This window comes from Duganella sp. 3397 (assembly GCF_031456625.1).
GTDB lineage: Bacteria > Pseudomonadota > Gammaproteobacteria > Burkholderiales > Burkholderiaceae_D > Rugamonas > Rugamonas phyllosphaerae.
Window position 1 is genome coordinate 1 of sequence record NZ_JAVDVB010000001.1, and the last position, 115,343, is coordinate 115,343.

The 115,343-nt window shown below is 63.0% G+C and carries 92 protein-coding genes, 2 tRNA genes and 1 pseudogene (1 of these 95 running past the window's edge); 43 read left to right on the plus strand and 52 right to left on the minus strand.

The window, feature by feature from the left end; all coding sequences use genetic code 11:
* Positions 1-142: 142 nt before the first annotated feature.
* Complete coding sequence (locus tag J2X54_RS00005) at positions 143-397, minus strand: hypothetical protein (RefSeq protein ID WP_310176345.1); 255 nt, start codon at positions 395-397, stop codon at positions 143-145.
* Here J2X54_RS00005 and J2X54_RS00010 point away from each other — a divergent pair.
* From J2X54_RS00010 to J2X54_RS00055, 10 genes are all read left to right on the plus strand, one after another.
* Positions 396-1,868: a DUF4080 domain-containing protein gene (locus tag J2X54_RS00010; protein ID WP_310176347.1), complete on the plus strand. Its 1,473-nt coding sequence runs from the start codon at positions 396-398 to the stop codon at positions 1,866-1,868. The two genes, J2X54_RS00005 and J2X54_RS00010, sit on opposite strands and share 2 nt — an antisense overlap.
* 90 nt (positions 1,869-1,958) lie before the next feature.
* Positions 1,959-3,086: an ABC transporter permease gene (locus J2X54_RS00015; RefSeq protein WP_070251612.1), complete on the plus strand. Its 1,128-nt coding sequence runs from the start codon at positions 1,959-1,961 to the stop codon at positions 3,084-3,086.
* Positions 3,086-3,940: an ABC transporter ATP-binding protein gene (locus J2X54_RS00020; RefSeq protein ID WP_070251613.1), complete on the plus strand. Its 855-nt coding sequence runs from the start codon at positions 3,086-3,088 to the stop codon at positions 3,938-3,940. Before J2X54_RS00015 ends, J2X54_RS00020 begins: the two co-directional genes overlap by 1 nt.
* Positions 3,940-4,887, plus strand: a complete 948-nt coding sequence (locus J2X54_RS00025) for an MlaD family protein (protein ID WP_310176353.1) — start codon at positions 3,940-3,942, stop codon at positions 4,885-4,887. The genes J2X54_RS00020 and J2X54_RS00025 overlap by 1 nt, the downstream gene beginning before the upstream one ends.
* Before the next feature lie 12 nt (positions 4,888-4,899).
* Positions 4,900-5,502 (plus strand): ABC-type transport auxiliary lipoprotein family protein, encoded by a 603-nt coding sequence (locus J2X54_RS00030; RefSeq protein WP_310176354.1) that lies wholly within the window; start codon positions 4,900-4,902, stop codon positions 5,500-5,502.
* Entirely contained in the window at positions 5,502-6,815 is a 1,314-nt protein-coding gene (locus tag J2X54_RS00035) for a VanZ family protein (protein WP_310176355.1), read from the plus strand. Before J2X54_RS00030 ends, J2X54_RS00035 begins: the two co-directional genes overlap by 1 nt.
* A gap of 28 nt (positions 6,816-6,843) precedes the next feature.
* The gene (locus J2X54_RS00040) at positions 6,844-7,161 is read left to right on the plus strand and encodes a ferredoxin (protein ID WP_070251616.1); all 318 of its coding nucleotides are present in this window, start codon (positions 6,844-6,846) and stop codon (positions 7,159-7,161) included.
* 14 nt (positions 7,162-7,175) lie between these two features.
* Positions 7,176-7,838, plus strand: coding sequence for a CocE/NonD family hydrolase (locus J2X54_RS00045; RefSeq protein WP_310176356.1), 663 nt, complete (start codon positions 7,176-7,178; stop codon positions 7,836-7,838).
* 51 nt (positions 7,839-7,889) lie between these two features.
* Complete coding sequence (locus tag J2X54_RS00050; RefSeq protein ID WP_070251618.1) at positions 7,890-9,035, plus strand: D-alanyl-D-alanine carboxypeptidase family protein; 1,146 nt, start codon at positions 7,890-7,892, stop codon at positions 9,033-9,035.
* Positions 9,036-9,204: 169 nt separating this feature from the next.
* Positions 9,205-10,113, plus strand: a complete 909-nt coding sequence (locus J2X54_RS00055; RefSeq protein WP_310176359.1) for an aldo/keto reductase — start codon at positions 9,205-9,207, stop codon at positions 10,111-10,113.
* A 59-nt stretch (positions 10,114-10,172) separates the two neighbouring features.
* Here the strand turns inward: J2X54_RS00055 and pssA are convergent, their stop codons facing one another.
* Positions 10,173-10,940, minus strand: coding sequence for a CDP-diacylglycerol--serine O-phosphatidyltransferase (gene pssA, locus J2X54_RS00060; protein WP_070251631.1), 768 nt, complete (start codon positions 10,938-10,940; stop codon positions 10,173-10,175).
* 210 nt (positions 10,941-11,150) lie between these two features.
* Here pssA and J2X54_RS00065 point away from each other — a divergent pair, with 210 nt between their 5' ends.
* Both J2X54_RS00065 and J2X54_RS00070 read left to right on the plus strand, forming a co-directional pair.
* Positions 11,151-12,164, plus strand: coding sequence for a CAP domain-containing protein (locus tag J2X54_RS00065; protein WP_310176361.1), 1,014 nt, complete (start codon positions 11,151-11,153; stop codon positions 12,162-12,164).
* A 1-nt stretch (position 12,165) separates the two neighbouring features.
* The gene (locus J2X54_RS00070; protein WP_310176363.1) at positions 12,166-12,861 is read left to right on the plus strand and encodes an Hpt domain-containing protein; all 696 of its coding nucleotides are present in this window, start codon (positions 12,166-12,168) and stop codon (positions 12,859-12,861) included.
* Here J2X54_RS00070 and J2X54_RS00075 read toward each other — a convergent pair.
* Entirely contained in the window at positions 12,851-13,075 is a 225-nt protein-coding gene (locus J2X54_RS00075) for a hypothetical protein (RefSeq protein WP_310176365.1), read from the minus strand. The genes J2X54_RS00070 and J2X54_RS00075 overlap by 11 nt on opposite strands.
* Positions 13,076-13,327: 252 nt before the next feature.
* Between J2X54_RS00075 and J2X54_RS00080 the strand changes: the two genes are divergently transcribed.
* The gene (locus J2X54_RS00080) at positions 13,328-14,266 is read left to right on the plus strand and encodes an SMP-30/gluconolactonase/LRE family protein (protein WP_310176368.1); all 939 of its coding nucleotides are present in this window, start codon (positions 13,328-13,330) and stop codon (positions 14,264-14,266) included.
* A 2-nt stretch (positions 14,267-14,268) separates the two neighbouring features.
* Here the strand turns inward: J2X54_RS00080 and mnmE are convergent, their stop codons facing one another.
* The 5 genes from mnmE to rpmH form a co-directional block, all read right to left on the minus strand.
* Positions 14,269-15,648 (minus strand): tRNA uridine-5-carboxymethylaminomethyl(34) synthesis GTPase MnmE, encoded by a 1,380-nt coding sequence (gene mnmE / locus J2X54_RS00085; protein WP_310176370.1) that lies wholly within the window; start codon positions 15,646-15,648, stop codon positions 14,269-14,271.
* A 63-nt stretch (positions 15,649-15,711) separates the two neighbouring features.
* A complete protein-coding gene (gene yidC / locus J2X54_RS00090; protein WP_310176372.1) occupies positions 15,712-17,475 on the minus strand; it encodes a membrane protein insertase YidC in 1,764 nt (587 codons plus the stop codon).
* Positions 17,476-17,485: 10 nt separating this feature from the next.
* Positions 17,486-17,749 carry a membrane protein insertion efficiency factor YidD gene (gene yidD, locus J2X54_RS00095; protein ID WP_310176375.1) on the minus strand — a complete coding sequence of 88 codons (264 nt, stop codon included), beginning with the start codon at positions 17,747-17,749 and terminating at the stop codon, positions 17,486-17,488.
* A 6-nt stretch (positions 17,750-17,755) separates the two neighbouring features.
* Positions 17,756-18,184, minus strand: a complete 429-nt coding sequence (gene rnpA, locus J2X54_RS00100) for a ribonuclease P protein component (RefSeq protein WP_310178367.1) — start codon at positions 18,182-18,184, stop codon at positions 17,756-17,758.
* Between the two features lie 36 nt (positions 18,185-18,220).
* Positions 18,221-18,355, minus strand: a complete 135-nt coding sequence (gene rpmH, locus J2X54_RS00105; RefSeq protein ID WP_040378179.1) for a 50S ribosomal protein L34 — start codon at positions 18,353-18,355, stop codon at positions 18,221-18,223.
* Between the two features lie 460 nt (positions 18,356-18,815).
* On the opposite strand from rpmH, the gene dnaA reads away from it, so the two are divergent.
* From dnaA to J2X54_RS00125, 4 genes are all read left to right on the plus strand, one after another.
* Entirely contained in the window at positions 18,816-20,240 is a 1,425-nt protein-coding gene (dnaA, locus tag J2X54_RS00110; RefSeq protein WP_070251627.1) for a chromosomal replication initiator protein DnaA, read from the plus strand.
* A 172-nt stretch (positions 20,241-20,412) separates the two neighbouring features.
* Positions 20,413-21,519, plus strand: coding sequence for a DNA polymerase III subunit beta (dnaN, locus tag J2X54_RS00115; protein WP_026637774.1), 1,107 nt, complete (start codon positions 20,413-20,415; stop codon positions 21,517-21,519).
* Positions 21,520-21,660: 141 nt separating this feature from the next.
* Positions 21,661-24,165, plus strand: coding sequence for a DNA topoisomerase (ATP-hydrolyzing) subunit B (gyrB, locus tag J2X54_RS00120; RefSeq protein ID WP_070251628.1), 2,505 nt, complete (start codon positions 21,661-21,663; stop codon positions 24,163-24,165).
* Positions 24,166-24,340: 175 nt separating this feature from the next.
* Positions 24,341-25,246, plus strand: a complete 906-nt coding sequence (locus J2X54_RS00125; RefSeq protein ID WP_310176425.1) for an HNH endonuclease — start codon at positions 24,341-24,343, stop codon at positions 25,244-25,246.
* A gap of 71 nt (positions 25,247-25,317) precedes the next feature.
* Here the strand turns inward: J2X54_RS00125 and J2X54_RS00130 are convergent, their stop codons facing one another.
* The 9 genes from J2X54_RS00130 to J2X54_RS00170 form a co-directional block, all read right to left on the minus strand.
* On the minus strand, positions 25,318-25,584 hold the full coding sequence (locus tag J2X54_RS00130; protein ID WP_310176427.1) for a PAAR domain-containing protein: 267 nt from the start codon (positions 25,582-25,584) through the stop codon (positions 25,318-25,320).
* A 49-nt stretch (positions 25,585-25,633) separates the two neighbouring features.
* A complete protein-coding gene (locus tag J2X54_RS00135; protein WP_310176429.1) occupies positions 25,634-26,272 on the minus strand; it encodes a T6SS immunity protein Tli4 family protein in 639 nt (212 codons plus the stop codon).
* Positions 26,273-26,280: 8 nt separating this feature from the next.
* Entirely contained in the window at positions 26,281-26,610 is a 330-nt protein-coding gene (locus tag J2X54_RS00140; RefSeq protein ID WP_310176431.1) for a hypothetical protein, read from the minus strand.
* A gap of 94 nt (positions 26,611-26,704) precedes the next feature.
* On the minus strand, positions 26,705-28,399 hold the full coding sequence (locus tag J2X54_RS00145) for a hypothetical protein (protein WP_310176434.1): 1,695 nt from the start codon (positions 28,397-28,399) through the stop codon (positions 26,705-26,707).
* 8 nt (positions 28,400-28,407) lie between these two features.
* Entirely contained in the window at positions 28,408-31,179 is a 2,772-nt protein-coding gene (locus tag J2X54_RS00150; RefSeq protein WP_310176436.1) for a type VI secretion system Vgr family protein, read from the minus strand.
* Between the two features lie 9 nt (positions 31,180-31,188).
* Entirely contained in the window at positions 31,189-32,157 is a 969-nt protein-coding gene (gene tssG, locus J2X54_RS00155) for a type VI secretion system baseplate subunit TssG (protein WP_310176438.1), read from the minus strand.
* A complete protein-coding gene (gene tssF / locus J2X54_RS00160; RefSeq protein ID WP_310176441.1) occupies positions 32,121-33,953 on the minus strand; it encodes a type VI secretion system baseplate subunit TssF in 1,833 nt (610 codons plus the stop codon). Before tssF ends, tssG begins: the two co-directional genes overlap by 37 nt.
* A 162-nt stretch (positions 33,954-34,115) precedes the next feature.
* The gene (locus J2X54_RS00165; protein WP_070248405.1) at positions 34,116-35,036 is read right to left on the minus strand and encodes a hypothetical protein; all 921 of its coding nucleotides are present in this window, start codon (positions 35,034-35,036) and stop codon (positions 34,116-34,118) included.
* A 158-nt stretch (positions 35,037-35,194) separates the two neighbouring features.
* The gene (locus J2X54_RS00170; protein WP_310176445.1) at positions 35,195-35,755 is read right to left on the minus strand and encodes a type 1 glutamine amidotransferase domain-containing protein; all 561 of its coding nucleotides are present in this window, start codon (positions 35,753-35,755) and stop codon (positions 35,195-35,197) included.
* 309 nt (positions 35,756-36,064) lie between these two features.
* On the opposite strand from J2X54_RS00170, the gene J2X54_RS00175 reads away from it, so the two are divergent.
* Positions 36,065-36,679, plus strand: a complete 615-nt coding sequence (locus J2X54_RS00175; protein ID WP_310176447.1) for an OmpW family outer membrane protein — start codon at positions 36,065-36,067, stop codon at positions 36,677-36,679.
* 72 nt (positions 36,680-36,751) lie between these two features.
* Positions 36,752-37,216 (plus strand): hypothetical protein, encoded by a 465-nt coding sequence (locus tag J2X54_RS00180; RefSeq protein ID WP_310176449.1) that lies wholly within the window; start codon positions 36,752-36,754, stop codon positions 37,214-37,216.
* Between the two features lie 158 nt (positions 37,217-37,374).
* Here J2X54_RS00180 and J2X54_RS00185 read toward each other — a convergent pair.
* Positions 37,375-38,494, minus strand: a pseudogene (locus tag J2X54_RS00185) (methyl-accepting chemotaxis protein); the annotation flags it as partial.
* Positions 38,495-38,588: 94 nt separating this feature from the next.
* Here J2X54_RS00185 and J2X54_RS00190 point away from each other — a divergent pair.
* Complete coding sequence (locus J2X54_RS00190; RefSeq protein ID WP_070248395.1) at positions 38,589-40,229, plus strand: M20/M25/M40 family metallo-hydrolase; 1,641 nt, start codon at positions 38,589-38,591, stop codon at positions 40,227-40,229.
* Here J2X54_RS00190 and J2X54_RS00195 read toward each other — a convergent pair.
* A complete protein-coding gene (locus J2X54_RS00195) occupies positions 40,219-40,512 on the minus strand; it encodes a GIY-YIG nuclease family protein (RefSeq protein ID WP_310176455.1) in 294 nt (97 codons plus the stop codon). The two genes, J2X54_RS00190 and J2X54_RS00195, sit on opposite strands and share 11 nt — an antisense overlap.
* 133 nt (positions 40,513-40,645) lie before the next feature.
* Positions 40,646-41,467 (minus strand): NAD(+) diphosphatase, encoded by an 822-nt coding sequence (gene nudC, locus J2X54_RS00200; protein WP_310176457.1) that lies wholly within the window; start codon positions 41,465-41,467, stop codon positions 40,646-40,648.
* Between the two features lie 184 nt (positions 41,468-41,651).
* On the opposite strand from nudC, the gene J2X54_RS00205 reads away from it, so the two are divergent.
* From J2X54_RS00205 to J2X54_RS00225, 5 genes are all read left to right on the plus strand, one after another.
* Positions 41,652-44,882 carry a methyltransferase gene (locus J2X54_RS00205; protein WP_310176461.1) on the plus strand — a complete coding sequence of 1,077 codons (3,231 nt, stop codon included), beginning with the start codon at positions 41,652-41,654 and terminating at the stop codon, positions 44,880-44,882.
* Positions 44,883-45,039: 157 nt separating this feature from the next.
* The gene (locus tag J2X54_RS00210; RefSeq protein WP_310176463.1) at positions 45,040-45,921 is read left to right on the plus strand and encodes a glycosyltransferase; all 882 of its coding nucleotides are present in this window, start codon (positions 45,040-45,042) and stop codon (positions 45,919-45,921) included.
* Positions 45,922-45,943: 22 nt separating this feature from the next.
* Positions 45,944-46,363, plus strand: a complete 420-nt coding sequence (locus tag J2X54_RS00215; protein WP_310176465.1) for an FdtA/QdtA family cupin domain-containing protein — start codon at positions 45,944-45,946, stop codon at positions 46,361-46,363.
* Positions 46,364-46,376: 13 nt separating this feature from the next.
* Entirely contained in the window at positions 46,377-47,498 is a 1,122-nt protein-coding gene (locus J2X54_RS00220) for a DegT/DnrJ/EryC1/StrS family aminotransferase (RefSeq protein ID WP_310176466.1), read from the plus strand.
* On the plus strand, positions 47,495-48,058 hold the full coding sequence (locus J2X54_RS00225) for a GNAT family N-acetyltransferase (protein WP_310176468.1): 564 nt from the start codon (positions 47,495-47,497) through the stop codon (positions 48,056-48,058). The genes J2X54_RS00220 and J2X54_RS00225 overlap by 4 nt, the downstream gene beginning before the upstream one ends.
* Before the next feature lie 58 nt (positions 48,059-48,116).
* Here J2X54_RS00225 and J2X54_RS00230 read toward each other — a convergent pair whose 3' ends face one another.
* The 8 genes from J2X54_RS00230 to czcI form a co-directional block, all read right to left on the minus strand.
* Positions 48,117-49,472, minus strand: coding sequence for an HlyD family type I secretion periplasmic adaptor subunit (locus J2X54_RS00230; protein ID WP_310176470.1), 1,356 nt, complete (start codon positions 49,470-49,472; stop codon positions 48,117-48,119).
* Positions 49,445-51,595, minus strand: coding sequence for a peptidase domain-containing ABC transporter (locus J2X54_RS00235; RefSeq protein ID WP_070246092.1), 2,151 nt, complete (start codon positions 51,593-51,595; stop codon positions 49,445-49,447). Before J2X54_RS00235 ends, J2X54_RS00230 begins: the two co-directional genes overlap by 28 nt.
* A 209-nt stretch (positions 51,596-51,804) precedes the next feature.
* A complete protein-coding gene (locus J2X54_RS00240; RefSeq protein ID WP_310176473.1) occupies positions 51,805-58,836 on the minus strand; it encodes a heme utilization protein in 7,032 nt (2,343 codons plus the stop codon).
* A 730-nt stretch (positions 58,837-59,566) separates the two neighbouring features.
* Positions 59,567-59,977, minus strand: coding sequence for a hypothetical protein (locus J2X54_RS00245; RefSeq protein ID WP_310176475.1), 411 nt, complete (start codon positions 59,975-59,977; stop codon positions 59,567-59,569).
* 69 nt (positions 59,978-60,046) lie between these two features.
* A complete protein-coding gene (locus J2X54_RS00250) occupies positions 60,047-63,172 on the minus strand; it encodes a CusA/CzcA family heavy metal efflux RND transporter (RefSeq protein ID WP_310176477.1) in 3,126 nt (1,041 codons plus the stop codon).
* Positions 63,173-63,187: 15 nt separating this feature from the next.
* Positions 63,188-64,453 (minus strand): efflux RND transporter periplasmic adaptor subunit, encoded by a 1,266-nt coding sequence (locus J2X54_RS00255; RefSeq protein ID WP_310176479.1) that lies wholly within the window; start codon positions 64,451-64,453, stop codon positions 63,188-63,190.
* Positions 64,450-65,673 (minus strand): TolC family protein, encoded by a 1,224-nt coding sequence (locus J2X54_RS00260; RefSeq protein ID WP_310176481.1) that lies wholly within the window; start codon positions 65,671-65,673, stop codon positions 64,450-64,452. Before J2X54_RS00260 ends, J2X54_RS00255 begins: the two co-directional genes overlap by 4 nt.
* A 48-nt stretch (positions 65,674-65,721) precedes the next feature.
* Complete coding sequence (gene czcI / locus J2X54_RS00265) at positions 65,722-66,117, minus strand: cation efflux protein, CzcI family (RefSeq protein WP_310176483.1); 396 nt, start codon at positions 66,115-66,117, stop codon at positions 65,722-65,724.
* Positions 66,118-66,236: 119 nt separating this feature from the next.
* Between czcI and J2X54_RS00270 the strand changes: the two genes are divergently transcribed.
* The 3 genes from J2X54_RS00270 to J2X54_RS00280 all read left to right on the plus strand — a co-directional run bounded on the left by J2X54_RS00270 (position 66,237) and on the right by J2X54_RS00280 (position 69,992).
* A complete protein-coding gene (locus J2X54_RS00270) occupies positions 66,237-68,177 on the plus strand; it encodes a phosphatase PAP2 family protein (RefSeq protein WP_310176485.1) in 1,941 nt (646 codons plus the stop codon).
* 71 nt (positions 68,178-68,248) lie between these two features.
* A complete protein-coding gene (locus J2X54_RS00275) occupies positions 68,249-68,809 on the plus strand; it encodes a hypothetical protein (protein ID WP_310176487.1) in 561 nt (186 codons plus the stop codon).
* Positions 68,810-68,987: 178 nt separating this feature from the next.
* Complete coding sequence (locus J2X54_RS00280) at positions 68,988-69,992, plus strand: lipid A deacylase LpxR family protein (protein ID WP_310176491.1); 1,005 nt, start codon at positions 68,988-68,990, stop codon at positions 69,990-69,992.
* Between the two features lie 66 nt (positions 69,993-70,058).
* Here J2X54_RS00280 and J2X54_RS00285 read toward each other — a convergent pair whose 3' ends face one another.
* Entirely contained in the window at positions 70,059-70,571 is a 513-nt protein-coding gene (locus J2X54_RS00285; RefSeq protein WP_070251906.1) for a hypothetical protein, read from the minus strand.
* Between the two features lie 119 nt (positions 70,572-70,690).
* Positions 70,691-71,590: a LysR family transcriptional regulator gene (locus J2X54_RS00290; RefSeq protein ID WP_310176501.1), complete on the minus strand. Its 900-nt coding sequence runs from the start codon at positions 71,588-71,590 to the stop codon at positions 70,691-70,693.
* Positions 71,591-71,682: 92 nt separating this feature from the next.
* Here J2X54_RS00290 and J2X54_RS00295 point away from each other — a divergent pair, with 92 nt between their 5' ends.
* Positions 71,683-71,916 (plus strand): DUF2798 domain-containing protein, encoded by a 234-nt coding sequence (locus J2X54_RS00295; protein WP_070251904.1) that lies wholly within the window; start codon positions 71,683-71,685, stop codon positions 71,914-71,916.
* A 9-nt stretch (positions 71,917-71,925) separates the two neighbouring features.
* Here the strand turns inward: J2X54_RS00295 and J2X54_RS00300 are convergent, their stop codons facing one another.
* Positions 71,926-73,383 carry an alginate export family protein gene (locus J2X54_RS00300; protein ID WP_310176504.1) on the minus strand — a complete coding sequence of 486 codons (1,458 nt, stop codon included), beginning with the start codon at positions 73,381-73,383 and terminating at the stop codon, positions 71,926-71,928.
* 7 nt (positions 73,384-73,390) lie between these two features.
* Complete coding sequence (locus J2X54_RS00305) at positions 73,391-74,287, minus strand: glyoxalase (protein WP_310176506.1); 897 nt, start codon at positions 74,285-74,287, stop codon at positions 73,391-73,393.
* Between the two features lie 192 nt (positions 74,288-74,479).
* On the opposite strand from J2X54_RS00305, the gene J2X54_RS00310 reads away from it, so the two are divergent.
* The 4 genes from J2X54_RS00310 to J2X54_RS00325 are packed head-to-tail and all read left to right on the plus strand — an operon-like array spanning position 74,480 to position 78,056.
* Entirely contained in the window at positions 74,480-74,869 is a 390-nt protein-coding gene (locus J2X54_RS00310) for an AraC family ligand binding domain-containing protein (RefSeq protein WP_310176508.1), read from the plus strand.
* A gap of 11 nt (positions 74,870-74,880) precedes the next feature.
* Positions 74,881-76,392 (plus strand): malate dehydrogenase (quinone), encoded by a 1,512-nt coding sequence (mqo, locus tag J2X54_RS00315; RefSeq protein ID WP_310176510.1) that lies wholly within the window; start codon positions 74,881-74,883, stop codon positions 76,390-76,392.
* Positions 76,393-76,418: 26 nt separating this feature from the next.
* Positions 76,419-77,873: a class II fumarate hydratase gene (fumC, locus tag J2X54_RS00320; protein WP_310176512.1), complete on the plus strand. Its 1,455-nt coding sequence runs from the start codon at positions 76,419-76,421 to the stop codon at positions 77,871-77,873.
* Between the two features lie 15 nt (positions 77,874-77,888).
* Positions 77,889-78,056: a hypothetical protein gene (locus J2X54_RS00325; RefSeq protein ID WP_310176514.1), complete on the plus strand. Its 168-nt coding sequence runs from the start codon at positions 77,889-77,891 to the stop codon at positions 78,054-78,056.
* Between the two features lie 194 nt (positions 78,057-78,250).
* Here the strand turns inward: J2X54_RS00325 and ssb are convergent, their stop codons facing one another.
* Positions 78,251-78,808: a single-stranded DNA-binding protein gene (gene ssb, locus J2X54_RS00330; RefSeq protein ID WP_310176516.1), complete on the minus strand. Its 558-nt coding sequence runs from the start codon at positions 78,806-78,808 to the stop codon at positions 78,251-78,253.
* A 277-nt stretch (positions 78,809-79,085) separates the two neighbouring features.
* Between ssb and uvrA the strand changes: the two genes are divergently transcribed.
* On the plus strand, positions 79,086-81,932 hold the full coding sequence (gene uvrA, locus J2X54_RS00335; protein ID WP_070251896.1) for an excinuclease ABC subunit UvrA: 2,847 nt from the start codon (positions 79,086-79,088) through the stop codon (positions 81,930-81,932).
* 73 nt (positions 81,933-82,005) lie between these two features.
* On the opposite strand, the gene J2X54_RS00340 is transcribed toward uvrA, so the two are convergent.
* Both J2X54_RS00340 and J2X54_RS00345 read right to left on the minus strand, forming a co-directional pair.
* On the minus strand, positions 82,006-82,623 hold the full coding sequence (locus J2X54_RS00340; RefSeq protein WP_310176520.1) for an HAD hydrolase-like protein: 618 nt from the start codon (positions 82,621-82,623) through the stop codon (positions 82,006-82,008).
* Positions 82,624-82,738: 115 nt separating this feature from the next.
* The gene (locus J2X54_RS00345) at positions 82,739-84,604 is read right to left on the minus strand and encodes a phosphoenolpyruvate carboxykinase (GTP) (protein ID WP_310176522.1); all 1,866 of its coding nucleotides are present in this window, start codon (positions 84,602-84,604) and stop codon (positions 82,739-82,741) included.
* A 314-nt stretch (positions 84,605-84,918) separates the two neighbouring features.
* Here J2X54_RS00345 and J2X54_RS00350 point away from each other — a divergent pair, with 314 nt between their 5' ends.
* Positions 84,919-85,932: a D-2-hydroxyacid dehydrogenase family protein gene (locus tag J2X54_RS00350; RefSeq protein ID WP_310176524.1), complete on the plus strand. Its 1,014-nt coding sequence runs from the start codon at positions 84,919-84,921 to the stop codon at positions 85,930-85,932.
* A gap of 60 nt (positions 85,933-85,992) precedes the next feature.
* Here the strand turns inward: J2X54_RS00350 and J2X54_RS00355 are convergent, their stop codons facing one another.
* Positions 85,993-86,751, minus strand: a complete 759-nt coding sequence (locus J2X54_RS00355; RefSeq protein ID WP_070251892.1) for an L-asparaginase — start codon at positions 86,749-86,751, stop codon at positions 85,993-85,995.
* Positions 86,752-86,911: 160 nt separating this feature from the next.
* Here J2X54_RS00355 and J2X54_RS00360 point away from each other — a divergent pair, with 160 nt between their 5' ends.
* Positions 86,912-87,397, plus strand: coding sequence for an asparaginase domain-containing protein (locus tag J2X54_RS00360; RefSeq protein WP_310176526.1), 486 nt, complete (start codon positions 86,912-86,914; stop codon positions 87,395-87,397).
* A 131-nt stretch (positions 87,398-87,528) separates the two neighbouring features.
* Here J2X54_RS00360 and J2X54_RS00365 read toward each other — a convergent pair whose 3' ends face one another.
* From J2X54_RS00365 to J2X54_RS00375, 3 genes are all read right to left on the minus strand, one after another.
* Entirely contained in the window at positions 87,529-88,425 is an 897-nt protein-coding gene (locus J2X54_RS00365; RefSeq protein ID WP_019924555.1) for a recombination-associated protein RdgC, read from the minus strand.
* 86 nt (positions 88,426-88,511) lie between these two features.
* Positions 88,512-89,660, minus strand: a complete 1,149-nt coding sequence (dinB, locus tag J2X54_RS00370; RefSeq protein ID WP_310176530.1) for a DNA polymerase IV — start codon at positions 89,658-89,660, stop codon at positions 88,512-88,514.
* Positions 89,661-89,721: 61 nt separating this feature from the next.
* The gene (locus tag J2X54_RS00375) at positions 89,722-90,987 is read right to left on the minus strand and encodes an MFS transporter (protein ID WP_310176532.1); all 1,266 of its coding nucleotides are present in this window, start codon (positions 90,985-90,987) and stop codon (positions 89,722-89,724) included.
* A 154-nt stretch (positions 90,988-91,141) separates the two neighbouring features.
* Between J2X54_RS00375 and J2X54_RS00380 the strand changes: the two genes are divergently transcribed.
* The 4 genes from J2X54_RS00380 (at position 91,142) to J2X54_RS00395 (ending at position 93,121) form a co-directional block, all read left to right on the plus strand.
* Positions 91,142-91,217 (plus strand) — tRNA-Val (locus J2X54_RS00380).
* Positions 91,218-91,234: 17 nt separating this feature from the next.
* A tRNA-Asp gene (locus J2X54_RS00385) sits at positions 91,235-91,311 on the plus strand.
* Positions 91,312-91,394: 83 nt separating this feature from the next.
* Positions 91,395-92,513: a hypothetical protein gene (locus J2X54_RS00390; RefSeq protein ID WP_310176534.1), complete on the plus strand. Its 1,119-nt coding sequence runs from the start codon at positions 91,395-91,397 to the stop codon at positions 92,511-92,513.
* Positions 92,504-93,121: an ATP-binding cassette domain-containing protein gene (locus J2X54_RS00395; protein ID WP_310176536.1), complete on the plus strand. Its 618-nt coding sequence runs from the start codon at positions 92,504-92,506 to the stop codon at positions 93,119-93,121. The genes J2X54_RS00390 and J2X54_RS00395 overlap by 10 nt, the downstream gene beginning before the upstream one ends.
* 11 nt (positions 93,122-93,132) lie before the next feature.
* Here J2X54_RS00395 and J2X54_RS00400 read toward each other — a convergent pair whose 3' ends face one another.
* Both J2X54_RS00400 and J2X54_RS00405 read right to left on the minus strand, forming a co-directional pair.
* Positions 93,133-94,440, minus strand: a complete 1,308-nt coding sequence (locus tag J2X54_RS00400) for an aminotransferase class V-fold PLP-dependent enzyme (protein ID WP_310176538.1) — start codon at positions 94,438-94,440, stop codon at positions 93,133-93,135.
* Entirely contained in the window at positions 94,440-96,845 is a 2,406-nt protein-coding gene (locus J2X54_RS00405; RefSeq protein WP_310176540.1) for a TonB-dependent receptor, read from the minus strand. Before J2X54_RS00405 ends, J2X54_RS00400 begins: the two co-directional genes overlap by 1 nt.
* Positions 96,846-97,038: 193 nt before the next feature.
* Between J2X54_RS00405 and J2X54_RS00410 the strand changes: the two genes are divergently transcribed.
* Both J2X54_RS00410 and J2X54_RS00415 read left to right on the plus strand, forming a co-directional pair.
* A complete protein-coding gene (locus J2X54_RS00410; RefSeq protein ID WP_070249810.1) occupies positions 97,039-97,518 on the plus strand; it encodes a cyclic nucleotide-binding domain-containing protein in 480 nt (159 codons plus the stop codon).
* Complete coding sequence (locus J2X54_RS00415; protein WP_310176543.1) at positions 97,515-98,642, plus strand: AI-2E family transporter; 1,128 nt, start codon at positions 97,515-97,517, stop codon at positions 98,640-98,642. The genes J2X54_RS00410 and J2X54_RS00415 overlap by 4 nt, the downstream gene beginning before the upstream one ends.
* Before the next feature lie 3 nt (positions 98,643-98,645).
* Here J2X54_RS00415 and J2X54_RS00420 read toward each other — a convergent pair whose 3' ends face one another.
* On the minus strand, positions 98,646-99,575 hold the full coding sequence (locus J2X54_RS00420) for an AraC family transcriptional regulator (protein WP_310176545.1): 930 nt from the start codon (positions 99,573-99,575) through the stop codon (positions 98,646-98,648).
* Between the two features lie 68 nt (positions 99,576-99,643).
* Between J2X54_RS00420 and J2X54_RS00425 the strand changes: the two genes are divergently transcribed.
* A complete protein-coding gene (locus J2X54_RS00425) occupies positions 99,644-101,089 on the plus strand; it encodes a cytochrome P450 (RefSeq protein WP_310176548.1) in 1,446 nt (481 codons plus the stop codon).
* Positions 101,090-101,141: 52 nt separating this feature from the next.
* Here J2X54_RS00425 and J2X54_RS00430 read toward each other — a convergent pair whose 3' ends face one another.
* The 10 genes from J2X54_RS00430 to J2X54_RS00475 form a co-directional block, all read right to left on the minus strand.
* Positions 101,142-102,197, minus strand: coding sequence for a YhcG family protein (locus J2X54_RS00430; RefSeq protein ID WP_229255420.1), 1,056 nt, complete (start codon positions 102,195-102,197; stop codon positions 101,142-101,144).
* 136 nt (positions 102,198-102,333) lie between these two features.
* Positions 102,334-103,929 (minus strand): alkyl hydroperoxide reductase subunit F, encoded by a 1,596-nt coding sequence (gene ahpF, locus J2X54_RS00435; protein WP_310176549.1) that lies wholly within the window; start codon positions 103,927-103,929, stop codon positions 102,334-102,336.
* A 110-nt stretch (positions 103,930-104,039) separates the two neighbouring features.
* Positions 104,040-104,603 (minus strand): alkyl hydroperoxide reductase subunit C, encoded by a 564-nt coding sequence (ahpC, locus tag J2X54_RS00440; RefSeq protein ID WP_070249815.1) that lies wholly within the window; start codon positions 104,601-104,603, stop codon positions 104,040-104,042.
* Between the two features lie 100 nt (positions 104,604-104,703).
* Positions 104,704-107,478: an EAL domain-containing protein gene (locus J2X54_RS00445; protein WP_310176552.1), complete on the minus strand. Its 2,775-nt coding sequence runs from the start codon at positions 107,476-107,478 to the stop codon at positions 104,704-104,706.
* Positions 107,479-107,502: 24 nt separating this feature from the next.
* Entirely contained in the window at positions 107,503-108,999 is a 1,497-nt protein-coding gene (locus tag J2X54_RS00450) for a hypothetical protein (RefSeq protein WP_310176554.1), read from the minus strand.
* Positions 109,000-109,167: 168 nt separating this feature from the next.
* Positions 109,168-111,543: a YgiQ family radical SAM protein gene (locus tag J2X54_RS00455; RefSeq protein ID WP_310176556.1), complete on the minus strand. Its 2,376-nt coding sequence runs from the start codon at positions 111,541-111,543 to the stop codon at positions 109,168-109,170.
* A gap of 188 nt (positions 111,544-111,731) precedes the next feature.
* Positions 111,732-112,076: a DUF4404 family protein gene (locus tag J2X54_RS00460; protein ID WP_310176558.1), complete on the minus strand. Its 345-nt coding sequence runs from the start codon at positions 112,074-112,076 to the stop codon at positions 111,732-111,734.
* A 17-nt stretch (positions 112,077-112,093) separates the two neighbouring features.
* Positions 112,094-112,303, minus strand: coding sequence for a VF530 family DNA-binding protein (locus J2X54_RS00465; RefSeq protein ID WP_070249820.1), 210 nt, complete (start codon positions 112,301-112,303; stop codon positions 112,094-112,096).
* Between the two features lie 77 nt (positions 112,304-112,380).
* The gene (locus tag J2X54_RS00470; protein ID WP_310176561.1) at positions 112,381-114,528 is read right to left on the minus strand and encodes a M3 family metallopeptidase; all 2,148 of its coding nucleotides are present in this window, start codon (positions 114,526-114,528) and stop codon (positions 112,381-112,383) included.
* 97 nt (positions 114,529-114,625) lie between these two features.
* Positions 114,626-115,343: the 3' portion of a M3 family metallopeptidase gene (locus J2X54_RS00475; protein WP_310176563.1), read on the minus strand. 1,418 nt of this gene lie beyond the right edge of the window; 718 of the gene's 2,136 nt are visible here — the last part of the coding sequence; its start codon lies off the right edge, out of view; the stop codon is at positions 114,626-114,628.

Here is a 115,343-nt window from a genome sequence, read left to right on the forward strand (position 1 = left end):
GACGGGTCGCTCACTCAAAATACTGACAGGCCACTATTTTCATAGCGCCTATTTCATTACTTCTTGTGAACATTTGATATTTTAAGTATCACAGCGACTAGCGCTGTGTGCACTTTCATCAAACGTCCACACTTATCGACTGTTAATTTTTAAAGAACTTTGTTTGGTACTGCGTTTCGCTGCGATCGTTTTGTCTGCCGCGAAGAAGAAAGAGTATGAAGCGTTTAGCTTGTTTCGTCAACCTTCTTTTTCTTACTTTTCTTACCTTCGCTTCACTCTGCAACAGCTTGAAAAGCGTGCATTGTTCTGCGAGGGGGCGAATGATAGCAAAGGCCACTGGGGCTGACAAGGGCTGGCGAGGGTAAAATAACGGTTTATTCGATTTCCCTGCGCTCATGTCCATCCTGCTCACCACCCTCAACGCCCGCTACACCCACGCCTCGCTGGGTTTGCGCTACCTGTTAGCGAATATGGGCGAGCTGCAGGAGCAGACGCGCTTGCAGGAATTCGTCATCGGCGCCAAGACCACCGAGATCGTCGAACGTATCCTGGCGTATTCTCCGACAATCGTCGGCTTCGGCATCTATATATGGAATGTCGAGGAAAGCACCAAGGTCATCGCCATGCTCAAGCGCGTGGCGCCGCACGTGGTGGTGGTGCTCGGCGGCCCGGAGGTATCGTACGAATCGAACGAGCAGGAGATCGTCAAGATTTCCGACTACCTGATCACCGGCTGGGGCGACGTCACCTTCCCCAAGCTGTGCGGCGAGATTCTCAACGGCCCCAAGCCCCTGATGAAAACCCACGCGGGCGTGCAGCCGCCGATGGCCGAGATCAAGCTGCCCTACTCCTTGTATACAGACGACGACATCAAGAACCGCACCTTGTATGTCGAGGCGTCGCGCGGCTGCCCGTTCAAGTGCGAGTTTTGCCTGTCGGCGCTGGACAAGACGGCCTGGCCGTTCGCGCTCGACGCGTTCCTGGCCGAGATGGAGTCGCTCCATGCGCGCGGCGCCCGGCTGTTCAAGTTCGTCGACCGCACCTTCAACCTGAACATCAAGACCAGCCTGAAGATCATGCAGTTCTTCCTCGATAAGCTCGAGGCCAACCCCGACGACCCGGTGTATGCCCACTTCGAGCTGGTGCCCGACCACCTGCCCGACGCCCTCAAGGATGGCATCAGCAAGTTCCCGCACGGCGCGCTGCAGTTCGAGATCGGCATCCAGAGCTTCAATCCGGCGGTGCAGACGCTGGTGAGCCGCAAGCAGGACAACCAGAAGGCGGCCGACAACATCCGCTGGTTGACGGAGCAATCGCACGCCCACATGCACGTGGACCTGATCGCCGGCCTGCCCGGCGAGACAGTCGAGAGCTTTGCCGAAGGCTTTAACAAGCTGTGGGCGCTCAATCCGCACGAGATCCAGTTCGGCATCCTCAAGCGCCTGCGCGGCACACCGATCATCCGCCACACCCAGGAATACGGCTTGGTGTTCGACCCGTATGCGCCGTACACCATCCTGGCCAACCGCGATATCGACTTCGCCACCATGCAGCGGCTGGTGCGATTTGCCCGCTACTGGGACCTGGTGGCCAACTCGGGCCGCTTTACCCATACCCTGCCGGTGCTGCTGGGCGACGCGGCGTTCGAGCACTTCATGGCCTTTTCCGACTGGCTGTACGCCAATACCGACGCCACGCACCGGATTGCGCTCGAGCGGCTGGTGACGATGGTGGGCAAATACCTGCAGGTACGCGGCATGGACAAGCTCGAGGCCGAAGCGCTGCTGGCCAGCGATTACTCCGGTCCCAAGGCCAAGGTCGTGGAGACGCCAGCGCCCAAGCGCCAGGCGCGCCGGCTGGCGGCATAGTTCGCGCTGGTCTTTTGAGGGGTATGGCCAGCGCCCTTCAACGACGAACACAAGTGGCGGCGCAGACGAAAGTCCCTTAAACTGGCGGATATGCCTACTGCCCAAGAGCCTACCCTCACCCTCACCCCTGGCGCCGCCAACGGTCCGTCCATCGCGGCGGGCGGCACCTGGCAAGTCCACGCACTGGCACAGGGCAAGGCCATGGCCACCATCACCGGCATGCTCAAGTCGATCAAGGCCGATCAGCTGCGCTGGGACCTGAGCGCCATCGACAGCATGGACCACATCGGCGCCCAACTGCTCTGGAACGCCTGGGGCAAGGCCCGTCCCGCCAACTTGCACCTGGCGCCCGGCCAGGAAGAATTTTTCAACCGCCTCGAAGCCACCGGCAAGATCGAACTGCCCAACACCCGCCAGCACCGCCTGACGCTGGTGATGAAACTCGGCTTTGCGGTGATGCTGTTCTTCGAGCACATGACGGCGTTCATACGCCTGATCGGCCAGTTGACGCTCGATATCGGGCGCTTCATCCGGGCGCCGCAGCGCGGACCGTGGAAGGAGATCTCGGCCAATATCTTCCATGCCGGCTTCCAGGCGCTGGGCATCACGGCGCTGGTGGGTTTTTTGATCGGCGTGGTGTTCTCGTTTCTGTCGGCGCAGCAGCTGCGTAACTTCGGCGGCGACGTTTTCCTGGTCAACCTGCTGGGCATGAGCATCATCCGCGAACTGGGGCCCTTGCTGGCGGCGATCCTGGTCGCCGGCCGCTCCGGCTCCTCGATCACCGCCCAGCTGGGCGTGATGCGCGTCACCGAGGAACTCGACGCCATGCTGGTGATGGGCATCTCGCACGGCTTCCGCCTGATCATGCCCAAGGTGCTGGCGCTCGCGATTGCCATGCCGCTGCTGGTGATCTGGACCGACGCGGTGGCGCTGATCGGCGGCATGATCTCGGCCAAGGTGGAGCTGAACCTGTCGCCCCAGTACTTCCTGCTGAAACTGCCGGAGGCGGTCCCGCTGGCCAACTACATGATCGGCATCGGCAAGGGCGTGGTGTTCGGCGTGCTGATCGCGCTGGTGTCGTGCCACTTCGGCCTGCGCATCAAGCCGAATACCGAGAGCCTGGGGCGCGGCACCACCACCTCGGTGGTCACCGCGATCACGGCCGTGATCCTGGCCGACGCCGTGTTTGCGATTGTCTTCTCGGGCGTGGGGTTCTGATGGCTGATCAAGTGAACGACCAGGATAATAGCTGCGGCCCAGGCACAGGCGAACTGACCCTGGACGGCAGCGTACCGATCGTCGACATCAACGGCCTGTGGACCAAGTATGGCCGCACCGTGGTGCACCAGGACCTCAACCTCGAGATCGAACAGGGCGAGATCATGTCCATCGTCGGCGGCTCGGGCACCGGCAAGACCACCTTGCTGCGCCAGATGCTGGGGCTGGAGCGTCCCGCGCGCGGGTGCGTGAAGGTTTTCGGCGAAGATATCAGCGAAATCAACGCCGAGCAGTTGCAGCAGTTGCGCAACCACTGGGGCATGTTGTTCCAGCAAGGTGCGCTGTATTCGGCGCTGACGGTGTTCGAGAACATCGCCCAGCCGATGCGCGAACTGAAGGTGCTGCCCGAAGACCTGGTGCGCGACGCCGTGCTGCTGAAGATGAACATGGTGGGACTGGGACCGGAACAAGCGAACAAGATGCCATCCGACCTGTCGGGCGGCATGGTCAAGCGGGTGGCGCTGGCGCGGGCGCTGGCCCTGGAGCCGAAACTGCTGTTCCTCGACGAACCCACGGCCGGCCTCGACCCCGACCTGTCCGAAGCGTTCGTGGCGCTGATCAAGTCGCTGCACCGCGAGCTGGGACTGACGGTGGTGATGGTCACGCACGACCTGGACACGCTGTTCGCGCTGTCCACCCGCATCGCCGTACTGGCTGAAAAACACGTGATCGCCCTCGGGCCGCTGCAGGACCTGCTCAAGGTCGATCACCCCTTCATCAAGGAGTTCTTCCTTGGCGACCGCGGACGCCGCGCGCTGGAAGCACTCGATGAGAAGACCAACAAGGAAACCTGATGGAAAACCGATCGCATGCACTGACCACCGGCTTCTTTACGATCACATTGCTGATCGCGGCCATTTTGTTCGGCCTCTGGTTCAACCAGGACCGCGTGGAGCGCGTGCCCTACGTGATCGCCACGACCCAGTCGGTGCCGGGTCTGAACCCGCAGGCGCCGGTGCGCTATCGCGGCCTGGAAGTGGGTAAAGTGGGCAGCATCGCTTTCGATCCGCAAATGGCCGGGCAGATCCTGGTCACCCTCAATATCAATACCGACGCGCCGATCACCCGCACCACGTTTGCCACCCTGGGCTACCAGGGCGTGACCGGCATCGCCTTCATCTCGCTCGACGACGAAAAAACCGGCTCGCCGCTGCTGGCCACCAATACCGACCACCCGGCCCGCATTCCGCTGCGCCAGGGCTTCCTCGACCAGGTGGAAAAGCGCGGCCGCGAAATCCTCACCCAGACCGAAGAAGTCACACGTCGCCTGAACACCCTGCTCAGCCCCGAGAACCAGAAGATCATGCTGGCCGCCTTTGCCGACGTGAGCACCACCGCCAACAAGTATCGCGACCTGCCTGAAAAGCTCGAACCGACCATTGCCAAGCTGCCGGCGCTGGCCAACCATGCGCAAAGCACGCTCGACTCGTTCAATGCGCTGGCCACCGACCTCAATCGCCTGAGCAACAGCCTGCAGGCACCCGACGGCCCGATCCAGCGCGTGAGCGATTCGGTCGAGCGCATCACCACCTCGGTGGAATCGGTAGCGGGCGGCATCGAAATGGACACGCTGCCGCAGGTCAATTCGCTGTCGGACGACACCCGCGCCTCGATGCGCGCCGTACGCCGTACCATGAACAAGATTAACGATCGTCCGCAAAGCCTGATCTTCGGCGCGCCCGGCATTCCGCCCGGCCCTGGTGAAGAGGGCTTCGCTGCACCGATTGCACCGGCCAAATAAGGATCACCCGTCATGACCAACCTGCGCAACCGTTTTGCCATCGCCGCCCTGGCGGTCCTGCTGGGCGCGTGCGCCAGCAAGGGCCCTACCCAGGCCCACTTCGATTTCGGCCCGCTGCCGCAGCCGGCTGCTGTGACGGCCGCCAGCATCGCGCCCATCATCGTGGCCGACATGACCGGGCCGGCATCGCTCGACTCGGAGCGCATGCATTACCGCCTGCTGTACGCCGATGCGCGCCAACAGCGCCCGTACGCCTACAACCAGTGGACCGCCACCCCGCTGCAGCTGATGACCCAGCGCCTGAAGGCACGCATCGCCCAGGCTGGCGTAAAGGTGCTGTCCACCACCGATGCGGCAACTGGCGCCATGCTGCTGCGCACGGAGCTCGACGACTTCGCCCATAACTTCGAGAGCGCCACCGCCAGCGGCGGCACCATCACCTTGCGCGCCTCGGTGTTCTCGGCGCACAAGCTGGTGGACCAGAAGAGCTTTACCCGCAGCGTCCCAGCGCCCACGGCGGACGCCGCCGGCGGCGCGCGCGCACTGGCCGATGCCGCCGACGCGCTGTCGGGCGATGTGCTGACCTGGCTGGCAACCCTGCCGGCGCCGAAATAATGACGGAGCGACCGCCGGCGCCTGCGCCTGCGCCTGACGCAGCAACTGCGTCACCGGCAGCTGCCGCTGCAGCGACAGCCACCTCCATTGCGGATCCAGTCCTCGCTCCAACCGATGCCACTGCACCGATCATCAAACGTGGCCGACGCGGTCGCCGGGCCAAGCAGCCCAAGCCCCTCCCTACCCCAGCGAGCAAATCGTCGCCACTGGCCCGCGCCGCCTTCCTGGCCTACCTGCTGCTGATTATCTACGCCAGCTGGTTCCCGTTCTCTGGCTGGCAGAACCAGGGCCTGTCGCCGTGGATCTTCCTCGAAACCTACAGCATGCCGCGGTACTGGACCAAGTTCGACGCCATCACCAACGTCATCGGCTACATCCCGCTCGGCACCCTGCTGGTCTATGCGCTGTACCCGCACGTGCGCAAGTTTTTCGCGTTCCTGATCGGCGCCACGGCCGGGGTACTGGTGTCGGGCACGATGGAGGCGGTGCAGACGTTTTTGCCGTCGCGGGTGTCGTCCAACCTCGACTTCTGGACCAATTCCGCCGGCTGCACGGTGGGCGCGCTGATCGGCGTGCTGACCGTGCGCCGCCTGCTCGACCGCAGCCAGTTGCAGCGCCTGCGCCAGGCGTGGTTTGCGCCGCACGCCAGCCAGGGCCTGGTGCTGCTGGCGCTGTGGCCGCTGGCGCAGATCTATCCGCAAAACTTCCTGTTCGGCCTGGGCCAGATCCTGCCGATCCTGTCGGACTGGCTGTCGTGGGCGGCGGACGCCGAGATCGACCTGGCCAGCTATATCCGCCCGGACGTGGTGCTCACGGTGGAGCAGTACTGGCTGTCGGAGACCATCATCACCGCCTGCGGCATGGTGGGCGCGTCGTTGACGCTGCTGTGCCTGCTGCGCAAGCCGTCTCCTCGCGCGCTGCTGGTCTCGGCCATGATCGCCAGCGCCATCCTGGTCAAGGCGCTGGCCTCGGCGCTGCTGTTCGCGCCGGAAAATGCCTTCGTGTGGGTGACGCCCGGCGCCGAAGGCGGCTTTTTGATCGGCGCCATCATGCTGGCGGGCCTGGGCTTTGCCCCGCACGCGGCGCAGCGGCGCGTGGCGGTGATTACGCTGCTGCTGGCCCTGGTGATCATCAACACCACGCCCGCCAACCCGTACTTCGTGGCGACTTTGCAAACATGGGTGCAGGGCAAGTTCCTGAACTTCAACGGCGCGGCGCAATTCCTTGCCCTGCTGTGGCCGTTCTTTGCGATCTGGTTCCTGTGGCTGCCGTCCCATAAGCTCAACGCCGCCGGCCAAGGGCGGGTATCATAATGAATTACGCCCAACCCGAGATACAGCCATGAGCGACACGCCATATTTCAAGCACCACGTTTTTTTCTGCATGAACAAGCGCGATGACGGCCGCAACAGCTGCGGCGACCACGGCGCCGAGACTGCGCAAAAACACGCCAAAAAACGCTGCAAGGAGCTGGGCATCAACGGCCACGGCAAGGTGCGTATCAACCAGGCCGGCTGCCTGGACCGTTGCGAAGAAGGCCCGGTGCTGGTGGTCTATCCGGAAGGCACCTGGTACACCTACGTGGACAAGGAAGATATCGATGAAATCATCGATAGCCATATCGTCGGCGGCAAGGTCGTCGACCGTCTGAAAATCTGATTACTGTAACCACCATGACCGTAGAAAAATTCACCCTGGCCGGCGCCGCCGGCATCATCGAAGGCGTACTCGACCATCCTGAAGGCGCACCACGCGGCATCGCCCTGGTGGCCCACCCCCACCCGTTGTTCGGCGGCACCATGGACAACAAGGTGGCGGTCACGCTGATGCGCACCTTCGTCAAGCTCGGCTACGTGGTGGCGCGGATCAATTTCCGTGGCGTGGGCAAGTCCGAAGGCGTGCACGATCACGGCCAGGGCGAAACCGACGACATGGCCCAGGTACACGGCTGGATGGTGGAAAAGTTCCCGGGCCTGCCGGTGGCGCTGTCGGGCTTTTCGTTCGGCACCTATGTGCAGTCGCAGCTGGGCCAGCGTCTGCTTGCCGCCGGTACTCCGGCCGAGCGCCTGGTGCTGGTGGGCGCGGCCGCCAAAAAATGGCAAATGGCCGACATTCCGGCCGACACCATCCTGATCCACGGCGAGAACGACGATACGATCCCGCTGGTGGACGTGCTCGAATGGGTGCGTCCGCAAGATATACCGGTGCTGGTGATTCCCGGCGCCGACCACTTCTTCCACCGCAAGCTGCACCATATCAAGGGCTGGGTTACCCAGCTGTGGCGCCGCCCTGGCGATGTTGCCGACTTGGAAACGGACGGAACCCCGGCAGACTAAGCTTTTATAATGTCTGCTGCTTTTTTTTTAACTCTACACCGAACACCGCCCATGAAAAAATTTATCGCGGCACTGGCCACCAGTGTGCTGATGCTCTCCGCCGCTGTGGCTCAAACCCTGCCGCCACCGACCATTGCCGCCAAGTCGTGGCTGTTGCTGGACGCCACCAGCGGCCAGATCATCGCCTCGCAAGACCCCAACCTGCGTATCGAGCCTGCTTCGCTCACCAAGATCATGACCGCCTACGTGACGTTTGCCGCGCTGCGCGACAAGAAGATTACGCTGAACCAGATGGTCAACGTGTCCACCCGCGCCTGGAAGGTCGATTCGAGCAGCTCGAAGATGTTCATCGATCCGGCCACGCCGGTCAGCATCAGCGACCTGCTGCACGGTTTGATGATTCAGTCGGGTAACGATGCCGCCGTGGCGCTGGCCGAAGCGGTCGCCGGCGACGAGTCCGCTTTCGTGGTGATGATGAACAAGGAAGCCGAGCGCATGGGCCTCAAGTCCACCCGCTTTGCCAACCCGCACGGTCTGCCGAGCCCGGACAACTACTCCACCGCGCAAGACCTGTCGGTGCTGGCCAAGCGCGTGATCCTCGACTTCCCCGAGTTCTACAAGATCGACTCGGTCAAGAGCTTTACCTACAACAAGATCACCCAGCAGAACCGCAACCGCCTGCTGTGGCTCGATCCTACCGTGGACGGCATGAAGACCGGCCACACCGAAGCTGCCGGCTACTGCATGATCGCCTCGGCGCGCCGTCCGAACGGCACCGGCGAACGCCGCCTGATCACCGTGGTGCTGGGCACCAACTCCGATTCCACCCGTACCCAGGAGAGCCAGAAGCTGCTCAACTGGGGCTTCCAGAACTTCGACACGGTCAAGCTGTACTCGAAGGGCCAGGCAATTGCCACGCCAGAAATCTGGAAAGGCTCGAAGAACGAAGTCAAGATCGGCTTTACCAACGACGTGCTGGTCACGGTGCCGAAGGGCGTCGCTGCCAAGCTGAAACCTGTGCTCGAACGCAAGGACCCGCTGGTCGCACCGCTGGCGCAGAACAGCCGCGTCGGCTCGCTGAAGATGATGGTCGATGGCAAGCCACTGCTCGACTTGCCGGTCGTGGCGCTGGAGACCGTGGAAGAAGCCTCGATCTTCGGCCGCGCCTGGGATTCGATCCGTCTCTGGATGAAGTAATGTAGCACCGCTCTACCGTTCTATGGATCCCCGCGTGCGCGGGGATGACGGAGCAAAGGGCAGCGGGAACGCAAACTCTTACACTGCCCTGGAAGCCGTCATCCTCGCGCAAGCGGGGATCCATAGACACTCTGCAAACCTGACCGTATCCCGCCTCCAGAAAGCCGCCATGTCCCACACCTGCCCCGCCATCACCACCAGCTCCAACGGCCTGTCCCTGTCGCGCATCGTGGCCGGCATGTGGCGCATGAATGAATGGGGTATGTCGCCGCAGCAGCGACTGGCCCTGATCGAACAATGCCTGGAACTGGGCGTGACCAGCTTCGACCACGCCGACATCTACGGCGGCTACGCGGTGGAAGCCACCTTCGGCGAGGCGCTGGCCCTGAAACCGTCGCTGCGCCAACAGATGCAACTGGTGAGCAAGTGCGGCATCAAGCTGGTCAGCGCTGCGCGGCCGGAGCACACGATCCAGCACTACGACACCAGCGCCAGCCACATCATCGCCTCGGCCGAGCATTCGCTGCGCCAGCTGGGCACCGATTACCTCGACCTGCTGCTGATCCACCGTCCCGATCCGTTGATGAATTTCGACGAGATCGCCGGCGCCTTTGCGCGGCTGCGCCAGGATGGCAAGGTCAGGCACTTTGGTGTCTCCAATTTTTCGCGCCACCAGTTCGAATCACTGAATCGCCGCATCGCGCTGGCCACCAACCAGGTCGAGTTTTCGCCATTGTCGCTGGCGCCGATGTTCGACGACACCTTCGACGGCCTGCAAGACCTGGGCGTGGCGCCGATGATCTGGTCGCCGCTGGCCGGCGGACGCGTGTTCAGCAGCGACGAGCCGGCAGCCCTGCGCGTGCGCGCCAAGGTGGCGGCGGTGGCCGAGGCGTTGCAACAGCCGTTCAGCAGCGTGGTGTTCGCCTGGATCATGCAGCTGCCGTGCCGGCCGATCGGGCTGACCGGCTCGGGCCGTATCGAGGCGATTGCCGAGGCGGTACAGGCCACGCAGTTCAGCCTGTCGCGCACGCAGTGGTTCGAGATCCTGCGCGCCGCGCGCGGGCACGAAGTGGCTTAAGTCAGGACCTCGAGAACCGTAACGAGCGATAGCGGGCCGCGCAGTAGGTTATCGAGATCCTAGAGAATGTCTTCGTCTTTGTAGATGACCGGCGGGGCAATGCCGGTCCAGCCGGTGCGCCAGGCCAGGTTCAACGCCAGCGTGCCGACGATGTACACCAGGAAGAACAGCACGAAATAGGTGAACTGCAACCACACCAGCAGTCCCACGTTCACCAGCAGCACCGCTACCAGGCCCGCGCTCATTTTCTGCTTGGAGCTCGGGAAGCGCACGGTGGACACCATCAAGCTCCCGACCAGGAACAGCAGCGCCACGATCCCTGCCGCGTGCAGGATGGTGGTCGGCCGCTCGGGCCAGGCCACCACCACGGCCGCCACGCAGGCGGCGCCGGCGGTGATCGGCATGCCGACGAAGTAGCGCGGGTCGGTGCGGCCCACGCTGACATTGAAGCGCGCCAGCCGCAAGGCCCCGCACGCCACAAAGAAGAAGCTGGCGATGCCGCCGGCGCGCAATAACGTTTGCGAGTCCAGCCCCACGTGAACGAAACCGTAGCAATACAGCAGCAGTCCAGGGGCGCAGCCGAAGTTCATCACGTCGGCGATCGAATCGAGCTGCATGCCGAATTCGGACTGGGTATTGGTGGCGCGCGCCACGAAGCCGTCGAGCGCGTCGAACACGCCGGCCAGCACCAGCAGCACGGCGGCCAGGCGGTAATCGGCAGGATCGCCGACCATGGCGTTATCGACCGAAATGACGATGCTGCCGAAGCCGCAGGCGATCGACATCAGGGTCACCAGGCTGGGCAGGGCGAATTTGGCGCGGCGCATGCGCGCCTGGTTGGTAGGTTTCAACTGGTAATCCGAAAATGCCGGCAAGCGGCGGGTCAGGCGCAAGCTTACCATTGTCGATGTCGGGTGCGGCATCCGGCACGCTGCCGGGCACGCGCTTCAAGCGCAAATCGCGTGCTTTGCGTGGGAAATCTGGCATAGAATCAGCGGTGCAGGTCCGCATCGACGGGCCACTTCAGGAGTATTGTCATGCTGTCCATCCCGCGCCCGTCGCTGTCCCTGTCTTCGTCCTCCGCCCTGCTGGCGTCCGCCGTATTTGCCGCGCTACTGGCCGGTTGCGGTGGTGGCGGTGGTGGTAGCAACAGCGAGAGCAGCAGCCCCGGCACGGTTGCGACCAACCCGCAGGGGCAGACCGGCACACCCACCACACCGGTGCCGCCGCCTATCGCCCCTGCCCTCACCGGCAACACCGCTACCGACGGCTTCAACTGGTTCAACTACCGGCGCGGCATGATGGGACTGTCCGCACTCAGCCGCAACACCACCATCGATACGGCGGCATTGGGGCATTCGCAATATTTGCGGCTCAATAACACTGTATCGCACGACCAGCTGGCCGGCCGGCCCGGCTTTACCGGTTTGAAACTCACCGACCGCCTGGCTGCGGCCGGCTATACGTTGGGCGGTCGCTGGGCCGCCGGCGAAGTCATTTCGGCCGCAAGCAATACCTCGGGCCAATACCACGCTGACGAACTGATCGCGGCGATCTACCACCGCTTCGTGATTTTCGAGCCGGTGTTCAAGGAAGTCGGCACCGGCGCTGTGACCTCCAACGGCACCTACACTTATTTCACCGCCGACCTCACCGCCAACAACGGCCTGGGCGTGGGCCTGGGCGTGGGCAAGATCGCGGTCTACCCGGTGGCCGGCCAGACCGCCGTCCCCACCAATTTCTTCAGCAACCAGGAAGAACCCGATCCGGTCCCCAACCAGGATGAAGTCGGCTATCCGATCAGCGTGCATGCCGACAGTGGGCGTGCCGGCGGTGACCTGACCGTGCAAAGTTTCACCGTGGCCCCACGCGGCGGCGCAGCCCTCACCACGCGCCTGCTCAGCCGCGCCACCGATGCGTCCACCGGCGCCTCGGTCGCCGCCATCGTCCCGCTTACTGTTCTGCGCGGCAACACTACCTACGATGTCAGCTTCCGCGGTGCCGTGCACGGGGTGGCGGTGTCGCAGGACTGGTCTTTCACTACCCGCTGAGATGACAGCCGCCAACCCTGCCGTAGCCCCGGTACTGGAGGTCGAGACCGGCCTGCAGCAACTGATGGGCGACCACGACCTGTACCGCCAGATCCTGCGCCGGTTTCGCCAGCGCTACCAGGATAGCGCCGAGCAGGCCCGCACCGAGCTACTGGCCGGCGACATCGTCTCGGCCCAGCGCACCGTCCACACACTCAAGGGCGCGGCCGGCATGATCGGCGCGCAGCAGCTGTACCAACTGTCGATGGCGCTCGAACCGCTGTTCGCCGGCCCGCCCGCCCCTTGCATCGGCCCGCTGGCGCAGCTGGAACTGGCCGTGCGCGCGCTGATGGTGGCGATCGATGCGGAACTGGCTGACGCGCTCGTGGCGCCTGCTACGGCTGCTGCTGCGACTGCGACTGCGGCTGCTGCGACTGCGGCTGTTGCGCCTGCTGCGACCGCTGCTAAGGCTGCGATGACCGGCGCCACGGCGGCGGCCGGCCCCCCACCCGAAATAGGCCCGCTGGTCAAACACCTGGCGCGGCTGCTGGAGGAAGGCGACGGCGCCGCCATCGACGTGCTGGAGCAGTCGGCCAGCGTACTGGCGGCGGGACTGGGCGAGGAGGCATTTCAGGAAGTGACGGAAGCTGCGCACCAGTTCGATTTCGAAGCGGCGCTGGCGATACTGGGAATGGCGCAGGAAAAACTCAGCGCGTAAATTCCTTTTCTTCGTCGAAGGCGTCGGCGCACTCCTTGTCGCAGAAGCGGCGCACATTGTCGAGCGGCCGGTCGCAGTACCAGCAAGCTCCCTTCGGCGGCAGTGCCTGCCGCGTCCGCGCGGTCATGGCGGTTCCTGTTGCTGGCGCGGACGCGGTGGCAGTGGCGCTGGCACCCGCGCCGTCGTCCGGTACGCTATCTTGTGTCGGTTCCACGATCCCTCCCAGTCAGGCAGTGCTCAGGCTTGCAAGATTACTTTAGTGGAATATTTTCACCCATGACAATGCGCAAGGTGAGGTACATTCAGGCAGTATGCGACCGGTAAATCATAGCAGGATAGTTGCGGAGGTTATACAGGTTGCGATGGCAAAAACCGGCCGTCCAGGGTCCCTCATAGGGAAGAAATATTTTTTAATGAAAACGTTGGAAATGATAGTCGCCAACGTACGACAACAGGAACAATGCCCATGAAGTTACGCCACCTCTTCCTCAGCCTGGCCGCTGCACTCTCGACCTCTTACGCCATGGCCACGCCGGCCACTTGCCAAGGCAACGCGCCCGTCGGCGACCTGACCGCTACCCGTATTGCCGCCGCCAACGTCACCGGCGAAGGCCAAGGGCTGTACGAGGGACCGGTCTGGATAGGCGATGCGCTGTACTTCTCGCACTTCACGTTCGGCCCCGGCTTCCCGTCGCGCATCCTCAAGCTCGACGCCAGCGGCAGGGTCAGCACCGCGATTGCCGACAGCGGCAGCAACGGCCTGGCGGTCGATGCCAAGGGCGACATCGTGGCCGGCACCCACAAGTACAAGAGCGTCTCGCGCTTCACCCCGGGCGGCCAGCGCAGCGACGTCGCTGGCAAATACAACGGCCAGGTGTTCAACTCGCCCAACGACCTGGCCATCGCCGCCGATGGCACCATCTACTTCAGCGACCCCGACTTCCAGCGCGACGCCGCCCCCGGCGGCCAGGACAAGACCCGCGTCTATCGGGTGGCGCCCGATGGCGCGGTGACGGTGGTGGAAGACGGGCTGGTCAATCCGAATGGCGTCTCGCTGTCGCCTGCCGGCGATGTGCTGTACGTAAACGGCATGCAAGGCAAACAGGGCGTACTGCGCGCCTACCCCATCGTCAACGGCAAGCCGCAACAGGGACGCGACCTGGTCAAAGGACTGGGCGTCCCTGATGGCATGGCCGTGGACTGCCAGGGCAATCTCTACGTGACGGAACACACCGATCAACGCTTGCGCGTGTTCACCCCGGCCGGCAAGCAGATCGCCACCATCCACGTCGATGCGAACGTGACCAACGCGGCGTTCGGCGGTGCCGACGGCAAGACCTTGTACATCACCGGCGCGGGCGCGGTGTGGCAGTTGCGGATGGGAATTATCGGCGCGCCGTACTGATTTTACTTGCCGATACAGAACCGCCCAAAAATCACCCCAAGCAAATCATCGGACGAAAACTCGCCGGTGATGCTCGAGAGCTGCACCTGCGCCAGGCGCAGTTCTTCGGCGAACAAGTCAAGCGACTGGTCGTTCTGCGCCGCGTGCTCACCGGCACGGGCCAGGTGGGCGCCGGCGTTTTTCAACGCGATCAAGTGGCGTTCGCGCGCCAGGTACAGCGACTCTCCGGTCTGCTGCCAGCCGGCGATGCGCAGCAGTTCGGCGCGCAGCAAGTCGACCCCGGTTTTTTCGTTGGCCGACAAATACACGTGGGTGGCATCCGGCATCACGTCCGCGCTCGGCTTGTGGCCCGACAGATCGATCTTGTTCCAGATGCGCAGCACCGGCACGCCGTCCGGGAAGGCCGCGACGATGTCTTCGTCGGCGCGGGTGGGGCCGTGCGCGGCGTCCAATAAATGCAGGATCACGTCGGCCTTGCCCACCTCGCCCCAGGTGCGCTCGATGCCGATGCGCTCGACCACGTCCACCGCCTCGTCATCGTTGCGGATGCCGGCCGTGTCGATGATATTCAAAGGAATGCCTTCGATCTGGATGGTTTCTGTCACCTTGTCGCGCGTGGTGCCAGCGATCGGGGTGACGATGGCCACGTCGTTGCCGGCCAGCGCGTTGAGCAGCGAAGATTTACCGACGTTGGGCTGGCCCACCAGCACCACGTTCAACCCCTCGCGCAGCAGCGCGCCTTGCGCAGCCTGGCGGAACACGGTTTCCAGGGCGGTGACGATGCCGGCCAGCTGGCCGCGCGCATCCGACTTTTCCAGAAAATCGATTTCTTCTTCCGGGAAGTCCAGCGTGGCTTCCACCAGCATGCGCAAGTTGGTCACACCGCCGACCAGGTCATTGACGGTGCGCGAGAACGCACCCGACAGCGACTGCGACGCCGACTTGGCCGCCGCCTCGGTCGAGGCGTCGATCAGGTCGGCCACGGCCTCGGCCTGGGCCAGGTCGAGCTTGTCGTTGAGGTAGGCGCGGCGGGTGAATTCGCCCGGCTCGGCCAGGCGCAGTCCAAGGTCCGCGCCGGCTTCCAGCACGCGCGCCAGCAGCATCTGCAGCACGACCGGGCCGCCGTGGCCTTGCAGTTCCAGTACATCTTCCCCGGTATACGAATTCGGGCCACGGAACCAGATGGCGATGCCTTGGTCGATGATGGCGCCGTCAGCCTGCTTGAACGGGATGTAGGTGGCGTGGCGCGGCTGCAAGGTGGCAGCGCCGAACAGCGCGGCGATCAGCGGTTGCAGGTTCTTGCCGGAGGCGCGCACCACGCCGATGCCGCCGCGTCCGGGTGCGGTGGCGATGGCGGCGATGGGGGAAGAGTCGAGGTTCATGGTGTCAATTGTAGAGGATTGAAAAAAACCCGCGATCAACGCGGGTTTTTCAGGGGTCGGAACTTACGCCTTGGCGGGAACCGGCACCGAGTACTTCTTGGTGATCACCCACTGCTGGGCAATCGACAGCACGTTATTGACGACCCAGTACAGCACCAGGCCGGACGGGAAGACAAAGAACATCACCGAGAACACCAGCGGCATGAACAGCATGATCTTCGCTTGCATCGGATCGGCAGGCGCCGGGTTCAGCTTGGTGGTGATGAACATCGAAATCGCGTACAGCACCGGCAGGATGCCGAACGGGTCATGTTGCGACAGGTCGGTGATCCAGCCGATCCACGGCGCGCCGCGCACTTCCACGGCCGCTTGCAGCACGTAGTACAGCGAGATGAACACCGGCATCTGGATCAGGATCGGCAGGCAGCCGCCCAGCGGGTTGATCTTCTCGGTCTTGTACAGCTCCATGGTGGCCTGGTTCATCTTGGCCGGATCACCCTTGTAACGCTCGCGGATGGCCTGGATTTTCGGCGTCACCAGCTTGATCTTGGCCATGCTCTTGTAACCGGCTGCGGACAGCGGGAAGAACAGCAGCTTGATCAGGATGGTAAAGGCGATGATGGTCCAGCCCCAGTTGCCGAGCACGGCGTGGATGTGTTCCATGACCCAGAACATCGGCTTGGCGATGATGGCCAGCCAGCCGTAGTCCTTCACCAGCTCCAGGCCAGGCGTGACCGGCTCGAGCAGCTTGGAAATTTGCGGACCCGAGAACAGGCGCGCGTTATTGCTGATGGTGGCGCCCGGCGCCAGGGCACCGAGCGGCTGCTTGATGCCGATGCCGTACAGGTTGGTATCGATCTTCTCGGTGACGATTTCGTGCATCTGCTTGTCTTGCGGGATGAACGCCGAGACAAAGAAGTGCTGCGAAATGGCGATCCAGCCGTTGTCGGCGTGGGTCACGTGGTCCTGCACCATCGGCTTGCCGGTCTTCTGGGCTTCCTTGGCTTCTTTTTCCAGCGTGTCGAACTTCAGCTTCTCGTACTTGTTCTCGGCCGTGTACATGGTCGGGCCGGTGTAGCTGCTGCTGAAGAACGAATCGGTCGCCGGCTTGTTGCCGTCGTGGACCAAACGCATGTACAGGGTCGGATTGACAGGGGCGGTACCGGTGTTGGTGACGTCGTGTCGCACGTCAACGACGTAATCGCCGCGCTTGAAGGTAAAGGTCTTGGTCAGCTTGACGCCGCCCGATTCCGATTCCAGCACCAGTTGCACCTGGTTGGCGCCGTTGAGCATGCGTGCGCCAGGCTTGGCGATGAACGGGCTGGTGTGATTCGGCGCGCCAGGGGCGTTGATCAGGCCGGTCTGGCCCAGGTAAGTTTTGTTGGTGCTGGCGTCGATGTCGAACAGCACGACGTTCTTGCCGTTGTCACCAGGCTGGCACCATTTGAACCAGCCGAAGCAGCCGTTGAACCAGCCTGGATGGCTGTTTTCTTTGAAATTCAGCAGTTCCAGGCGACGAATGACGCCGCCCTGGGTGTCGATGTCGGCCCGGACCACGTCGGTGGTAACGGTGATGAGCTCGCTCTTGAACGGCGCAGCGGCGCCGTCGGCAGCAGCAGCTCCGGGCAAGGCGCCGGCAGTGGCGGTGGCATTGGCGGCAGCGGTGGCAGACTCGGATTTCTTGGCGTCGGCAACGGGCGCGGTCTTGGCCGGCGGTTGCGGTGCGAACATGGACGGATGGCCGGTCGACACCATCCAGTTGTTCCACAGAACGACCAGTGACACGGCGAAGACGATCCACAAAATGGTACGTTTATTGATATCCATTAGGTACTTATCAGGAGTGGTTGCAACCGCAAGCGGTCGATGAAGAAGATGTCGGGTCGGCCGGCGGCGGCACCGGATCGAAGCCACCCTCGTTCCAGGGGTGACAGCGGCACACACGTTTGGCAGCGAGCAGGCTGCCCTTGGCGGCGCCATGCAGCTGCAGCGCTTCCAACGCGTAATTCGAGCAACTCGGATAAAAGCGGCAACGCGGACCCAGCAGTGGACTGATGGTCAACTGGTAGGTGCGCAGCAGGAAGCGAAGCAGACGGGTCATGGTGGGCTAAGCTGGGGGCGGCGGCGCCGAAGGCAAGGCCGTTGGCCTGCCGATGCGTGCCTGCGCCGAGAACAGCCGCGTCAACTCAACGCGCAGTTCGGCCTTGAGCTTGGCCGTGGTGGCCGGCCCATCCTTGCTATTGACCGGACGCGACAGGCGCACCACGCAATCGATGGCGGGCAAACCGGTAGTACGGAACAGCTCGCGTGTGATGCGCTTGATGGTGTTGCGGGTAACGGCGCGCGGTGCAAAGCGCTTGGCCGCCACGACGCCCAGCCGCGCATGCGGCAGGTTGTTCGGACAGGTGTAGAGCACGAAGTGCGCGCTTTTTTGTGTAGGGCGCAAACGAAAAACGGATGAAAATTCATCCGTTTTAACGATACGCCGAACGCGCGCGAAGTCGTGTGAACCTTCGCCTGTCGAGCCGCTTGAAATACAGCTTTCCACGCGATCAGCTAACAAGCAGCTGGCTTATACAGCCAGACGCTTGCGGCCTTTGGCGCGACGCGCGTTCAGCACTTGGCGGCCGCCACGGGTAGCCATGCGTGCGCGGAAGCCGTGGGTGCGCTTACGGCGCACTACGGAAGGTTGGTAAGTACGTTTCATGTTGGTCTCGCTTAAAGCAGAAAAAAATGCAAAATCGGGTATGACAGCCCGTCAGTTTTTGGTGCCAATGACACTTCGCGCACCCATGCCAACGCTACGGCACAAGCTGGGTCCATCTCATCGCCCGCAATAATCCACGCTTACTCCATATTGACGTTCAAGTGAATAAACACGGAATACGGGCGGGGAACCCTGAATTATCAGCATTTCGGCCCTGCTTGTCAACAACTGACGGTGGACTTTGGCCGCGCCGGGCAGTCCGCAAACGCGAAAAAACGCGTCGCGCCTGTGGATAACTTGTGCGGACGAGAGTAGAATAGCGCGTTACGTGTGAAAAACTTCGAAGTTGCCCACACCTTTATCCGCAGAATACGCAGTAAGAAATCACCGTTGTTTTTGTCACGATGCTCTTACCTTACTGCACACACGCTGCATACAGTAAGAAACGACAGTCGATTTCATGGAAAATTTCTGGCAGACCTGCTCCGCCCAGCTAGAGCTGGAGCTGACGCCGCAACAATTCAGTGCCTGGATCAAGCCGCTTATCCCCATCGATTACGAGGCGGGAAAATTGCGCGTGGCCGCCCCCAACCGGTTCAAGCTCGACTGGGTGAAAACCCAGTTCGCCAGCCGCATCACCGCGCTTGCCTGCCAGTACTGGGAACAGCCGATCGAAGTGCAGTTCATGCTCGATCCACGCCTGTCCGCGCCAAAAAAAGCAGCGACCACGGTAGCGCCGGTGCCCGACCACAATGGCGGCGTGCCCACCAGCGGTTCGCGCATGGCCAACGCTTCGGCGTCGTCGCTGCACGACCCGGTGCCGTCGGTGCCGGAACTGCCGGCCAGCGCGCCGCCGCGTCGCGAGCAAAGCCGCATCAACACCGACCTCACCTTCGACAGTTTTGTCACCGGTAAGGCCAACCAGCTGGCGCGCGCAGCCGCGATCCAGGTGGCCAACAACCCGGGCGTGTCGTACAACCCGCTGTTCTTCTACGGCGGCGTGGGCCTCGGTAAAACCCACTTGATTCACGCCATCGGCAACCAGGTGATGGCCGACCAGCCCGGCGCGAAGATCCGCTACATCCACGCAGAACAGTATGTTCGCGACGTAGTGACCGCTTACCAACGCAAGGGTTTCGACGACTTCAAGCATTACTATCACTCGCTCGACATGCTGTTGATCGATGATATTCAATTCTTCGGCGGCAAAAGCCGCACGCAGGAAGAGTTCTTCTACGCGTTCGAAGCGCTGATCGCGGCCAAGAAGCAGATCATCATCACGTCCGACACGTACCCGAAAGAAATCACGGGCATGGACGACCGCCTAATTTCGCGTTTCGATTCCGGCCTGACGGTGGCGATCGAGCCGCCGGAGCTGGAAATGCGGGTAGCGATTCTGCTGAAAAAAGCCAAGCAGGAAGGCGTCACTTTTTCGGACGACGTGGCGTTTTTCGTCGCCAAGCACCTGCGCTCGAACGTGCGTGAGCTCGAAGGCGCGCTGCGCAAGATCCTGGCGTACTCGCGTTTCCACGGCAAGGACATCACCATCGACGTGGTGAAAGAAGCGCTGAAAGATTTGCTGTCGGTACAGAACCGGCAGATTTCGGTGGAAAACATCCAGAAAACCGTGGCCGACTTCTTCAACATCAAGGTCGCGGACATGTACTCCAAGCGCCGCCCGGCCAATATCGCCCGGCCACGCCAGATTGCCATGTACCTGGCCAAGGAACTGACGCAGAAAAGCTTGCCGGAAATTGGCGAACTGTTCGGCGGGCGCGACCACACCACCGTGCTGCACGCGGTGCGCAAGATCGCGCTGGACCGTACCAAGAACCCGGAATGCAACCACGAGCTGCACGTGCTGGAACAGACGCTGAAAGGCTAAAAATAGCCCGGAACAGCGAGGTCGGCCCCGGTACCGGGCCCGACCCCAGGCAAGGCGCAGTACGGGGTGGCTAGCGCAGCAAATTGGCATTATGATTCAGTCAATCGGCGCACTGCCAACCTTGTTAAAAAATTACATCTTTACAACTGAGCTTCACTACTGAGGACTATCTATGCAATTGGTCAAAACCACCCGAGACACGCTTCTCCGGCCACTGCAGATCGTGAGTGGTATTGTCGAGCGTCGGCACACTATGCCGATTCTGGCCAATATCCTCATCCGCAAAGACGGCGAGAACGTTTCCTTCCTGTCCACCGACACGGAAGTACAAATCACCACCAACGCCGCCATCGGTTCCGGCGCTGAAGTGGCCGGCACCACCGTGGCTGCGCGCAAGTTATTGGATATTTTGCGCGCCCTGCCCGAGTCCGGCGACGTCACGATGACCTTGCTGAACAAGCGCCTGACAGTACAGAGCGGCAAATCGCGCTTCGCCCTGCAGACCCTGGCTGCCGAAGAGTTCCCGACCGTGCAACAGGCCGAGACCTACAGCGCCAATGTGACCCTGCCGCAAAAAACCCTGAAACACCTGTTTAACATGGTGCACTTCTCGATGGCCCAGCAAGACATCCGTTACTACCTGAACGGCCTGCTGCTGGTCCTGGATGGCAATAACGTGATCGCGGTGGCCACCGACGGCCACCGCCTTGCCTTCTGCCAGGTCGCCACCGAGCAGACTTTTGCGCGCCAGGAAGTGATCATCCCGCGCAAGACCATCATCGAACTGCAGCGTCTGCTGGAAGAGAACGACGAAACCGTCCAGCTCGACATCGCCGGCAACCAGGTCAAGCTGACCTTTGCCGACATCGAGCTGATCTCCAAGCTGGTGGAAGGCAAGTTCCCCGACTACACGCGCGTGATCCCGAAGGGGTACACCAACGAATTCACGATCGGCCGCGATGAACTGCTGCGCTCGCTGCAGCGCGCGGCCATCATGACCAGCGATAAATTCAAGGGCGTGCGTTGCATCATCAGCCCGGGCGTGATGAAGATCAGCTCGACCAATGCCGACCAGGAAGAAGCAGTGGAAGAACTGGAAATCGACTACGGCGGCGACAGCGTCGACATCGGCTTCAACGTCACCTACCTGCTCGACGTTCTGAACAACCTCAAGTGCGACCAGATCAACGTCGCCCTGGGCGACTCGAACTCGTCGGCACTGATCTCGATCCCCGACAACACCGATTTCAAATACGTCGTCATGCCGATGCGGATTTAAGCCCGGTTAGCACCACAGCAGTAGCCCCGTCATTCCCGCGTAGGCGGGAATCCAATTGCACACCACCGCAGCCGGATTCCCGCCAAATCCCGAGAACGACATCGTAGCCCCCAGCAACACGTTACATAGAGAAAGCAGTCAATGTCCGCTATTCCAGAAGAGATTCCAGCACCAGTACCGGCCAAAGTTGAAGAATACGGCGCGTCGTCCATCCAGATCCTCGAAGGCCTGGAAGCGGTGCGCAAGCGCCCGGGCATGTACATCGGCGATACTTCGGACGGCACCGGCCTGCACCACCTGGTATTCGAAGTACTGGATAACTCGATCGACGAATCGCTGGCCGGCTACTGCACCGAGATCCACGTCACCATCCACTCGGACAATTCGATCTCGATCACCGACAACGGCCGTGGCGTACCGACCGGCCTGAAGATGGACGACAAGCACGATCCGAAACGTTCGGCAGCCGAAATCGTCATGACCGAACTGCACGCCGGCGGCAAGTTCGACCAGAACTCGTATAAAGTGTCTGGCGGCCTGCACGGTGTGGGTGTGTCGTGCGTGAATGCCCTGTCGAAAACCCTGAAACTGACCATCCGCCGCGACGGCAAAGTCCACTTCATGGAATTTGCCCGTGGCGTACCGGTGGACCGCGAACTGGAAATGCGCGACGGCGTGGCCGTCTCCCCGATCAAGGTCATCGGCGACACCGACAAGCGCGGGACCGACGTCCACTTCTGGGCCGACGAAACCATTTTCGGCAACGTGGAATTCCACTACGAAATCCTGGCCAAGCGTATCCGCGAACTGTCGTTCCTGAATAACGGCGTCAACATCCGCTTGAGCGACCAGCGCAACGGCAAGGAAGACATCTTCGCCTTCGAAGGCGGCACCCGTGGCTTCGTGGAATACATCAACAAGGCCAAGACCGTGCTGCACCCGACCGTGTTCCAGGCCACCGGCGAGCGCATGTCCGACCAGAACACCAATATCTCGGTGGACGTGTCGATGCAGTGGAACGATGCCTACAATGAGCAGGTGCTGTGCTTCACCAATAACATTCCGCAGCGCGACGGCGGCACCCACCTGACCGGCCTGCGCGCCGCGATGACCCGCGTCATCAACAAGTACATCGAAGAACACGAGTTCGCCAAAAAGGCGAAAGTGGAAATCTCGGGCGACGACATGCGCGAAGGCCTGACCTGCGTGCTGTCGGTCAAGGTGCCGGAACCAAAATTCTCGTCGCAGACCAAGGACAAGCTGGTGTCGTCCGAGGTGCGCGGCCCGGTGGAAGAAATCGTCGCCAAGACCTTGTCCGACTACCTGCAGGAAAAACCGAACGACGCCAAGATCATCTGCGGCAAGATCGTGGAAGCGGCGCGTGCACGCGAAGCGGCCCGCAAGGCCCGCGACCTGACGCGCCGCAAGGGCATCATGGACGGCCTGGGCCTGTCGGCCAAGCTGGCCGACTGCCAGGAAAAAGATCCGGCCCTGTCCGAACTGTACATCGTCGAGGGTGACTCCGCAGGCGGCTCGGCCAAGCAAGGCCGCGACCGCAAATTCCAGGCCATCCTGCCGCTGCGCGGTAAAGTGCTGAACGTGGAAAAAGCCCGCTTCGAAAAGATGTTGTCCTCCGAGCAGATCACCACCCTGATCGCCACGCTGGGCACCTCGATCGGCCCGGACGAATTCAACGTCGAAAAACTGCGCTACCACCGCATCATCATCATGACCGATGCGGACGTCGACGGCGCCCACATCCGCACCCTGCTGCTGACGCTGTTCTACCGCCAGATGCCGCAACTGGTCGAGCGTGGTCACATCTACATCGCGCAACCGCCGCTGTACAAGGTGAAAGCCGGCCGCGACGAGCGCTATCTGAAAGATGACGCCGAAGAAGCCGCCTACATGATGAACGTGGCATTGAACACCGCCGCCCTCACCCCGCGCGAAGGCGCCAACCCGATCGTCGGCGAACCGCTGGCTGAACTGGTACGCCAGTTCAACCTGGCCAACGTCATCATGACGCGCTTGACGCGCGTGATCGACCGCGCCGCGCTGACCGCCATCATGACCGGCGTGACACTGAACCTGGCAACCCAGGAGCTGGCCGAAGTGTCGGCGCGCGCGCTGCAAGACAACATCAACGACATCGCCATCAAGGTCACGGTGCGTTCGGACGAACTGTCCGAGAAACACATGCTGTGGATCGAACGCATGCACCACGGTAACGTCAAAGTCAGCTCGATCGACGCCGACTTCGTGGAAAGCGCCGACTACCGCGTACTGGCCGACGCCGCCGCCACCTTCACGGGCCTGCTGGGCGAAGGCGCGTACGTGCGCCGCGGCGAAGGCGAGCGCACCAAGGAATCGGCCGTGGTGGACTTCCACCAGGCCATGGGCTGGCTGCGCGACGAAGCGGAACGCGTTGTTTCCAAGCAGCGCTATAAAGGCCTGGGCGAGATGAATCCGGACCAGCTGTGGGAAACCACGATGGATCCGACCGTGCGCCGCTTGTTGAAGGTGCAGATCGAGGACGCGATCGCTGCGGATCAGATCTTTACCACCTTGATGGGGGATGATGTGGAGCCACGGCGGGCGTTTATTGAGAATAATGCTTTGCGGGCGGGGAATATTGACGTTTAAGTCCGCAAGGCTGTGACATTGAAGGCGCTCTGTTGGGCGCCTTTTTTTATGCCTTCAAGTTCTTTCCACGTTCCTCCTATAGTCGGGTTCGCCTATAAATTAAGCGAGCCCAACTATAAATGGTAGAGTGATGCACTAGATCAATGGATCACTAGGCATCGCGCTCGGGAGCTACATGGAATTTTATTGGGTCAATATCGGCGCCACGCACAAGACGGTCATTGATCAGCATTTTCTGTGGGCGCCAAAAAGCTCGGTGAACAAGGTCGGCAACGAGGTCACCCGGCTTTACTGGGATAACGTGGGCAAGGTGCGGCAGGGCGATATCATTTTTTGCTGCTATGACCAACGCATCAGTTTTCTGGCGATTGCGGACGGCGATTCGTACACCGAAGAGCGCCCGATGACCCGGGCGTTCCAGGAGTGGGATGCGTTGGGCAATCGCGTCAATGTCCAGATTGTTGAACTCGACCGCAAAGTTCACCGCGATGAAATCGCTACTGAGTTCATCGCAAGGTTCAATAACCGCACCGCGCCGTCCCTGTTTAGCAGCCAAGCCACCTTGAACCAGATCTATATGGCCCACCTGCCGGCGGATGCGGGCATGTATCTTCTTGAAGCGGTCAATCAGACCACCCGCTGCGAGGAAGCGTTCATCAGCTCAGGGATGACTGAACCTGCAAAGATCTCCGCAACGACGCGTGAAGCGCTGATGATGTCTCGCATTGGGCAGGGCAAGTTCAGGGCTGACCTGATCAAGAGATGGCATGGCCGCTGTGCGCTGACTGGGCTGCAAAACGTAAATCTGATGGTGGCGTCGCATATCAATGCCTGGGCGCTGTCCAATAATGCCGAGCGCCTGGATGTCGAGAATGGGCTTTTGTTGGCGCCGCATATTGATCGGTTGTTTGATCAAGGGCTTATTTCCTTTTCGGAGAGTGGAACGTTGCAGATATCTCCCATGCTCAGCGGCGAGGACCGGGTGATCTTTGGACTAGATCGGTTCAAACAAATTGACGCGTTAACTAGGGAAAATTTTTCCTATCTCGAACGTCATCGCAAGCGGTTCAGTTTTATTTAAATTATCCAAAGTAATTGCACGATTAAATATCGGTTTATCCAATCACCTTGAGCGCGTGATGCTTCTTTGACTCAATCTGCAGAAAAACTACTTATAGTTGAGCTCAGCACTGCCCCACAGGAAGTTCTATCTCCATCATACGCAACAGCTTTGCCGTTTACAACATGGCCTTCATTACCGCTCGCGACTACGCAGAATTGGTGGCCTTTGATCGGACACTCACATTTGTCGCCAATCAAGCATATCGCTTTACCTCCAACGGTTATATGCGGCGCACCGCTCTCCACCACTTTTCCGCCATGCGAGGTAGGGTCACCGACTCTGATTACATTTCGCATGAAAAACTCCAATTCCAAAGATTCGATAGATATAAACTTTAGGAATTACTTACGCCGTAGGTCGTCTCCGGATTGATTGCGTCAAATTATCCCATAACTCTATAGCCTCTTCATCCGAGATGCTGGGTTTGACTTGTCCAACTCTGTTATTCACCACTCCGCTTTGAAGTTTTATGTCAAGAACAGGAAGGTATGGATTTTTTGGCTCACCTTGACTAAGAAACGCAAATTCATAAGACTCTTTCTGTCCATCTTGGGGGGGCTTACGTGCTAGGATTTGGTATCCAGACCATCTATCAATTTTGGCTCCGCCCTGGCGGAAAACTTTAATCCGAGAGTACCAGCTGCCATTTCCAGAACGTTTTGCCTCTTCCTCAGCATGGAGCAGACGTGGCTCTAAAGCATCCGATTCAACCAAGCTATTTTTCATCGTCGTTGAGATCGAAAAATGTACATCAGGAAACTCCTTGAGTCGAATGCCTAATGTGAGACTTTCGTGGGTCAGCTCCTTGGACTCCGCTACGAAACCTCCGTCAATACAAATTCCTGGTGACAATGGTACTTCTAGATCGGAACGAGCAGATATAAGTTTCGAAATTTCGTTAAGTCTCTCGACCACTTTTTGATATTCCGTTTTAGTTGTACCAGAAAAAATATTAGTAAAGAAAATTTTATCGCCATCTTTCAAGTAGGAGTTTACTTGGTAGTCATCGCCGGTACTTTTTCGAACTCCAAAAATAATTTCTGATCTTTACTTTGACCATCTATAATTTTTCCCAGCATAGAATCTCTATTTTTCAATTCTCCAAATGCAAGTTCTCTCTGCCCCTCGACTTCTGATAACTTATTCTCTAGCACTTCGTAGAACTGATCTGGCCCTTCCGGCAGCCTCACTATAGGAACCGGCGCTTCCGCTGGGCCATACACTACAAAAGCGCTGAGTGGAACATCGATCAAGAATCTTCCGAAACAAACCGTTTTCTTATTTTCTAAAATTATAGCTAATTTACTATCACCATAATTCATGCGCTTACTCCTAGTGCTTCTATTGAAAAAAATTCCAAGAAAAATCAGTGCGGTGCATAAACAGACCGAGAGCATCATGATCTTAAAAATACCCTTATTTTTTCTCATTTCCGCACCAGGTCATAGTTTCTACTAGTCGGACAATACTATACAGAGTTGCCTTCAAGACATTATTATCTGAGTAGCTGTTTTGATGTTCGTATCCAACTTGCCGAAATATCCCCTTGAATTTTCTGCTATGCAACTGGTGCTCAGCAGACCTCAGTGGTACTGTTTGATCCCCAGGTCCAGTACTTGCTCCGAGTGAGACGGAAGCGACCTTATCATTCTTACTCGAGTTGGGATCTCGTAGAGTGAATTTCCCCCTTCTGTTGTCGTTAAGAATCGCTAGCTCATCCCAGCCTTTTTTGTTGAAGTCATCATCTATATTCCAGACTATCTTTTCCCATGAGGGGCGGGTAGCTTCTGCAGAGTATGTCGCATAGCTACTATTATGGTATGTAGAATTGATGGCTAAGTGGAAGTTTTTTGCTTTTTCTAACAGACGAAGACTATTGTTGATACCGCTAATAGATGATCTAGCAGGATTGAGCCATTCAGCGCGTAAAAGCCCATACCACTTTCCTTGTAGTAAATATATTTCCGTGTACGGGTCGCCGTTGGCCGGCAAACTCTTCAGTAATTTTTTATTTTGGCGTATCTCCAACCAATGGTTGCCGTATGCATTACTTGGCAATAGCTCCATGCCCCCAACAGAATTTCCCAAAACTGCCGTAACCTCATTTCCATAGTTACCAAGTACCTTGGGCGACACCGCAAACAGTCCATCTTCAAACCCACATCGCATACGTTTATAAGCCGCTGGCGCACCGATAGCCGGCATTGCACCGTGAACAATCCCCAGCACTTCACTTTCCAAACCGCCCATTTCCGGATGAATTAAAGCTCTAGCTACCAACCCACCCATCGAATGGGTAACAATAATAACCTTCTCACATTGATAACCATCACTCCGGTATTTCGCTATTAATTCGCGCATACGCTTGGCTGTTCTCATTCCAGATACTCTGTTGGATTCCAGCCAGTTATACCCCATAGCGTGAACGGGATACCAGCATCCAGCTAACGCATTTTTGCAATCATCATAACTGATCGCTTGCAAGTTATTGGATGACAACGCTGACCATGTCGAAGGATCTACCCCCGCTATCTGTGTCCAGTATCCATACGGCACAAATGGTTCAACACTGTTAAGATGTTGTTCACACTCTTCCAAAATCTTTCGATAACTTCCAAAATAGATTTCGGCCCAACCACGGAGGCGCGCTTTAGTCTCTTTCATGATACGCACACCTGGTCGGGGCAATTCATCAGTTAGTAGTGGTGTGTCACCATCCCCCCTTAAATAAACATTGATCTCTGGAACCACATGCCGAGCATTTGGTGATTCATCCAGATCGCCGGTAGGCGCTTTCGGATAATATATGTCGAGTTCTGTGTGTTCTGGGTCCAGTTGTACTTGCCTGTTTGCTGGACTGGCGTTAATCATGTCAGCTCCCTCTGAAATATCGTCGGGCCGCCAAGAAATATTATTCGACTTCCGAAGTGCTGCTTGTGATGCAGACGACATACGCAAGTTCGACCCCATTATTCCCGGGATAAAAATTATAGGAATAACTCGCTTCGGTGGTACACTCATCTTTTGTGGAGCTTTGTCAGCAGTCGGAGTACAGTAGCCCTTCGCTATAGCTCCACCTTTTTCGACGTTTACAGGTAATTTATTCGTCATGGTGATTTTCAGTCCAAGAGTTCAATTTGGTAGGTGGCGAATGCTAACTTTGTCTTGAATTTTTTAGTCAACCCTTCGGAATCTGTAACACCTTCAACAACATTTCCATCTTCCACAGTTATTCGATATTTCTTATTTGGAATTGCTTTTTCTGAGCCAAAAACTGTTACCAGCACCTGTTGGTCATGCTCAACTTCGGTACTAGGAAGATCCATTTTTTCAGGACTTCCTCCTGAGCCATCTTGATGCACAAATTTTGATGATTTAATCGTATGCACCCCGGCACTCTGTTGTACGGCTGTCCCGCCACCATAATCCACTTGACAGCCTTGGGCCACGAATTTAAGATTCGGAGCGTGCAACTCAATCACATCATTTGCAATAATCTTGATTTTCTTTGACGAGGATATTTCAATATCTCCATCCTGCGATTGAACTCGAATACCTCCACTTGCTGCGATAATCTTTATCCCTAGTCGGAAGGCGAATAGGCTAAGCGCACGGGTCGTTCTGATAGCTAAGTTTCCTCCAGCGCTAACTCTTGAGTCACCACCACTTAAAACATCAACAGATGATCTGGCGCTTAATGCCAAGGCATCCTGACTTCCAATAAACGTTCCGGAAGGCGCACTTAGCGCGATGATGGATTTCCCGGCATCGGTGGAAGCCTTTTCGTGCCACCCCTCAATTCTTTGGACAAGATTTTTCAGTTCATTTCCGTCAGCAGCATCTTCCGAATGCTTTTGGGTTAAGTCAGACAATTGCTGCCCGATCTGCTCAGCGAGTTCTGCCCCAGCGATCAGTTCATCTCTACTCAGCAGAGTTCGATCTGAACTACCAAATCCACTGGCTGAAATTAATACTCCGTTTGATCCGCGAACGACGACAGTTTTATCGCTTTTAAGTTCGGCACCTTGCCCTCGCGCATCCCCCGTGCCATCCCGCCTCGGATTCGTCAGAAATCCTAGGTTCAGTTCACTTTGAGCGTGGTCGCTCGAAAGACGTGTACTAATCTCACCTGGAGTGTCGTCAAATTGAAGCTGGTTAGCGCGGATGCCGCCTACTTCCCGACTTTTCATTCCCGACAGGTACCGATTACCCGGCAAGTCGCCTCCGATACTCAACGCTGGAGGCTCCGCCATCTGGTTATAAAGCTGCCCCACAATCACCGGCCGATCCGGATCCCCACCCAGAAAATTCACCAGCACCTCCGTCCCCACCCGCGGCAATCCCACCGTTCCGCACTGCTGCAAACACCCCGGCCCGTTCCCCGCCCAGTTCGACGCCACCCGCACCCACGACGAATCGGCCTCCGTATCCGAAGCCCCCGCACCCGCTGCGGCCTCGTGATCCACCGCCCGCGTACCAGGAAAGCGGATCTTCACGCGGCCCAACTGGTCGCAATGCACCTCCTCCCCTGCCGGCCCCACCACGATCGCGCTTTGCATCTGCGCCGCTGGCAGGTCGGTGCGGGCGTCGTAGGTTGGGACGATGTTCACGCCGCGCCGCACTGCCGTGAATTGGACGTGCATGCGCAGCGGGCCCGATGCCACGGCGTCTGCCGGCTCACGCGACAATAGTGAAGCTGCCGATTCCGTGCCCCAACGGCTGCGGGCGAACAGCCGTTCCACGCGGGCTGCCAGCGCTTTCGGCAGGTTGTTCTGGGCGTGCACGCGCAGCGCGGTCAGGACGAAGTCGCGTTCTTCCGGCGCGTGGCCGTCCACTTCCGGGTGGTCGGCCAGCGTGAAGTATTCGCCGGCACAGAAGTCACGCACGCTGCCTTCGCCGTGGAAGCATTTCGATTCGTAGTCGTGGCGGCTCATGCGCAGCTGGCCCAGGCGGCACAGGTCTTCGTTGTCGTCGCCGGCGTGGGGCATCAGGACCTGGTAGTCGTCCAGACTTGCTGCCAGCTCGTTGCCGCTCACACCCTGGTCCACGCCGCTGACGGCATCGGCTGTCATGAAGTCGCGGCCCTGCGGGTTGCGGTAGTCCCAGCTGTGGCGCGTGACCACGCCCGCTTGCAGCGTACGAACCGCCGTCCAGGAGGTGATGGCGTCGCGCTCTTCGGTGGCGCCGTCGCGGTGGTAGCGCACGGTGCCGGCGGCGTTCTGGCGCAGGCTGTCGGCGTTGTTGAAGAGGACCAGCGTGTGCAGCGGTGCTTCGCCGTCGCCGCCAGTACGGATGTACCAGCCGATGCCGCGCCGCGCGAGCAGGCGGCGGATGAAGGCAGCGTCCGATTCGTTGTGCTGCATGGTGAACTCGCGCCTCGGATACTCGCGCTGGGCGAATGCTTCGTCCACCTCGTGGGCGAAGCTGGTGCCGAGGATGGGGCTTTTCTGGCGCCATTCGTTGAGGATGCGCTGGACGATCTCAACTTCGTTCATGTCGCGAAATACGCGGGTGTTGATGCGCTTTTCCAGGATGGCCAGCGCGTCGCGCAGCACCAGCTGGTAGCTGGCCAGGCCGCCGTCGCTGTCGCCGGCGGCCGCTTCGGTGACGATGCCGCACACGCTGCGCACGCTGCCGCTGTCGGTCACAAAATCGAGCGCGGCCGGCACGGCGATCATCTGCTTGAGCGGCAGGTGCGCGCTGGCCGACACACAGAGCACGCGGTAGTCGATGCCGCCGCACAGCGTTTCGGTGCCCATCACGCGCTGCGGCAGCAGCATGTCGTCGTTGATCCCGCCCGGCAGGTCGAGCCGCAGGCGCAAGGGCCGGTTGCTGGTCACCAGTTCCTTGGCCAGGCCCATGAAGCTGAAAAAATCGTCGTCGCTGTCCACGCTCGCTCCTCAGGTATGCAGCAGGTACATCAATTCTTCGCGGTCGGCTTGTGCGATGTGTCCAACCTCGTCGTCGACCAGGAAGGCATCCACGCTCAGACGGCTGGTGCCGTCCAGGCGCGGTGCGCGCATGGCGCTGCCCTCGCGTACCAGGAACACTTCCCAGATCATGCCAGCGCCGCAGTGCAGGCCCAGCATCGCAGCCAGTTGTAAGGCGTTGGCGCCGCCGGGCAGGAAGCGCTCGTACGCGCTCTCGGGCAGCGGGCCGATACGCAGTCGCACGCGCGCGTCGCAGCCGTAGATACGCTCGCCCAGCAGCACGCCGCTGCCCAGGTCCACGTTGGCGTGGGCCAGTTGCGCCTGGTGTTCCGGCGCCAATGGCTGCCACTGGCCGACCAGCTGCTGCACCGCGAACGGGACGTCGAAGTACTCGGCGTACATGCCCGCCATCTGCGGCGCCGACACGCTGCGGCTGCGGATCTGCATGGCGTAGCGCGCCAGTGTTTCGGGCTGCACGCCTTCGCATTCAGGCACGCCGGCCAGCGCCAGCAGCATGGTGAGAAAGCTGTCGTCTTCGTCGTCCGGTCCATCCATCGCTTCGGGGCGGTGCTTGGCCCAGGCCTGGTAAAACAGTTCGGTGGCGCGGTGCGACAGCAGGTCGAGGAAGGCGCGCGGGCCGCCGTCGTTGTGGCTTTTCTCGTGGCGGTTAACGCACTCGCTGTAATGCAGCGGCAGCACGCCCTGGCTGCCCAACATGCCGATGAAGGCGGGCGTGAGACGGATGCGGCCATCGCTCTCTTCTCCGATGTTCTCGATCTGGTTCGGCGGGAAGGCCAGCGACAGGCGGTTGCGGTAGCATGGCTGCGGCAGCCGCGCCTGCGCCAGCAGCCGTACCGCCTGGAAGAATTCGAAGCTGTGCGGCTGCTCCAGTAATTCGGCGATTACGCCAGTGTCAGCGCTCCGTTGCGAGGCAGGCATCGCAGCAGCTCCTTTCCGTCCGGGTGCGACAGCACTACCAGCTGGGTAAAACTGTTGAGATGGACGTGCAGTCCGAACAGGTGGTCGAGCAGTTGCGCAAAGGCGTGGATGCCGGTGCCGGCGTAAGCTTCTTCGTCGAGCCACACGCGCACCTCCACGCCGCGCAGGTAGGCGGCGCCGCGCTCCTGCTGCACCCACGCGGTGGCCGGCCGATGCGCCAGCGCGGCGATGCCGGCTATCTGCCGCTCTGCCACCACGCTGTCAGTGCGCGCGTACAGCCGCAGCATGGCGGCCAGCGCCGGCAATCCTTCCTGCGTAAGCGAGCGGTGGTTCAGTGCCAGGTGCGCGATCAGGCCCCATTGCTGGTGGGCGCCGGTCGATTGCCGGTACGACTGCGTGGGCCGGCGCAGCAGCCGGATCGGCAAGCCGCCGGCCTGCGCTTCGGTCACCAGGTCGCCGCCGGCGCGGCCGTACGACAGGTCGTGCGGCACGTTGCGGTTGGTGCAGGTAACGCGCACGGAGGCGGTGCCTTCGTCCACTGCCAGCGGCGAGAAGTCGCGGTCCACCAGCGCCAGCGACATGTCGTGGCCGGCGCCGGTCGCTGCCAGCTCTTCGTCGCGCTGCACGCGCCAGTAATGACCGTGGTTGCCGGCGTGGCCCAGCGCGTAGTACGGCAAAAACTCGGTAACGGTGCTGCCCTGCGGCGTTTTGCGCAGCAGCTGCACCGAGTCCACGCTGTAGATGTCGCAGGCGTGGCCGGGGATCTCGTCGGGCGCCAGCGGATAGCTGCTGCGGCGGTGGTTGATGCGAATCGGCGTGGCCGGCTGCGCGAACAGGTTGATCACCGGCGTGCAGCCCAGCACCAGGTTGTCGGCAGTGAGGGTGCGCAGCTGGCGCGCGAGCGGGTCGTCCGGGCGCAGATCGGACAGCGCCAGACGAACGGTGACACTGGTGCAACCAGCCGGCACGCCTTGCAGCAGCGCGGCCAGGTCGAGGTCGAAAAAGTCGAACTTGTCGGCAAAAGCGAAGTACTCGGACAGCAGGCGGTAGGCGCTGTGCTCCGATGGGGCCGAGGGCAGCAAGGCTTCGTCGTCCTTGAAGCCCACCGGTTCGATCGGTGGGCGTTCCAGCATGTGCCACTGGTCGCCCGCCTGGACCCAGGCGCAGCGCGTACGCATGAACAGCAGGTCGCGCAAGGTGGCGCGCAACGATGCCTCGCCGTCGATGAACACGCGCAGGTGGTTCAGTTCCAGCGCAGCCAGCGCGCGGTTGGCCACCGTGCTCTCGATGGTGATGCAGATGGCCGAGGCGGCGTCCGGCGGCAGCGGCAACGTGGCCGGCGCCTGCAGGTAAGGCTCGAACCACGCGGCGCTGATGGCGACCGGTGCGATGGTGACATCGTAGGCGGTGCGAAAGCGGCAGGTGACGGCGCCGCGTCCTTGCGACTTCATCGCGGTGCCGCGCGGCAGCGTGGTGACGCCGTTGATCTGGCTGGCCTTGGCGCCGGAAAAATCCACCCGGGCGATCGAGCAGGCCGGCATGGGGCGCAGCAGGTGCGGGTACAACATGCCCAGCAGCGCTTCGGTGAAGTTGGCGTAGCCGTCGTCGAGCAGCTTGGCGGTGCGTGCGTTGAGGAAGGCGGCGCCTTGCAGCAGGCGTTCGATGTGGGGGTCGGCACAGGTTTCGCCGTGGATTTGCAGGCTGCCGGCCAGCTTGGGATAGCGCGAAGCAAACTCGGCGCCGGCGCGGCGCAGCATGCTCAATTCGCGTTCGTAGTACGGCAGCAGTTTTTCCATCGCAGTATCCTCGTGGCACAGGAGGTCGATGATGGCACTGCTGCCACCAGGAAATTTTGAGGTAAAACAATCTTCCCTATTGGAAAAATATGGGCCAGAAATGCAAACGCCCCTGGCGGTAAGGCCAGGGGCGCTGGTTATTGCGAAGCTGGTGCTACAGGATTACTTGGTCACACGATCCCACCCCTCACGCACCGCATCCTTGAACTTCTCCCAGCTCGACTGCGGGTGATTCGATTCCCAGCTGCTGCGCAAGTCCGGTTCCGCGCTTTCCCACGGCTTGTCCTTGTAGCCGGGATTGCCGGCCATTGATTCGCCGTAGCGGTAGGCCGGGTCGTAGTCCTGGAAGGTACCGCCCGTGTACGAGTAGGTTTTCTCCCAGTGCGAGCGGAAGTAGGCCGGGTCGCTGGCGCTGTCGTCACCGCGCAGGATGTTCAGGCTGTCCTGGTTGGGCGTGGCCACGTCGCGCGGATAGATGCGCATGCCGCTGCGCTGCACGGTCGGTTCCACCGAGATCGGCGGCGCCAGGCCCTCGATCACCGGCGGCAGTACCTCGCCGCGCTGCAGCGAGCCGGTGGTGGCCAGTTGCTCGGTGCGGGCGAAGTCGACCGCTTCTTCGCGCGGACGGATGCCGTGGTATTCGGGCACGGCGGTCTGCTGCGAGTTCAGGGTGGTCTGCTGCATGCCGGTACCGCTACGCAGCGTGTCGGCGCCGGTCCAGCCGCTGGCGCGCCACATGGTTTCGTGCTCGTCGATGTCGATCGGGTTGAAGTCGTCGATGATGTCGGCCGCGCGTTCGGCGGTTTCCTGGCTGCCAGTGTTGATGGTCAGCACCACATGGCCGCGATTCAATGCTTCCGCATAGACGCTATGGTCAGCGTGTTCGCGGCCCAGCAGGTCGCTGAACATGGTCTTGACGCTGCCGAGGATCGATTGGTCATCGTTGATGTGATGGGTGCCGGCAACGCCGACGGAGTCGCTCACGCGGATGGTGTCGCGGTCAAAGCCGCTCAGTATCAGTTCGTCCTTGGCGCGGTTGGCTTCGGCACTGGTTTCGAATACGGCTGCGAGTACGTGGGTCATGATGGTCTCCCTTGATTTAGGACGCATGAGGTCGGTTGCAATACCAGTCTACGTGTTACGGCTTGAGTTTAGCGCTCGTTTGCCAGGATGAAAGCACGTTTGGATGTCGTAGCTAGGCTTGCAGAAATGCACCTTCGCCGGGGCGAAGGTGCCATGTTTTATGCCGTCAGCAGTTGTTGCTGGAAGGCTTTATTGAACGCCGGAATGTCATCGGGTTTGCGGCTGGTGATCAAGTTTCGATCGACCACCACCTCGCTGTCTTCCCAGCTTGCGCCGGCGTTGTGCAGGTCGCCTTTCAGGCTGGGCCAGCTGGTCATCTTGCGGCCATCCACCAGGCCGGCGTCGATCAGGGTCCACGGGCCGTGGCAGATTGAGGCGATCGGTTTGCCGGTGGCGCCGAAGTCGCGGACGAAGCCGATCGATGGCTCGGACAGGCGCAGCGCGTCCGGGTTGGCCACGCCGCCCGGCAGTACCAGGCCATCGTAGTCGCCGGCCTTGGCGTCTTTCACATCGAGCTCCACCGCAAACTGGCGCGACGCGGTCAGGTGCTCGAAGCCTTGCACCTGTTCGCCTTTTGCTTTCGGCGAGATCAGCGTGACCTGGGCGCCGTGTTGCTCGAGGAACTGGCGCGGTTGCTCGTATTCGACCTGTTCGACGCCGTCGGTCATCAGGACGGCAATGCGCTTGCCGGACAGGCTGCCGTTATCGGGCTGGTTCATGTTGTCCTCCGTGAGTGGAATAGGGCCTATCAAGATGCCATGCTCTGGCACGCGCGCCTGTGCGCGCACGAACATTCGGGACGCTTCCGGGTTAAGCCGGTCGGTTTTGACCTGGATCAAGGATTTTCATGCTCCTGATCAATACACTTGTTCTCGCTACTTAATCATAAAAATATGCCGGGTGGCATAGGCCGTACTTACCGTGCGGCAGATTATTGACGTGGGCCAGGCCCACATACTCGGTTGCGTCGGCAGCACTGCACACGCATGCCGGCCACCGAGAGCAGGTTACCTTTAAAGGAAGTGAAAATGAGCAAACTGATCGCCGCAGCAGCCGTCCTGGCAACCCTTACATTGAGCATGAGCGCCGCGATGGCGCAAGAAAGCCCCTTGCAAGTCCGCGCCCGCGCGGTGTACCTCGACCCCGCCGACAAGTCGGCGCCGGTGGCGTGCACAGGCGCGTCCGACCGCCTCACCGTCAGCGACAAGACCATTCCCGAAGTCGATATCTCGTACTTCTTCACGCCCAACTGGGCGGCCGAGCTGGTGCTCACCTATCCGCAAAAACACGATGTGTTCCTCGATGGCGGCAAGATCGGCAGCTTCAAGCACCTGCCGCCGTCGCTGCTGCTGCAATACCACTTCACCAACAGCACGCCGTTCAAGCCATACGTGGGCGCCGGCGTCAACTACACGCGCATCTCGAGCGTCAACCTGCTCAATGGCGGCGCCGACCTCGAGAACGACAGCTTCGGCCTGGCGGTACAAGCCGGCGTGGACTACCAGCTCGACAAGAACTGGTCGCTCAACTTCGACGTGAAAAAGGTGCAGATCCGCAGCGACGTATTCATCGGCGGCGCCAAGGCCAGCCGGGTGAAGGTCGATCCGGTGCTGATCGGCGTAGGGGTCGGTTACCGATTCTGAGGCTGGGTTACGCTGTTGTCATGAGGCTATAATGGGGTATCCACGTTTGTCGTCACCAATGGAACCCCGCCCATGCGCAAGACACTGATACTCCTGATGCCCCTGCTGCTGACGGCCTGCGTCGATGACTCGGCCTCGTACTTCGTCGACGGCAAGGCCGGCAGCCACGCGCTGACTGTGCACCGCGCGCAAAAATACTTTTGGAGCAATGTCACCACGGTCGAGCTGATCATGCAGCGCCTGCCCGACTGCATGCGCCGCTTCGAACTGACCGACCTGCCTGCCGACGAAGTGGAAATCGAAGTGCTGTCCGGTGGCGACAACGTCTGGACCCTGCGCTCGGGTAGCGAGATGTGGCAAGTGGAATCGCAAACCTGCACCATGTATCCCGACGTCAAGGGCGACGGCGGCGAGTTGATCGGCGTGTTCCGCGATGATGGCGGCAAGTTCGTTTTCGAGGAGGCGGTGCTGGAGCCGGTCCCGGTGCCGGTTCCGGTTCCGGTGCCGGTGACGCCGGCTGCGGCGCCAGTGCAGTAACCGCCAGTCGCCGGCTCTTGCGTCGTCATCCTCGCGAAGGCGGGGATCCATAGAACATTTGAATCGTGCCACCGTCTGCACGAGCCAACATGATTTCACTGCCGCATGGATCCCTGCCTTCGCGGGAATGACGGCTTTAAGAGCCTGCGGTCGAACGGTTAGCGGCTCAGAGCAACGCGCTGCGGGCTGTTGCGTGCACGCTGTGCTACCACTGCAGGCTCCTCCCCACCGAGCCTGAACCGGCTCACCAGCTCCGCCAAGTTGCCCGCCTGCTCCTGCATACTGCCCGCCGCCGCAGCGGCCTGTTCCACCAGCGCGGCGTTTTGCTGCGTTACCGTATCCATTTCCGTGATCGCCATGTTGACGTGGCCGATGCCCGTACTCTGCTCGCTCGAGGCGTCGGTGATCGCCGCCATGATCTGCGTCACCTTCGACACGCTGGCCACCACCTGGTCCATCGTCGTGCCCGCTTCAGCCACCAGCAAGCTGCCGGCGCTGATGCTATCCACCGACGAGTTGATCAATTCCTTGATTTCCTTGGCCGCCGCCGAGCGCTGCGCCAGGTTGCGCACTTCGCTGGCCACCACCGCGAACCCACGGCCCTGCTCGCCGGCGCGCGCCGCTTCCACCGCTGCGTCTGCACCACTTGCGAGACCACCTTGCCACCCTGCGCCGCCACGCTCGAGGCCGACTGCACCATGGTGTTGGCCTGCACCGCATTGGCGGCGTTCTGGGTCACGGTGGAGGTCAGCTCTTCCATCGACGCGGCCGTCTCTTCCAGCGAACTGGCCTGCGACTCGGTGCGCGCCGACAGGTCCATATTACCGCTGGCGATCTCGCCCGAGGCGGTGGCAATGGTGTCGGCGCTGCGGCGGATGTCGCCAATGGTGTCCGACAGGCGCTGCTGCATGGCTTTCATGGCGGCCAGGATGCTGTCCTGGTCGCCGGCGCCGGTGCGGATCTCGGCGCTGAGGTCGCCCTCGGCGATGCGGCGCGCCACTTCGCCCACGTGGGCGGGGTCGCCGCCGATCGAGCGCCGCACGCTGCGGTTGACCATGCTGACGATGCCCCACAGTAGCGCGCACACGACCACCAGCACGCCACCCGACGTGGCCAGCGACGCGTGGACGGCGCCGTCGATGTCATCGATGTACACGCCGGTGACAGGTCCCACTCCCACGGCGCATAGCGCTGCACGCGGCTGAGCTTGGGCACCGCCTCGGTGCTGCCCGGACGGTGCAAATAGTAATTGACGTAGCCGGCGCCTTCCGGCGACGACTACTGAAAGTCAATTGAAAGGTGAGAGACATGTGCACAGAAGAAACAAAATCTGTCAGAATGGCGATAACCTACCTTAACAATTATGCTTTTTATGAAACTTCTCCTGTCGGCGGCGCTGGTGGCCTCGTGCATCTCATCCAGCCTGGCGGCCACGCCTGCTGACCAGCCGTCGCCGGCGGCCAGGCGCGCGATCGACAGCGCCAGCTGGCTGGCCCACGTGACCACCTTGTCGTCGGACCAGTTCGAAGGCCGCGCCCCCGGCACGCCCGGCGAAAAACTTACCACCGACTACCTGCAACAACAGTTCAAGCAACTGGGACTGGCGCCCGGCAACCCGGACGGCAGCTATGTGCAGGCGGTGCCGGTGGCGGCCATTTCCAGCTACCCGACGCTCAGCTACACGGTCGGCGGCAAGCCCACCCAGCTCAAATTCGGCGATGATTACGTGGCCTGGTCGGCGCGCCCGCAAAAAGAAGTCGACCTGCATGGTTCCGAGCTGGTGTTCGTGGGTTATGGCGTGCAGGCGCCAGCGTTGCTCTGGGACGACTACAAGGGCATCGACGTCAAGGGCAAAACCCTGGTCATGCTGATCGGCGAGCCGCCCGGCGCCAAGGGTTTCGGCGGCGGTGCCAGCCAGGCTGGCGGCTACTACGGCCGCTGGGCGTACAAGTTCGAGATGGCGGCCAGGCTGGGCGCCGCAGGCGCCCTGCTGATCCACGATCCGAAGACCGCCGGCGCCTCGTACGAGGTGGTGCGCAACACCTGGACCAACGAGAACTTCTTCCTCGACAGCCAGGCACCGAACCCGGACTTTCCACTGGTGCCGGGCTGGTTGCACCACGACCGCGCCAGGGCGCTGGTCACGGCCGCCGGCTTCGACCTGGACAAGCTGACCCGGCAGGCCGGCAAGCGCGACTTCCATCCCGTGCCGCTGGGCGCCACGCTCAATTTCACGGAAGTGAACGCCTGGCGCACGGTTGCCACCAGCAACGTGGTGGCGCGCATCGAGGGATCGGACCCGCAACTCAAGCACGAGGTGGTGCTGTACAGCGCGCACTGGGATCATTTCGGCATCGACGAGACCCTGCCCGGGCCGCGTCCGCAACAGATCTTCCACGGCGCGCTCGATAACGCCGCCGGCGTGGCCGCGCTGCTGGAAATCGCCAAAGCCTACCAGGCGCTGCCGGTGGCGCCCAAGCGCACCATCGTGTTCCTCGCCACCACCGCCGAGGAACGCGGCCAATTGGGCGCGCGCCACTACGCGCGCCAGCCGCTCTATCCGTTAAAAAACACCGTGGTGAACCTGAACATCCACGGCATCAACGTCTGGGGCCGCACCCGGTCGGTGCAACTGCGCGGCATGGGCAAGTCCAGCGCCGACGACGTGGTGGCCGCCGTGGCGCGCCGCCAGGGCCGCGCGCTGCGCCCGGAGGGCCCGCTCGAATTCGGCAACATGTACCGCGGCGACCAGTTCGAATTCGCCCGCGTCGGCGTGCCGGTGGTCACCCTCGGCGACAGCCTCGACTACGTCGGCCGGCCACCGGCCTGGGGCCAGGAAAAGCAGATGCGCTACCACGCCCAGGTCTACCACACGGTACACGACGTGGTGGACCCGAAATGGGATCTGCGCGGCGCGGTGCAGGACATGAATTTGCTGTTCGAGGCGGGATACCGGTTTGCGCAGGGTAAGGACGGGCCGGTGTGGCGGGAGAAGGTGGAGTTCAGGCGGTGAGGGTTGGGTAGAGGTCGTGCCAGCGCGGGTTGGATTGATGAACCAGGTCGATCTTCCATTCGCGGCGCCATTTTTTAAGGTGTTTTTCGCGGGTAATGGCGGCGCGGATGTCGCTGTGCTGTTCGTACCAGACCAGGCGCTTGACATGGTATTGCTCGGTAAACCCGTGCGCCAATGCTTCCTTATGTTGCCAGACGCGGCGGATCAGGTCGGAGGTGACGCCGATGTACAGTGTGCCGTAAGGTTTGCTGGCGAGCATGTAGACGTAGCTGAGCTTTTGCATACTGGTTGGACGCCGCCACGACTCAAAGGTTCCATGGATCCCCGCGTGCGCGAGGATGACGGATTAACCGCAAACGATAAGCCGTCATCCCCGCGAACGCGGGGATCCATAGACAATAACGGAACTCGTGACGTCACACCGCCCGCGGCTTATGCGCCGCCAGCAACCTGGCCGCGATCGACACCCCCACCGGCGACTCCGGCCACTCATCCCCCGGCCCGAACCACCGCGCCTCCGCGATCTCGCTCTCATCCACACGGATCTCGCCGTCCAGGTAGTCGGCCGTAAACGCCACCATCAGCGAATGCGGGAACGGCCACGACTGGCTGGCGAAATATTGCAGGTTGTGCACGCGCAGGCCCACTTCTTCGTACACCTCTCGGTGCACCGCTTCTTCGATCGACTCGCCCGCTTCCACGAATCCGGCCAGCGCCGTGTAGCGTTTGTACGGCGAACTGGTGTGCATCGCCAGCAGCACCGAATCGCCCTTGCGGATCAATACCATCATGGCTGGCGAGATGCGCGGGTACGCCATCATGCCGCAGGCCGGGCACTTGAAGCAGCGCTCGCCCTCGAGCTGCGCCATCGGCGTCGCACATACGCCGCAGTAGCGGTGCGTGCGGGCCCATTCGGCCAGCTGGAAGGCGCGCCCGGCCAATCCCAGGAAACCATCATCGACCACGCCGAACAGCGAGCGCAGGCCGTGATAACCATGCTCGGCGTCGGGCGCCACCGCGGCGTCCAGCCAGGCCAGCTGGTAGTACACGCCTTGCCACAACCCCAGCGCGTGGATGCGCTCGGGGGCGATCGGCAGGGCGGCGACGATGGCCGGCGCCGGCAAGCCCAGCGTGGCGTTGTTCAGCAACAACTCTCCACGGTGAAAGACAAAGGTGCGCGGGTGGTCGGTCGCTTGCGGGCGGATCAGGGGTTCGAACGTGGCGGGCGTAGACAGCATAAGGCGGGCTCGATAAAAGGCGGGGTTCCATCTTACCGCCTTTCAGATTTGCCCATCGTCATCCCCCGAGCAGGCAGTGTTTTACATTGTTGCTCCAAGGCCAAAATGTGACCATTTCCCTGCGGCTAAACGGTATGATAGGTGAACACTTGCGCCGTCTTTTTGTTACCTGACCCCTGCCTTCATGACCACTCCTGCCCCTGCTGCCGCCCCTGCCGTGACGAACAACCCAGCCAGCGCGCTGGACAATGTGATGGCGCTGGCTGCGCAAGGGCGGCTGGCGATTGCCGACCTGTTCGGCGCGGCGGCAGTGCTCACCGAAAGCGGCCAGCCGCAGGTGGCCATCGCCCTGTACCACACCTGGATCGCCCATAGCGACGCCCGGCTGATCTATGCGGCCTGCTTCAACCTGGCGGTGGTGCTGTCGAACACCGGCGACGATGCCGGCGCCGAGGCGGCCTTGCGCAAAGCCATCGCCAACAATGCCAATTTCGTCGAGGCGCGTCTGAACCTGGGCAGCCTGCTCGAGCGCACCGGCCGGCCCGATGACGCGCTGGCCATGTGGCAGTCGATCCTCGACGGCGGCCTGGTGCCAGACATCAAGACCACGCCGGCGCTGTACGTGCAAACCCTGAACAACCTGGGCCGCCTGCTGGAAATCCGCCGGCGCTACCCGGAAGCGGAAGCGATGCTGGCGCGCAGCCTGCACGTCGATCCGCAACAGGCCAACGTGATGACGCACTGGGTCCACCTGCGCCAGAAGCAATGCGCCTGGCCCGTGTACAGCGGCCTCGAACACATCTCGCAGGCCACCATGCTCGAGGGTACCTCGGCGCTGGCCATGCTCAGCGCGTCCGACGACCCGGCCATGCAACTGGCGGCCGCGCGCCGCTTCGTGGTGGAAAAGGTCAACGCCGCCGTCGCCCCGCTGACCGGCGAGCATGGCTACGGCCACGCGCGCCTGCGTGTCGGCTACCTGTCGTCGGACTTCTGCTCGCACGCGGTCTCGATCCTCACCGCCGAGCTGTACGAGCTGCACGACCGCAGCAAGGTCGAGGTCTATGCCTTCAGCTGGAGCCGCGAAGACGGCTCGCCGCTGCGCGCACGCGTGGTCAAGGCGATGGACCATTACATCCGCATCGATCACCTGACCGACGAGCAGGCCGCGCGCGCCATCCGCGCCCACGAAATCGACATCCTGGTGGACCTGCACGGTCTCACCCTGGGCGCCCGGCCCAACATCCTGGCGTACCGACCGGCGCCGGTGCAGATGACCTACCTCGGTTTCCCCGGCAGCACCGGCCTGCCCGGCATCGACTACGTGGTGTCCGACGAATTCCTGATCACGCCGGACATGGCCGAGCACTTCAGCGAAAAGCCGCTGTATATGCCCGACGCGTTCCAGATCAACGACCGCCAGCGCCCGATCGCGCCCACGCCCACGCGCGCCAGCGTCAACCTGCCCGACGACGCCTTTGTGTTCTGCTCGTTCAACAACAACTTCAAGTTCACCGAGGAGATGTTCGCCAGCTGGATGAACATCCTGCGCCGGGTGCCGAACAGCGTGCTGTGGCTGGTGGCCGACTACCCCGAGGTGCGCGACAACCTGTGGCGCTATGCCGAGCAGGCCGGCATCGACCGCCAGCGCCTGATCTTCAACAGCCGTGCGGTGCCAGCCGAGTACCTGGCGCGCTACCAGCTGGCCGACCTGTTCCTCGATACGTATCCGTTCAACGCCGGCACCACCGCCAGCGACGCCCTGTGGGCCGGCCTGCCACTGGTTACCCGCACCGGCCGCACCTTCTCGTCGCGCATGGCCGGCAGCCTGCTGCGCGCGGTCGATCTGCCGCAACTGATCACCGACAACCTGGCAGACTACGAGGAACTGGCGGTGGCGCTGGCGCACGACCCGGCCCGCATCGCCGCCATGAAACGCCAACTGGCCGCCAACCGCCTCAACTGCGCGCTGTTCGACAGCCCGCGCTTCGTGCGCAACTTCGAGGCAGCGTTGCAGCGCGTGGCCAAGCCGGCCGCGCCGCGCCTGCCCGCACCGGCGCACGCGGTGCGCCCGTCCGAGGTGACAGCAGCAGAGGCAGCACCGGCGCCGGCACAGCTCGACCAGATCCCGATCATCACGGTCTCGCACAACGCGCCGCAGCAGATCGAGACCCTGCTGGCCAGCGTGCGCCGCTTCCACAGCAACCGCGTGACCATCATCGACGGCTCCAACCCGGACGTCGCCGAGCAGATCCGCGCCATCGCCGCCAACTACGACAACGTCGAGTTCATCGCCCTCGGCTACGACATCGGCCAGGGCCCTGGCCTGGCCTGGGCCATCGAACACCTGGGCCTGTCCGGCGAAGCGCTGCTGCTTGCCCCCGACGTGGCGCTGGTCAACGACGGCCTGCTGGCGGCGCTGCATGCCGAGCTGGCGCCTGGCATGTACGGCGTGGGTGCGGTCCACGCCGTGAACGAACTCGGTTACGACCGCCCCGACGGCGCCTTGCGCTACCTGCACCCGGCCTGCCTGCTGGCCAATATCGACGTGGTGCGCCAGTGGCCGCTGCCGATCAAGCACGGCGCGCCGCTGATCGCCGCCATGCTGGCCTTGAACCACAGCGGTAACACCGGCCTGATCAAGCACCTCGACTGGGTGCGCGCCGATCTCGAAGGAGCCGAAGGTGCACACACGCCGCGTTTCCTGCAGCGCACCGGGGCCGGCGCGGTCGCAGCGGTCCGGGCCCACCACTACGACCTGCCCGGCGCCGCCGCCACCGTCAACACCGACCTGCTGCACTTTGTGCCGACGACGGCGCGCAAGCTGGTGGACGTGGGCTGCGGCGACGGCACCCTGGCCCGCGCCTACCGCCAGCGCAACCCGATCTGCAATATCACCGGCATCGAAGCGGAACCCAGCCAGGCCCAGGCCGCCCGCCAGCATTGCGACTTCGTGTTCCTCGACCGGATGGAGACCACCGGCGCGGCGTTCTGGGACCACGTGCGCGGCGCCGACTGCTGGATCCTGGACCAGTCGCTCGAGCACATGGACGACCCGTGGAGCGTGCTGCAAAAGATCCGCACCAGCATGGCGCCGGGCGGCAAGATCGTTGCCACCATCAACAACTTCCAGCACTGGAGCATCCAGGCCCGGCTCAACGCAGGCGACCTGCGCTATGGTCCTGACGGCATCGCCATGGCCCGCAAGCGGATGTTTACCCGGGGCGCCATGCTGGCCTTGCTGCAACAGGCCGGCTTCCAGATCAGCGGTGGCAGCGCCCGCATCACCGACGAGCCGGCCCGTGAAAAATACCTGCCGGCGATCCGGCTGATGGCCGGCGCCTCCGGCATCGACCCGGTGATGGCGGTGGAAGATGCATTGCCATGGCAATATGTCATCACGGCGGTAGTCAGCTAATTGCAGGACATGCCGCTGCGGCAGGCTGGGCTTGCAACGCAGCATTTATTCTGTCATTATTTAAAATTAACTTGGTGGTGCTTCGATCCAATTGCCTGCAGACGGCCGCGAAGCTTGATTACCGCCGTTAAACGTCACGCCCGTTATTCAAACCCTCATGTCCCTACCCAAAGTCAGCATTGTCATCCCGTCGTACAAGGCAGCCCATTTCGAGGCCTGTGTGCGTTCGGCGATTGGGCAGACTTATCTGAATACGGAAATCCTGGTCAGCGATAACTGTCCCACCGAGGAGATCAAGGACATCTGTGTCCGCTTTCCCGGGGTGATCTATCAGCGCAACACCGTGATCCGCGAGGACAATGTACTGTCGGCACTGTTTTCGGCCAAGGGCCAGTACATCAAGCCACTGTTCGACGACGACCTGCTGCATCCGTTTTGCATCGAGCGCATGGTCTCGGCGATGGAAATGTCGGCACAGCACCAACTGATATTTTCCGCTTCCCAGGTCATCAATTCCGACAACCAGCGCACCGATATTCGCCGCCCTTACCAAGCCAACGGCAGCCTCGACGGACGCGACATGCAGCGTTCGATGGCTTTGGGCATGCGTAACTTTGTTGGCGAGTTTTCCACCATCATGTTCCGCCGCGATAAGTTGTGGGCGGTTGGCTACAAGGACCTGTTCCGCATCGGCCGCCACGATTTCACGCGCGGCTTGGCAGATGTGGCAGCGTACATCAACCTGGTGCGCGATGGTCAGGCTTTCTATATCGATGAAGAGCTCAGTTATTTCCGTCACGACCCACGGCTCGAATCGAATTCCAATATCAATGCCAATCCGCATTTCGGCAACTGCTTTTCGGACTATATCGACCTGCTCGTCGTCAGCCATGAAACCGGCGCCATCAACACCGAAGAGTTAATCGCGCTGGAGGCCCAGGTGGCGGAAGTCAGCGCCCGTTTGCACGACGTCTTCGTGCAAATGGCGCCGGCGCACCAGCGCTACCGCGACTACGCGGCCACTCTCAAGCAAGCCTGACCTGTCATTTCGAAAGAATTTTATGTCTCATATCGACCAATGTCGCATCATCGACCTGCCCAAGCACTCCGATCCGCGGGGAAACCTTTCCGTGATTGAGAGCGGTATTCACGTACCGTTCGACCTCAAACGCGTTTACTACCTGTATGACGTGCCTGGCGGCTCCTCGCGTGCAGGTCACGGTCATATCGAACTGCAACAGCTATTCGTCGCCATGTCGGGTAGTTTCGACGTGATTGTTGATGATGGCGAAAACCGCAAGAAGTTCTCGCTAAATCGTTCTTACTACGGCCTTTACGTGCCGGGCATGATGTGGCGCGAAGTAGAAAATTTCTCATCAGGCGGTGTTTGCCTGGTCATGGCATCAACGCTATACGACCCTAAAGATTACTATCACGACTACGACGAGTTCGTCGCAGCAACCCGTCAACCAAAGAAATAATCACGAAAATATCATGAGCGTTCCATTCCTCGATCTCAAAGCAATCAACCTGGCGCACGCGGCAGAACTCGAAGCGGCGTTCAAACGCGTGCTCAATTCAGGCTGGTACGTGCTGGGCAGCGAAACCGCCGCCTTCGAAAAAAACTTTGCCGCCTATTGCGACAGCAAGCACGGTATCGGCGTGGCCAACGGCCTGGACGCCATCTTCCTGATCCTCAAGGGTTATGGCATTGGCCCCGGCGATGAAGTCATCGTTCCAAGCAACACCTTCATCGCCACCTGGCTAGCGGTCAGCCATTGCGGCGCCCGCCCGGTACCGGTAGAGCCGGTGGAATCCACCTACAACCTGGACCCGGCGCTGGTCGAAGCGGCCATCACGCCGCGCACCCGCGCGATCATGGCGGTGCACCTGTATGGCCAGCCAGCCGACATGACGGCGCTGCGCGCGATCGCTGCACGCCACAACCTCAAGCTGATCGAAGACGCGGCCCAGGCACACGGCGCACGCGTGAACGGCAGCGTGGTCGGCCAGCTAGGCGATGCGGCGGCCTTCAGCTTCTACCCGGGCAAGAACCTGGGCGCGCTGGGCGACGGCGGCGCCGTCACCACCAATGACGATGCGCTGGCCGAACGCATTCGCACCTTCCGCAACTACGGTTCCAAGGTCAAGTACTACAACGAAGTGCGCGGCTACAACTCGCGCCTGGACGAACTGCAAGCCGCGCTGCTCGATGTCAAGCTGCCGCACCTAAACGACGGCAACGTCCAACGCCGCGCCATCGCCGCTTACTACCAGGAACACCTGGCCGGCGTGCCGGGCCTGACACTGCCTGTGGTGCCGGATTGGGCCGAGCCGGTCTGGCACCTGTACGTGGTACGCCACGCACAACGCGACCGCCTCGCGCAGCTGCTGGCTGAGCGCAAAGTGGGCACCATCGTCCACTACCCGGTGGCGCCGCATCTGCAACCCGCATACGCCGAGCTGGGCTTTAGCGAAGGCGACTTCCCATTGGCCGAAGCGATCCACCGCGAGGTGCTGAGCCTGCCGGTATCGCCGGTGATGACGCTGGAGGACGCCGCCGAAGTGGTCGCTGCCGTGCGCGCGGTCCTGGCGGATCTTGAGAAAGCAGCATGATTGCAGGCTCCACTTTCCGTAAGCCACAGCTGGTGCGTGGCAAGCAGTTGCAGTTCCGCGATGCCACGGTAGCCGATGCAGAATTCATCCTGGGTTTGCGCACCGATGAGAAAAAGGGCCGCTACCTCTCCGCCACCACGGCCGATGTCGATACGCAGCGCGGTTGGCTCACCAGTTACGCCAGCGATGACAGCCAGGTGTATTTCATCATCTGCGCGCTCGACGGCACGCCGGTGGGTACCGTGCGCCTGTATGACCAGCAGGACGATTCGTTCTGCTGGGGATCGTGGATCAAGAGCGACACTGCGCCACGCGGCTTTGGCGTGGAATCGACACTGATGATCTACGACTTTGCCTTGCAACTGGGCTTCCGCCGGTCGCACTTCGACGTGCGCCAGCAAAACGTGAGCGTCATCCAGTTCCACGAGCGCATGGGTGCAACCCGCACCGGCGAGACCGAGCTTGATTACCTGTTCGAGATGAGCAACGACGCGATCGTGAACGCGCTGGGGAAATTCCGCAGCAGCTATTTGCCGGATGGCGCTATCGTCACGATGTAACGATGGCAGGCGCCCCATCTGGGGCGCTTTTTTTGTCTGCGCGCTGGGTATGGTGTGCTTACGGCTCGCGAATCGACTCGTCCAGCGCCCGCGTGAGCGGGTACAGCAGGTACGACATGACGGTGCGCTCGCCCACCACGATTTCCGCCGAGACCGTCATGCCGGGCATCAGCTGCGTGCCCGGCGCCACTTTCTTGAGCGCCCCGGTGTACGGAATCCGGCTCAGGTAATAGGTGTCCATGCCGCCGCCGTTCTTGTCGGCGGTGTCGCGCTTGAACGAATCCTGGCTGACCGTGCGCACCTTCCCTTCCAGCATGCCGTGCTTCATGAAGGTGAACGCATCGACCTTGATATGGGCTGGCATGCCGGCCTTGATGAAGCCGATATCGACCGAGTCGATCTGCACTTCCGCCTCCAGCTCGGCGCCCAGGGGCACCAGGGTGAACATCTGCTCGGCCTCGCGCACCACCGACCCCACCGAGAACTTGGCAATTTCCAGCACAACGGCGTCGGCCGGCGCCACCATCTGCACCATTTTCAGGCGCTTGTCGGCCTTGGCCAGCTGCTCGTTGATGCCGTCACGGTCGCGCGTGGCCGACAGCAGGTCTTCCATCGCCTTTTGGCGCCAGCTGCGCTCGAAGGCGGCGCGCTCGGCCTGCACCGAGGCCAGCTCGCTGGCCATCTCGATGGCCTTGTTGCGCTGCATGTCCATGTCGCGCTCCACTTCCAGCCGGCGGTCGCGCGCCTGCAACAGCTGCATCTTGGCGCCGAAGTTTTCGGCTACCAGCTGCTCCTGCATGCTCTCCACTTCCCGCAGCGATTTGACGCGCTGGGCCAGCACCACCTGGTCGTGCTTGTTGGTTTCCAGGCCGGCCCGCAGGCGCGCGATGTTCTGGTCCATTTTCGATTTTTGCGCATCGTAGTTGCCGCGCCGCTCAGCCGACAGCTGCTGCTGCAGGCGGGCATCGTCGCTGCCAGCTTCGCTGCTGCCGGCCTTGCCGCCCAGTTCCGCTTTGAGGCCGGCGGTCTGGTTGTTCAGGCTGTCGAGGCGGATGCGCAGCTGGGTTTCATCGGCCGCGCTGAAGGTGGGGTCGAGCGTGGCCAGCAATTGACCCTTCTTGACCACCTGCCCCACGCGCACGTCGATGCTCTGGATGATCGACGTGTCGAGCGGCTGCACCACGATATTGGGCAGCGGGTTGACCAGGCGGCCGTGGGCGATCACGACCTTGTCGATCGGCGAGACGCTGGCCCAGATGATGAAGCCGACCAGCGTGAGCACCAGCAAGTGCAAGGTCAGTTGCACGAAGCGCGGCAGCGGGCCGCGCTCGATGGCGTCGGCGTCCGGCAGGAAGTCGATCTCGGTCTGATCCTTCTTGCGCCGGCTTAGAGGTGGCTTGTTTGCTGGTTCCATAAATGCTGGTAGGTGTCGCTACGGGTGAGCAGTTCTTCATGCCGGCCGGCGTCCACCAGGGAGCCTTGCTGCATGACCATGATTTTGTCGGCATTGACCAGCGTGGACAGGCGGTGCGAAATCATCACCACCGTGCGGCCCACCGCGATCTTCGACAAGTTTTTAATGAAGATCGCTTCCGATTCCGGGTCCAGCGCGGATGCCGCTTCGTCCAGGATCAGGATGCGCGGCCGCGCCACCAGGGTGCGTGCAATCGACAGCCGCTGCTTCTGGCCGCCCGACAGGTTCGAGGCATTCTCTTCCAGGACGGTGTCGTAACCCTGCGGCAGGCGCTCGATGAATTCGTCGGCGCCGGCCGCCACCGCCGCCGCCACCAGTTCTTCGAAGGCGGCGTCGGGCTTGGTGACCGACAGGTTTTCGCGCACCGTGCCACGGAACAGGAAGTTCTCCTGCAATACCACGCCAATCTGGCGCCGCAGGTGCGCCAGCTCGATCTCGCGGGCGTCGATGCCGTCGAACCGCACGATGCCTTCCTGCAGCGGATACAGGCCCTGGATCAACTTGGTCAGGGTGGTCTTGCCGGAACCGGAACGGCCGACGATGCCGACCACCGTGCCCTGCTCGATGGTGAAGCTGGCCTTGTTGAGGGCCAGGTTCTGCGCGCCCGGATAGCGGAAGATCACGTTGTCGAACTTGATCTCGCCATCGAGTTGCGGGCGCAGGCCGGTGGCGCCGGCGCGTCCTTCCGGTGCGCGGTTCATCACCTCGCCCAGCATGCGCACCGACAGCGCGGTTTCCTGGTACTCGTTGATCAGGCCGACGAGCGAAATCAGCGGCTGCGTGACGCGGCCCGACAACATCTGGAACGCGATCAGGCCGCCGACGGTGAGCGTGTTATCGAACACGTCGCCGGCGCCCACCACGATCAGGGTCACCGGCAGCATCTTGCCGAGGAAGTCGGTCACCGCATTGCCGGCGATCGAAATCTGCCCGACGCGGAAGTGCATGGTGATCGCCTCGGCCGAGCGCTGGTCCCAGGTGCGGCGCTGCGACGGCTCGATGGCCAGCGCCTTGACGGTGCGCATGCCGTGGATGGTTTCCACCAGCATGCCCTGGCGCTGGCCTTCGGCCGTGTACAGCGCGTTCAGGCGGCGCTGGAAGGTGGGCACCATGGCCAGCACCACGCCGCAGATCATGGCGGCGAACAGCAGCACGATCAGGGTCAGCTTGAACGAATAGCTGAACAGGATCGGAATGAATACCAGCAGCGAGATCACGTCGAGCGCGGTGAAGAACATGCGGCCGGTGAGGAAATTGCGGATCTTTTCCAGCTGCTGCATGTGGCGCGTGATGACGCCGGCGCTGGTGGTCTCGAAAAAATCGATCGGCAGCGACAGCAGGTGGCCGAACACGCGGCGCGTCAGGCGCATGTCGATCTTGTTGCTGGCGGCAAGCGTGAGGGTCTGGCGCAGGAAGCCGAACAAGGCGTCGAACACCAGCGCCATGGTGATGCCCACGGCCAGCACCTGCAGGGTGGTCACGCTCTGGTGGGTGAGCACCTTGTCGATCACCAGCTGGAAGAAGATGGGCGAGGCCAGCGCCAGGATCTGCATGGCGATGGCAGCGATGAAGATGTCGCGGAACGCCGCCTTCTGGCGCAGGATCTCGGGAATGAACCAGCGCAGGCCGAATGGCTGGTGCGGGTCGGTAAATTTGTGTTCGCGCTTGATGAACAGCACGTCACCGCGCCAGCGCTGCTCGAACTCGGCGCGCGCGACCATGATCACGGTGGCGTTGGCCAGCGCCGGGTTCAGTACCGCCACGTGGTCGGGCGCGCCGTCCTCGCCCGGCTTGACGCCGACGATGATGACCATGTTGCCGCTGACCAGGCGCGCCATCAGCGGAAACACGCCGCCCTGCGCAAGCAGGCGCGACCAGGTCAGTTTGTCGGCCTTGGCTTTCAGGCCGATCTCGGACGCCATGCGCAACAGCACGCCGTTGCCCGGTTCTTCCGCGCGCAGCGCGTACTCGTCGATCAGGCGTTCGGGATTGATTTGCAGGCCGTGATGCTGCGCGATCGCCGTCAGGCACTGTACCGCGGTATGGGGAAATTTATCTTGCATAGGGCCTGGTGGAAAAGGAAACCGGCGTGGTGCCGATCATGGAATTTTACCCCGCCAAGGTGTTGCCTCGGGGATTTTGTTGTTTGCAAGCAAAGGTGGTTTTACATTTCTATTCGGCAGATGAAAGCGCTGCGCGGGCCGAAAAAAAACGGCAAGACCCGCAGGTCTTGCCGCTTTCACGGTACTACCGGTTCAGCTTACGTCATCGCTTACTTGGCAGCCAGGATGCCCTGGGTATGGCCGCCTTGCAGTGCCTTGAGGCGCAGCGAGTCGTCGGTGCCCGCCTGGTGCGTCGAAGCGGTCAGCTTGTTCTCGAAGTTGCCGATGGCGCTGGCCATGGCGGCAACCGAGGCGTTCACGCCCGATGGCAGTTCCAGCTTGCCCGTGTTGGCGGTGCTGGTGGCTGCCGCGCCAAAGCTCGACAGCGCGTTCGACAGGCTGCTGACCGACGAGGTCAGGCTGCTGCCCGACTTGCTGCTGTCCTGGAACCAGACGTCCGCTGCCTGGTGCACAGCGCCGTCGGTGGTTTCGAAGGTCGAGACCATGCCGATCAGGTTGCCGTTATCGACGATCGAGGTTTTCTGCACGTCGAGGTTCAGCTTGGCGATGTTGAGGTCGGCCAGCGACTTCAGTTCCTCGCCCTGGCTGACGCCGTCGGCATTGCCGTCCACCCACACGCGCAGGTTGTTGAACTGTGCATCCTTGGCGTCGATCACGCTGTCGCCGTTGGAGTCGAGTTCTGCCAGCGCCTGGTAGCCGTTGGCCGCTTTCTGGCCGTTGGCCAGCGTGGTGCCTTCGCCGAACAGTTCGCTACCGTTGTTGATCACGCCATCGCCATTGCGGTCCAGGACCAGCAGGCCGTCGCCGCCACCCACCCAACCGACGTTGGATTTGTTGCCGGTGGCCAGCAGGTCGAACTGCACGCCGGCCGACAGGTTCAGGGTGTTGATGCCGTTGCCGTTCAAATCGAGCACCAGTGGGCTCGACAGTGGCATTGCCGCTTGCTGGTCGGCGGTGATCGCCGCTTTCAGCGTGGTATTGGCGTACAGCGCATCGACCTGGGCCATGGTCAGCGACTTGATCTGGTCGGTGGACAGGGTTACGAACTGGTCGGTGGTCAGCTTGGTGAACTGCTGCGTGGTCAGCGCTGCCAGCGACGCGGTTTTCAGCGCAGCGATGTCGGCCGTCTCCAGGGCAGCGATGCTGCTGGTGGACAGCGCGCGCAGCTGGGTGCTGGTCAGCGCGTTGATCTGGTCGCTCGACAGCGCCACCGCTTGCGCAGTGGTCAGGCCGGCAGCCAGGGCGGCGGTGCTCAGGCTGGCGACCTGGGTCGTGGACAGCGCGGCCAGCTGGTCGGTGGTGATGGCGGCGAGCTGGTTGGTGCGCAGGGCGGCAACCGCTTCCGTTTTCAGCGCGTTCAGGTCTTGCGTTTCGAGTGCAGCGACACTGGTCGTGCTCAGCGACGATACCTGGACCGAGCTCAGCGCAGCGGCCTGGCTGGTGCTCAGCGCAACGACCTGGTCGGTCGTCAGGCCGCCGGCCATTTGCGCCGTGGTCAGCGCGCCCAGCGACGTGGTCGTCAGGCTGCCGATCTGGTCGGTGGTCAGTGCACGCAGCTGGGTGGTGGTCAGCGCGGCGATCGACGACGATTTCAGCGCATTCAGGTCAGCCGTTTCCAGCGCGGCAACCGAGCCGGTGGACAGCGCAGCCACTTGCATCGTGCCCAGTGCACCGGCCTGGGCCGTGGTCAGCGCCACGACCTGGTCGGTGGTCAGCGCGCGGATGCCGGCCGTGGTGAACGCTGCCAGCTGGGTGCTGGAGAGCGTTGCGATCTGGTCGGTGGTCAGTGCGGCGATCTGGTTCGATTTCAGGGCGGCGATGCCGGCGGTGGTGATGCCGGCCAGGTCGGCCAGCTCGATCGCCACCAGGTTGCTGGTCGACAGTGCGCCAACTTGCGCGGTGGTCAGGCCGGCGATCTGGTTCGACGACAGCGCGACGATCTGGTCGGAGGTCAGGCCGTTGGCGACGTTGGCCGTGGACAGGGCCGACAACGACGCGGTCGTCAGCGCCTGCACCTGGGCGGTGGTGATTGCCGCCACTTGCGTCGAGGTCAGGCCGGCAAACGCGGCGGTTTTCAGCGCAGCCATGTCAGCCGTTTCCAGCGCGACGATGGCGTCGGTGGTCAGGGCCGCGACTTGCTGGGTGGTGAGCGCGTTGGCGGCGGTGGTGCTCAAGGCCACGATCTGGTCGGTGGTCAGCGCACGCACCTGGTTGGTGGTCAGCGCGGCCAGGCTGGCGGTTTTCAGGACAGCGAAGTCGGACGTTTCCAGCGCGACGATGGCGTTGGTGGACAAGGCAGCAACTTGCTGGCTGGTCAACGCGCCGGCCTGGGTCGTGGTCAGCGCCACGATCTGGTCGGTGGTCAGCGCGGCAGCGCCGGCGGTGGTCAAGGCAGCCACCTGGCCGGCCGACAGCGCGACCAGCTGTTCGGTGGTCAGCGCGGCAACCTGTACCGTGCGCAGCGCGGCGATGTCGCCGGTGGACAGGCCAGCCAGGTCGGCTGTTTCGATAGCCACCAGGCCACTGGTCGACAGTGCGGCCACTTGCGCGGTGGTCAGGCCGGCGATCTGGTTCGACGACAACGCGACGATCTGGTCGGTGGTCAGGCCGTTGGCGATGTTGGCGGTCGAGATGGCCGACAGCGACGCGGTGGTCAGCGCCTGCACCTGGGCGGTGGTGATTGCTGCCACTTGCGTCGAGGTCAGGCCGGCAAACGCGGCGGTTTTCAGCGCGACCATGTCAGCCGTTTCCAGCGCGACGATGGCGTCGGTGGTCAGGGCCGCGACTTGCGCGGTGGTCAGCGCGTTGGCGGCGGTGGTGGAGAGCGCCACCACCTGGTCGGTGGTCAACGCACGCACCTGGTTGGTGGTCAGCGCGGCCAGGCTGGCGGTTTTCAGCGCAGCGAAGTCAGCGGTTTCCAGCGCGACGATGGCGTTCGTCGACAGGCCAGCCACTTGCTGGCTGGTCAGTACGGCAGCCTGGGTGGTGGTCAGCGCCACGATCTGGTCGGTCGTCAGCGCCGCAGCGCCAGCGGTGGTCAGCGCCACGACCTGGTTGGTGGACAGTGCCACCAGCTGGTCGGTGGTCAGGGCGGCCACTTGCGCCGTTTTCAGGGCGGCGATACCGGCGGTGGTGATGCCGGCCAGGTCGGCTGTTTCGATGGCCACCAGGTTGCTGGTCGACAGCGCGCCAACTTGCGCAGTGGTCAGGCCGGCGATCTGGTTCGACGACAGCGCGACGATCTGGTCGGAGGTCAGGCCGTTGGCGACGTTGGCCGTGGACAAGGCCGACAGCGATGCGGTGGTCAGTGCCTGCACCTGGGCGGTGGTGATTGCCGCCACTTGCGACGAGGTCAGACCGGCGAACGCGGCGGTTTTCAGCGCAGCCATGTCAGCCGTTTCCAGCGCGACGATGGCGTCGGTGGTCAGGGCCGCGACTTGCGCGGTGGTCAGCGCGTTGGCGGCGGTGGTGGAGAGCGCCACGATCTGGTCGGTGGTCAGCGCACGCACCTGGTTGGTGGTCAGCGCGGCCAGGCTGGCGGTTTTCAGCGCCGCGAAGTCGGACGTTTCGAGCGCAGCAATCGCGGCGGTGGACAGGCCGGCCACTTGCTGGCTGGTCAGTACGCCAGCCTGGGTGGTGGTCAGCGCGACGATCTGGTCGGTCGTCAGCGCGGCAGCGCCGGCGGTGGTCAGCGCCACGATCTGGCCGGTGGACAGGGCCACCAGCTGGTCGGTGGTCAGCGCAGCCACTTGCGCCGTTTTCAGGGCGGCGATACCGGCAGTGGTGATACCGGCCAGGTCGGCTATTTCGATGGCGACCAGGTTGCTGGTCGACAGCGCACCGATTTGCGCGGTGGTCATGCCAGCGAGTTGGGTCGAACTCAGCGCGACGATCTGGTCGCTGGTCAGGCCATTGGCGATGTTGGCCGTGCTCAGGGCGGCCAGGGCCGACGTGCTCAGGCTTTGTACCTGGGCAGTGGTCAGGGCAGCAACCTGGGCCGAGGTCAGCGCGGCGAACGAGGCGGTATCCAGGCCACGCAGGTCGGCCGTTTCCAGCGCGACGATGGCGTCGGTGGTGAAGGCGGCCACTTGCGCGGTGGTCAGCGCGCCGGCGCCTTCGGTGGTCAGGGCCACCACCTGGTCGGTGGTCAGGGCGCGGATCTGGTTAGTGGTCAGCGCGGCGACCGCGGCGGTTTTCAGCGCAGCGAAGTCGGACGTTTCCAGCGCTACGATGGCGTTGGTGGACAAGGCAGCGACTTGCTGGCTGGTCAGCGCGCCAGCCTGGGTCGTGGTCAGGGCAACGATCTGGTCGGTCGTCAGCGCGGCAGCGCCAGCGGTGGTGAACGCGGCCACCTGGCCGGTCGACAGCGCGACCAGCTGGCTGGTCGTGAACGCGGCAACTTGCGCCGTTTTCAGGGCAGCGATGTCGCCGCTCGACAGGCCGGCCAGGTCGGCTACTTCGATGGCAACCAGGTTGCTGGTCGACAGTGCCGCCACTTGCGCGGTGGTCAGGCCGGCGATCTGGTTCGACGACAGCGCGACGATCTGGTCGGAGGTCAAACCATTGGCGATGTTGGCGGTCGAGATGGCCGACAGCGACGCGGTGGTCAGCGCCTGCACCTGGGCGGTGGTGATCGCTGCCACTTGCGTCGAGGTCAGGCCGGCAAACGCGGCGGTTTTCAGCGCGGCCATGTCAGCCGTTTCCAGCGCGACGATGGCGTCGGTGGTCAGGGCAGCGACTTGCGCGGTGGTCAGCGCGTTGGCGGCGGTGGTGGAGAGCGCCACGATCTGATCGGTGGTCAGGGCACGCACCTGGTTGGTGGTCAGCGCGGCCAGGCTGGCGGTTTTCAGCGCAGCGAAGTCAGACGTTTCGAGCGCGGCAATCGCGGCGGTGGACAGGCCGGCCACTTGCTGGCTGGTCAGTACGCCAGCCTGGGTGGTGGTCAGCGCGACGATCTGGTCGGTGGTCAGCGCGGCAGCACCGGCGGTGGTCAGCGCGACGATCTGGCCGGTGGACAGTGCTACCAGCTGGGTGGTGGTCAGGGCGGCCACTTGCGCCGTTTTCAGGGCGGCGATACCGGCGGTGGTAATACCGGCCAGGTCGGCCACTTCGATGGCGACCAGGTTGCTGGTCGACAGCGCGCCAACTTGCGCGGTGGTCAGGCCGGCGATCTGGTTCGACGACAGCGCGACGATCTGGTCGGAGGTCAAACCGTTGGCGATGTTGGCGGTCGAGATGGCCGACAGCGATGCGGTCGACAGGGCTTGCACCTGGCCGGTGGTCAGGGCAGCGACTTGCGACGAAGTCAGGCCGGCAAACGCGGCGGTTTTCAGCGCAGCCAGGTCGGCCGTTTCCATGGCGACGATGGCGTCGGTGGTCAGGGCCGCGACTTGCGCAGTGGTCAGCGCGTTGGCGCCGGCGGTGGTCAGGGCCACCACCTGGTCGGTCGTCAGGGCACGGACCTGGTTGGTGGTCAGCGCGGCCAGGCTGGCGGTTTTCAGCGCCGCGAAGTCAGACGTTTCGAGCGCGGCAATCGCGGCGGTGGACAGGCCGGCCACTTGCTGGCTGGTCAGTACGCCAGCCTGGGTGGTGGTCAGCGCGACGATCTGGTCGGTGGTCAGCGCGGCAGCGCCAGCGGTGGTCAGCGCCACGACCTGGTTGGTGGACAGTGCCGCCAGCTGGTTGGTGGTCAGGGCGGCCACTTGTGCGGTACGCAGGGCAGCGATACCGGCGGTGGTGATGCCAGCCAGGTCGGCCACTTCGATGGCGACCAGGTTGCTGGTCGACAGCGCAGCAACCTGGGCAGAGGTCAGGCCGGCGATCTGGTTCGAGCTCAACGCAACGACCTGGTCGGAGGTCAGGCCGTTGGCGATATTGGCGGTCGAGATGGCAGACAGCGACGCGGTCGACAGGGCTTGCACCTGGCCGGTGGTCAGGGCGGCGACTTGCGTCGAGGTCAGGCCGGCGAACGCGGCGGTTTTCAGCGCAGCCAGGTCGGCCGTTTCCATGGCGACGATGGCGTCGGTGGTCAGGGCAGCGACTTGCGCAGTGGTCAGCGCGTTGGCGCCGGCGGTGGTCAGGGCCACCACCTGATCGGTCGTCAGGGCACGGACCTGGTTGGTGGTCAGCGCGGCCAGGCTGGCGGTTTTCAGGGCGGCGAAATCAGACGTTTCCAGCGCGGCAATCGCGGCGGTGGACAGGCCGGCCACTTGCTGGCTGGTCAGTACGCCAGCCTGGGTGGTGGTCAGCGCGACGATCTGGTCGGTGGTCAGCGCGGCAGCGCCAGCGGTGGTCAGTGCCACGATCTGGCCGGTGGACAGGGCTACCAGCTGGTTGGTGGTCAGTGCGGCGATTTGATTCGATTTCAGAGCGGCGATACCGGCGGTGGTGATGCCGGCCAGGTCGGCTATTTCGATGGCCACCAGGTTGCTGGTCGACAGTGCCGCCACTTGCGCGGTGGTCAGGCCGGCGATCTGGTTCGAGCTCAGCGCGACGATCTGGTCGGAAGTCAGGCCGCTGGCGATGTTGGCGGTGGACAGTGCCGACAGCGATGCGGTGGACAGCGCCTGCACCTGGGTGGTGGTCAGAGCGGCCACTTGCGCGGAAGTCAGCGCGGCGATCGAGGCGGTTTTCAGCGCAGCCAGGTCGGCCGTTTCCAGCGCGACGATGGCGTCGGTGGTGAAGGCGGCCACTTGCTGGCTGGTCAAGGCGTTGGCGGCGGCGGTGGACAGCGCGACGATCTGGTCAGTGGTCAGGGCTTTGACCTGGGCGGTGGTCAACGCGGCGATCGAGGCGGTCTTGAGGGCGACGAAATCAGCGGTTTCCATGGCCACGATGGCCTCGGTACCGAAGGCGGCAACTTGCGCGGTGGTCAGCGCGCCGGCCTGGCTAGTGGTCAGCGCGACGATCTGGTCGGACGACAGCGCGCGCACTTGCGCGGTGGTCAGGCCGTTCAGGGCGCTTGTAGTGAGGGCGGCGAAGTCCTCGGTGGCCATGCGCGAGATGGTAGCGGTGGAGATGGCGGCTATTTGCTGCGAACGCAGCGCCATCACCTGGTTCGTGGTCAACGCCACAATCTGATCCGACGTCAGATCCGTGAAATTGGAAGTGCCCAACGCGGCGATCTGCGTGGTGGTGATGGCCGCAACGTTTTGCGTGCTTAAACCGGTGAAATAGCCCATGTGTAAATCTCCTAAAAGAAGGCGCTGATTCGATGTCTGTCCAAAAGTTAACAACGGCCCTGTCCGTCGTCGTTGGCCTTCGTCAGTGGCAATATGCCGTTTTATTAATATGTATTTATAACCAAGCCGTGAGTACCGCCGCAACAAAGCGCTCGTATCGTTCTTTACGTCAACAAAAATGTTAACTTTAGCAAACGGTGCGAGCTTTTTTTATTGCGCAATATGCAAAAACTATTTCTTATCTAATTCACCACAAGAATTCGGGGTAAAGTGCCCGAAGGGGAAAGCCAGCTGGCAGCATGGATACAGGGCGACCGGCAGGAATCTTCCGCTGAGTAAACTTATTCCCATTAGGAAAAATATCTGATTGCGGGTTGATCCATTGTCGACTCAAAAATATAAGCCTTTGAAAACAATGTATTTTTTTCAAACGATGGGGAGCTGACCAGCTACCCGGAACGTCCGAAGTAACGCAAAGTATAGCTGACTTACTTGCTGAAAAGAATTTATTTGACGCCCTGTCTCGTTGAAGCAACCAACTTTCAGACAATATTTAGCGGGCAATAAAAATGCAAAATCGGCCACCTTGCATTACTTTCACAAAATTAACCTTGATTAATGGCATTAAAACATCGTTTCTACAACAGTATTTCACAATCGTAACTTTGTGAAATCATACTGTGCATCAATGTTGTGACCGGACAATGACTTGTATTAGAGACAGTTGTTTTCAGCGCGCGGACGGCGCTTGAGAGAATGGACGGTGACGCAGGCGCCAGACCAGTACTGTTGCCGTGGCGGCCAGCAGGACCAGCGCCACCACGTTGAGGACGAACACGCCATGGCCGAACCGCGCCACCAGGCCCAGGCTCACGCCCGCCTTGACGCTGAACTGCCAGCTGCCGTCGTAGGGAAAATAACTGCCCACCTGGGGCAGGTAATAGAAGATACCGCCGATCAGACCGCTGATCATGCGCCTGAGCGACAGCACGGCCGCCAGGAAACCGAGCATGGCCACGCCGAACACAACTGCTAGCGCACCGCCGGCCTGCTGCGGACCGAGCAAGCCGAGGCTGACGGCCAGCGCCAGCGCGCTATTCAATAACAGTACCCGCGCCAGCCATTTTTCAAATTCCTGCATCTGGTGATCTCTTCGACTAACCGCGCCCGCTGCGCGCCGCGGAATTGTACCCTGCGGCGCACAGCTCACTCAGGCCGTCCTGCGGCCATGCACCAGCCGATACAACAATGGCAACACCAGCAGGGTCAACGCGGTGGAAGACAAAATGCCGCCGATGACCACCGTGGCCAGCGGGCGCTGCACCTCGGCGCCGGTGCCGGTGGCCAGCGCCATCGGCACGAAACCGAGCGATGCCACCAGCGCCGTCATCAACACCGGCCGCAGCCGGCCCAGCGCACCCGCGCGGATGGCCTGCTCCACCGTCAGGCCGTCTTCACACAGCTTGCGGATGAACGAGATCAGCACCAGGCCGTTGAGCACCGCCACGCCGGACAGCGCGATAAACCCCACCGCCGCCGAAATCGACAGCGGAATGCCGCGCAGCGCCAGCGCGGCGATGCCGCCGGTGAGCGCGAACGGAATGCCGCTAAACACCAGCAAGCCGTCCTTCAGGCTGCCGAACATGGCAAACAGCAGGATCAGCACCAGCGCCAGGGCCAGCGGCACCACCAGTTGCAGGCGCTGCGATGCCGACTGCAACTGCTCGAACTGGCCGCCCCACGCCGTCCAGTAACCGGCCGGCACCTGGACCTGGGTGCGCAACGCGGTTTCCGCCTCGGCCACGAACGAGCCGATGTCGCGCCCGCGCACGTTGGCGCTGATGACCACCCGGCGCTTGCCGTCCTCGCGGCTAATCTGGTTGGGGCCAGGGGCGATATTAAAAGTCGCCACTTCGCCCAGCGGAATGAAATTGACGCCCGCCGCGCCTGCCGTGCTCCTGGGCAGCGGCACCGGCAACCGGCGCAGCGCTTCGAGGTCCTGGCGCTGCGCGTCCGGCAGGCGCACCACGATGTCGAAGCGGCGGTCGCCCTCGAACATGGTCCCGGCCTCGGCGCCGCCGATGGCGGTGGCAATCGTGTCCTGCACGTCGCCCACGTTGAGGCCATAGCGCGCGGCCTTCTCGCGGTCGATCTGCACGGTGAGCATCGGCAAGCCGGTGGTCTGCTCGACTTTGACTTCGGCGGCGCCGGCCACGCTGCCAAGAGTGGTGGCGATTTTGGCGGCGGTGTCGTTCAGCACCTGCGTGTCGTCGCCGAACAGCTTGACCGCCACGTCGCTGCGCACGCCCGAGATCAACTCGTTGAACCGCAGCTGGATCGGCTGCGAAAACTCGTAGCCATTGCCGGGCAAGCGCGCCAGCGTGGCCTGGATGTCTGCCAGCAGCTCGTCGCGTGTTTTACGGGGTTTGGGCCAGTCCGACTGCGGCTTGAGCATGATGTAACCGTCCGAGATATTGGGCGGCATCGGGTCGGACGCGATTTCCGCGGTGCCGGTGCGGGCGAAAATGCGGTCGATCTCGGGGTACTTGTTCTTCAGTGTGACCTCGATCTGTTTTTGCATGTCCACCGATTGCGTCAGGCTGGTGCCGGGGATGCGCAGCGCCTGGATGGCAAAGTCGCCTTCATTGAGGCTTGGCACGAATTCGCTGCCCAGGCGCGTGGCCAGCAGCACCGACAGCACCACCGAGATGCCGGCAAACGCCAGCACCACCGGCGTGTTGGCCAGCACGCGTTCCAGCACGCGGCCATACCAGGCGCCCAGTTTTTTCTGCTCCTTTTCCACCACGTTGTCGCCGATGAACAGCGCCACGGCGGCCGGAATGAAGGTAATCGACAGCAGCATGGCGCCAGCTAACGCCATCACCACCGTCAACGCCATCGGGTGGAACATGCGGCCCTCCACGCCGGTGAGCGCAAAGATCGGCAAGTACACGACCATGATGATCAACTGGCCATACAAGAGCGGGCGGCGCGCCTCTTTCGCCGCCGCAAACACTTCGACGAAGCGCTCGGCGCGGATGAGCTTGCGGCCCGCCTGCACCTGCGCGTGCGCCAGCCGCCGCACGCAGTTCTCCACGATCACCACCGCGCCATCGACAATGATGCCGAAGTCCAGCGCGCCCAGGCTCAGCAAATTGGCGCTGACCTTGAAGGTGACCATGCCGGTAAAGGTGAACAGCATCGCCAGCGGAATCACCATGGCGGTAATGATCGCCGCGCGGATATTGCCGAGGAAAACGAACAGCACGGCGATCACCAGCACCGCGCCTTCGAGCAGATTTTTCCTGACCGTGCTGATCGCCTTGTCCACCAATACCGTGCGGTCGTACACGGTGACCGCCACCACGCCGGGCGGCAGGCTGCGGTTAATTTCGATCATTTTTTTATCGACCGCCAGCGACACGGCGCGGCTGTTCTGGCCGATCAGCATGAACACCGTACCCAGCACCACTTCGCGGCCGTTCTCGGTGGCCGCGCCGGTGCGCAGTTCGCGCCCGATCAGCACCTCGGCCACGTCGCGCACGCGCACCGGCACCCCGCCGGCATTGGCCAGGATGATGTTGCGGATGTCTTCGAGCGACTGCACCTGCCCCGGCGCGCGCACCAGCAGCTGCTCGCCGCGCTTTTCGATGTAGCCGGCGCTGGCGTTGCCGTTGTTGCGATTCAGGGCCGCCACCACGTCCTGCAAGGTCAGGCCGTACGAGGCCAGGCGCTGCGGATCGGGCGCCACCTGGTACTCCTTGGCATAGCCGCCGATGGAATTGATCTCGGTCACGCCCGGCACATTGCGCAACTGCGGCTTGATGATCCAGTCCTGGATCTCGCGCAGGTCGGTGGGCGTGTACGGCGTGCCGTCGGCCTTTTTGGCGCCCTCCTTGGTCTCCACCGTCCACAGGTAGATCTCACCGAGGCCGGTGGATATCGGCCCCATGGCCGGCGCCACGCCGGCCGGCAGCTGGTTGCGCGCCTCCTGCAAACGCTCGTTGACCAGTTGCCGCGCAAAAAAGATATCGGTGCCGTCCTTGAAAATGACGGTGATCTGCGACAGGCCGTAGCGCGACAGCGAGCGGGTTTGCTCGAGGTGCGGCAGGCCGGCCATCACGGTTTCGAGCGGGAAGGTCACGCGCTGCTCGGTTTCCAGCGGCGAGTAGCCGGGCGCCGACGTGTTGATCTGCACCTGCACATTGGTGATGTCGGGCACCGCGTCGATCGGCAGTTGTTGATAGTTATAGATGCCCAGCGCAGCCATCGCGGCGACCACCAGCATCACCAAGGACCGCTGGCCGATGGCAAATTGAATCAGACGTTCGAACATGGGTTTCTCCGGTCTTTAGTGGGTGTGTTCGGCGCTGTCTTTGCCCAGCTCCGCCTTGAGCACGAAGCTGCCGGCAGACACATAGCGGGCACCCGGCTTGAGGCCGGCGAGCACTTCGGTCATCTTGCCGTCGCTGCGTCCCAGCTTCACCGGCTGGGCCTGGAAGCCGCCGGCGACTTCCACGAACACCACCGGCTTTTCCTCGACCATCTGCACTGCGTCGGCTGCCACCGCTACTGCGGCGTCGGCGGCATTGGCGTTGTTACTGGCAGACCCCGACAGCACATCGACCGTGATGAACAGGCCCGGGCGCCAGGCGCGGTCCGGGTTGGCCAGCGCAACGCGCGCCTTGGCGGTACGGGTTTGCTCGCCCAGCAGCTCACCGACGTAGATGATCTTGCCCTGCGCTTGCGCCGCAAACGCGGTGGCCTTGACGGTGACCGTCTCGCCCACCCGCATCAGGTTGAGGTCGCGCGGCGGCACGGCGATTTCGGCCCACACGGTGGACAGGTCGGACAGCGTGAAGACGATGGCGTCTTCCTTGACTGCCTCGCCCTGCGCCAGGTGCTTTTCCATCACCACGCCGGAGAATGGCGCGCGCAGTTCCAGGCGGCTCAGGTTTTTACCGGAACCGGTACCGGAACCAGCGCCGGCGCCGATGGCATCGAGTTTCTGGCGCGCGTTCTGCACCGCGATCTCCGCCTCGCTCATGGCCTGCTGCGCCTGCAAATAATCCTGCTCGGCCGAGATCTTGTCCTGCCACAGGCGTTTTTCGCGCTCGAGGGTGGTCGATGCCAGGGCCAGGCGGCGCTGCGCCGACAGCAGTTCGCTGCGCTGGTCGGACAGGCCGCTGCTGGCGATCACCGCCAGTACCTGCCCTTGCTTCACGCTCTGGCCCAGGTCCGCGTGCACTTCCATCACCACGCCGGCCAGCTTGGGCACCACGTGGGCGGTGCGGTCTTCGTTAAAACGGATCTCGCCGGGCAGCGAGGTGACCACGCTGATTTTTGCCGGTGCGGCAGCGGCCAGCACAATGCCGGCAGCTTTGACTTGCGCGGCATCGAGGGTGATTTTTTCCGCGCCCTCCCCGTGCGCGTGTTCCCCCGCAGGCGCCGCTGCCGCAGTCACGGCCTTGGCCGGCGCTTGCTCGCCGCCTTCGTTGCCGTGGTCGTTGTGGGCGTCGTGAGCGTCCCCGGTTGATTTGGGCACCAGGATCCACGCCGCCAGCAGCAGGCCGATCACCGCCATGACGGCGATGATGATTTTTTGTCGTTGGTTCATTGTTCTGCTCCGAGGATGCGGATGATGGCGGCATGGGCGCGGTGCGCCTGCGCCAGGGCGTTCAGGTATTGGGACCGGGCTTCGAGCAGCGTGCGCTGGGCGTCGAGCACGTCGAGGAAGCCGAATTTGCCGTTTTCAAAACCGGTGGAAGCGGCCGCGTACGCGCTTTGCGCGCCGGGCACGATGTCGGTGCGCAGCGCCAGCGCCTGCGCGCGGGCCAGGTCGAAGTCCTCGCACGCCTGCGCCAGCTCCGAGTCGAGCCGCAGCGCGGTCGATGACAATTCGTCGCGTGCCTTGTCCACCCGGCGCGCGGTTTCCAGCACATTGCCTTGGTTGCGGTCGAACAGCGGCAGCGGCACCGAGAAACCCACGATCAGCTGCGAGCGCCCCAGTTCCTCCGAGCGCTTGCGGCCCAGGTTGAGCGTGATGTCGGGCACGCGTTTGGACAGTTCCACCTGCGCCAGCGACTGCCGGCTGGCCAGTTCCGAACGCGCCAGCGCCATGGCCGGCGCCTGCGCCAGGCGGTGGTGCAGCAACGCCTGGTCGGGCAGCGACGGCAGCAGGTCGATGTCGCCATCGGCCTTGTCGAAGCGCGGCGAAGGGTTGCCCCACATGGCCGTCAGCTTTTTACGGGCCACCGCCAGTTCGCTGCGCGCGCGCAGCAGTTCCAGCGTGACCGTGGCAGCCGCCACCTTGGCGCGGGTTTCTTCGACTGGCGAGACCTTGCCGGCGATAACCCGGCGGCCGGTCGCCTGCGCCGCGCGCTGCGCCAATTCCGACGATTCCTGCGCCAGTCGCAGTTGCTCCTGCGCGGCCAGCACCGCGAACCAGGCGTCGATGACGTTGGCGCGGATCTCGGCCTGGCGCGCGCCAAGCGCGGCGGCGGCGCTGTCGCGTGTGTGCTCGGCAGCCTGCATGCGGGCGCCGCGCTTGCCGCCCAGTTCCAGCGGCTGGCTCAGTAAAAACGTGGTTTCGCGGGCATCGTCGGCGCGCTTGCGGTCGACCCGTTCGACTTCGAGCGTGGGGTTGGGCAGCAGGCCGGCCTGCTGCACGGCGCCGTCGGTGGCCGCCAGTTCGTGGCGCGCGGCCGACAGGTCGGCATTGGCTTCGGCAGCGAGCGCCAGCGCGGTGTGCAAGGTGAGCGGCGCAGCCGGCTCGGAGGCGGCCAGCGCGAACGCCGGCCATGCCGCTAACCAAAGCGGCAGGAAATACTTGACCATCGAATTCTCCAGGTGTGGGGGAAATTCGACGAGACGGCGGCGTCAGGGCTAAACCGAGCGTCTCGTCGCACGAGAACCTATCTCGGCAACGAGCAGCCAATTGGGCCGGGGCGGCCCTTCGGCAATATGGGATAGATATTGGGCAGTGGCGGGCGGCGCGTAAACACTGCTGGTGGCGGGCGTGGCCACACCCGGCGCGTCGAGCACCGAGGCCTGCACCGCGTGATGGCAGACTTCGCAGTCGCTGTGGACCTTGGTCTTGCCCGGCTGGTGATCATCATCTTCGTCGCCGGCTTGCGCCTGGTGCTGGTGGCCGTGGTGACCGAAGTGCGAGACCGGGTGCTGTTCATTCAACTGCTCATGCTGGCAATACACGGCCGCCATCGACCAGGCGTACTGGATCGGCAAGATGGTCAGCAAAATAATGAGCAGGAATTTTTTCACCCGCCGATTGTAGCAAACAACGTGCAGCAAGAATTTTTTTCATCCCGCGACCCGCTTGTAACAAGGACGTCACATCCGGTCATTACCCTATGGCCTCTTTCATCAGCCTTGGACTCGACATGCAAGTTTCGCCACGCCCGCTCATCCTCGCCCTCAGCATCGCCATCGCGCTCAGCGCCTGCGGTGGCACCTACCATGAAGGCCCGCTGGTCATTCCGGCCGCACCGGCCGACCAGGGCGCAGCCGAGTCGGCGCCGGTACCGGCCGTGACCGCGTTTGTCGACACCATCGCCACCAACCAGCGCGGCGACGCCCGCTACGCCACGCTCGAGACCAACGCCGGCGTGCGCGTGCTGGCCGGCATGCTCGACATCTGGACCCCGCTGACCCAGCTGGTCGATGCCGGCCAGACCGCGCCGGCCGTGGGCGCCTTCCCTGCCGTGGCCGCCTCCACCTGGACCGGCGTGCCGAACGACGGCACCAACGGCGGCACCATCCGCAACGCCACTGTCCACAACTACAATATCGACTACGTGGTCAAGGCCACCACCACCCGCACCGCCGACCAGGCCACGCTGGCCTACTTCGACGACCGTCGTGGCAAGGGCTATAGCGTGACCGACGCCATGGGCCCGCTGACCGGCGCCTGGCGCGCATCGACCCAGCAAACCACCACCATCAACACCGTGCCGGCCGACGCCACCACCGTGTTGTACAACGACGGCGGCAACAACAACGGCGTGGGCGGCACTGCCAACGCCAACTTCGGCACCGTGGTCGATTTCGTCAACTCGGTCGGCGCCAATGGTTCGACCGAACCGGCCAAGCGCTTCTACAAGTACGCGCGGCCATACCGCTGGAGCTCGGCGGTGCAAGTGGTGCCGGCGCTGCTGCCGGCGCGCTCGCCGACCCCGACCACCGATGGCGGCTTTACCAGCGGTCACTCGGCCGAAGCGATGCGCAACGCGCTGGTGATGGCCTACGTGGTGCCGGAGCGCTTCCAGGAAATCCTCAGTCGCGGCCTGGAACTGGGCGAATCGCGCATCCTGGCTGGCATGCACTCGCCGCTGGACGTATTGAGCGGCCGTATCCACGGCGAAGCGGTCGTCGCCGGCAACCTGGTCGACCCGGCCAACCAAACCCTGAAAGCCAACGCCTACGCCCAGGCCCACACCACGCTGATGGCCGCCACGTCCACCACCGCCACCACCTACGCGTCGTTCGCGCAATCGGGTACCCTGGCCACCGACCGCTTTGCCGACTACGCGACCAACAAGGCCAACTACATCCGCCGCAGCACCTACGGTTTCCCGCAAATCGCCAGCACCACTGCAGCAGCCGTGGTGCCGAAGGGCGCCGAAGTGCTGATCGAAACCCGTTTGCCGTACCTGAGCGCCGACCAGCGCCGCGTGGTGCTGAAAACCACCGCGCTCGCTTCCGGCTACCCGGTGATGGACGATCCTGAAGGCTGGGGCCGTTTGAACCTGTTCGCGGCGGCCGACGGCTATGCCGCCTTCAAGGGCAATGTCGTGATCAATATGGATGCGAGCAAGGGCGGCTTCAACGCGGCCGACCGCTGGCGCAACGATATCAGCGGTACCGGCAAGCTGGTCAAGCAAGGCTCGGGCGCCCTGAAACTGGGTGGCAACAACACCTGGACCGGCGGCACCGAGCTGACCGCCGGCATCCTGGAAGCGATCTCCGCCGCTGCGTTTGGCGCCGGCGACGTGTACGTCAGCGGCGGCACCCTGGTCGCCAATGCGGCCACCCCGGTCAAGGTGGGCGGCAAGTACACCCAGCTGGCCGGCGCCACCGCGCTGGAAATCAACGCCCTGTCCGCCACCCAGGCCGGCATGACCGTGACCGGCGACGCCACCATCGGCGGCGGCGCGTTGAACGTCAAGTTCCCGGGCAGCTACAAGCCTAAAGCCGGCGACACCATCACCGTGCTGAACGCCGGGCGCCTGCAAGGCACGTTCACCACCATCACGGTGGCGGGCTTTGCCAAGGTCACGCCGACCTACAGCGGCACCACGCTGACTTTGACGGTCACCAACTAATCCGCGCCTGGGGTTATGATTGGGGCGTGTTGCACGGTGTGCGGCACGCCCCTTTTCTATCGGAAGCCCTGATGAACAAAGACGACCTGACCGCGCATCCGCAAGGCGAGTTCTTCAACACCCAGGCCGACCGCTTGCAGGCCGATCTGCAGAATTTCACGCGCCAGGTGGCCAGCTGCGACAAGCTGATCCGCATGGCCAACATCAGCCTGAACCAGATCGACGGCCGCATCGCGGAAGCGGCCAACGTGGAAGCGCGCGCCGCCGCCATCGTGGAGGCCAGCGCCCGCGAAGCGTCGCGCGCAGCCACCGAGGCGGCCAACAAAGCCGTGGCCGCCGCAGTCGGACAACTGACCGCCGCCAGCAAACAGGCCGAGCTCGTGTGCAGCGACCTGCAGCGCGCCCACGGCCGCGCCGCGCTGTGGAACGCCGGCTATATCGCCTGCGCACTGGCAGCCTGCCTGCTGACCGGTTATGTCACCTACCGGATCGGCAAGTCGGCGGCCATCACGCCCGACCTCGAGCGCGCGGTGGCCGTGGCCGAAGAGCACGAGACGCTGCTGCGCAAGGCCAGCGACAAGGAAAAGAAGCAAATCGCCGACATCCTCGCGCGCAAGCCAAAATCGAATTGACCAGACTTTGAGGCGGGGGGATGGCGCACCTCCCCCAATATGATGACCGGTTTCCCTCCACGGTGTCCTTTCTCACGCTCGGGCGACAAGTTCGCTTGACCGGCATCAAGCCGGTCCGCAGACTCGATGGTATGGAACCGGCAATCCGCCGACCGTCCCTTCCCTCTTTGACCTCAACATGACACCGACAACACTTGCCGCGCGCCTCTCCGTTGCCTTGCTCACCCTGGGCGCGCTCGCCGCTGCCGGCACTGCCCGCGCCGAAGAAAAGCACCTGGCAGTGATGCTGCAAAACGATGTATTTGCCGGCACCGACGGCGGCGGCTATACCAACGGTCTGGCCGTCGCCTATATTCGCAGCACGACGCCCGGCGAAACCGCGCTGGCGCCGGACTGGCTGCTGGCGCCGGTGGCGCCGTGGCTGGCGGTGGGACCGGCGGCGATGACGTCGATCTCGCTCAACCAGGTGATGATCACCCCGCGCGACATCACCACCAAGGAGCCGAACCCGATGGACGCACCGTACCTGGGTGCGCTGTGGGTGCGCGCGGCGCAGGTGTCGGTGCAAGGCGACGTGGCCGACATGTTCAGCCTCAACCTGGGCATGATCGGCCCGGCCTCGGGTGCGCGCCAGGCGCAAACCTTCATCCACCGCATTACCGGCTCGACCCGGCCGCAGGGCTGGGACAGCCAGGTCTCGAACCGGCTGCTGTACGGCATCGAGCGCTACCGCGCGGTGCGCTTTGCCAGCGGCGATGGCGACAGCGCGGCGCCGTCACTGGACGTGATCATGCTCGGCGGCGGCGAGGCCGGCAATATGCTGTCGTCACTGGGAGGCAGCATGATGCTGCGCTACGGCACGTCGCTCAAGCACAGTTATGCGTCGTCGGTGCGGCAACTGGCGCGCAGCGGCGACCCGTTGATTTTCGGCCGTGGCTGGATGGTGTACCTGGCCGTACACGGCGACCATTTCTTCTCGCACGCCGGCATCAGCAACGACCTGCCGCCCGGCGGTACCCGCGCCGAGCTGCGCGAGTCGCAGCTGATCGGCCAGGCCGGCATCGCCTACGGCTGGGGCGACTCGTCGCTGTCGTTCTCGCTGCAAAACACCAGCGCGCTGACCACCGGCAGCGGCCGGCGCAAGGCCTACGGTTCGCTCACTTACACGACCGCGCTGCGCTAAAGCCTCCCTCCAGCAAAAAGGGGTCGAGCCCAGGAGGGTCCGACCCCATCATCATCCGGGGTTGGCTTACTCGCCCTGGACTTTCTCATCCTCGTCCTTGGCATCCTGCATCGCATCGGGTTCCAGTTCTTCGGCCGAGCGGTTCAGATGCACGAACACACCCCAGGCCGCCAGCAACAGGCCCACGCTGGCAATCAGGGCTGCCGCATAAACGAGCTCGCTCAAATCGTCATGCACGGCATGGAACGTCGCCACCAGGCCTTCGATACCGAGCGCGACCACCACGACCACGAAAAAGCGCGACAGGAAGCGGCGCACGCGCGTCGGCGCGCTGATGTCGGCGTCGCGCACGACTTCTTCCTCGACGATGGTTTCAGCTATCTGCAAGGCCACCACGGCGGCGGCCAGGATGCCGATCGCCTCGATCACGTCCTGGGCGGCGGTCAGGCCGGCTTCACCGGCCGACATCGCCTCCCAGCCGATCTGGGCGCCGATCACGATCAGGCACAGTCCGCCGGCGGCGAACAGCAAGGCGGTGATGGCGTGTACCACGCCAAAGGCTAGCATCAATTTTTTCATGGGGTGTCCTGAAGAATGGAGAAAATACGGGAATCGTCCTCGTCGATTCTAGGGGCATCCCTGGCTGCACTATGTTCGCTGTAGAACACAACTTGGTTTCTTGACGGATATTGTGGTGGTTACTGTTGCAGCGAAGGCGTAGCGGCGGCGAAGTCGGCCAAGTGTTCGAGCAATACCCGCACGCGCGCCGGCAGGTAGCGGCGCTGGGTCCAGACCGCATAAACGTGGCGCGGCTCGGGCATCCACTCGGGCAACACCCGCACCAGGCTGCCGTCAGCCACTTCCAGCCGGCTTTGCAGCAACGGACACAGCAGGATGCCCAGCCCCGCGTGGGCCATCTCCACGGCAAGGCGCATCTCGTTCACGCGCAGGCGCGCCCGGGCCTGCGGCTGAACCACCACCTCGGCGCCGTCACCGGGCCGGCGCAGGCGCCAGGTACGCAGCGGCTCGGCGACGATCAGTTGATGCTGGTCCAGTTGCGACGGATCTTGCGGCACACCCGCGCGCGCCAGGTAAGACGGCGCCGCCACCATCACCAGCCCGGCGCTGCCCAGGCGCCGCTGCATCAGCGACGAATCGTCGAGCGACCCGACCCGGATCGCCAGGTCGGCGCCGCTGGCCACCAGGTCTTGCAGGCGGTTCGACATTTCCAGTTCCAGCTTGATGTCCGGGTACTGGTGCAGAAAGCTGGCCCAGGCCGGCGTGAGCAGGCCGCTGGCAAAGTTGACCGGCGCCAGCACCCGGATCGTGCCCGAGATATCGGACAGGCTGGCATCCAGTTGCTGCGTGGCCTGGCGCAGCGCCCGCACCAGCGGCCGGCAACGCTCGTAGTATTGCCAGCCTTCGGCAGTGGGCTGCAGGCGGCGCGCGCTGCGGTTGAGCAGGCGGTAGCCGAGTTCACTTTCCAGCTTTTGCAGGCGCCGCGTGACGGTGGCCGGCGGCAGGTTTTCGCGCAGGGCGGCAGCATTGAGGCTGCCCTCCTCCACGATGGTCACGAACAGGGCCAAATCATCGAGCATGATTTCATTTCCGAAATTTGAAATTGAATTTATGGCTCTAGTATAGATAGCTGCAAGCAACTACGCTGTGTCTTTACTTTCAAGGAGGTGCCATGTCTGAAATGTTCCGCCTGCGGCTGGTGTTTGCGCTGCTGATGTCGTTGCTGATGTCGTCGCTGATGAGCGGCTGGGTCACCTGGCTCAATATCGGGCTGCACCCCGACTTTCTATTGCGCTGGCAGTACGCCTTCATGGCCGCGTGGCCGGCGGCGTTTACGGTGGTGATGCTGTGCGGGCCGCTGGTGCATGGGGCAAGCCAGCGGCTGGCGGGATGGCGGCGCGGGTGAACCCGCGTGTCACCACCCGAACTTCAACTCCATGCCCAGGTAATTCACATCACGCCCACCGGCCCGGCGCAAGCTGTCGCCCACCTGGAAATGCACGGCCTCCAGCGACGCCGTCACGTTGGGCGTAACTGCCCAGTCGGTGCGCAGCTGGGCGTAGGCGCCGGTCCAGCGCGAGCCTTGTCCTGCCGTGCGTGGCACGCCTGCCATGCTTTGCACGTACACCGCGTCGCCGGTGGTCTGGCGCCATTGCAGGCCCAGCGCCGTGGTCACGCTTAACGTCTTGGTCGGCTTGACCTTGACCGAGGGTTTTACGTGGATCAGGTTGCTGTAGCCGGTCAGGCCAGCCAGCGAGAAGTAATAGCCGTTGGCAAACAGCGGGTTGAAAGTGCCCAGCTTGTCGTCGCCGCCATGCTTGTCGCCCGAGGCCATGTCGAACTGCAGGCCCACGCGCGGCGACCAGGTGGTATTGGCGAAGGTGTAGCCGGCGATCGAACCGAGCGCCCACGCGGACGCGCGCTTGGCCCCCACCTGGCCGTGCTGCAACATGCCTTCCACGTCCCAGTCGACGTTGCCGGTCACGCCGCTGTACCGTACATCGTAAACATCGCGGCGCTCGTTGCCGGTGGCGTCGAGAAAGCGCGCGTCGTCGCGGCGGTAGCGCGAGTAGTAGCCGGAGATATCGCCGGGACCGAAGCCCTGCCGCTCCAGGCGCAGACCGTTCAGGGTCAGGTGGCCGTTGGAATAATCGTCGAACGATTTCTCGCTGCGGTTTTGTACCGGCTGCGTGACGTAGCCGATCACGCGCCACGGGCCATGCTCCCAGTCGGCCCATACGCCGTCGAACGACTGCCGTACATTGGGGCCGTCGCGCGCGGCGATAAAGCGCTGCAAGTCGAAGGCCATCTCCTGCCGGCCGACGCGCATCTTGACCGCGCCGTTTTCCGTCGGTACGGCCACGGTCACGAACAGCTGCTCGACATCGAACTTGTCGCGGTCGGGCGGGGCGATGGTTCTTTTCTCGAACGTGCGCGCATCGACCAACTGGCCGAACACCTGCACGTAGGAGCCCAGGCGCAGGTCCGCATGGACATTGGCGCGCTGGATCACGTAGCCGTCGGCCGGCGCGCTGCCGGCGCCGTACACGGGCGCATCGATATGTTCGTAGCGTTCGCGCAGGCCGGCGCCCAGCGACAGGTAGGAGCTGCCATCGCCGAGCGGGATGTATTTCAGACCGTCGAGCGGCTGGCGCGGCAGGCACGGGTTGGCCAGCACGTCCCAGTTCTCGGCCCAGCGATTGAAGTTGATGGCCGGGCGCTTGACGTCGCACGCCGCTGGCGCTGGCGCCGCTGCGGTTTGCGCAGTGAGCGACTGGGCGCCAGCCACGCCGGGCAGCGCGCTCACGCCGCCCACGGCACCGATCAGCAAAGCCAGCAAGCGCGGAATGTGCTGACGGCGCGCCGCTTTCATGCTGACTTTAGCGCTTGACCGCATCGTGAATCTCGCTGATGTAACCGCCGGGGAATTGCAGCATCGCCGACATATTGCCGGTGCTGGTCTGGCGTGGCGCCGCCAGCACGGTGGCGCCGTTGGCGGCGGCTTTTTCCAGCGTGGCCGCCATGTCGTCGACCTGGTAGCCGGTGGTCTCGCGGCCGTACGGGAAGGTCAGCTTGCCGTCGGTGACGAACACCGTCATCTTGCCGAATTTCGATTCCAGCTTCACGCGGCGGATGGTGTCGCCGGCGCGGCCGATTTCGCCGCCGTCGATCTGGCCGTCGGCCACGATCTTGGCATGGGCGAAGGTCTTGAACTGCGTGACGAATTTATCGGCCGAGACCTTGGAGACATACACGCGGTTGTCCGGCACCGAGTGCAGCGGCGCATACGACGGCGCCTTGGTATGCCAGTAAAGCTGCATGTTCACGCCACCGGCCCACTGGATCAGCACATCCTTGCCGATCGGGTCGTCGAACGGCTCCACCACCACGTCTGCCCCCGCTTCCACTGCCGCATCGCGGGCGGTGTTGATGTCGGTGACCAGGTAGCCGGTGCGTTCATTACCGAAGCCATACGGGATCGGCGTCTGGAACGCGAACACCGACAACATGCCCACCGGCGTTTGCACGTATTGCGAGGCGGTCTTGCTCGGCGTGGGCGTGACGGTAAACACCGCGCGCGGCGAAGCCTTGCCGCCGAAGGTGCCGACAAAGCTGTTCACGAAGGCATCGAGATCGGCGTTGGCCACGTACACGTGGGTGGTGTCGTACTGCGGCGCGACCGCGACATCTGGCGCGGCCAGCGCCAGCGCCGGCGCGACCAGGGCGAGGGAGAGCAGGGCGGAAGCGATGCGATTGCGGATGGTGTGGGTAGTCATGAATCACTCCTGGGGAAGATGGGAAACCGTGAATCCACTATACCCAGCCGCGCTGCGCATGCAACCTGCCATCTGGTCAGGTAGCAGCCATGCCCTGCCTTATGACAGAGCCGCATGCCTGATGAGAGGCGGGTGAGCGCACGATTGAAACGCCGCTATAGTGATTTCACCGCCCCCTACAAGGAACACGCAATGATTCGCTGTGTACGCATCTGGACCGAAGCAGGCAATTCCGTATTCGAGGAGGGCTCGATCGCCCTGCCCCACGGTGAGCGCGGCGACGTGCTCAGTCATGTGCTGGGCACCCGCAGCATCTCGTTTCGCGAAACACGGTCGGGCGGCGCCTTCGCCCCGCACCACGCACCCACACGCCAGCTGGTGATCACGCTCGGCGGCACGCTGGAATTCAAGACCATCGCTGGCGCCACTTTTGTCATTCGCCCGGGCGACCTGCTGCTGGCCGAAGACACCACCGGCAGCGGCCACAGTTGGCGGCTGATCGACGACCAGCCGTGGCGCCGCGCCTACGTGATCGTGGACGCCGACGTCGCCGCCCTGTTTCAACCTTCAACCGCTTCTTAAAGGAACCCATCGTGACGTCAACTGCCACCACCCACGACATCGTTTTAATCGGCGCCGGCATCATGAGCGCCACCCTGGGCGTGATGCTCAAGGAGCTCGATCCCTCGCTCTCGATCCTGATGGTCGAAGCGCTGGGCGACTGCGCGCAGGAAAGCTCGGACGGCTGGAACAACGCCGGCACCGGCCACGCCGCCAACTGCGAGCTTAACTACACGCCGCAGCGCGAGGACGGCAGCGTCGATATCAGCAAGGCGCTGGAGGTAAATACCGAGTTCGATATCTCGCGCCAGCTGTGGGCGTACCTGGTACGGCGCGGCGCCATTCCCGATCCGCGCGCCTTCATCCACCCGTGCCCGCACATGAGCTTTGTCTGGGGCGACGATAACGTGGCGTTCCTGCGCGAGCGCTTTAAAACCATGTCGGCGCACCACTGCTACCACGGCATGGAATACAGCGAAGACGCAGCCGTGATCGCCACCTGGGCGCCGCTCATCATCGAGGGACGCGACCCTGCGCAGTCGATCGCCGCCACCCGCATGGCCACCGGCACCGACGTCGATTACGGCGCGCTCACCCATCTGCTGGTACACCATCTCTGTTCCCGGCCCGGTTTCGCGGTGCGCTACGACAGCCGCGTGACCGATCTCGATCGGCAGGACGACGGTACCTGGCGCATCGCGGTCAAGGATGTGCAGGATGGCGCCAAACATATTGTCTCGGCCAGGTTCGTGTTCATCGGCGCCGGCGGCGGCGCGCTGCCGCTGCTGCAAAAATCGAAGATACCGGAAGCAAAGGGTTACGGCGGCTTCCCGGTCAGCGGCATCTGGCTGCGCTGCGACGTCGACGCGGTGAGTCACCGCCACCACGCCAAGGTGTACGGCAAGGCCGCCAGCGGCTCGCCGCCGATGTCGGTGCCGCACCTGGACACGCGCATCATCGGCGGCAAGCAGTCGCTGTTGTTCGGCCCTTACGCCGGCTTCTCCACCAAGTTCCTGAAACACGGGTCGTTAACCGATTTATTTTCGACCCTCAAGCACGACAACATCATCCCGCTGCTCGACGTAGCGCGCGATAACATCGAACTGACCGAATACCTGATCGGCCAGGTGATGCAAAGCGCCGACCACCAGTTTGCCGCGCTCAAGGAATTCTTCCCGAACGCGGTACAGCAGGACTGGAAAAAAGCGGTGGCCGGCCAGCGCGTGCAGACCATCGCCCCGCACGAAAGCGCGGGCTGGTTCAAGCACGAACAGGGCAAGCTGGAATTTGGCACCGAAGTGGTATCTGCCGCCGACAAGTCGCTGGTCGCACTGCTGGGCGCCTCGCCCGGCGCGTCCACCGCCGCCTTCATCGCGCTGGAAATCCTGCAGCGCTGCTTCGACGCCAAGCTGACCGACGACGCCTGGCTGCCCGGCCTCAAGGCCATCATCCCCACCTACGGCATCGACCTGAAACAAGATGCCAACGCCTGCCGCACCACGCGGACAGCCACCGCAGCCCTGCTCAAGATCGACAATGTGTGACATGCCACCCGTACAGGAGAACCAGCATGGCTGAAAACGACCTCATTTCGGAAAACGATCTCACCGCCGGCCTGACCGCAAGCGGCACCCGGCAGGAATTCGACTCGATGGGCACCATCGATGTCCCGGCCGACAAATACTACGGCGCGCAAACCGCGCGCTCGCTGGTTCATTTTTCGATCGGCGACGACCGCATGCCCAAGGCCGTGTACCACGCATACGGCATCGTCAAGAAGGCGTGCGCGCTGGTCAACCTGGCCGAGGGCCGCCTACCGGAAGTGAAAGCCAAAGCGATCATCCAGGCCGCCGACGAAACCATCGCTGGCCAGCTCGACGCCCACTACCCGCTCTACGTGTGGCAAACCGGCTCGGGCACCCAGTCCAATATGAACGTCAACGAAGTGCTGTCCAACCGCGCGATAGCGCTGCTGGGCGGCACGCTGGGTAGCCAGCAGCCGGTGGGCCCCAACGACGACGTCAACATGGGACAGAGCTCGAACGACACCTTCCCCACCGCGATGCACATCGCCGCCCTCGAGGCGCTCGACCGCCGCCTGCTGCCCGAAGTGGACCGGCTGGCCGCCGTCATCGAAGCGAAAGCCGCGCAGTGGATGGACGTGGTCAAAATCGGCCGCACCCACCTGGAAGACGCCACCCCGCTCACCGTGGGCCAGGAATGGTCGGGCTACGCGGCCCAGCTGCGCGCAGCCTGCGCCGCCATCGCCGCCAGCCGCGCGGGCCTGTACGAATTGGCCATCGGCGGCACCGCCGTGGGCACCGGCATCAATGCGCCACCAGGTTTTTCGGTGAAGGTGGCGCAGCAGATCGCGGCGCTGACCGGCAAGCCGTTCGTCACCGCGCCCAACAAGTTCATGGCGCAAGGCTCGCTCGACGCCATGGTACGCGCCCACGCCGCGCTGCGCGGACTGGCCGTGGCGCTGATGAAGATCGCCAACGACATGCGCTGGCTGGCCTCGGGCCCGCGCTGCGGCCTGGGCGAACTCAAACTGCCGCAGAACGAACCGGGATCGTCGATCATGCCCGGCAAGGTCAACCCCACCCAGTGCGAAGCGATCGTGATGATCGCCATCCAGGTGATGGGCGACGACAGCGCCGTGGCCTTCGCCGGCTCGCAGGGCAATTTCGAACTGAACGCCATGCGCCCGATCATCATCAACGCCTTCCTGCACTCGGCCACCATCCTGGCCGACGGCTGCGAAAAATTCCGCACCTATTCGGTCGAAGGCACGGAACTGAACCGGCAAAAAATCGCCGGCTTCGTCGAAAACAGCCTGATGCTGGTGACCGCGCTCTCGCCGGTGATCGGCTACCAGAACGCCGCCCACATCGCCGAACAGGCGGACGCCACCGGCACCACGCTGCGCGAAGCCGCGCTGGCATCGGGCCACGTGGATGCGGCCACGTTCGATCGGGTGGTCGATGCACGGGCGATGACGGGACACGGTGTGGCGGGCGCATAGGCGCAGGCCAAGATCATGATTTTGCGGACGCGGCACAGCATCGAATTGCTCGATGCGTCGCCGCAGGCGGCGCTATTGGCGGTGATTTTGATGACGACACTGGTGGAGCGGAAGAGTGAGGAGAGCAAGCTGGGCAACGTAGATCGTTTTCACGACCGGGTGGCTGCTGTCGAAGGCGTATGACATGAATCCGTCCTGGCGCGCTCGCGCGAAGAAAGCGCATATCTCATCGTTGGATATACAAGAGATGGAGCATGCTTTTTCCACAACTTGGAAAACATAAAACGTCCATCATGATGTGCATCGATCCCTATAAAAAACCCCAACACTCTCACGAGCAATGGGGTTTTTTGTTTTTCTCTAAAGGTAAGAGATTCTTAGAACGGGATATCGTCATCCATATCCGAGAAATTCGGCGCCGGCTTTGGTGCCGGGCGTGGTGCTGGTGGCGCCATGGCCGGGCGCTGCTGCTGCGGCGCTGACGCCTGGCGTTGTGGTGGAGCATCATATCCGCCACCGCCGCCGTTGCCACCGCCGTAACCACCACCACCGCCCGCGCCACCACCGTAGCCTCCGCCGTCGTCCATGCCACCGGCGCCTTGACGGCCGCCCAGCATTTGCATGTTTTCAGCGACGATGTCGGTTGCGTACTTTTCGACGCCGTCCTTGTCGGTATATTTACGGGTTTGCAGGCGGCCTTCGACGTAGATCGACGAGCCTTTTTTCAGGTACTGTCCGACGATTTCGGCCAGCTTGCCGAAGAACGAGATGCGGTGCCACTCGGTGGTCTCTTTTTGCTCACCGGTGTTGCGGTCTTTCGACTTGTATGAGGTCGCCACGGCAATGTTGGCGATTGCATCACCGCTAGGCATGTAGCGGATCTCCGGATCGCGACCCAGATTGCCGACGATGATGACTTTGTTGACTGATGCCATGAATAAAACTCCTGAGTAACGACGGCCGCGTGGGCAGGCTGTGTAGTGAAATCTAAACAGGGATTATAGACGAAGGGGCCGCCGGGCTACCACTTGCACTACCAATTTTGGCTCCCGTCCCCATGTAGCCTGTTCTGCGCCGAAGCCTGTTGAATCGACGCAAGCAAATACTGGTATTATATACAGTGTCAAGCCTCCCGCGCGTGATCCAGCGCAAGGACGGCGCATCTTTTCAAACCCCGCTATAGTGTCGGGTTGATATCTAAGGACTTACTCCATGGAACAGATCCGCATTCGCGGCGCACGTACGCACAACCTCAAAAACATCAGTCTCGACCTGCCGCGCAACCAGCTGGTCGTGATCACCGGGCTGTCCGGTTCCGGCAAATCGTCGCTGGCGTTCGACACCCTGTATGCCGAGGGCCAGCGCCGTTACGTGGAATCGCTGTCGGCGTATGCGCGCCAGTTCCTGCAGCTGATGGAGAAGCCCGATGTCGACCTGATCGAAGGCCTGTCGCCGGCGATCTCGATCGAGCAGAAAGCCACCTCGCACAACCCGCGCTCCACCGTCGGCACCGTGACCGAGATCCACGATTACCTGCGCCTGCTGTATGCGCGCGTGGGCACGCCTTACTGCATCAACCACCCGGACCAGGCGCTGGCCGCGCAGACCGTGTCGCAGATGGTCGATGCGGTGCTGGCCATGCCCGAGGGGACCAAGCTGATGGTGCTCGCGCCCGTGGTGGCCAACCGCAAGGGCGAGCATTCGGACCTGTTCGAGCAGATGCAGGCGCAGGGCTTTGTGCGCTTCCGCGTGCAGAGCGGCACGCATGACGCCAAGATCTACGAAGTGGACGAACTGCCCAAGCTGAAGAAAACCGAGAAGCACACGATCGACGTGGTGATCGACCGCGTCAAGGTCAACGCCGACATCAAGCAGCGCCTGGCCGAGAGCTTCGAGACTGCGCTGCGCCTGGCCGATGGTCGCGCGGTGGCGCTCGAGATGGACACTGCAGTCGAACACGTGTACTCGAACAAGTTCGCCTGCAACCAGTGCGGTTACTCGCTGCAGGAACTGGAACCGCGCCTGTTCTCGTTCAATAACCCGATGGGCGCCTGCCCCGAATGCGATGGACTCGGCCATATCGAGTTCTTCGACCCGAAACGCATCGTCGCCTTCCCCAACCTGTCGCTCGCGTCCGGCGCCGTCAAGGGGTGGGACCGCCGCAACCAGTTTTATTACCAGATGCTGTCCAACCTGGCGGCGTACTACGAGTTCGATCTCGATGTGCCGTTCGAGCAGCTGCCCAAGCCGGCGCAGGACGCGGTGCTCAACGGCTCCGGCAAAACCGCTATTCCCTTTACGTACGTGAATGAGCGCGGCCGCACCGTGGTCAAGGAGCATACCTTCGAAGGTGTGGTCAACAACCTGGCGCGCCGCTACCGCGAAACCGACTCGATGGCGGTCAAGGAAGAACTGGCCAAGTTCATCAACGAGAAAAAGTGCCCATCATGCGAAGGCGCGCGCCTGCGCATCGAGGCGCGCTTCGTCAAAGTCGGCACCGGCAAGCAGGAAAAAGCGATCTACGAGATCGCCGAAAAACCGCTGCGCGAATCGCTGTCGTTCTTCGAGCAGTTGAAGCTCAAGGGCGCCAAGAAGGAGATCGCCGACCGCGTGGTGAAAGAGATCATCTCGCGCCTGCAGTTCTTGAACAACGTCGGTCTCGACTACCTGTCGCTCGACCGCAGCGCCGACACGCTGTCCGGTGGCGAAGCGCAGCGGATTCGCCTGGCCTCGCAGATCGGCTCCGGTTTGACCGGCGTGATGTACGTGCTCGATGAGCCGTCGATCGGCCTGCACCAGCGCGACAACGACCGCCTGATCGACACGCTGCGCCACCTGCGCGATATCGGCAACAGCGTGCTGGTGGTGGAGCACGACGAAGACGCGATCCGCACCGCCGACTACATCGTCGACATGGGCCCGGGCGCCGGCGTGCATGGCGGCGAAGTGATCGCGGCCGGTTCGCTCAAGGACATCCTCAAGAATAAAAAATCGCTGACGGCGCAGTACCTCAACGGCACCCGCAAGATCGAGGTGCCGGCCAAGCGCCACCAGGCCGATCCCGATCGCCAGCTGGTGATCACGGGCGCTACCGGCAACAACCTGAAAAAGGTCAGCCTCAAGCTGCCGGTGGGACTGATGACGTGCGTGACCGGCGTGTCCGGTTCCGGCAAATCGACGCTGATCAACGACACGCTGTTCCCGGCCCTGTCGCGCCACCTGTACGGGTCACAGACCGAGCCGGCGCCGCATGATTCGATCGCGGGCCTCGAACACTTCGACAAGGTGATCTCGGTGGACCAGGCGCCGATCGGCCGCACGCCGCGTTCCAACCCGGCCACCTACACCGGGCTGTTTACGCCGATCCGCGATTTGTTCGCCACCGTGCCGACCGCCAAGGAGCGTGGCTACAGCGCCGGGCGCTTCTCGTTCAACGTCAAGGGCGGCCGCTGCGAAGCATGCCAGGGCGATGGCGTGATCAAGGTCGAGATGCACTTCCTGCCGGACGTGTACGTGCCGTGCGACGTCTGCCATGGCAAGCGTTATAACCGCGAGACGCTCGAGGTGAACTACAAGGGCAAGAACATCACCGAGATCCTGGACATGACGGTGGAAGACGCGCACGAGTTCTTCAAGCCGGTGCCGGTCATCGCCCGCAAGCTCCATACGCTGCTCGACGTGGGCCTGGGCTACATCAAGCTGGGGCAAAGCGCGACCACGCTGTCCGGTGGCGAGGCGCAGCGTGTCAAACTGTCGCTGGAACTGTCCAAGCGCGACACGGGCCGCACCTTGTACATCCTGGACGAGCCGACCACCGGCCTGCACTTCCACGATATCGACTTGCTGCTCAAGGTGATTCACCGCCTGCGCGACCAGGGCAATACGCTGGTCATCATCGAGCATAATCTCGACGTGATCAAGACCGCCGACTGGGTGGTGGACCTGGGGCCGGAAGGCGGCGCTGGCGGCGGCAAGATCATTGCCACCGGCACGCCGGAGGATGTGGCAGCCAATGCCGACAGCGTGACCGGGAAGTACCTCGGCCCTTTGTTGAAATAGCCTTAGTCGCTGCACTCTGTTCCGTCATCCCCGCCCAGGCCGGGATGACGGGTTTGGGGCTAGCCGGGTTCGGTCAGGCCAGCAAATCGGCCACCTGGTGGAACACGCGCTTCGGCTGCTGCGCCACCAAGGCGTCGACATGATTGAAGCCCCACGCCACCGCGCCGAAATCCACGCCGGCTTCCGCTGCCACGCGCGCATCGCGGATCTCGTCGCCGATCAACAGAGCGTGCGCTGCCGCAATGCCGGTGGCCGCAAGTACCTTGCGCACCTTGGGCAGCTTGCCGAATAGGCCTGCGCCACATTCCACCTGGGTGAATAACGCCAGCAGCTCCGGGCCGAGGATGCGCTGCACGTTGGCGCGCGAATTGGACGTGACGATGGTCAGCACCACGCCGCGCTGTTTCAGCGCGCGCAATGCCGCATCGACGCCATCGAACAGCGTGATGGTATGCGCCTCGTCGCCGATGCGTGCGCGCATGAAGCGGGCGATCGCCGGGGTTTTCCATAGCGGGATATCGTGCAGCGCCATGATCTGGCGCGCGTCGAGGCCGCGCAGGCCCTGGGCGTTGTCGCGGTCGAGCGGTTTGAATTGGTATTTGGCTGCCGCTTCGTCGAACACGCGCACGAAGCAGGGAAAGGTATTGGCCAGGGTGCCGTCGAAGTCGAAAATGATGAGCTTGCGGTTCACGTGGTTCTCAGTACATGGGAGTTTTCTGTTGAGCCGGTCAGCCGGGCCAGCATACACGAAAAAAAACGGTGCATGTTTCCATGCACCGCTTCTGTCTCCACCTAATCAGGCCGGCTTATTTTGCCAGGCGCTGCTCCAGCTCAGCTTTCACTGCCGTCAGTTCCTGCGGCAGGTGGTAGGCCAGCTTGGTGAACAGTTCTTCGTGCAGTTTCAGTTCTTCGCGCCAGGCATCCTTGTCGATCGAGGTGATGGTCTCGAACTCTTCCGGCGTGAACGGCAGGCCGTCCCAGTGGATGTCGCCATAACGCGGGGTGGTGCCGAAGATGTTTTCGACGCCGCCGGCTTTGCCTTCGATACGCTCGAGCATCCACTTCAGTACGCGCATATTGTCGCCGAAGCCAGGCCACACGAAGTGACCCTGGTCGTCGGTGCGGAACCAGTTGACGCAGTAGATTTTAGGCAGGGTAGCGCCGTCGATCTTGCCCAGTTTTTCGCCCAGGTTGAGCCAGTGCTGGAAGTAGTCGCTCATGTTATAGCCCATGAACGGCAGCATGGCGAACGGATCGCGGCGCACGACGCCCATCTGGCCAGCTGCTGCTGCAGTGGTTTCCGAACCCATGGTGGCTGCCATGTACACGCCTTCCACCCAGTTGCGCGCTTCGGTTACCAGCGGTACGGTGGTCGAACGGCGACCGCCGAAGATGAAGGCCGAGATCGGCACACCGGCCGGATCGTCCCAGGCCGCGTCGATGACCGGGTTCTGGGTAGCAGCGACGGTAAAGCGGGCGTTCGGGTGGGCAGCCTTGGTGCCGGACGTTGGGGTCCAGTCGTTGCCTTGCCAGTCGATCAGGTGCTCGGGCGCCTGCTTGGTCAAGCCTTCCCACCATACGTCGCCGTCGTCGGTCAGCGCGACGTTGGTGAAGATGGTGTTTTCACGCATGGAGGCCATGCAGTTGAAGTTGGTCTTTTCGTTGGTGCCAGGGGCCACGCCGAAGTAGCCGGCTTCCGGGTTGATCGCGTACAGGCGGCCATCGGCGCCCGGCTTGATCCAGGCGATGTCGTCGCCGATGGTGGTCACTTTCCAGCCGTTGAACGTGGCTGGCGGGATCAGCATGGCGAAGTTGGTCTTGCCGCAAGCCGACGGGAAGGCGGCAGCGACGTAGTGCTTCTTGCCTTCTGGCGATTCCACGCCCAGGATCAGCATGTGTTCGGCCAGCCAGCCCATGCCGTCCTTGGCCTGGTCCTGGTAACCCATGGTCGAGGCGATACGCAGCGCGAAGCATTTCTTGCCCAGCAGCGCATTGCCGCCGTAGCCCGAACCGTAGGACCAGATTTCGCGGGTTTCAGGGTAGTGAACGATGTACTTGGTGGCGTTGCAAGGCCAGGCCACGTCTTTCTGGCCGGCGGCCAGCGGTGCGCCCACGGTGTGCACGCATGGCACGAATTCACCGTCGGCGCCCAGCACGTCATAGACGGCCTTGCCCATGCGGGTCATCACGCGCATGTTGACGGCCACGTATGGCGAATCGGACAGTTCCACGCCGATGTGCGCGATCGGCGAACCCAGCGGGCCCATCGAGAACGGCACGACGTACATGGTGCGGCCGGCCATGGCGCCGTCGAACAGCGGGTTCAGGGTGGCGCGCATTTCGTCGGGCGCCATCCAGTTATTGGTCGGACCGGCTTCTTCCTTGGTGGCCGAGCAGATGTAGGTGCGGTCTTCCACGCGCGCCACGTCGGTTGGATCGGACTGGGCCAGGTAGGAATTGGGACGCTTGGCTTCGTTGAGTTTTTTCATGGTGCCGGCGGCAACCATTTCACCGCACAGGCGGTCGTACTCTTCTTGCGAGCCATCGCACCAGTAGATGCGGTCGGGTTTGGTCAGTGCGGCGACTTCCGTCACCCAATTGATCAGTTTTTGATGCTTGATGTAAGCTGGGACGTTCAGCGTTGCAACGCCACCCATGATGGGCTGATTCATACTACCTCCAATGCCAATTAAAATTCTTTCGGCAGGATCGTCGTCAGCAATAGCTTAGCGCGCGGAGTCTCATCCGAGATGAGTCGGCGCATCGGCGTATTTACGGCGGTCTTGTCGTGGGACCAGGTTCTGTGAACCCGGCAGTGACAGCAAAATCGATGTTCGGCTGTTCATTTTTTGAGCGATTGTACACCGCTGGTCCCACGATTCAACAGAAATGTAGGAGAAATAGTTGAGTAAAGTAGTAAGCTATTCAGCTTTTGGCAGTGCCCGTTATTCCGCTACGAATTTCAACCTAAGATCGGCTATCTCACATGAAAATCGCCATACTTGACGACTACCAGAACGCCAGCTCTGGAATAAAAAGTTATGAAATATTGAACGGTCACGACGTAAAAGTGTTCAACAATACAACACGTGGCCTGGGCCAGCTGGCAATCCGGCTGGCGCCGTTCGATGCGCTGGTGCTGATCCGCGAACGCACCGCGCTGAACCGGGCGCTGCTGGCCAAGCTGCCCAATTTGAAACTCATCTCGCAGACCGGCAAGCTGGCTGGCCACGTCGATGTGGCTGCCGCAACCGAACTGGGCATCGCGATTGCCGAGGGTGTCGGCTCCCCCACCGCGCCGGCCGAGTTGACCTGGGCGCTGATCATGGCGGCGGCGCGCAAGATCGTGCCATACGCGAACAACCTGCGCGACGGCTTGTGGCAAACCGCGTCGGTCAATCCGCAACTCAACGGCTTGGGCTTCGTGCTCAAGGGACGTACGCTCGGCATCTGGGGCTACGGCAAGATCGGCCAGCTGGTGGCCGGCTATGGCCGCGCGTTCGGAATGAAGGTGGTGGTGTGGGGCAGCGAGACCAGCCGCAACAAGGCGGTGGCCGATGGTTATGCGGCCGCTTTATCGCGTGAAGAATTCTTTGCGCAAGCGGACGTGCTCAGTTTGCACCTGCGCCTGAACGACGCCACCCGTGGCATCGTCACCGCCGACGACCTGGCGCGCATGCAGCCCGCAGCCCTGTTGGTCAACACCAGCCGCGCCGAGCTGGTGGCGACCGGCGCGCTGGAGCAAGCACTCACACAGGGCCGGCCCGGCTACGCGGCGCTCGACGTGTTCGAATCGGAACCGCTGGCGCCGACCGACGCGCTGCTGCGCATCCCGACCGTGCTGGCCACACCGCACCTGGGCTACGTGGAACAGGACAGCTACGAGCTGTACTTCCGCCACGCGTTCCAGAACATTGTCGATTTCGAGGCGGGCAAGCTTGATGCGATCAACAATCCTGACTTCCAGCACAACGCACGCGGGCGTGAGCGCCCGGCATAACCTTAGACCCAGGGGGTCGGACCCCGTACGGGGTCCGACCCCGGTTAGCGGTGCGGGTTTTCAGTCGGTCTTTTCCGGCAAACCGGTCAGGTTGATGCGCGGCGCAGGCATCACGTGCACCTTGCTCCACAAGCCAGCCCAGCCGGGCGGCCAGGTGATGTCCGGGCCGCTGTACGGCGGCAGCGTAGCGCGCACCGGCATGACCGGTACCGGCGGCATGTCGATCAAGGGAGAACCTTCGGGACGCTGCATGTCCAGGCTGTACATATAGCCGGGCAAGAGCGCATCGCACACGCTGGCGAACCAGGCGGCGTGGTCTTCGTCGCGGCCCAGCGCCTGCGCCAGTCCTTGCGGATCGAATTTGGCCAGCGCATGGATCAACTCCTCGGTGGTGGCGCCAGGATTGTCGCCCCAGCCCATCACGGGATTGCTGTTGTAGTCGGCGCCGGAGCCGTACCAGCCTTCGCGCCAAGAGCGCTGCATCCAGTCGCGCTTGCCGGTAAACAAATGCCAGCGCCAGTGCAGGCCGGACGGCTTGGGCCACGAATACAGATACAGTTTCTGGTAGCCGGCCTGGTGCAGCGCGCGCACCACGGCCATCAGCCGCGCGTGGGGCATGCGGTCGGGCGGCGCGCGGCGGAACAGGATCGCTTCGCCATCGGCGTATTGCACCGCGTCGGTCGATAAATTCAGGTCGAGCGTGCGCGACTCGCTGCCGAAGCGCGCGGAGATCCAGCCGGTGAGGAGGTTGACGGCCGTGATCACGCCATAGCCGCGATGGCGGTGAAAAATGACAGTTCCGGGGGCTAAGGCTTTCATTGGCAATCCACAAATAATGGCCGCAACAAAGGGCCGGCAAACAGACAATATAGGCATAGTACGCCGATATTTCCAGTGCGAAGACGGCAGTTTGTGGTTTCTTTTTACGTGGCGGTTTGGGTTATGATGCAGATCATTTTCACTGAACCGAGCTTTCACCATGACCTTGCGCATCCTCGCCACCGGCGGCACTTTCGACAAACACTACAACGAACTGAACGGTACCTTGGGCTTCGCCGATAGCCATGTGCCGGCCCTGCTCGAGCGTTGCCGCCTGACGGTGAACGTGGCGCTGGAACAGTTGCCGCTGATGGATTCGCTCGACATGGTCGATGCCGACCGCGAGCGCATCCTGGCTTCGTGCCGCGCCGCCAGCGAAAAGGAGATCGTCATCATCCACGGCACCGACACCATGCCGCAAACGGCTGCCGTGCTGGGACCGGCCAACCTTGGCCAGACCATCGTGCTGACCGGCGCGATGATTCCCTATTCGATTGCCAATTCGGATGCAATGTTCAACCTGGGTTTTGCGTGCGCCGTGGCGCAGACTCAGCCGCCGGGGGTGTATGTGGCGATGAATGGCAAGATTTTTGCCTGGGATAATGTGCAGAAGAATAAGGCGGCTGGGGTGTTTCAGCCGCTGTAGGCAGAGCATGCGCTCTATGGATTCCCGCGTTCGCGAGGATGACGGATTTTAAGCCGCTGGCCCTTGAACCGTCATCCCGCATCGGCGGACCGCCGCGCACGCGGGGATCCATACAGTATTTGATTTGTTGATCAGGCTTTCGCTTCGCCGCCCAACGCCTCAACCACATCCGCCATCATCTTGGCCAGCTCGCCCGTCATCAGCATGAAGTCGCCATCGAAACGCTCTTCATCGTTGCGGGTGCTCGATTCCTTTTCGGCCAGCACGTCGAGCGCCTTGACGCTCTTGATCGCCAGCGATTCGGTCAACACGAACGAAATCTTGCTGTCCCACGTCAGCGCCAGGCGGGTGCACTGCTTGCCCGCTTCGATGTGGCGGCGCACTTCGGCCGGTTCCAGCGTGTGGCGCACGTAGCGCACGGCTGCCTTGCTCTCGCCGGTGGCGCGCAGTTCGGTGTCCATGTCCACCGTGAAGCCGGCTGGCGCCTCGTCGGTTTGCAGCCATTCGGTCATCACGCCCACCGGCGAGCGCTGTACGCGCAGGCTTTCCAGCGGCAGCTTGTCGACCGCCTTCAACAGCAGCTTGATCACTTCGTCGGCCTTGGCCGGGCTGGCCGCATCGACCACCAGCCAGCCGTTGACCGGGTCGATCCAGGTCCAGACGTTGCCACGGATCGAGAAGGCGCGCGGCAGCAGTTCGTCGGCTACGCGTTCTTTCAACTCCTTCATGGCTTTTTTGCCGGGGGCGAAGCCTTGCGCTTCTTCCATCTCGGCGGCGCGGGCCTTGGCGACCTGGTTGATCACGCTCGATGGCAGCAGTTTTTTCTCGGTACCCAGCACGATCAGCATTTGCTTGTTGACCACGTGGACCAGGCCGCCGTTAGGACGCGGCTTGTCCCAGCCCTGGCGCAGCAGTTCGTTGCTGCTGGCGGGAACAAACGCGTGCGGTTCGAGCGCTGCTTCCAGTTGTTCGGGGGTGTAGGCCCACGGGGCCGGCAGACGATAAATCTGTAGATTCTTGAACCACATGAGTGTTGCCTTGTCCTGAATTGAATATACCAAAGGAGCGCCATTTTACACGGTGATGGCGGCGCTGAACCATTTACGAACTCAAGCTAAGCGAACAAATCACCCTGCACCGGCAGCGGCTTGTGCGCGGCTGCGCCCGGTACTTCCAGGGTGCTGGCACGTACCCCCAGCAGGCGCAGCTTGCGTTGCAGCGGCACGCGCTTCAAACACTCGCGCGCGGCCTGCAGGATGGCAGCCGCATCGGCCACCGGCTCGGGCACGGTGACGTTGCGGCTGACGATCTGGAAATCGTCGTAGCGCAGCTTGATGCTGATAGTGCGGCTCACGTAACCCTTGCGCTTCAAGTCTTCGGCCAGCCGGTCGCACAGCGTGACCAGGATGCCCGACAGCGTTTCGCGGTCCTGGCGCGCGTGCAGGTCGCGCTCGAACGTGGTTTCGCGGCTCATCGATTTGCTCATGGCGCGGTTGGCCACCACGCGCTGGTCGATGCCGTGCGCCGCCTGCGTGAGCCAGGAAGCGTAATGCGCACCGAAGTAATCCTGCAGCATGCCTTGATCGGCCCGCGCCAGCTGGCCGATGGTCTCGATGCCGAGCGACGCCAGCTTGGCCGTGGCCTTGGGACCGATGCCGTTCACCTTGCGCACATTGAGCGGCCAGATCCGCTCCGGAATGTCGTCGAAGCCGAGAATGGTGATGCCGTTGGGCTTGTTCAGGTCCGAGCAGATTTTCGACAGCAGCTTGTTGGGCGTGATGCCGATCGAGCAGGTCAAGCCGGTGGCGTCGAACACGGCCTGCTTGATGCGCGCGGCCAGTTCGTCGGTCTCGCCCTCGACGTCGGTGAGGTCGATGAAAATCTCGTCGATGCCACGGTCTTCAATCTGCGGCGCAATCACCGCCACCGCCTGCTTGAACAGGCGCGAGTAGTGGCGATAGTCCTCGAAATTCGCTGGCAATAAAATTGCGTCGGGCGCCAGCTTGGCCGCCTTCATCATGCCCATCGCCGACCCGACGCCAAAGGCGCGCGCCTCGTAGGTGGCCGTGGTAATTACGCCGCGGCCCACGTAGGTGCGCAGGCGCGCAAACTGGTGGCTGCCGTCGGCCTGCAACACCGGGATGGCGTTGCGGCCACCGATCACCACCGGCTGGCCGCGCAGTTCGGGATAGCGCAACAACTCCACGGACGCGAAAAATGCATCCATGTCGAGGTGGGCAATCCGTCGTGGGGGTTCAACCATACCGCTGCAAAGATTACTGTGAATACATACAGTATCCACCGAAACAGCGTGAGCTGCAACTCTAACGTCGCGTGCGCTCCATCGTCACCACCAGCACCGCCCCGGCCACCAGGCTGGCCGCCAGCAGGTAGATGCCGCTTGCCGTGCTATTGGTCGCATCCTTGATCGCGCCCACCAGGTAAGGGCTGACGAAGCCGGCCAGGTTGCCCAGCGAATTGATCATGGCGATGCCGGCCGCTGCTGCCGCGCCACCGAGCATGGCCGTGGGCAGGCTCCAGAAGATCGGGAACGTGGACAGGATGCCGGCCGTGGCCACGCTCAACGCCGCCAGCGCAATGACCGTATTGTCGCTGTAGGCGGTGGCCACCACCAGGCCCAGCGCACCCGCCACGCCGGCACAGGCCGCGTGCCAGCGGCGCTCGCCGGTGCGGTCCGAGTGGCGGGCGGCCAACACCATCACCACTGCCGCCACGCAATACGGAATCGCGGTCAGCAGGCCGATGTGGAACACATCCGCCACGCCGCTGTTCTTGATCAATTGCGGCAGCCAGAAGCTCACGCCGTACAAGCCCATCACGAACAGGAAGTACACCAGCGCCAGCAGCCATATCTTGCCGCTCCTGAACACCAGCGCCAGCGGCAGGTGCTGCTGGCCCGCGCGGTCTGCGGCGATGGCCGCTTCCAGCACGCGCTTGTCGGCTTCGCTGAGCCACTTGGCATCGCGAATGCCATCGTCGAGATAGAACAAGGTCCAGATGCCCAGCAGCACCGACGGGATGCCTTCGAGCAGGAACAGCCACTGCCAGCCGGACAGGCCGTGCTCGCCATCGAACGCCTTCATGATCCAGCCCGACAGCGGTCCACCCACCACGCCGGCAATCGCCACCCCGCTCATGAACACCGCCACCATGCGCGCGCGGCGGTGCGCCGGGTACCAGTAGGTCAAGTAGAGGATGATGCCGGGGAAGAAGCCCGCCTCGGCCGCGCCCAATAGAAAGCGCAGCACGTAGAACGTGGTCACGCTGTTGGTGAACATCATCGCCGACGAGATTACGCCCCAGCTGATCATGATGCGGGCGATCCACAGGCGGGCACCAGCGCGCGTCATCAGCAAATTGGACGGCACCTCGAAAATGAAATACCCGATAAAGAACATGCCGGCGCCGACGCCATAGACGGTATCGGAAAAGCGCAGGTCGGCCAGCATCTGCAACTTGGCAAAGCCCACGTTGACGCGGTCGAGATACGCGGCCACGAAGCACAGGAACAGGAACGGCATCAGGCGCCAGCTTACGCGGCGGTACAGGGCGTCGAGGTTGTCGGACATGAGTAACTTTCCTGGAGAAGATGCGGCGACGCCATGATAGGTCCTTCCCCAGGGAATTTTCTAAATAATTTATAAAACCCCTTGCAGACATGCGAAACGCCCCTGTAGAATACGGCCTCGTTCAGCAGTTGTCACACAGACTGCAAGGTTTTCTGGGTGCTTAGCTCAGTTGGTAGAGCGGCGCCCTTACAAGGCGTAGGTCGGGAGTTCGAGCCTCTCAGCACCCACCAGGAAAACCAAAGACGTAGGAGTGGTAGTTCAGTTGGTTAGAATACCGGCCTGTCACGCCGGGGGTCGCGGGTTCGAGTCCCGTCCACTCCGCCAACATTCCTTTAAGGGCCCGAAGCGTTATGCGCTTCGGGCCCTTATTCATTTCCGCATCAGTTTCAGGCAATATGCTGCAACCGATGAAGACGCTCCCCTATTCCTATCTCTCCTTTCGCCGCCGCGTGGCGCGCGCGTCGCTGGTGCAATTCATTGCCAGCGTGGTCAATTCGCTCGAAATGGTCTTGCTGGCATTTGCGCCCGTCATGCTGGGTCTGCTCGCGTGCATCGCCCTGCCCGGTCTGCTGGCGCCCACCTTGCCGTGGTTCGAGGCGGTTGCCCTGTTGATCGCGCAGATCTTGCTGGTGGTCGCGCCCGTGTGGCTGCTGCGGCAACGGCTGCATCCGCTGGACGTGGCGCGCTGGAGCCGCGCGCTGCCCGTCTCGGCGCGCCAGCAGTGGCTGACGGAAGCGTCGGTGGCCGGCCTGATCGTGGGACCGGTGGCGCTGGCGCACGTGGTGTCGTGCGCGGTGTGGCTATACCAATGGCCGGACTGGCTGCGACCGGTGGCGCCGTGGTCGCTCGCGGGTGCGGTGCTGTCGCTGTTGCTGGGGTGGGCGCTGGCAACGGTGCTGCTGATGCGGCGGGCCAAGCCTGGGCCCGTTGCGCCGCGTGCTGCTGCCGGGAGTGCGGCCAGGGCGCCGGCGCATTACGCCGCGCCGCCACGTGCATGTCTGCCTGCCTGGTTTTACTGGCGCCAGCTGTTCTGGCTGCCGTGCTGGCGCGGCGAGAGCGTGGTCGGCATCCAGCAGACCTGTCTTTTGATTGGGGCCTTGCTCAGCATGGGCCTCTGGCTGTGGCAACCAGCTATCGTCGCCTGGATGCCGCCGGCCGCCTGGGGCGCCGGCACCGCCATGCTGCTGGTGCTGCTGACCGATCGCGGCGACAAGGCCGTGGCGGAACAGATCGCGCGCCTGCGCCCGGCGGTGGCCAACTGGCCGCTGTCGATGGAACGGCTGTTCACCAGTGCGATCATGCTGACCTTGCTGCCCGGCGCGCTGGTGATGGGGTGCTTTGCTGCACTGACGCTGGCTGCCGGCGCCAACGTCAGCCACACCGTCGCCCTGGTCTGGCTGGCTTGCGCAAGCGTGGCGCAACTGGCCATCGTCGGCCTGCGCACGCTCACTGCGCGCGGCCGCGTGGCGCTGGTCATGGGCGCCATCCTTATCCTCACCGCCATTGGAAGCGAATTATGGAACTGACTGCCGTGCTCACGATCTCACAGCTGAACTTCAACCACCCGGGCCGGGCGCTGTTCCACAACTTCGACCTGCAACTGGGCACGGGCGTGACCTGGCTGCGCGGCGAGAACGGCGCCGGCAAGACCACGTTATTAAAACTGGCAGGCGGCGCGCTCGATCCGCACGGCGGCAGCATCCGGCTCGATGGCATCGAGATCAAGGAGCAGCCGCTGGCCTACCGCCTGCAGACGTTTTACTGCGGCGGCGACCTGCCGCAACTGCCGTGGCTCACGGTGCGCGAACTGTTCGACCTGCACCTGTCGCTGTATCCGGCCACCGACGCCGGGCTGCTCGATGCGCAGGTGCAGGCGCTGCACCTGGTTGGCGCGCTCGAACAGCCACTGACCACGCTGTCGCTGGGCCAGCACAAGAAGGTGCAACTGGCGCTGGCCCTGGCGCTGCCCGTACGGCTGCTGCTGATCGACGAACCGTTCAACGGTCTGGACGCCGATGCGGTGGCCTGCCTGCGCCGCCAGCTCGCGGTGCCGGAGCGACTGGCGCGCCAGTGCATCGTGCTCACCAGCCACCTGGAGCCGGAGCTGCCGCTGGCGCGCACGGTCATGCTTTGACTGCCATGCAGTCACGCAGCCAGCGCACGCAAGGCGACGACCAGGCGGTCCACCTGCGCCTCCGATGTAAAAATCGCCGGCGTCACCCGCACGCACGCGCCGCTGGCCAGGCCATCGCGCATCACCGCAAACACCCTGTGCTCGCGCAGCAGGCGCTGCGACAGCGCGGCGTTCTGCGCCACTGACGTTTGCCCCCGCAGGCGAAATGAAGAGATGCCACTGCCCAGCCGGGGATCGCGGGCCGCCAGCACTTCCACGCCGCCGATCTCGCGCGCCGCATCGACCCAGCGGTTGCGCAGCCGCCGCAGGCGCGCCTGCTTGTTGGCGACACCGATGGCCGCGTGCAGGTCCAGCGCCACCGGCAGCGCCGCGTAGGCGGCGAAGTTGACGGTGCCGGTGTGAACGCGGGTGCGGATATCATCGCCCTCACGCTCGCCCATGTAGGGATCGATATCACCCACGCGGCCGCGCCTGATGTACACCGCGCCCACGCCCACCGGAGCGCCAATCCACTTGTGCAGGTTGATGCCCACGAAGTCGGCCTGCAGGTCGGGAATGCGCATATCGAGCTGGCCGAAACCGTGCGCGGTATCGACGATGGTGTCGATGCCACGGGCGCGCGCCATGCGGCTGATCTCGGCCACCGGCAGCACCATGCCGTTGCGGTGGTTCACGTGGGTGAGCAGCACCAGGCGCAGCCTGGGGTTGCGGTCCATTGCCTGTGCATAGCAGTCGATCAGCGACTGGTGGGTGGCGGTGGCGGCATCGGGCATGGCGATCGACACGACCTCCACGCCACGGCGCGTGCGCAGCCAGTGCATGGCCTTGATCATGTTGTCGTAGTCGACGTCGGCGCATAGCACCACGTCGCCGGGACGCAGGCGGTTGTAGCCGCCGATCAGCGCCAGCAGGGCCTCGGTGGCGCCGCGCGTCAAAACGATTTCTTCGGGTTCCACGCCCAGCGCCTGCGCGGCGCGGGTGCGGGCGGTGTCGAACTGGCGCGGGAACGCCAGCCGTCCGTACAGGGCGTTACCCTGGTTGGCTTGCTGCGTGTGCTGCTCGTACGCTTGCAGCACGGGCCGCGCCATCGAGCCCCAGTAGCCGTTGTCGAGCATGGCGACATCGGTCTCGACGTCGTACTGCGCCGCCACGGCCTGCCAGTATGCGCTGTCGGCGGCCAGCGCGTCCGGCGCCAGCGCTGGGGGTGCTGGCAGCAGCGGCATGGCCTGTGAACGCGCCGGCGCCGCCAGCGCAGCCGTTGCCAGCGGCAGCAGCGCCCCGGCGCGCAGCCAGGCGCGCCGCTTGGCGTCGGGCGGCATCAGAACTTCACCGTGTAGTCGAGGTAGAGGCTGCGGCCATCGGTGTCGTACGGCGCGTTGCGCGAGTAGATCAGGCCTCGGCTGGCCTGGAAGACCGCTTCATCCGGATACTTGCCCAGCACATTGTCCACGCCGAAGCGCAAGGTCTGTTTTGACGTGACCTTGTAGCTGGCGGCCAGGTCGAGGAAGTGCATGGCGCCAAAGCGCTGGAAGATGTCGCCGGTGGCGTTGCCGGTGCTGTCGGTCCAGGCGCCGTAATGGCGCACGCGCGCCAGCAGGCCCCAGGCGGCGGTGTCGTAGGTGGCGCTCACGGTGGCCTTCTGACGTGGCAGGCGGTCTTCGAAAATGGTGCGCTGGCTGTCGTTGGTGGCCACGCCGGTGCTGCCGCCATCGACCCGGGTCTTGTTGTAATTGAAGGCGGCAGTCAGATTGAGCTTGCCGTCGCCCACGCGGCGCAGGTAGTTGGCCACCACGTCCACCCCGCGCGTGGTGGTGTCGAAGTCGTTGGTGAAATAGTTGATCGACGTGTAGCGCAGCGGATTGGTCACCCCTGCCGGCACCGCGAACGACGCCGAGGTGCTGAAGCGGTCGGTGAGCTTGATGTGGTACACGTCAACGGAGCCGGACAGGCCCACGGCGGTTTTCCAGGTTACGCCCAGCGAGGCATTTTTCGATTCTTCCGGCTTGAGCGGTTTGGCGCCCAGCGCCACCGCCAGCGGATCGTTGTTGGCCAGGCGCCCGCTGGTAAATACCAGCAGCGTCTTGGTGTCGAGGCCCTGGCCGGTGCTGTTGGTGTTCAGCTGTGCCGGCGTGGGCGCGCGAAAGCCGGTCGAATACGAACCGCGCACGGCCACATCGGGCGTGACCGCAAAGCGCGCCGACAGCTTGCCGTTGACGGTGTTGCCGAACGCCGAAAAGTCTTCGTAGCGCACGGCTGCGCCCACGGTGAACTGCGCGGTGAGCGGCGCTTCCACGTCCAGGTAGGCGGCGTAGCTGTCCTGGTCCCATTTGCCGGCCTGGCGGTCGCTGAAGCCCGGCGCGCCGTTGGCGTTGGCATCGAGGCCGGCGGCAGCGCCCGGGCCTACCGCGTACGAGGCGGCGTCGCCGGCGCGCACCTTGTAAGTCTCGTTGCGGAACTCGGCGCCCATGGCGACGTTGACCGGCTGCGCCAGCGCGGCCACGTTCCACTCGTAATTGAGGCTGGCGTTGACCAGCTTTTCCTGCTGCGTCAGACGGCCCAAGTAGAACGCGGTGGGGCTGGCGGGACCGAGCGACGCGTTGAGCGAGTTATGCAGGCCATAGTCGATGGCGTTGCTGCCGTACGAGGCACTGACATCCCAGCCCAGCGCCGGGTTAAAGCGGCCACGCGCGCCGGCCAGCACCTGGAAGTCGTGCTGCCGGTTCGTGTACTGCGGGCTGAAACCGAGCGGATACACGTTGCGCACGTCCCAGCCGGGGAATACGGCGGCAGGCTTGTACACCGAGGTGCTGGTGTCGGGATTGCGCCAGTTGAAGTCCGAGGTGCCGTCGCTGTGCGAGTACAGGCCATAGCTGTACAGCTGGACGTCGCCACCCAGCTCGAAGGTGGCGTTGTAGCCGGCGCGCTGGCTTTGCAGCTCGGGCTGGCCCCAGCGCTGCACCGGGTTCGGCACATTGAGTTCCGGGTGCGCGGCCTGGAAGGCGATGGCGTCGGGCCGCTGGCGCGTGCGCGAGGTGGGGTCGGATTTGGCCGCTTCGGCAAACAGCACCACGCTCCCGCCGTCGCCCACTGCGAAGCCGTGTTTGGCGCGCAGCTCGTACGATTTGCCATCGCCCTCGCTGTACTGGCCGTAGCGGGCCGTCAGTTCGGTGCCGATGGTATCGTCGAGGATGATGTTGATCACGCCGGCGATGGCGTCGGAACCATACTGCGCCGAGGCGCCGTCGCGCAGCACCTCGATGCGCTTGATGGCGCTGGTCGGTATCTGCGCCAGGTCCGGCGCCTGGGCGCCGCGCGCGCCCAGCAGCGCGCTGCGGTGAAAGCGGCGGCCGTTGACCAACACCAGCGTCTGGTCCGGCGACAGGCCACGCAAGGTGGCGGGGCGCACGAACACCTGGCCATCGGCCATCGGCAGGCGCTGCACCACGTACGACGGCACCAGCTGCGCCAGCACGTCGTTGAGGTCATCGGACGCCACCGCCGCAATCTCTTCGCGGGTAAACACGTCCACCGGCGCCAGCGTGTCGAACTGGGTGCGGTTGCTGCTGCGGGTGCCGGTGACGATCACGGCCTGGGTGGCGTCGGCGTCGGCGGCGGCATTGGCTGCGGTAATGCCCGGGTTGGCGTTTTGGGCATGGGCGCTGAACAGGGCCTGGCTGGCGCACAGCGCAACGGCGCTGGCGATCTGATTGCGTTGGAAGGTCATCTGGAGGTGCCGCTAGTTAAAGTGGCGACAGATTAGCGGCGCAGTGTGTCATGGGTATTACATTGCAAGCGACATTGCTGGTGCTGGCCCTTCTCAAAAATATTCCATGCTGAAAGCTGCCAGGATGGCAAACATTGCCGCAAACCAGCGACAATAGCGGCTTGCCTTCAGTTCGCTAGCGGAGTTCGCCCCGATGTTCGGTTTCCTCAAGTCCCCCACCCTGTCACCGCGGCTGTTGCAGCTCAAGGCGTCGCCGTTGTTCGACACGCTCACGCCGCTCGAACTGCAATCGATCGACGGCCTGATCCACGAGCGCCGCTACCTGGCCGATGAGATCATCTTCGACGAGGGCGAGGAAGGCCAGGCGCTGTACCTGGTGATCTCGGGGCGGGTGCTGATCAGCCGGCTGCACCACGGCGGCCGTGAACTGGTGGCCGAGCTGGAACCGGGTGACTTCTTCGGCGACCTGGCGCTGCTCGACAACGCCCCGCGCAACGCCCAGACCCGCGCCATCGACAACTGCGAGCTGGCCGTGTTCTTCCGTGGCGACTTTTTAGGGCTGATGGAAACCGACGCCGTCATCGGCTACAAGATCGCGCTGGCCCTGGCGCGCCACCTGGGCGGGCGCCTGCGCGAATGGATGGTGGGCGCCTCGCGCACCGAGGTGTTATGAGCGTGCTGGCCACCCATCAGCGCGCCGGTCCGGTGGTGTGGATCGGCATCGTCGCCGCCACCTGCACGCTGCTGTTCCTGCTGCAGCAGATGCTGTTCCTGGCGATCCCCTTCCTGCTCGGCATCGTGCTGTACTACATTTTGCTGCCACCGATGCGCAAGCTGCTGCGCATGGGCTTTGGCCACAGCATGGCCGCCCTGCTGGTCGGACTGATGTTCGTGGTGTTGGTGGGGCTGGTGGTGTTCCTGGTCATGTTGTGGCGCTCGGCGCCGTCGGAGTCGTGGCAGCACACCTTGTCGGTGTACCTGGCCGGCGGCATCGATTTCGTGCGCCATACCACGCAGGCGCTCGAGCAGCAATTCCCGTTCCTCAAGCAGGTCAAGTTCGCGCGCAACATCAATAACCGCCTGGCGTCGTTTACCGGCGGCTTCGTGCAAAAGCACCTGACCGACATCCTGGTCTCGGTGGCGGCGTGGCTGCCGTCGCTGCTGCTGGCGCCTTTTTTGACCTTCTTCTTCCTGCGCGACGGCGTGCGTTTCAAGAAGTTTTTGGCGCGCGCGGTGCCGAACGCGTTTTTCGAGCGTACCCTGTTCCTGCTGCACGAGGTACACCAGACCGCGTACCGCTACTTCCAGGGCCTGCTCAAGCTCACCATCCTCGACACCGCCGTGCTGGCGCTCGGGCTGTGGGCGATCGGCGTGTCGTCGCCGCTGCTGCTGGGCTTCATGGCGGCGGTGCTGGCCTGGGTGCCGTACGTGGGCTCCATCGTCGGCTGCATGCTGGTGGTGATGGTCGCCTCCACCGACGCCCCCAATGATCCGATGGTGGCCTACCTGGCGATCGGCGTGTTCATTTTCGTGCGCCTGCTCGACGACTTCGTATTCATGCCGCTGACCCTGGGCCGCAGCCTGCACATGCACCCGTTGATCACGGTGCTGATGATCTTCATCGGCGGCTCGGTGGCCGGCGTGGCCGGCCTGATGCTGGTGTTGCCGCTGCTGGGCGTGGTGATGGTCATCGGCGAAACCTTGGGCCGCCTGATCACCGACCCACGCCTGCGCGCGCGCCACCGCAACGCCATCCACCTGCGCACGCGGCAGGCCAGCGTGGACCTGGTCAACTAGCTGTCATACCCACAGCCGGTACATCCAGAACGATTCATCTTCGATAAAGCGCCGGGCGAATTCGCCGGGGGCGAAGCCGGTGATGCGTTTGACGGTGCGGTTCATGTGGGCCTGGTCGGCAAAGCCTTCAGCGAGCGCCAGCCCGGCCCAGTCGAATGGCTGGCCTGCTTCGTAACGCTCGCGCGCCGCAAAGAACAATCCTTCGGTGCGGGTGAGCGCCTGCCATTCGCGCAGCGAGCGGCCACTGAACGACTTGATGCGGCGCTCCACGTGGCGCGGGCTGTGCTGGTTACGCCAGCCGTGCGCGTGCCAGGCCAGGCGCTCGACCCAGTGGCGGCCCACCTGGCGCAGCGACGGCGCGGCCGATGCACGCCCTTGTAACGCCTGCCAGCGCGGCGCCAGGTGCCGCTCCAGCACCGCCAGCAGATCCTGGTCGCGGCTGGCCAGCAAGGCGTCCCACAGCGGTAAAAACTGCGCGCCGAGCACCTGTGCCGCTGGCACGAAACGGTTCTGGATCGTCGCCATCTCCACCTCGAACAGGGCTTGCGCGGCATCTGCGGTGAAGCACGCGATATAGCCACGTCCGGTGCCCGGCGACCAGCTCACCGTGGGCGCCGACCAGGTGCCAGAGATAACCACCTGCGCCCCGAACGGCTGCCAGCCGTCCTGCGTGACCTGCCCCACCTCCACGCCATCGAACCACGACAGCGTTACCATCGGCGAGGCGGGAACATGCGTGAGACGCTGGGCCCGGTCCAGGTTGAGGCGGCGGGTATCGCGGGCAATCAGCGCAACCAGGGCGCCTTGCAAGGACGGCGGACCCAGGCGCAATGCCGAAGCGTCAACCGTATCGGCCGGGTCGGCAGCGCAGCTTGCGCGCGGCGCCCGCGCCAGCGGGTCGGGGCAATCGGAACAGGTGTCGTAGGTCTTCATGGCTTGCCAGTATAACCAGCTGCCGGGGGCCGCGGCATGTCGGTTCGGTTCAAGACGCCGCGCCGCTGGTGGCGCAGGATCGGCACCATGACCACGCCAACCACCAGCGCCTGCCCCTTCCACGCCGATCGCGCCGGCGGCATTACAGCCAGCATTACAGCCAGCGGGCAGTTGGCCAACCCGGGCCGCCATCGGGCATCACCGGCTGGGGCCTGCTGCGGCGCATGTCGAAAGACCTGCTCGCAACCTTGGCGGACTGGCGCGCCACCTACGGCAACCTGGTACACCTGCGCATCTGGCCCGAGCACCAGGTCATCGTCACCGATCCGCACCTGGTGCGCGAGCTGCTGCTCACCCACCACGACAAGCTGGTGCGCTGGGAACGCGGCATTGCAGTAATGTCCCAATTACACGGCAACAGCGTGCTGACGGCGGAAGGGCCGGCCTGGCAAAGCAGGCGGCGCGCCTTGCAGCCGAGCTTTTCTCCCAAAGGGGTACAAGCTTACGTGCCGCCGATCGCCGCCGCCACGCACACCGCGCTGGCGCAGTGGCCGGCCGAAGACGGCGACTGGCCGATCGAAAGCGCCATGACCTCGCTGGCGATGGACGTCATCATGGGTTTTCTGTTTTCCAGCCCGGCCGATGCCGACGCGCGCCGCATCGAGCAGGCCGTGCACTGCATGAGCGTGGCAGCCAATGCCGAATTCTATTGGCCGGCAAGCGCGCCGGACTGGGTGCCGTGGAAACGCGCCAAGCGCGCAGCGAAACAGGTACTGGACCAACTGATCAAGCGCCAGATCGACACCCGGCTGGCACTGGACCGCGCGGCCTGGCCCGACGATCTGCTGAGCAAGCTGCTGGCCCTGCATGCAGCGGCTCCCGCCGCCTGGCCGCGCCAGGCCGTGCGCAACGAATGCATGACCGCCTTCCTGGCCGGCCACGAGACCACGGCCGCCACCCTGACCTGGTGGGCCTGGTGCATGGCCGCCAATCCTGCCGCCCAGCAGACCGCGCAACAGGAAGTGGCGGCAGTGCTGCAAGGCCGCACCCCGACGGCGGCCGACCTGCCGGCGCTGGCCGGCATCACGCGCACGCTGCAGGAAACCCTGCGCCTGTACCCGGCCGCTCCCGTGCTGCTGAGCCGGCGCGCAGTGGCACCGCTCACGCTCGGCGGCTGGCAACTACCGGCTGGCACCATGTTCATGGTCCCGGTCCAGCTGATGCAGCAAGATCCGGCCTGGTTCGCCGATCCCCTCGCCTTCCAGCCCGAACGCTTCGCCGCTGCAACCGACAACGCCCCGCGTGGCGCCTACATGCCACTGGGCGCCGGTCCGCGTGTCTGCCTGGGCCAGCACCTGGCCATGACCGAGATGACGGTGATTGCGACGATGCTGCTGCAGCGTTTTGAGCTGGCGGTACCGGATGGGATGGTGATACCAGAACCAGCGCTTCATGTCACGCTGAGGCCGACGCATTCTTTGCATTTAAAGCTAAGGCAGCGGCAAAGGTTTTAGCATCATGCTAGCCATTTGTCGTAGCTGGTTCATTTATCACGGTTGAGCTATTTCAGCCGAGGTCATCGCGAGCATTGCATTGCCCAGCTTGCAACTGCGCCCGTTCTGCTGCTTGTTGCAACCTGGCTTCCAACACCGCACGTGGCGGTAGGGTCGTCAAATACTCGGCAACGTGAATGCCAGACTTGTCCAATTCCAGCAGTTCAATTTGCTCTGATTTCTTGCCTGTACAAAGAATGATACCCAAGGGCGAATCTTCCCCAGGTTCCCGCTCGAATTTGTCGAGCCAGCGCAAGTAAAGCTCCATCTGTCCCTTGTAAGCAGCCTTAAAGTCGCCGACCTTGAGTTCCACAGCAACCAAGCGGCGCAGCTTGCGGTTGTAAAACAGCAAATCAAGGTGGAAATCATCATCGTCAATCTGGATACGCTTTTGCCGAGCAACGAAAGTGAACCCGGCGCCCAATTCCAGCAGAAACGATTCCATTTCGCGGATGATGGCGGTCTCCAAGTCGCTTTCCTGCCAAGTATCTTGCAAACCGAGGAAATCCAGGATGTAAGGATCGCGCATGATCGACGTGGGCGAAATCGGCTGATTGTTGCGCATGGCGGCTAGCTCTACTGCAATCAGTGCATCGGGCTTCCTGGACAATGCCGTGCGCTCGTACAGCATGGAATCAATACGTACCCGTAAGGTCCGTACGCTCCAGCGCTCAATACTGGCCATTTGTGTGTAGTAGTCACGCTGCATCGGCTCTTTAAGAGCCAGCAACATGACAAAATGGGACCAGCTCAATTGTCGCGACAGTGTCGCGACAATTGGCTCCTCCGGATAAGTGATCGCGAATTTAACCATTCTGCGCAGATTCTTCTCGCCAAATCCGCGACCATATTGAAGCGTCAACTGCTTGGCAAGGGAAGATAAAATCTCCTCGCCATATTCCGCTCGCCTGCCGGCCAACAGCTCAGCATGTATCCGCTGACCGATATGCCAGAACAGCAGTGTAAGCTCCGCATTGACGGCTACGACAGAACGTTGGCGCGATGTCTCGATCAGCGTTTGTATATCGCCCAGCAAGGCCGGCGGATCAAGGGGTACAGGGAAACTCATGGCCATCTCCGTCGTTCAAACGGATTAGACAGCACTTCGTAAGCAAGGTTCTGTCCTTACCCTCGTTTGGCATGACGACGCATAAAAAAAGCCCGGTCAGCGAACTGAACCGGGCTTTCCGTGATGCGGGTAAGACTTACGCGGTCATCGCGTGCTTCTCGGCCGATTCTTCCACCACTTCCATGTCCGAACGGATCAGGTGGTCGAAGGCCGACAGGGCCGCTTTGGCGCCTTCGCCAGTGGCGATGATGATCTGCTTGTACGGCACCGTGGTGACGTCGCCGGCAGCGAATACGCCGGGGATCGAGGTCTGGCCACGCGCATCGACTTCGATCTCGCCGTGGCGCGACAAGGCCACCGTGCCCTTGAGCCACTCGGTGTTCGGCACCAGGCCAATCTGGACAAATACACCTTCCAGGTCGATCTTCTTCGCTTCGCCCGACACGCGGTCGTTGTACGACAGACCGTTGACGATCTTGCCGTCGCCGTGCACTTCGGTCGTCTGCGCCGAAACGATCACCGTCACGTTCGGCAGGCTGCGCAGCTTGCGTTGCAGCACCGCGTCGGCGCGCAGTTCTGCGCCGTATTCGATCAGCGTGACGTGCTTGACCAGGCCGGCCAGGTCGATCGCCGCTTCCACGCCCGAGTTGCCGCCGCCGATGACTGCAACACGCTTGCCCTTGAACAGCGGACCGTCGCAGTGCGGGCAGTACGCCACGCCCTTGTTGCGGTATTCCTTCTCGCCGGGCACGTTGATTTCCCTCCAGCGTGCGCCAGTGGCCAGGATCACGGTTTTGGCTTTCAGTACGGCGCCGCTGGCGGTCTGCACTTCGATCAGCTTGGCGCCCGGCACCAATTTTGCAGCGCGCTGGGTGTTCATGATGTCGACGTCGTATGCCTTGACGTGCTGTTCGAGCGCCATGGCAAACTTAGGGCCGTCGGTTTCCTTGACCGAGATAAAGTTCTCGATGGCCATGGTATCCAGGGTCTGGCCGCCGAAGCGCTCGGCCAATACACCGGTGTTGATGCCTTTGCGGGCAGCGTAGATTGCTGCAGCTGCGCCGGCAGGACCGCCGCCGACGATCAGCACGTCGAACACGTCTTTCTTGCTCAAGGCCGCTGCCTGGCGTACGCCGGCATTGGTGTCGAGCTTGGCGAGGATTTCCTCGACATTGGTGCGGCCCTGGCCGAAGTGCTGGCCGTTGAGGAACATCATCGGCACGGCCATGATCTGGCGCTCTTCGACTTCTTTCGGGAACACGCCGCCGTCAATCGTGGTGACCTTGATGCGCGGGTTGATCACCGACATGGCGTTCAGTGCCTGCACCACTTCCGGGCAGTTATGGCACGAGAGCGAAATAAAGGTTTCGAACTCGAAGTCGCCGTCGAGGTTGCGGATTTGCTCGATGACGGCGTCATCGAACTTGATGGTGTGGCCGCCCACTTGCAGCAGCGCCAGCACCAGGGAAGTGAATTCGTGGCCCATCGGCACACCGGCGAAACGCACGCCGATGTCGGAGCCGGCACGGTTGATACTGAACGACGGGGCGCGTACACCAGCGTCGCTGCGCTCGACCAGCGTGATCTTGTCGCTCAACAGGACGATTTCCTGGAGCAGTTCTTTCATCTCGCGGGCTTTGGCGCTGTCATCGAGAGATGCGACCAGCTCAAGCGGATACACCACTTTTTCCAGGTAGGATTTCAGTTGGGTTTTGAGGGTTGCGTCTAACATGATTCTTTTTCCTTTTACAAATATTTAGGCGTATGCCGGGCCGGACGCCCGGGCCGGCATCGCGGTAACTACTTGTTTGCTGCGGTGTCGCTCAAGAGTTGACTCTTGATTTAGATCTTGCCGACCAGGTCCAGCGATGGGGTCAGCGTAGCGGCGCCTTCGGTCCACTTGGCTGGGCACACTTCACCTGGGTGCTCTGCAACGTACTTGGCTGCTTTGACTTTGCGCAGCAGTTCCGATGCATCGCGGCCGATACCGTTGTCGTGCACTTCCATGATCTTGATCTGGCCTTCTGGGTTGATCACGAAGGTGCCACGCAGTGCCAGGCCTTCTTCTTCGATCATCACTTCGAAGTTACGCGACAGCTTGCCGGTTGGGTCGCCGATCAGTGGGTAGTTCACTTTCTTGATCGCGTCCGAGGTGTCGTGCCATGCTTTGTGAGCGAAGTGGGTGTCGGTCGATACGCCGTACACGTTCACGCCCAGGGCGGCGAATTCAGGTTGTTTGTCGGCCAAGTCTTCCAGTTCGGTTGGGCACACGAAGGTGAAGTCGGCTGGGTAGAACATCAGGACGGCCCACTTGCCCTTCAGGGATTCGTCGCTGACGTCGATAAATTTACCGTCAACATAAGCGGTGGCATTGAATGGCTTGATTTGGGTATTGATCAGGGACATAGTCGTTTCCTCGTTGGGTTGTGAATCATTGAGACGCCAGTGTATCGCCTTTTCGGCGATTTGCAAAATTGATTGTTCCAATAGAATCGATTTGTTTTGACTATGACTGGCGTAACAACGCGTCAAACTCTGCCGCAGGGATGGGCTTGGCAAACAGGTAGCCCTGGCCATAATCGCACCCGGCGCGCGCCAGCAGGTCGCGCTGCTCGGGCGTTTCCACGCCCTCGGCAATCACCTTCAGGCCCAGCTTGTGGGCCATCACGATGATCGCTTCCGACAGGGCCATGTCGCTCGACTCCGGCGCCAGGTTGCGCGTAAACGACCGGTCGATCTTCAGGTAATCGATATCGAACTTCTTCAGGTACGACAGCGACGAGTAACCGGTGCCGAAGTCGTCGAGCGCGACCTGGATGCCGGCATCGCGCAATTGCAGCAGCTTGTCGCTGACGGTGGCCGTGGCGTCGAGCAGCAGGCCCTCGGTGATTTCCACCACCAGCGCCTGCCCCGGCAAACCCAGCTCGCGCAAGTGGCGCAGCCAGTCTTCATAGCCAACGCCATCGCCGCCGTCGTGCTGGAACTCCAGCGGCGACTGGTTGATGCTGATCTGGAACGCCGGATCGACCTCGGCGCGCCAGCGCTGGGCCCAGTCGGCAGCCTCGTGGAAGACCCACTGCCCGATCTCCAGGATCAGGCCGCTCGATTCGGCCAGCGGGATGAATTCGCACGGGCTGACCATGCCGCGCTGCGGATGCTGCCAGCGTACCAGCGCCTCGGCCTTGTGGATGCGGCCGGTCGCCAGGTGGACGATCGGCTGGAAGTACAGCGCCAGCTGGTCGCCCTTGAGCGCGCCGCGCAGGTCGTTGGTCAGGCGCATGCGGTTCAGCGCGGCCACCTGCAATGCCGGCGTGAAATAGGCGTAGCGGTTGCGGCCGGCATTCTTGGCCGCGTACATGGCCTGGTCGGCGTGCTTGAGCAGGTCGTCGATGTCGAGCGCATCGTCCGGGTACAGGGTGATGCCGATGCTGGCCGACACGAACGCCTGCTCCTGGCCCAGCGCAAACGGCGCGCGCAGGCTATCGATGATTTGCTGGGCGATGTGGGCCACCCGGTCGGCGCTGTCGAGCTCGGTGAGCACCACCGTGAATTCATCGCCGCCCAGGCGCGCCACCGTGTCCGACTTGCGCACGCAGTCGCCGATGCGGCGCGCGGCGTCCACCAGCAGGATGTCGCCGTGCTGGTGGCCCAGCGTGTCGTTCACTTCCTTGAAGTGGTCGAGGTCGATGAACAGGATGGCCAGCCGCGAACGGTCGCGCTGGGCGCGAACGACGTCGGTCTTCAGGCGATCGAGCAGCATGCGGCGGTTGGGCAATTGCGTGAGCGGGTCGAAGTTGGCCTGTTGCCAGATCAGCGCTTCGCGCTGCTTGTCGGCCGTCACATCCTCGATCATGCACAGGTGGTGCTGGTGGCCGCCGGCATCGGCAGCCGTATCGATGGCGGTGATCGACATGTCGATCCAGGCCAGCACACCGTCGGGCCGGAACACCCTTATCGTGGATTTGAAGGCGCCGATGCGTCCGGCCGTCAGTTGCCCCATCTGCGATTTGCACTCGGCAATGTCATCGGGGTGGGTAAGGTCGAGCCACTTCTGGCTGCGCAGCTCGGCCAGCGGCCGCCCCAGGATCTCGAGGTAGCGGGCGTTGACGTCGCGGTAGGCATAGGTGCCCGAATCGACCAGCGCCATGCCCAGCGGCGAGGCTTCGAACATGGTGCGAAAGCGCTGTTCGCCCTGGCGAATGGCCGCGTTCGAGCGGCGCCGTTCGCGCGCCAGCAAACTGAAGTGCACCGCGCCCGCCACTACCAGCAGCACCACCGCCACACCCAACACGCGGTACAGCCATAGCGCCGTCTTGCGGTTGTCGGGGTCGTACAAAAAGCCATCGAATTTCACGTTGGGCGGCAGCACGCCCAGGCTGGCATACACGTCGGCGATATGGCGCCAGCGCTCGGGGTTCATGTAGCCGATCTCGACCAGCACTGGTTGTACCAGCGCCACCATCTGGCGCGCCTCGTACAACAGGTGTTCGCGGTCGTTGCGGCGCGAATACTTGTTGAGAATCAGGTCGACGGTTTCTTCATGGTGACTCATCGCCCATTGCCAGCCACGCAGACTGGCGGCACGGAACGCCCGCGCCCGCGCCGGGTTGGTGGCCAGTTCGCGCTCGCTGGTAAACAGGTTGTCGCCGTAGAAATCGATGCCCGCCGCGCGCGGCGAGTGCAGGTCGTAGGCAAAGCCGGCGCGGTCGAAGGCATCCGGTTCGTTGGTGGTGTACACGCCCATGGCGGCCACCTTGGCGTCGATCAGGTCGTGTGGATCGAAGCTGGGCGCCAGCCGCTCGTAGCTGTCGGCAGGCACGCCCTGCCTGACCAGGTAGGCCAGCAGTTCGTCGGCGTTGCCCATGCCGCTGGCCTGGCTGCCCAGCATCACGCGCTGGCCGCGCAGCCGCTGCAGGTCGGGCGGCTGGCCCGGTACTTGCGGTGTGGCCAGCGCAAACGCGGAATGCTGGAAAATCACGCCCAGCACCACCACCGGTTGCCCCGACAGGCGCGCCAGCAACAGGCTGCTGCTGCCCACGCCATATTCCGCCTTGCCAGACACCACGTCGCGCTCGGCCTGGCTGCTGTCGGCCGCGTCCAGGATGCGCACGTCGAGCCCGGCCTCGCGGTAATAGCCCTGCTCGAGCGCCGCGTAATAGCCGGCAAACTGGAACTGGTGGGTATGCTTGAGCTGGAGCGTGACGCGCTCCAACGCCGTTGCCGGCGCGCCGGCCAGCGCCAGCAACAGCAATGCCGCCAGCCGCAGATAAAGAGAGCTCAACAAACGTAATCCAACCGGCGTCCCCTAGTAGGCAATCGATACCGGCGCCGGGGTGTTGGCATTGTTGCCGTTGCCAAGCTGGCCGTCGGTGTTCAGGCCCCAGGTCCACAGGCTCAGGTTGTTGCCGTCGGTTTGCAGGGCGGCGCTGTGATTGGCGCCGGCGGCCACGGCTTTCCAGGTTCTCAGGCTACCCACCTGCAACGGCATCAGGCTGCCGGCCACGGTCTGGCCCAGCTGGCCCTCGACACCCCGGCCCCAGGTCCACAGCGTGCCATCGTTGCGCACGCCGATGGAGTGGCTGACACCGCCCGCCACCTGGGTCCAGCGCGCGCTGGCGTCGCTGATCTGGGTGGGCGACGATTGCAAATTGGTGCTGTTGTTGCCGACCTGGCCGCTCTCGCCGGCGCCCCAGGCAAACAGCACGCCGTCGTCGTTGCGAATCGCCAGCGAGTGGCGGCTGCCGGCCGCTACTGCCGACCAGTTGGCGGTGCCGACCTGGGTGGGCACGCCCACCTTGGCGCCGGTGGTGCCGTTACCCAGCTGGCCATAGGTGTTGTCGCCCCAGGTCCACAAGCTCTGGTCGCTGCGCTTGATGGCAATGGTATGGGCGTCGCCCGCCGCTACCGCCAGCCAGCTATCGGTGCCGAGGCGGGTAGGTACCAGCAGGTCGACGGTCTTGCCATCGCCCAGCTGGCTGGCGTAGTTGTTACCCCATACCCACAGCGAGACGACCGCCGGGCCGGTGGTGGCGGCGGTCGTGCTCAAGGCCACCACGTGCGACTTGCCCACCGCGACATAAGTCCAGTTCTTGGCCACGCCCACTTGGGTCGGTACCGTGCGCGGCAACTGGTCGCCCTGGCCCAGCTGGCCGAACAGGTTGTTACCCCACGACCACAGGGTGCCATCGGTGCGAATGGCCACGGCAAAACTGTCGCCCACGGCCACTTGCTTCCAGATGGTGCTGTTGCCAGCCACCGTCACCGGGGTATTGCGCTGCGTATTGGTGCCGTCGCCGAGCTGGCCCTGGATGTTCAGGCCCCAGCTGTAGAGCTTGCCATCAGTCTTGAGGGCGATGGTCTGGTTGCCGCCGGCCGCCACCTGGGTCCACGGCGCGATCGAGGTGACGTCGACGGAGCCGGACACGGCCGCCACAGTGCCGGCCGCAGGCTGGGTGGCGATCACGCTCTCGGTGCCGATCGACCGGCCGCTGACGATGCCGGCGCTGGTCACCTGCACCACGGTCGAACCACCGGACTTGGTGGTCCAGGTCAGACCGGTGAGCGCCTTGGTGCTGCCGTCGGTATAGGTGCCGGTGGCGGTGTAGGTTTGCGTGGCGCCGCCCACGATCAGCGTGGTCGTGGGCGCGGTGATGGCAATACTGCGCAAGGTGACCGCCACTGGCGTGGTGGGAGTGGTGGTGCCGCTGTCACCCCCGCCGCCGCCACCGCAGGCGGACAGCAGCACGGCGAACAGGGCAAACAACGGCGCCAGCCACAGCGCGGGGAAGGTGAAGTTTTTCATGTTAGTCCTGGGAAAGGTTTGCACCAGTGTAGCCCGTACCAGGGGGGTGGCATCAACCGAGCAGGACGCTTTTCACTGCGTAATTGGGCTATTGGCGCAATTACGCAACACATAAAAAAACAGGCACCGGTGAGGGTGCCTGCTTTCGATTTACTTCGGTTTGGCTAGTTACTTGCGCCCGCGTGGCGCCGGTGCTGACCCGCGCGCCGGCTTGCCGCCCTTGGCTGGCGGCGGCGTGGCCTTCTTGACCTTGATGGTGTCGAGAATCGACGCGCGCACCTTGGTTTCCACGGTCTGGCGCGCAGTAAGCGAGCCGGTCAGCGCATTGGCGCGCTGGCCCGGTTGCTGCGGCGCACCGCCTGCCACGATGCCGGACTTGGCGCCACGGGCACCCTTGGCGGTGCCGGGTATCGGCAATGCCGACGCCGGGCCACGGCGGCCATCGGTATTCGGCTTGCTGTTGGCTTCGCCCGCCGACCAGGCCGGAATCAGGTGCTTCTCGCCATTGCCGATCAGGTCGGCGCGGCCGAGCGCGACCAGTGCTTCGCGCAGGATCGGCCAGTTCTCCGGGTCCTGGTAACGCAGGAAGGCCTTGTGGGTGCGGCGAATCTTGCCGCTGCGGGCCGTCTCGACCACTTCCGAGTCTTCCGTCACCTTGCGCAGCGGATTCTTGCGCGAGTGGTACATGGTGGTGGCCATGGCCATCGGCGTCGGCATGAAGGTCTGTACCTGGTCGAGCTTGAAGTTGTTCTTCTTCAGCCACAGCGCCAGGTTCAGCATGTCGAGGTCGGTCGTGCCCGGGTGAGCGGCGATGAAGTACGGGATCAGGTATTGCTTCTTGCCGGCTTCCAGCGAGAAGCGCTCGAACATTTCCTTGAACTCGTCGTAGGCGCCGATGCCCGGCTTCATCATCTTCGACAGCGTGTTTTCTTCCGTGTGCTCGGGCGCGATCTTGAGCAGGCCACCGACGTGGTGCGTGACCAGTTCTTTCACGTATTCCGGCGAACGCACGGCGATGTCGTAGCGCAGGCCCGAGCTGATCAGGATTTTCTTTACGCCCGGAATCGCGCGCGCCTTGCGGTACAGCGAGATCAGCTTGCTGTGGTCGGTGCCGAGATTGACGCAGATCGACGGGTACACGCACGACAGGCGGCGGCAGGTTTCCTCGATCTTCGGATCCTTGCAGGCCAGCCGGTACATATTGGCGGTAGGGCCGCCCAGGTCGGAAATGGTACCGGTAAAGCCCTTGGTCTTGTCGCGGATGTGCTCGATCTCGCGCAGGATCGACGGCTCCGAACGGCTCTGGATGATGCGGCCTTCGTGCTCGGTGATCGAGCAGAAGGTGCAGCCGCCGAAGCAGCCGCGCATGATGTTGACCGAGAAGCGGATCATTTCCCAGGCCGGGATGCGGGCCTTGCCGTAGAACGGGTGCGGGGCGCGCGCGTAGTTCATGTCGTACACGCCGTCCATCTCGTCCATGCGCAGCGGCAGCGGCGGCGGATTGATCCACACGTCGCGCTCGCCGTGGGCCTGCACCATGGCACGGGCGTTGCCGGGGTTCGATTCCAGGTGGAACACGCGCGAGGCGTGCGCATACATCACCGGATCGGCGGCAACAGTCTCGAACGAGGGCAACCGCACCACGGTCTTGGTGTGCTTTTCCTTTTCCATGGCCAGGCGGTCTTCGCGGCTCATGAAGCGGATGGTCTTGACCACGCCGCCGGCGGGCGCGGCCGCAGGGGCCGGCGCTGGCGCGGCTTCCACCACCGCCTTCGGCTCGACCATGGCTTCGTTCACTTCCGCGCCATCGGCCTTCGGCGCGTTCTCGGTCGCGCACGACGAGGTGTTCTGTTGCACCATCATGTATGGGTCGATCGGCGGATCGATCTTGCCTGGCGTATCCATGCGGGTGCTGTTGTGCACGCCCCACTCTTCGCTCGGCAGCCAGCCGCCCGGCACCAGGAAAGCGGTGCCGCGCAGGTCGCGGATGGTCTTGATGTCTTCGCCGGCGGCCATGCGGTGGGTCAGGTCCACCAGCGCGCGCTCGGCGTTGCCGAAGATCAGGATGTCGGCCTTGGAGTCGGTCAGCACCGAGCGGCGCACCTTGTCGGACCAGTAATCGTAGTGGGCAATGCGGCGCAGCGACGCTTCGATCGAACCGATCACCACGGGAATGCCAGGATAGGCTTCGCGCGAACGCTGGGCATAGACTGTGACCGCGCGGTCGGGGCGTTTATTCGGTTCGCCGTTGGCGGTGTAGGCGTCGTCGGAGCGGATCTTGCGGTCGGCCGTGTAGCGGTTGACCATCGAGTCCATATTGCCGGCGGTAACGCCAAAGTACAGGCGCGGCTTGCCGAGCGCGCGGAAGGCGTCGGCCGAGTGCCAGTCGGGCTGGGCGATGATGCCAACCCGGAAGCCTTGCGCTTCGAGCAGGCGGCCCACCAGCGCCATGCCGAAGCTCGGATGGTCGATGTAGGCGTCGCCGGTGATCAGGATGACGTCGCACTCATCCCAGCCGAGCGCGTCCATCTCCGCGCGGGACATCGGCAGGAAAGGCGCAACGGCAGCGCGGGCAGACCGCTTGGGAACGGTCGCAAATAAATTGGTAGGGGAGATCATATCGGACGGCATTGTACCGGAAATGCCTGTCCCCCGCTCACCGCGCCATGAAAAATTCTTTTACTATTCAATCACTTGTAGAGAAACATGCACCGTTATCTCTACATCAATAATCAAATCCCCATGTTCGACAGGATGCGTCCCAGCTCGCGCAGGGCCGGCTCCAGGGTCGGATGCTGGGCCGCGAACCTGGCCGAAATTTCCTGGGTACGCTCGGCCAGGCCGTACGTGGTGCTCTCTTCCACGTCCGGCACCGGGTTGATGGCGGCCGGCACCGTGGCCACGCCAGCGACCGCCGGCGACGCAGCTGCCATGCCCAGGCCCTGGCGGCGCGCCAGCAGCGACTGGATGTCGCCATCGAGGCGCAGCAGCAGGCTTTTCAGTTCTTCGTCCACGGGGCCGGCCACGGCCAGCTTGCCTTGCAGGTCTTGCAGCGATGCTTTGAGATGGTTGTCCATGTCTATATCCTTGTTATTCAATCGGCAAACTTGGTGGCTTGATACAGTTCTTCCACCTGGGTTCTTGCCCACGGCGTGCGGCGCAGGAACTTCAGGCTGGACTTGATGCTCGGATCGCTGATAAAGCAGTTGATGTCGATCTTGCGACCCAGCTGGTCCCAACCGTAATGCTCCTGCAAGCGCGTGACCATCGCCTCGAGCGTGACGCCGTGTAAATCGTTACTCATAATTATTCCAAAAAACTTGGGGCTGGGACGATTCTGACATAGATCGCGCCCAGCCCCGGTACGGTCGATAACCCTGGTTACTTCTCGGTCAGACCACGCCGTTCGAGCAGCGGCTCCACCTTCGGATCATGCCCGCGGAACTCGCGGAACATCTGCATCGCATCCATGGTGCCGCCCTTGGACAGCAGCATCTTGCGGAAGTAGTCGCCGTTCTTGCGCAGCATGCCGCCGTTTTCGTTGAACCACAACACCGTTTCGGCATCGAGACGTTCGGCCCACAGGTAGCCATAGTAGCCGGCCGAATAGCCGCCCGAGAACACGTGCGAGAAGTACGTGGTGCGGTAGCGCGGGGGCACCGGCGCGTAATCGACACCGGCCGCTTTCAGCGACGCCGCCTCGAAGCCCAGCACGTCGGTCGGGATTTGCGATACGCTCAGCTGGTGCCATTTCTGGTCCAGCATGGCCGCGCCCAGGTACTCGGTGGTGCGGAAGCCTTCGTTGAATTTCTTCGACGCGATCACCTTGTCGAGCAACTCCTGCGGCATCGGCGCACCGGTCTGGTAGTGCCTGGCGTAGTTGGCCAGCACCTTCGGCTCGGTCGACCACATCTCGTTGACCTGCGACGGGAATTCGACGAAGTCGCGCGGCACACTGGTGCCCGAGAAGCGCGGGTATTTTACGTTGGAGAACATGCCGTGCAGCGCGTGGCCGAATTCGTGGAACAGCGTGCGCGTTTCGTCGTACGTCAGCAGAGTTGGCTCGCCGTCGGCCGGTTTCGGAATGTTGAGGTGGTTCGCCACCACCGGGTGCGTGCCCAGCAGCGACGACTGCGATACGTAGGCATTCATCCAGGCGCCGCCGCGCTTGTTGCCGCGCGCGTAAAAGTCGGCGATGAAGATCGCCAGCTGCTTGCCGTCGGCGTCGAACACGTCGAAGGTGCGCACGTCCGGGTTGTACACCGGCAGATCCTTGCGTTCCTTGAACGTCAGGCCGTAGACCTGGTTGGCGGCAAAAAACACGCCGTTGACCAGCACGCTGTTGAGCTCGAAGTACGGTTTGAGCTGGTTCTGGTCGAAGTTGAAGCGCTCGGCGCGCACCTTGTCGCTGTAGAACGACCAGTCGTGCGCGGCCAGCTCGAAGCTATTACCCTTGCCGCCGTTTTCTTTATCGATCACCTGCTGGATCTCGGCGCCTTCCTTCCTGGCGTTGGCGACAGCCGGGCGGGCAAAGGCGGACAGCAGTTCGTTGACCGCTTCTGGCGTGCGCGCGGTCTGGTCTTCCAGCGAGTACGCGGCAAAGCTCGGGTAGCCCAGCAGCGCGGCTTTTTCGGCGCGCAGCTTGGCCAGTTGCAGCACCACGGCGGTGTTGTCGAACTTGCCGCCGTGGCTGCCGCGGGCCAGCGACGCGGCCATCAGGCGCTCGCGCACGGCGCGGTTGGTCAGCACGGCCAGGTTGGCCTGGCCGGTGGTGTTGACCACGGGAATGGCGAACTTGCCTCCCAAGCCGCGTGCGGCTGCCACCTTGGCGGCCGCGTCGATGGCCTTGTCGGTCATGCCGGCGAGCTCCTCGCGGGTATCGACGATCAGGGCCGAGGCGTTGGCTTCTTCCAGCACGTTCTGCGCGAACGTGGTTTGCAGCTCGGCCAGTTGCGAGTTCATGGCCTTGAGCTTGTCCTTGTCGGCGGCAGACAGCTTGGCGCCGGCACGGACGAAATCGGTGTGGTAACGCTCGAGCAGGTACTTCGATTCGGCGTCGAGTTTCAGGGTGTCGCGCCGGTCGTACAGCGACTTGATGCGGGCGTACAGTTTAGGATTGAGGCGGATGGCGTCGCCGTGCGCGGAGCGCTTGGGCGAGAGGTCGCGTTCCAGCGCCTTGAAGGTGTCGTTGGTGTTGGCGCCGGACAGGTTGCCGAACACGCTCGACACGCGCGCCAGCAGGCGACCCGATTTTTCCATCGCCACGATGGTGTTGTCGAACGTGGCGGGCGCCTTGTTGTTGGCGATTTTCTCGATCTCGGCCGCTTGCTGGCGCATGCCTTCGGCAAACGCCGGCGCGTAGTCCGTGTCCTTGATCTTGTCGAATTGCGGATAGCCGTATTGCAGCGGGCTGACCTTGGCGAACGGATTGCTCGCCGCAAGCATCGATGCCGGTTCCGGTATAGCGGCGTTGGCAACACTGCAGATGGCAGCGATGCTGGCGGCGATGATCAGGTTATGTCGAATCATGGTGTCCCTTCGATACAAAAAAATATTACCCCGCACCGCGCCGGGGTCGGACCCCGCACGGGGTCCGACCCCATCGATTGGTGGGGTAATGGTCAAATTACTTGCCGGTCAAACCACGGCGTTCCAGCAACGGCTCGATGATCGGATCGCGGCCACGGAAGTTGCGGAACAGGTTCATGGCGTCGTCGGTGCCGCCGCGCGAGAGCAGCTTGCTGCGGAACCAGTCGCCGTTTTCGCGTTTCAGGCCGCCCTTCTCCTTGAACCATTCGACGGTGTCGGCATCGAGCTTTTCCGACCACAGGTAGGCGTAGTAACCGGCCGAATAGCCGCCCGAGAAGCTGTGCGAGAAGTACGTGGTGCGGTAGCGCGGCGGCACCGGCGCAAAATCGACGCCCATGTCCTTGAGCGACTTCGCTTCAAAGGCCAGCACGTCGGTCGGGATTTGCGCCGGCGTCAGCTGGTGCCAGCGCTGGTCCAGCAGCGAGGCCGACAGGTATTCGGTGGTCTTGAAGCCCTGGTTGAATTTCTTCGAGGCGATCACCTTGTCGAGCAGTTCCTTCGGCATCGGCGCGCCGGTCTTGTAGTGCTTGGCGTAGTTGGCCAGCACTTCCGGCCAGATCGCCCACATCTCGTTGACCTGCGACGGATATTCGACGAAGTCGCGCGGCACGCTGGTGCCCGAGAAGCGCGGGTATTTTACGTTGGAGAACATGCCGTGCAGCGCGTGGCCGAACTCGTGGAAGGCGGTGGTCACTTCGTCGTAGGTCAGCAGGGTCGGTTCGCCGGATGGCGGTTTCGGAATGTTGAGGTGGTTG

Bases quoted from the DNA above. Each gene is read 5' to 3' on its own strand.
- J2X54_RS00010 (WP_310176347.1), top strand. From the start codon at position 396: ATGTCCATCCTGCTCACCACCCTCAACGCCCGCTACACCCACGCCTCG.
- J2X54_RS00005 (WP_310176345.1), bottom strand. From the start codon at position 397: ATGAGCGCAGGGAAATCGAATAAACCGTTATTTTACCCTCGCCAGCCC.
- J2X54_RS00015 (WP_070251612.1), top strand. From the start codon at position 1,959: ATGCCTACTGCCCAAGAGCCTACCCTCACCCTCACCCCTGGCGCCGCC.
- J2X54_RS00020 (WP_070251613.1), top strand. From the start codon at position 3,086: ATGGCTGATCAAGTGAACGACCAGGATAATAGCTGCGGCCCAGGCACA.
- J2X54_RS00025 (WP_310176353.1), top strand. From the start codon at position 3,940: ATGGAAAACCGATCGCATGCACTGACCACCGGCTTCTTTACGATCACA.
- J2X54_RS00030 (WP_310176354.1), top strand. From the start codon at position 4,900: ATGACCAACCTGCGCAACCGTTTTGCCATCGCCGCCCTGGCGGTCCTG.
- J2X54_RS00035 (WP_310176355.1), top strand. From the start codon at position 5,502: ATGACGGAGCGACCGCCGGCGCCTGCGCCTGCGCCTGACGCAGCAACT.
- J2X54_RS00040 (WP_070251616.1), top strand. From the start codon at position 6,844: ATGAGCGACACGCCATATTTCAAGCACCACGTTTTTTTCTGCATGAAC.
- J2X54_RS00045 (WP_310176356.1), top strand. From the start codon at position 7,176: ATGACCGTAGAAAAATTCACCCTGGCCGGCGCCGCCGGCATCATCGAA.
- J2X54_RS00050 (WP_070251618.1), top strand. From the start codon at position 7,890: ATGAAAAAATTTATCGCGGCACTGGCCACCAGTGTGCTGATGCTCTCC.
- J2X54_RS00055 (WP_310176359.1), top strand. From the start codon at position 9,205: ATGTCCCACACCTGCCCCGCCATCACCACCAGCTCCAACGGCCTGTCC.
- pssA (WP_070251631.1), bottom strand. From the start codon at position 10,940: ATGCGCCGCGCCAAATTCGCCCTGCCCAGCCTGGTGACCCTGATGTCG.
- J2X54_RS00065 (WP_310176361.1), top strand. From the start codon at position 11,151: ATGCTGTCCATCCCGCGCCCGTCGCTGTCCCTGTCTTCGTCCTCCGCC.
- J2X54_RS00070 (WP_310176363.1), top strand. From the start codon at position 12,166: ATGACAGCCGCCAACCCTGCCGTAGCCCCGGTACTGGAGGTCGAGACC.
- J2X54_RS00080 (WP_310176368.1), top strand. From the start codon at position 13,328: ATGAAGTTACGCCACCTCTTCCTCAGCCTGGCCGCTGCACTCTCGACC.
- mnmE (WP_310176370.1), bottom strand. From the start codon at position 15,648: ATGAACCTCGACTCTTCCCCCATCGCCGCCATCGCCACCGCACCCGGA.
- yidC (WP_310176372.1), bottom strand. From the start codon at position 17,475: ATGGATATCAATAAACGTACCATTTTGTGGATCGTCTTCGCCGTGTCA.
- yidD (WP_310176375.1), bottom strand. From the start codon at position 17,749: ATGACCCGTCTGCTTCGCTTCCTGCTGCGCACCTACCAGTTGACCATC.
- rpmH (WP_040378179.1), bottom strand. From the start codon at position 18,355: ATGAAACGTACTTACCAACCTTCCGTAGTGCGCCGTAAGCGCACCCAC.
- dnaA (WP_070251627.1), top strand. From the start codon at position 18,816: ATGGAAAATTTCTGGCAGACCTGCTCCGCCCAGCTAGAGCTGGAGCTG.
- dnaN (WP_026637774.1), top strand. From the start codon at position 20,413: ATGCAATTGGTCAAAACCACCCGAGACACGCTTCTCCGGCCACTGCAG.
- gyrB (WP_070251628.1), top strand. From the start codon at position 21,661: ATGTCCGCTATTCCAGAAGAGATTCCAGCACCAGTACCGGCCAAAGTT.
- J2X54_RS00125 (WP_310176425.1), top strand. From the start codon at position 24,341: ATGGAATTTTATTGGGTCAATATCGGCGCCACGCACAAGACGGTCATT.
- J2X54_RS00130 (WP_310176427.1), bottom strand. From the start codon at position 25,584: ATGCGAAATGTAATCAGAGTCGGTGACCCTACCTCGCATGGCGGAAAA.
- J2X54_RS00140 (WP_310176431.1), bottom strand. From the start codon at position 26,610: ATGAATTATGGTGATAGTAAATTAGCTATAATTTTAGAAAATAAGAAA.
- J2X54_RS00145 (WP_310176434.1), bottom strand. From the start codon at position 28,399: ATGACGAATAAATTACCTGTAAACGTCGAAAAAGGTGGAGCTATAGCG.
- tssG (WP_310176438.1), bottom strand. From the start codon at position 32,157: ATGCCTGCCTCGCAACGGAGCGCTGACACTGGCGTAATCGCCGAATTA.
- tssF (WP_310176441.1), bottom strand. From the start codon at position 33,953: ATGGAAAAACTGCTGCCGTACTACGAACGCGAATTGAGCATGCTGCGC.
- J2X54_RS00165 (WP_070248405.1), bottom strand. From the start codon at position 35,036: ATGACCCACGTACTCGCAGCCGTATTCGAAACCAGTGCCGAAGCCAAC.
- J2X54_RS00170 (WP_310176445.1), bottom strand. From the start codon at position 35,755: ATGAACCAGCCCGATAACGGCAGCCTGTCCGGCAAGCGCATTGCCGTC.
- J2X54_RS00175 (WP_310176447.1), top strand. From the start codon at position 36,065: ATGAGCAAACTGATCGCCGCAGCAGCCGTCCTGGCAACCCTTACATTG.
- J2X54_RS00180 (WP_310176449.1), top strand. From the start codon at position 36,752: ATGCGCAAGACACTGATACTCCTGATGCCCCTGCTGCTGACGGCCTGC.
- J2X54_RS00190 (WP_070248395.1), top strand. From the start codon at position 38,589: ATGAAACTTCTCCTGTCGGCGGCGCTGGTGGCCTCGTGCATCTCATCC.
- J2X54_RS00195 (WP_310176455.1), bottom strand. From the start codon at position 40,512: ATGCAAAAGCTCAGCTACGTCTACATGCTCGCCAGCAAACCTTACGGC.
- nudC (WP_310176457.1), bottom strand. From the start codon at position 41,467: ATGCTGTCTACGCCCGCCACGTTCGAACCCCTGATCCGCCCGCAAGCG.
- J2X54_RS00205 (WP_310176461.1), top strand. From the start codon at position 41,652: ATGACCACTCCTGCCCCTGCTGCCGCCCCTGCCGTGACGAACAACCCA.
- J2X54_RS00210 (WP_310176463.1), top strand. From the start codon at position 45,040: ATGTCCCTACCCAAAGTCAGCATTGTCATCCCGTCGTACAAGGCAGCC.
- J2X54_RS00215 (WP_310176465.1), top strand. From the start codon at position 45,944: ATGTCTCATATCGACCAATGTCGCATCATCGACCTGCCCAAGCACTCC.
- J2X54_RS00220 (WP_310176466.1), top strand. From the start codon at position 46,377: ATGAGCGTTCCATTCCTCGATCTCAAAGCAATCAACCTGGCGCACGCG.
- J2X54_RS00225 (WP_310176468.1), top strand. From the start codon at position 47,495: ATGATTGCAGGCTCCACTTTCCGTAAGCCACAGCTGGTGCGTGGCAAG.
- J2X54_RS00230 (WP_310176470.1), bottom strand. From the start codon at position 49,472: ATGGAACCAGCAAACAAGCCACCTCTAAGCCGGCGCAAGAAGGATCAG.
- J2X54_RS00235 (WP_070246092.1), bottom strand. From the start codon at position 51,595: ATGCAAGATAAATTTCCCCATACCGCGGTACAGTGCCTGACGGCGATC.
- J2X54_RS00240 (WP_310176473.1), bottom strand. From the start codon at position 58,836: ATGGGCTATTTCACCGGTTTAAGCACGCAAAACGTTGCGGCCATCACC.
- J2X54_RS00245 (WP_310176475.1), bottom strand. From the start codon at position 59,977: ATGCAGGAATTTGAAAAATGGCTGGCGCGGGTACTGTTATTGAATAGC.
- J2X54_RS00250 (WP_310176477.1), bottom strand. From the start codon at position 63,172: ATGTTCGAACGTCTGATTCAATTTGCCATCGGCCAGCGGTCCTTGGTG.
- J2X54_RS00255 (WP_310176479.1), bottom strand. From the start codon at position 64,453: ATGAACCAACGACAAAAAATCATCATCGCCGTCATGGCGGTGATCGGC.
- J2X54_RS00260 (WP_310176481.1), bottom strand. From the start codon at position 65,673: ATGGTCAAGTATTTCCTGCCGCTTTGGTTAGCGGCATGGCCGGCGTTC.
- J2X54_RS00270 (WP_310176485.1), top strand. From the start codon at position 66,237: ATGCAAGTTTCGCCACGCCCGCTCATCCTCGCCCTCAGCATCGCCATC.
- J2X54_RS00275 (WP_310176487.1), top strand. From the start codon at position 68,249: ATGAACAAAGACGACCTGACCGCGCATCCGCAAGGCGAGTTCTTCAAC.
- J2X54_RS00280 (WP_310176491.1), top strand. From the start codon at position 68,988: ATGACACCGACAACACTTGCCGCGCGCCTCTCCGTTGCCTTGCTCACC.
- J2X54_RS00285 (WP_070251906.1), bottom strand. From the start codon at position 70,571: ATGAAAAAATTGATGCTAGCCTTTGGCGTGGTACACGCCATCACCGCC.
- J2X54_RS00290 (WP_310176501.1), bottom strand. From the start codon at position 71,590: ATGCTCGATGATTTGGCCCTGTTCGTGACCATCGTGGAGGAGGGCAGC.
- J2X54_RS00295 (WP_070251904.1), top strand. From the start codon at position 71,683: ATGTCTGAAATGTTCCGCCTGCGGCTGGTGTTTGCGCTGCTGATGTCG.
- J2X54_RS00300 (WP_310176504.1), bottom strand. From the start codon at position 73,383: ATGAAAGCGGCGCGCCGTCAGCACATTCCGCGCTTGCTGGCTTTGCTG.
- J2X54_RS00305 (WP_310176506.1), bottom strand. From the start codon at position 74,287: ATGACTACCCACACCATCCGCAATCGCATCGCTTCCGCCCTGCTCTCC.
- J2X54_RS00310 (WP_310176508.1), top strand. From the start codon at position 74,480: ATGATTCGCTGTGTACGCATCTGGACCGAAGCAGGCAATTCCGTATTC.
- fumC (WP_310176512.1), top strand. From the start codon at position 76,419: ATGGCTGAAAACGACCTCATTTCGGAAAACGATCTCACCGCCGGCCTG.
- J2X54_RS00325 (WP_310176514.1), top strand. From the start codon at position 77,889: ATGATTTTGCGGACGCGGCACAGCATCGAATTGCTCGATGCGTCGCCG.
- ssb (WP_310176516.1), bottom strand. From the start codon at position 78,808: ATGGCATCAGTCAACAAAGTCATCATCGTCGGCAATCTGGGTCGCGAT.
- uvrA (WP_070251896.1), top strand. From the start codon at position 79,086: ATGGAACAGATCCGCATTCGCGGCGCACGTACGCACAACCTCAAAAAC.
- J2X54_RS00345 (WP_310176522.1), bottom strand. From the start codon at position 84,604: ATGAATCAGCCCATCATGGGTGGCGTTGCAACGCTGAACGTCCCAGCT.
- J2X54_RS00350 (WP_310176524.1), top strand. From the start codon at position 84,919: ATGAAAATCGCCATACTTGACGACTACCAGAACGCCAGCTCTGGAATA.
- J2X54_RS00355 (WP_070251892.1), bottom strand. From the start codon at position 86,751: ATGAAAGCCTTAGCCCCCGGAACTGTCATTTTTCACCGCCATCGCGGC.
- J2X54_RS00360 (WP_310176526.1), top strand. From the start codon at position 86,912: ATGACCTTGCGCATCCTCGCCACCGGCGGCACTTTCGACAAACACTAC.
- J2X54_RS00365 (WP_019924555.1), bottom strand. From the start codon at position 88,425: ATGTGGTTCAAGAATCTACAGATTTATCGTCTGCCGGCCCCGTGGGCC.
- dinB (WP_310176530.1), bottom strand. From the start codon at position 89,660: ATGGTTGAACCCCCACGACGGATTGCCCACCTCGACATGGATGCATTT.
- J2X54_RS00375 (WP_310176532.1), bottom strand. From the start codon at position 90,987: ATGTCCGACAACCTCGACGCCCTGTACCGCCGCGTAAGCTGGCGCCTG.
- J2X54_RS00390 (WP_310176534.1), top strand. From the start codon at position 91,395: ATGAAGACGCTCCCCTATTCCTATCTCTCCTTTCGCCGCCGCGTGGCG.
- J2X54_RS00395 (WP_310176536.1), top strand. From the start codon at position 92,504: ATGGAACTGACTGCCGTGCTCACGATCTCACAGCTGAACTTCAACCAC.
- J2X54_RS00400 (WP_310176538.1), bottom strand. From the start codon at position 94,440: ATGCCGCCCGACGCCAAGCGGCGCGCCTGGCTGCGCGCCGGGGCGCTG.
- J2X54_RS00405 (WP_310176540.1), bottom strand. From the start codon at position 96,845: ATGACCTTCCAACGCAATCAGATCGCCAGCGCCGTTGCGCTGTGCGCC.
- J2X54_RS00410 (WP_070249810.1), top strand. From the start codon at position 97,039: ATGTTCGGTTTCCTCAAGTCCCCCACCCTGTCACCGCGGCTGTTGCAG.
- J2X54_RS00415 (WP_310176543.1), top strand. From the start codon at position 97,515: ATGAGCGTGCTGGCCACCCATCAGCGCGCCGGTCCGGTGGTGTGGATC.
- J2X54_RS00420 (WP_310176545.1), bottom strand. From the start codon at position 99,575: ATGAAGACCTACGACACCTGTTCCGATTGCCCCGACCCGCTGGCGCGG.
- J2X54_RS00430 (WP_229255420.1), bottom strand. From the start codon at position 102,197: ATGAGTTTCCCTGTACCCCTTGATCCGCCGGCCTTGCTGGGCGATATA.
- ahpF (WP_310176549.1), bottom strand. From the start codon at position 103,929: ATGTTAGACGCAACCCTCAAAACCCAACTGAAATCCTACCTGGAAAAA.
- ahpC (WP_070249815.1), bottom strand. From the start codon at position 104,603: ATGTCCCTGATCAATACCCAAATCAAGCCATTCAATGCCACCGCTTAT.
- J2X54_RS00450 (WP_310176554.1), bottom strand. From the start codon at position 108,999: ATGAAAAACTTCACCTTCCCCGCGCTGTGGCTGGCGCCGTTGTTTGCC.
- J2X54_RS00455 (WP_310176556.1), bottom strand. From the start codon at position 111,543: ATGTCCCGCGCGGAGATGGACGCGCTCGGCTGGGATGAGTGCGACGTC.
- J2X54_RS00460 (WP_310176558.1), bottom strand. From the start codon at position 112,076: ATGGACAACCATCTCAAAGCATCGCTGCAAGACCTGCAAGGCAAGCTG.
- J2X54_RS00465 (WP_070249820.1), bottom strand. From the start codon at position 112,303: ATGAGTAACGATTTACACGGCGTCACGCTCGAGGCGATGGTCACGCGC.
- J2X54_RS00470 (WP_310176561.1), bottom strand. From the start codon at position 114,528: ATGATTCGACATAACCTGATCATCGCCGCCAGCATCGCTGCCATCTGC.